The sequence below is a fragment of the Streptomyces virginiae genome, from assembly GCF_000720455.1.
Taxonomy (GTDB): domain Bacteria; phylum Actinomycetota; class Actinomycetes; order Streptomycetales; family Streptomycetaceae; genus Streptomyces; species Streptomyces virginiae.
Genome location: NZ_JOAK01000010.1, coordinates 173015 through 288357 on the forward strand (window position 1 = coordinate 173015; position 115343 = coordinate 288357).

At 70.8% G+C, this 115343-nt stretch carries 76 protein-coding genes and 1 pseudogene (2 of these 77 running past the window's edge); 48 read left to right on the forward strand and 29 right to left on the reverse strand.

Annotated features, from left to right (window positions below; translation table 11 throughout):
• The 6 genes in view from IG86_RS0117630 to IG86_RS0117655 are tightly spaced (each overlapping or abutting the next) and all read right to left on the reverse strand, a layout consistent with a single transcriptional unit that may run on beyond the window.
• Positions 1–945: the 5' portion of a pyridoxal-phosphate dependent enzyme gene (locus IG86_RS0117630; RefSeq protein ID WP_030821432.1), read on the reverse strand. Its footprint begins 54 nt before the window's first position; 945 of the gene's 999 nt are visible here — the first part of the coding sequence; its start codon is at positions 943–945; its stop codon lies off the left edge, out of view.
• Entirely contained in the window at positions 866–1921 is a 1056-nt protein-coding gene (locus IG86_RS0117635) for a GHMP family kinase ATP-binding protein (protein WP_045936325.1), read from the reverse strand. Before IG86_RS0117635 ends, IG86_RS0117630 begins: the two co-directional genes overlap by 80 nt.
• Positions 1918–2763, reverse strand: coding sequence for a Rossmann-like domain-containing protein (locus IG86_RS0117640; protein ID WP_045936326.1), 846 nt, complete (start codon positions 2761–2763; stop codon positions 1918–1920). The genes IG86_RS0117635 and IG86_RS0117640 overlap by 4 nt, the downstream gene beginning before the upstream one ends.
• On the reverse strand, positions 2760–3578 hold the full coding sequence (locus IG86_RS0117645) for an ABC transporter ATP-binding protein (protein ID WP_045936327.1): 819 nt from the start codon (positions 3576–3578) through the stop codon (positions 2760–2762). Before IG86_RS0117645 ends, IG86_RS0117640 begins: the two co-directional genes overlap by 4 nt.
• Entirely contained in the window at positions 3575–4666 is a 1092-nt protein-coding gene (locus IG86_RS0117650; protein ID WP_037942639.1) for a FecCD family ABC transporter permease, read from the reverse strand. Before IG86_RS0117650 ends, IG86_RS0117645 begins: the two co-directional genes overlap by 4 nt.
• Positions 4656–5681, reverse strand: a complete 1026-nt coding sequence (locus IG86_RS0117655) for an ABC transporter substrate-binding protein (protein WP_030821442.1) — start codon at positions 5679–5681, stop codon at positions 4656–4658. Before IG86_RS0117655 ends, IG86_RS0117650 begins: the two co-directional genes overlap by 11 nt.
• Positions 5682–5799: 118 nt before the next feature.
• On the opposite strand from IG86_RS0117655, the gene IG86_RS0117660 reads away from it, so the two are divergent.
• A complete protein-coding gene (locus IG86_RS0117660; RefSeq protein WP_030897823.1) occupies positions 5800–7065 on the forward strand; it encodes an MFS transporter in 1266 nt (421 codons plus the stop codon).
• Positions 7066–7093: 28 nt separating this feature from the next.
• Here the strand turns inward: IG86_RS0117660 and IG86_RS0117665 are convergent, their stop codons facing one another.
• Complete coding sequence (locus IG86_RS0117665; protein WP_030821447.1) at positions 7094–7879, reverse strand: VOC family protein; 786 nt, start codon at positions 7877–7879, stop codon at positions 7094–7096.
• Between the two features lie 175 nt (positions 7880–8054).
• On the opposite strand from IG86_RS0117665, the gene IG86_RS0117670 reads away from it, so the two are divergent.
• Positions 8055–8900, forward strand: coding sequence for a sulfurtransferase (locus IG86_RS0117670; RefSeq protein ID WP_030821450.1), 846 nt, complete (start codon positions 8055–8057; stop codon positions 8898–8900).
• A 50-nt stretch (positions 8901–8950) separates the two neighbouring features.
• Here the strand turns inward: IG86_RS0117670 and sepH are convergent, their stop codons facing one another.
• A complete protein-coding gene (gene sepH, locus IG86_RS0117675; RefSeq protein WP_030650581.1) occupies positions 8951–9976 on the reverse strand; it encodes a septation protein SepH in 1026 nt (341 codons plus the stop codon).
• Positions 9977–10503: 527 nt separating this feature from the next.
• Between sepH and IG86_RS0117680 the strand changes: the two genes are divergently transcribed.
• Positions 10504–11313, forward strand: a complete 810-nt coding sequence (locus IG86_RS0117680) for a hypothetical protein (protein WP_244305921.1) — start codon at positions 10504–10506, stop codon at positions 11311–11313.
• Here IG86_RS0117680 and IG86_RS0117685 read toward each other — a convergent pair.
• Entirely contained in the window at positions 11310–12638 is a 1329-nt protein-coding gene (locus tag IG86_RS0117685; protein WP_030897830.1) for a D-arabinono-1,4-lactone oxidase, read from the reverse strand. The two genes, IG86_RS0117680 and IG86_RS0117685, sit on opposite strands and share 4 nt — an antisense overlap.
• Positions 12589–13845 carry an MFS transporter gene (locus IG86_RS0117690; RefSeq protein ID WP_030897832.1) on the reverse strand — a complete coding sequence of 419 codons (1257 nt, stop codon included), beginning with the start codon at positions 13843–13845 and terminating at the stop codon, positions 12589–12591. The genes IG86_RS0117685 and IG86_RS0117690 overlap by 50 nt, the downstream gene beginning before the upstream one ends.
• A gap of 172 nt (positions 13846–14017) precedes the next feature.
• On the opposite strand from IG86_RS0117690, the gene IG86_RS0117695 reads away from it, so the two are divergent.
• Together IG86_RS0117695 and IG86_RS0117700 are read left to right on the forward strand one after the other, a co-directional pair.
• Entirely contained in the window at positions 14018–15169 is a 1152-nt protein-coding gene (locus IG86_RS0117695; RefSeq protein ID WP_030821460.1) for a ferrochelatase, read from the forward strand.
• A 62-nt stretch (positions 15170–15231) separates the two neighbouring features.
• Positions 15232–15993, forward strand: coding sequence for an inositol monophosphatase family protein (locus tag IG86_RS0117700; protein WP_385871338.1), 762 nt, complete (start codon positions 15232–15234; stop codon positions 15991–15993).
• A 108-nt stretch (positions 15994–16101) separates the two neighbouring features.
• Here IG86_RS0117700 and IG86_RS0117705 read toward each other — a convergent pair whose 3' ends face one another.
• Positions 16102–16281, reverse strand: a complete 180-nt coding sequence (locus IG86_RS0117705) for a hypothetical protein (protein WP_030821464.1) — start codon at positions 16279–16281, stop codon at positions 16102–16104.
• A 246-nt stretch (positions 16282–16527) separates the two neighbouring features.
• On the opposite strand from IG86_RS0117705, the gene IG86_RS0117710 reads away from it, so the two are divergent.
• The 4 genes from IG86_RS0117710 to IG86_RS0117725 all read left to right on the forward strand — a co-directional run bounded on the left by IG86_RS0117710 (position 16528) and on the right by IG86_RS0117725 (position 20049).
• Positions 16528–17181: a response regulator transcription factor gene (locus tag IG86_RS0117710; RefSeq protein ID WP_030008767.1), complete on the forward strand. Its 654-nt coding sequence runs from the start codon at positions 16528–16530 to the stop codon at positions 17179–17181.
• Between the two features lie 4 nt (positions 17182–17185).
• On the forward strand, positions 17186–18430 hold the full coding sequence (locus IG86_RS0117715) for a sensor histidine kinase (RefSeq protein ID WP_030821467.1): 1245 nt from the start codon (positions 17186–17188) through the stop codon (positions 18428–18430).
• 383 nt (positions 18431–18813) lie between these two features.
• Complete coding sequence (locus IG86_RS0117720) at positions 18814–19110, forward strand: DUF4193 domain-containing protein (RefSeq protein WP_030036261.1); 297 nt, start codon at positions 18814–18816, stop codon at positions 19108–19110.
• A gap of 12 nt (positions 19111–19122) precedes the next feature.
• Entirely contained in the window at positions 19123–20049 is a 927-nt protein-coding gene (locus tag IG86_RS0117725) for a hypothetical protein (RefSeq protein ID WP_030897839.1), read from the forward strand.
• Positions 20050–20085: 36 nt separating this feature from the next.
• Here IG86_RS0117725 and IG86_RS0117730 read toward each other — a convergent pair whose 3' ends face one another.
• Positions 20086–20544 (reverse strand): DUF3093 domain-containing protein, encoded by a 459-nt coding sequence (locus IG86_RS0117730; RefSeq protein WP_030650600.1) that lies wholly within the window; start codon positions 20542–20544, stop codon positions 20086–20088.
• A 58-nt stretch (positions 20545–20602) separates the two neighbouring features.
• Between IG86_RS0117730 and IG86_RS0117735 the strand changes: the two genes are divergently transcribed.
• From IG86_RS0117735 to IG86_RS0117765, 7 genes are all read left to right on the forward strand, one after another.
• On the forward strand, positions 20603–21187 hold the full coding sequence (locus IG86_RS0117735; RefSeq protein WP_030821472.1) for a PaaI family thioesterase: 585 nt from the start codon (positions 20603–20605) through the stop codon (positions 21185–21187).
• On the forward strand, positions 21187–21732 hold the full coding sequence (gene dut, locus IG86_RS0117740; RefSeq protein ID WP_030821473.1) for a dUTP diphosphatase: 546 nt from the start codon (positions 21187–21189) through the stop codon (positions 21730–21732). Before IG86_RS0117735 ends, dut begins: the two co-directional genes overlap by 1 nt.
• Position 21733: 1 nt before the next feature.
• Positions 21734–22519, forward strand: a complete 786-nt coding sequence (locus IG86_RS0117745; protein ID WP_030821474.1) for a DUF3710 domain-containing protein — start codon at positions 21734–21736, stop codon at positions 22517–22519.
• A gap of 192 nt (positions 22520–22711) precedes the next feature.
• Positions 22712–25357 (forward strand): sensor histidine kinase, encoded by a 2646-nt coding sequence (locus IG86_RS0117750; RefSeq protein WP_078905936.1) that lies wholly within the window; start codon positions 22712–22714, stop codon positions 25355–25357.
• Positions 25354–26040 (forward strand): response regulator, encoded by a 687-nt coding sequence (locus IG86_RS0117755; protein ID WP_030821480.1) that lies wholly within the window; start codon positions 25354–25356, stop codon positions 26038–26040. The genes IG86_RS0117750 and IG86_RS0117755 overlap by 4 nt, the downstream gene beginning before the upstream one ends.
• 25 nt (positions 26041–26065) lie before the next feature.
• Entirely contained in the window at positions 26066–26485 is a 420-nt protein-coding gene (locus tag IG86_RS0117760) for an OB-fold nucleic acid binding domain-containing protein (protein ID WP_075971173.1), read from the forward strand.
• Between the two features lie 6 nt (positions 26486–26491).
• On the forward strand, positions 26492–27247 hold the full coding sequence (locus tag IG86_RS0117765; protein ID WP_030897849.1) for a DUF3159 domain-containing protein: 756 nt from the start codon (positions 26492–26494) through the stop codon (positions 27245–27247).
• Between the two features lie 390 nt (positions 27248–27637).
• Here IG86_RS0117765 and IG86_RS0117770 read toward each other — a convergent pair whose 3' ends face one another.
• Complete coding sequence (locus tag IG86_RS0117770) at positions 27638–28300, reverse strand: potassium channel family protein (protein WP_030650639.1); 663 nt, start codon at positions 28298–28300, stop codon at positions 27638–27640.
• The gene (locus IG86_RS0117775; protein ID WP_030821487.1) at positions 28297–28965 is read right to left on the reverse strand and encodes a potassium channel family protein; all 669 of its coding nucleotides are present in this window, start codon (positions 28963–28965) and stop codon (positions 28297–28299) included. The genes IG86_RS0117770 and IG86_RS0117775 overlap by 4 nt, the downstream gene beginning before the upstream one ends.
• Before the next feature lie 315 nt (positions 28966–29280).
• Here IG86_RS0117775 and IG86_RS0117780 point away from each other — a divergent pair, with 315 nt between their 5' ends.
• Positions 29281–31335, forward strand: a complete 2055-nt coding sequence (locus tag IG86_RS0117780) for an APC family permease (RefSeq protein ID WP_030821490.1) — start codon at positions 29281–29283, stop codon at positions 31333–31335.
• A gap of 99 nt (positions 31336–31434) precedes the next feature.
• Positions 31435–32766, forward strand: coding sequence for a class I SAM-dependent RNA methyltransferase (locus tag IG86_RS0117785; protein ID WP_030897852.1), 1332 nt, complete (start codon positions 31435–31437; stop codon positions 32764–32766).
• A 759-nt stretch (positions 32767–33525) separates the two neighbouring features.
• Here IG86_RS0117785 and IG86_RS0117790 read toward each other — a convergent pair.
• The 3 genes from IG86_RS0117790 to IG86_RS0117800 form a co-directional block, all read right to left on the reverse strand.
• Positions 33526–34188, reverse strand: a complete 663-nt coding sequence (locus tag IG86_RS0117790) for a hypothetical protein (protein ID WP_030897855.1) — start codon at positions 34186–34188, stop codon at positions 33526–33528.
• Between the two features lie 12 nt (positions 34189–34200).
• Positions 34201–40758, reverse strand: a complete 6558-nt coding sequence (locus IG86_RS45055) for an RHS repeat domain-containing protein (protein ID WP_051785246.1) — start codon at positions 40756–40758, stop codon at positions 34201–34203.
• Positions 40759–40850: 92 nt separating this feature from the next.
• Positions 40851–44096, reverse strand: a complete 3246-nt coding sequence (locus tag IG86_RS0117800) for a LamG-like jellyroll fold domain-containing protein (RefSeq protein ID WP_244305910.1) — start codon at positions 44094–44096, stop codon at positions 40851–40853.
• Between the two features lie 853 nt (positions 44097–44949).
• Here IG86_RS0117800 and IG86_RS42995 point away from each other — a divergent pair.
• A complete protein-coding gene (locus tag IG86_RS42995) occupies positions 44950–46107 on the forward strand; it encodes a nucleoside/nucleotide kinase family protein (RefSeq protein ID WP_157854843.1) in 1158 nt (385 codons plus the stop codon).
• 71 nt (positions 46108–46178) lie between these two features.
• Here the strand turns inward: IG86_RS42995 and IG86_RS0117810 are convergent, their stop codons facing one another.
• Positions 46179–46646, reverse strand: a complete 468-nt coding sequence (locus IG86_RS0117810) for an NUDIX domain-containing protein (RefSeq protein ID WP_030897866.1) — start codon at positions 46644–46646, stop codon at positions 46179–46181.
• A gap of 100 nt (positions 46647–46746) precedes the next feature.
• On the opposite strand from IG86_RS0117810, the gene IG86_RS0117815 reads away from it, so the two are divergent.
• The gene (locus IG86_RS0117815) at positions 46747–47505 is read left to right on the forward strand and encodes a class I SAM-dependent methyltransferase (protein WP_051785248.1); all 759 of its coding nucleotides are present in this window, start codon (positions 46747–46749) and stop codon (positions 47503–47505) included.
• Positions 47506–47561: 56 nt separating this feature from the next.
• On the opposite strand, the gene IG86_RS0117820 is transcribed toward IG86_RS0117815, so the two are convergent.
• From IG86_RS0117820 to IG86_RS0117850, 6 genes are all read right to left on the reverse strand, one after another.
• Complete coding sequence (locus IG86_RS0117820; protein ID WP_030897872.1) at positions 47562–48713, reverse strand: aromatic ring-hydroxylating oxygenase subunit alpha; 1152 nt, start codon at positions 48711–48713, stop codon at positions 47562–47564.
• Positions 48710–49399 carry a flavin reductase family protein gene (locus tag IG86_RS40000; RefSeq protein ID WP_051785249.1) on the reverse strand — a complete coding sequence of 230 codons (690 nt, stop codon included), beginning with the start codon at positions 49397–49399 and terminating at the stop codon, positions 48710–48712. The genes IG86_RS0117820 and IG86_RS40000 overlap by 4 nt, the downstream gene beginning before the upstream one ends.
• The gene (locus IG86_RS0117835) at positions 49383–50627 is read right to left on the reverse strand and encodes a DegT/DnrJ/EryC1/StrS aminotransferase family protein (RefSeq protein WP_051785250.1); all 1245 of its coding nucleotides are present in this window, start codon (positions 50625–50627) and stop codon (positions 49383–49385) included. Before IG86_RS0117835 ends, IG86_RS40000 begins: the two co-directional genes overlap by 17 nt.
• Position 50628: 1 nt before the next feature.
• The gene (locus tag IG86_RS0117840; protein WP_157854844.1) at positions 50629–52377 is read right to left on the reverse strand and encodes an adenosylcobalamin-dependent ribonucleoside-diphosphate reductase; all 1749 of its coding nucleotides are present in this window, start codon (positions 52375–52377) and stop codon (positions 50629–50631) included.
• On the reverse strand, positions 52374–53237 hold the full coding sequence (locus IG86_RS43000; RefSeq protein WP_030897884.1) for a hypothetical protein: 864 nt from the start codon (positions 53235–53237) through the stop codon (positions 52374–52376). Before IG86_RS43000 ends, IG86_RS0117840 begins: the two co-directional genes overlap by 4 nt.
• Positions 53238–53333: 96 nt before the next feature.
• Positions 53334–54350, reverse strand: a complete 1017-nt coding sequence (locus IG86_RS0117850) for a polyprenyl synthetase family protein (RefSeq protein ID WP_051785252.1) — start codon at positions 54348–54350, stop codon at positions 53334–53336.
• Positions 54351–55613: 1263 nt separating this feature from the next.
• On the opposite strand from IG86_RS0117850, the gene IG86_RS0117860 reads away from it, so the two are divergent.
• The 4 genes from IG86_RS0117860 (at position 55614) to IG86_RS0117875 (ending at position 58766) form a co-directional block, all read left to right on the forward strand.
• Positions 55614–55871, forward strand: coding sequence for a PqqD family protein (locus tag IG86_RS0117860; RefSeq protein WP_030897890.1), 258 nt, complete (start codon positions 55614–55616; stop codon positions 55869–55871).
• Entirely contained in the window at positions 55868–56596 is a 729-nt protein-coding gene (locus tag IG86_RS0117865; protein ID WP_107056249.1) for a CPBP family glutamic-type intramembrane protease, read from the forward strand. The genes IG86_RS0117860 and IG86_RS0117865 overlap by 4 nt, the downstream gene beginning before the upstream one ends.
• 67 nt (positions 56597–56663) lie before the next feature.
• Complete coding sequence (locus tag IG86_RS41275) at positions 56664–57461, forward strand: nucleotidyltransferase domain-containing protein (protein WP_078905939.1); 798 nt, start codon at positions 56664–56666, stop codon at positions 57459–57461.
• Positions 57462–57506: 45 nt separating this feature from the next.
• Complete coding sequence (locus IG86_RS0117875) at positions 57507–58766, forward strand: MFS transporter (RefSeq protein ID WP_078905940.1); 1260 nt, start codon at positions 57507–57509, stop codon at positions 58764–58766.
• Positions 58767–59241: 475 nt separating this feature from the next.
• On the opposite strand, the pseudogene IG86_RS38810 reads toward IG86_RS0117875, so the two are convergent.
• Positions 59242–60861 (reverse strand): annotated as a pseudogene (locus tag IG86_RS38810) (ISAzo13 family transposase).
• Positions 60862–62003: 1142 nt separating this feature from the next.
• On the opposite strand from IG86_RS38810, the gene IG86_RS0117885 reads away from it, so the two are divergent.
• From IG86_RS0117885 to IG86_RS0117945, 13 genes are all read left to right on the forward strand, one after another.
• Entirely contained in the window at positions 62004–63122 is a 1119-nt protein-coding gene (locus IG86_RS0117885; protein ID WP_051785253.1) for a conjugal transfer protein, read from the forward strand.
• 93 nt (positions 63123–63215) lie between these two features.
• Positions 63216–63470, forward strand: coding sequence for a TcpD family membrane protein (locus IG86_RS38815; protein WP_030650654.1), 255 nt, complete (start codon positions 63216–63218; stop codon positions 63468–63470).
• On the forward strand, positions 63470–64039 hold the full coding sequence (locus IG86_RS0117895) for a hypothetical protein (protein WP_030897903.1): 570 nt from the start codon (positions 63470–63472) through the stop codon (positions 64037–64039). Before IG86_RS38815 ends, IG86_RS0117895 begins: the two co-directional genes overlap by 1 nt.
• On the forward strand, positions 64036–66588 hold the full coding sequence (locus IG86_RS0117900; RefSeq protein ID WP_037942644.1) for an ATP-binding protein: 2553 nt from the start codon (positions 64036–64038) through the stop codon (positions 66586–66588). The genes IG86_RS0117895 and IG86_RS0117900 overlap by 4 nt, the downstream gene beginning before the upstream one ends.
• On the forward strand, positions 66585–67148 hold the full coding sequence (locus tag IG86_RS0117905) for a hypothetical protein (protein WP_030821502.1): 564 nt from the start codon (positions 66585–66587) through the stop codon (positions 67146–67148). Before IG86_RS0117900 ends, IG86_RS0117905 begins: the two co-directional genes overlap by 4 nt.
• A gap of 33 nt (positions 67149–67181) precedes the next feature.
• Complete coding sequence (locus tag IG86_RS0117910) at positions 67182–69143, forward strand: hypothetical protein (protein WP_030897909.1); 1962 nt, start codon at positions 67182–67184, stop codon at positions 69141–69143.
• Positions 69140–69922 carry a YqhG/Tai3 family protein gene (locus tag IG86_RS42305; protein ID WP_030897912.1) on the forward strand — a complete coding sequence of 261 codons (783 nt, stop codon included), beginning with the start codon at positions 69140–69142 and terminating at the stop codon, positions 69920–69922. The genes IG86_RS0117910 and IG86_RS42305 overlap by 4 nt, the downstream gene beginning before the upstream one ends.
• Positions 69922–71088 carry a chromosomal replication initiator protein DnaA gene (locus tag IG86_RS40005; protein ID WP_051734577.1) on the forward strand — a complete coding sequence of 389 codons (1167 nt, stop codon included), beginning with the start codon at positions 69922–69924 and terminating at the stop codon, positions 71086–71088. The genes IG86_RS42305 and IG86_RS40005 overlap by 1 nt, the downstream gene beginning before the upstream one ends.
• A gap of 4 nt (positions 71089–71092) precedes the next feature.
• Positions 71093–71944, forward strand: a complete 852-nt coding sequence (locus IG86_RS0117925; protein WP_030897915.1) for a hypothetical protein — start codon at positions 71093–71095, stop codon at positions 71942–71944.
• Positions 71941–73683: a type IV secretory system conjugative DNA transfer family protein gene (locus tag IG86_RS0117930; RefSeq protein ID WP_234349143.1), complete on the forward strand. Its 1743-nt coding sequence runs from the start codon at positions 71941–71943 to the stop codon at positions 73681–73683. The genes IG86_RS0117925 and IG86_RS0117930 overlap by 4 nt, the downstream gene beginning before the upstream one ends.
• Before the next feature lie 56 nt (positions 73684–73739).
• Positions 73740–74372: a hypothetical protein gene (locus IG86_RS38825; protein ID WP_051785254.1), complete on the forward strand. Its 633-nt coding sequence runs from the start codon at positions 73740–73742 to the stop codon at positions 74370–74372.
• A gap of 41 nt (positions 74373–74413) precedes the next feature.
• Positions 74414–75358, forward strand: a complete 945-nt coding sequence (locus IG86_RS0117940) for a hypothetical protein (RefSeq protein WP_157854846.1) — start codon at positions 74414–74416, stop codon at positions 75356–75358.
• Positions 75358–75747, forward strand: a complete 390-nt coding sequence (locus tag IG86_RS0117945) for a DUF4913 domain-containing protein (RefSeq protein ID WP_030897926.1) — start codon at positions 75358–75360, stop codon at positions 75745–75747. Before IG86_RS0117940 ends, IG86_RS0117945 begins: the two co-directional genes overlap by 1 nt.
• 942 nt (positions 75748–76689) lie before the next feature.
• Here the strand turns inward: IG86_RS0117945 and IG86_RS0117955 are convergent.
• From IG86_RS0117955 to IG86_RS0117970, 4 genes are all read right to left on the reverse strand, one after another.
• Positions 76690–81753 carry a hypothetical protein gene (locus IG86_RS0117955; protein WP_030897927.1) on the reverse strand — a complete coding sequence of 1688 codons (5064 nt, stop codon included), beginning with the start codon at positions 81751–81753 and terminating at the stop codon, positions 76690–76692.
• 42 nt (positions 81754–81795) lie between these two features.
• The gene (locus IG86_RS0117960) at positions 81796–84885 is read right to left on the reverse strand and encodes a caspase family protein (RefSeq protein ID WP_030897929.1); all 3090 of its coding nucleotides are present in this window, start codon (positions 84883–84885) and stop codon (positions 81796–81798) included.
• Positions 84866–85708 carry an alpha/beta hydrolase gene (locus tag IG86_RS38830; RefSeq protein ID WP_037942646.1) on the reverse strand — a complete coding sequence of 281 codons (843 nt, stop codon included), beginning with the start codon at positions 85706–85708 and terminating at the stop codon, positions 84866–84868. The genes IG86_RS0117960 and IG86_RS38830 overlap by 20 nt, the downstream gene beginning before the upstream one ends.
• 182 nt (positions 85709–85890) lie before the next feature.
• Positions 85891–86739 carry a helix-turn-helix domain-containing protein gene (locus tag IG86_RS0117970; protein WP_037942649.1) on the reverse strand — a complete coding sequence of 283 codons (849 nt, stop codon included), beginning with the start codon at positions 86737–86739 and terminating at the stop codon, positions 85891–85893.
• 139 nt (positions 86740–86878) lie between these two features.
• On the opposite strand from IG86_RS0117970, the gene IG86_RS0117975 reads away from it, so the two are divergent.
• The 11 genes from IG86_RS0117975 to IG86_RS44425 all read left to right on the forward strand — a co-directional run.
• A complete protein-coding gene (locus IG86_RS0117975) occupies positions 86879–87604 on the forward strand; it encodes an SDR family oxidoreductase (protein ID WP_030897934.1) in 726 nt (241 codons plus the stop codon).
• Entirely contained in the window at positions 87601–88152 is a 552-nt protein-coding gene (locus IG86_RS0117980; protein WP_078905944.1) for a nuclear transport factor 2 family protein, read from the forward strand. Before IG86_RS0117975 ends, IG86_RS0117980 begins: the two co-directional genes overlap by 4 nt.
• 10 nt (positions 88153–88162) lie before the next feature.
• On the forward strand, positions 88163–88663 hold the full coding sequence (locus IG86_RS0117985) for a hypothetical protein (protein ID WP_030821562.1): 501 nt from the start codon (positions 88163–88165) through the stop codon (positions 88661–88663).
• Positions 88664–88775: 112 nt separating this feature from the next.
• Positions 88776–89609: a dimethylargininase gene (gene ddaH / locus IG86_RS0117990; protein WP_030897938.1), complete on the forward strand. Its 834-nt coding sequence runs from the start codon at positions 88776–88778 to the stop codon at positions 89607–89609.
• Positions 89610–90048: 439 nt separating this feature from the next.
• Complete coding sequence (locus IG86_RS0117995; RefSeq protein WP_030821567.1) at positions 90049–90588, forward strand: toxin-antitoxin system HicB family antitoxin; 540 nt, start codon at positions 90049–90051, stop codon at positions 90586–90588.
• A 129-nt stretch (positions 90589–90717) separates the two neighbouring features.
• The gene (locus tag IG86_RS0118000; protein WP_030897940.1) at positions 90718–91566 is read left to right on the forward strand and encodes a DUF4097 family beta strand repeat-containing protein; all 849 of its coding nucleotides are present in this window, start codon (positions 90718–90720) and stop codon (positions 91564–91566) included.
• A gap of 45 nt (positions 91567–91611) precedes the next feature.
• Positions 91612–92625 (forward strand): ATP-binding cassette domain-containing protein, encoded by a 1014-nt coding sequence (locus tag IG86_RS0118005; protein WP_051785255.1) that lies wholly within the window; start codon positions 91612–91614, stop codon positions 92623–92625.
• Positions 92622–93419: an ABC transporter permease gene (locus IG86_RS0118010; RefSeq protein WP_030650717.1), complete on the forward strand. Its 798-nt coding sequence runs from the start codon at positions 92622–92624 to the stop codon at positions 93417–93419. Before IG86_RS0118005 ends, IG86_RS0118010 begins: the two co-directional genes overlap by 4 nt.
• Positions 93420–93791: 372 nt before the next feature.
• Entirely contained in the window at positions 93792–94580 is a 789-nt protein-coding gene (locus IG86_RS0118015; protein ID WP_045936337.1) for a thioesterase II family protein, read from the forward strand.
• A gap of 177 nt (positions 94581–94757) precedes the next feature.
• Positions 94758–101306 (forward strand): non-ribosomal peptide synthetase, encoded by a 6549-nt coding sequence (locus tag IG86_RS0118020; RefSeq protein ID WP_051785256.1) that lies wholly within the window; start codon positions 94758–94760, stop codon positions 101304–101306.
• A gap of 10 nt (positions 101307–101316) precedes the next feature.
• A protein-coding gene (locus IG86_RS44425) for a non-ribosomal peptide synthetase (RefSeq protein ID WP_244305912.1) crosses the window boundary here: on the forward strand, positions 101317–115343 show its 5' portion. It continues 3529 nt past the right edge of the window; 14027 of the gene's 17556 nt are visible here — the first part of the coding sequence; it begins with the start codon at positions 101317–101319; the stop codon falls past the right edge of the window.

Consider the following 115343-nt stretch of genomic DNA (forward strand, 5'->3'; position numbering starts at 1 on the left):
GGCCTCCCGGCACGCGACCTGCCGGGGGGCCAGCGAGCCGATCGGCACGGCCTCGCGGTGCCGCGCGTACACGGTGTCCACGTAGCGGTGGCCGGTGTCGGCGGCGACGAAGACGACCGTGCGCTCCGGCGACCGGGCCCGCTCCCAGCGGGCGGCGAGGTAGCCCGCCCCCGTGGACAGTCCGGCGAACACCGCGTGCCGGCGCAGCAGGTCGACGCTGCCGGCCAGCGCCGCGTCGAACGAGATCCAGTGGAGCGTGTCGTACGCCGCGTGCCGGACGTTCCCGAAGGGGATGGAACTGCCGATCCCCGCGATGATGATCTCGGGGTCGGCGACGTGCCCGGCCCCGAAGGTGACGCTGCCGAAGGGCTGTACGCCGACCAGCTCGGTGCCGGGCGCGTCCTCGCGCAGGTAGTGGGCGAGGGCCCCGGTGGACGCGCCCGAGCCCACGCCGCCGACGACGGTGAGCGCCTCGCCGCCCGTGGACGTGCGGACCAGGTCGGCCACGGCCCGGTAGCCGAGGTAGTGGACGTCGTCGTGGTACTGCCGCATCCAGTGGTACCCGGGGTGTTCGGCGAGGATCTCGTGGACGCGCTCCACGCGCCGCTTCTGGTCCAGCTTCAGGTCGCTGCACGGCTCCATCTGCTCCAGCGTCGCCCCGAGGACGGCGAGTTGGGTGCGCAGGGTGTGGTCGACCGTCGTCGAGCCGACGATGTGGCAGTGCATGCCGTGCCGGTGGCAGGCCAGGGCGAGGGCGTACGCGTAGATCCCGCTGGAGCTGTCCAGCAGGGTGTCGCCGCGCCGCACCACTCCGGTGTCGAGCAGGTGGCGGACCGCGGCGAGGGCGGAGACCACCTTCATCGTCTCAAAGCGCAGGCAGACGAGCCGGTCGTCGAGGCGTATCAGATCCGGTCGGCCGATGGCCTCCGCGATGTGCTGGTCCACTCGGGGACTCCTTGGGCATGGGGGGATTCGGGGAGTTGGGGAAGGTCGTGAACGTTCGGGTGGCGGGGATGCCGTCGCTCTCCAGGGCCCTCACGCAGCCGCGGATCCGGTGGCGCAGCCCCGGGGCGGCCGGGTCCAGGAGCAGCCCGGCCACCGCGCCGCTGTGCGCGATCTGGACGCCCACGGCCCCGAGCCGCCGGCCGATGCCGACGAGCGCGTCGAACTCCGGGTGGCACAGGACCCGCTGCCCGCGCCGGGCGCTGGCGGTCGCCACCCGGCCGAGCAGGCCGGCGTCGCCCGTGGCCACGGCCCGCCGCAGCAGCACGCGCAGCCGCTCGAAGGCGCGTACGTCGTGGTCGTCGTGCACCCGGGCCGGGAGGGAGAGGGTGTCCACGGGGGCGCCCCCGCCCAGCGCGCAGCCCACGACGACCAGCGGCGGCAGGTGGCGGCCGAGCACCTCCAGGACCCGCCCCTCGCGCTGGGCGAAGAGCACCGGGCGGGCATCGAGCATCAGCGGGTCGCAGGCCAGCTCGGCACGGACGGCGAGCCGGGCGACGGCGGCGGCCGGGAGCCGTGTCCCGTACGAGTCGGCGACGGCGCGGACCACCGCGATGACGTCGCTGGTGGAGCTGCCCATGCCCAGGCCGACCGGGATGTCGCCGGAGAGCCGCAGTTCCCCGCCGCAGGGCGGCTCGCCGCACCGCCGGGCGCACTCCGCGACGGCCAGGGCCGCCGCGCGGGCGGCCTTCGTACGGTCTCCGGGCCGCACGGTGAGCGCCTCCGGCGGGGTGCCGGGCCGCCGGGTGAACTCGGCCCGGCTGCCCGGGCCGCCCATCGGCAGGGTGACCAGGCCGGCGCACCGGCGCCCGGCCGCGTCGAGGAAGGTGCCCTGGAGGATCTCGCCGTGGTGGCAGGAGGCGTGTCCGGCACCGCGGCGGTCGGTGCCGGGGCAGTCCCGGCGGGCCGCCGGGATCACGCCGGACCCGCCGTCCGGTAGCGGTACAGCGTGGTGGGGTCGGCGCTGAACTGGGAGAAGGGGAAGGGCTCGGCGGACACGGCGGTCACCCCGGAGCCGAGGAAGGCGCGGGCCACCGCGCTGCCGCTCTGGGCGTAGACGACGAGCGGGATCCCCCTGGTACGGCAGCGGTCGAGGATGGTGTCGAAGGAGCCGTTGCTGAGGGTCATGCCGGTGGCGACGACGGCGTCGGCGCGCTCCAGCACCTCGTGCATGTCACTGGTGACGGGGTCGCCCCACTGGGTGGCCCTGAGGTTGAAGTCGCAGGGCAGCGGCTCGCCGCCGCGCTCACGGATCGCCGCGACCAGCGGGTTCACCACCCCGATCAGGCCGACCGCGGCGCCGCTGTCGATGTCCAGCAGTCCGGCGATCGCCGCGTCACGGGCCCTCGCGCGTACCTCGGGGGTGCCGGCGGGCAGGGTGACGGCCTCCGCCCCGGAGTCTCGGTGCGGGCGCTGCCGGGCGAGGTAGGCGTCGAGGGCGGCGATCCGCAGCGGTCGCGGCGCCTCGCGCAGCAGGACGTCGAGCGGGGCGCCGGAGGAGTCGCGGCAGACCGCCGGATCGATCTCGCCGGCCTCGAAGGCACAGCCGCCGAAGGAGTCGCCGAGGCGGACCAGGACGTACTGGTTGAGGTAGGTCGTGTCGCCGCCGGCCAGCCGGGTGCCGTGGTGGATCCAGAACACGCTGGTCGCCACCAGCTCGGACGGCAGCGGGCCGTGCCCGCCGGCCAGTACGTCCTGGATCAGGGCGTCGACGGTCGCCGCGGGCGCGGTCCGGGTCTGGATCCGGGTCTGGTTCGTCATGGGGTTCCTTGTCGGTGTGCGGATCGGTGTGCGGATCGGGGCGCGGGGTCGCGCAGGGGCCCGCGGTAGCTGACCGCCGGCCGGCCCAGGGCGTCGGCGGACAGTTCGGCGTCCACTTCGAAGACCCGGGCGAGGTTCTCGCAGGTGAGGACGTCGGCGGGGGCGCCGGAGGCGACCAGCAGACCGTCGTGCACGAGCAGCAGCCGGTCGCAGTGGCGGGCGGCCAGGGTGAGGTCGTGCAGGGCGACGAGGACCGTCCGTTCGGCGCCGGCGAGGAGCTCCATCAGCTGCAACTGGTGTTTGACGTCGAGGTGGTTGGTGGGCTCGTCCAGGAGCAGTCCGTACGGCTGCTGCGCGAACGCGCGGGCGATGTGGGCCCGTTGGCGTTCGCCGCCGGACAGGCCCTTCCAGGGGCGCCCGGCGAGCCCGGTGAGTCCGACGCGGTCGAGCGCGGCGGCGACGACGGCCCGGTCGTACGCGTCCGGTCCGCGCCAGCGGTCGCGGAAGGGGGTCCGTCCCAGTCCGACGACGTCGGCGACGCGCAGGTCGGTGTCGAGGGCGGAGTCCTGTGCGACGAAGGCGACCCGGCGGGCGATCCCGCGCGCTCCCAGGTCCCGTACGGGCACCCCGTCGTAGCGCACCGTACCCGCGTCGGGCACGCGCAGCCCGGCCAGGCAGCGCAGCAGTGAGGACTTGCCCGAGCCGTTGGGGCCGATCAGCCCGACGGTCTCGCCCGGTGCGATGTCCAGGTCGACCCGGCGCAGGACGGGCGTGCCCGAGGCCGACCAGCTGAGTCCTTCGGCGGTGATCCTCACAGTTCCCCCCTCCTGCGCAGGACGAGGAGGAAGAGCGGGACCCCGATGAGCGCCGTGATCACGCCGACGGGCACCTCCCGGGGGGCGAAGGCCACCCGCGCCAGGGCGTCGGTCCACACCAGGAACACCGCGCCGGCCAGCGCCGCGTGGGGCAGCAGCACCCGGTGCAGCGGTCCGGCCAGGAAGCGCACCCCGTGCGGGACGATCAGCCCGACGAAGCCGATGGCTCCGACGGTGGCCACCGCGACCGAGGTCAGCACGGCGGTCACCACGAGCAGCAGCATCCGGGTGCGCCGTACGCCGATCCCCAGGGAGGCGGCGGTGTCCGCGCCGAAGGCGAGCCCGTCGAGGGCGTTCGCGCACAGCAGGGCGGCGGCCAGCCCCAGGGGCGTGACGACCGCGCAGACCACCACGGCGTCCCAGCGGGCCGGGGCCATCGAGCCCAGCAGCCAGTGGGTGACGGCGCGCGTGGTGTCGGCGTCGGCCGACGCCATCAGGACGAGCGAGGTCAGCGCGGTGAACAGCTGGCCGACGACCACCCCGGTCAGCACGATCCGGACCGAGTCCAGCCCGGTGCGGCGCAGCAGGAGCAGCAGGCCCGCGAAGGCGAGCAGCGCCCCGGCGAGGGCGCCGCCGGTGATGCCGAGGGTGCCGGCGCCGAAGCCGAGGACGACCACGGTGACCGCGCCCGCCCCGGCGCCCGAGGAGACCCCGAGCAGGTACGGGTCGGCGAGCGCGTTGCGCGTGACGGCCTGGAGCACCGTCCCGCAGACCGCGAGCGAGGCTCCGACCAGGGCGGCCATCAGGACCCGGGGCAGGCGCAGGTCCCAGACGAGCGAGTCCAGCAGCGGCGGCAGCGGTTCGGTGCCCAGCCCGAGCCGCGCCCCGAGCACCCGGCCCAGGTCGGTCCATCCCACGTCGGCGCTGCCGATCCGGGTGGCGGCCGCGACCGACGCGGCCAGTACGAGCCCCTGGGCGAGCAGCATCCCCGTCCGCGCCCGCGCCCGGGGTTGCGGGAGCGGCGCGTACGGAGCGGCGGCGGCCGCCCCCGGCGCTCGGGCCGCCGGATGCAGCAGGTCAGCGAACATACCCGAGGTCCTTCATTCCGGCGGCCAGCAGGCCCAGGGCGTGCACGGAGCGCACGGAGGGGTCCAGCTCGATGCCGGGCACCTCGATGATCCTGTTGTCGCGCACCGCCGCCAGCCTGGAGACCACGGGGTCCTCGGCCATCGCCCGGCGCTTCTCGGCGGCGCTGTCACCGGGCCGGCCCCGCTCGGACAGGTCGCCGATCACGATGAAGTCCGGTTCGCGCTTGGCGACTTCCTCCCAGGACACCTCCGGCCAGTCCTCCTCCATGTCGTCGAAGGCGTTCCGCGCGCCGACGATCCGGCTCATCTCGCTGGGCAGCCCGGTCCGGCCCGCGACGTAGGGCATGCCGTTGAAGACGGAGTAGAGGTAGACGACGGTGGGCCGCCCGCCGTTCGGGGCCGTGCCGGAGGCGCCCTCGGCGGCCTTGGCGACGGCGGCGCGCTGCTCCCGGGCGAGCGCGGCGGCCCGCTCCTCGGCGCCGAATGCCTTGCCGAGCTGCTCGTAGTCGGAGAAGAGCAGTTCGAAGGGGGACTTCCCGGCCTCGTCGTCCTGGGGGCAGTCCACGGCGCTGACGAAGGTGGGGACCCCCAGGGCCGCCAGTTCCTCGCGGGTGCCCGCCCGGTCCTTCGTGTAGAGGTCGGCGGAGCCGGCCACCACGAAGTCGGGTGTCGCGGACCGTAGTTGCTCACCGGTGGCGATCTTCGGGGCGATCACCGGGACCTTCGCGTACGCGTCCCGGTACTGCGCGGGGATCTTCGTCTTCAGGTTGGCGGTCCCGGCCATCCGGTCCTGGAGGCCCAGTTCCAGCAGGGTTTCGGTCGAGGTCTGGTCCAGGGTGACGGCGCGCTCCGGGGGTCGTTCGAAGGAGAGCTGACGGCCGCAGCTGGTGACGTCCGGCCGGGCGGCGGCCGCGCCCTGCGGGCCGCGGCCGGTGGGGGCCGAGCAGCCCGCGGCGACGGCCGTGGATACGAGAACGAGGGTCAGGGCGATGCCGGTTCGGGCGCGGTGGCGCATGGGTGCTCCGGTCTGGGGAGGGCTGTGTGGGCGTGGGTGTGCACCGGGCAGGAGTGCCGCGTTCACAGAGTACTGTAATGGTTATCGTTTTCATTAATGGAATGAGGAGCACCACATCGTGGCGACCACACCTGCCCCCACGAAGTCCAAGAGCCGTCCGCCGGGGCCGCGTTCCGTCCTGCGCGACATCGCCTTCCTGCGCCTGTGGGCCGGCACCACCGCCTCCGGACTCGCGACCTGGGCCCTGCCCTTCGTCCTCGGTCTCGCGGTCCTGCAACGCGAACTGGGCGCGGCCGGCCTCGGCCTCGTCCTCGCCGCGCGCACCGCAGGCTTCCTCGCCGCCGTGGCCGTCGGCGGAGTGCTGGCCGACCGGCACTCCCGCCGGGCCGTGGTCCTCTGGTCCGCCCTCGCCGCCGCGGCCGCCGCCCCCCTCCTCGCCGTCGGACTCGGCCGCTCGCTCCTGCTGATGACCGTGGCCGCCGCACTCGCCGGCGCCGGCCAGGGCGCCTGCCGCCCCGCCTTCCAGGCGCTCACGGCCGAGGTCGTCGACCCCGGCCGCAGGCAGCAGGCCAATGCCGCGACGACCCTCGCGGTACGGAGCTCCACCTTGGCCGGGCCCGCCCTGACCGCGCTGCTCGCGGCCTTCGTCGACGTCGCGACCCTGCTGCTGGGGATCGGCCTGCTCTGGCTGGTCGCCGCGCTCCTGCCGGGCCGGGGCGGCCCCGCCGCGGCCGGCGCACCGGATGCGCCCCGGCCGCAGCGCGCCTCGCTGCGCGCCGAGTTCGTCGACGGCATACGCGAGGCCCGCCGCCACCCCTGGTTCCTCGCCGGACTCGGCGCCCTGACCGCCGTGATCGCGCTGGGCTACTCCGCCACCAGCGTCGCCCTGCCCCTGATCAGCCGCGACCGCTACGCCACCGAGTGGGTGCTGGCCGCCGCGACGACCGCCTACACCGTGGGCGCGCTCGGCGGCGCCCTGCTCACCGCCCGCCTCCGGCCGCGCTCCCAGGGCTGGGTCGCGTTCGCGGGCCTGGCCGCCTACGGCTTCGCACCGCTGAGCCTGATGCTCCCGGTGCACCCGGCCGTGGTGATCGGCGCCTACGCGCTCGCCGGCATCGGGATCGAACTGTTCAACGTGCCCTGGTTCACCGCCACCCAGCGCGAGGTCGCCCCGGACAAGCTCGCCCGGGTCTCCTCACTGGACTTCCTGGTCTCCTACGGCCTCGCACCGGTGGGCCTGGCCCTCATCGCCCCGGCCATCCACACCTTCGGGGTCACCCCGGTCCTCGGCGCGTGCGCCGCGGTCTGCTTCCTCGTGCCCGCGGCGGCCGCGCTCGTGCCCACCGCCCGGCACTTCGGGCGGCCGGTGCGGCACGACGCCTGAGCCCGCCCGCGCCGCGCAGGGGCGCGGCTCAGGACCGCGAGCGTACGAGGGCGAACACCGCACCCTCCGGGTCCGCCACCGTGGCCTGCCGTCCGCGCATGCCCTCGTGGGGCGGATCGACGACGCGCCCGCCGAGTTCCCGGACCCGGAGCGCGGCCGCGTCGGTGTCCTCCACCTCGAAGTAGGCCAGCCAGTGCGGGCCCCGGTCGTGCGGCAGTGACCGGCCCACGCCGTGCACGGCGGCGACGGGACGGCCCGCCAGGTTCAGGGTCAGGTGGTCGAAGTCGTCCGAGGCGGTGGCGTGGGCCTGCGCCTCGTGGCCGAATACGTGCTCGTAGAACTTGCCGACCGTCGAGGTGTCCTGGGTGATCAGCTCGTGCCAGACGGGGGTTCCCGGCCCGCCGTGCGGCCGGGGGCCCAGGCCGGGCTGCGCCTGCCACAGCCCGAAGACCGCACCCAGCGGGTCCGAGCAGATCGCCACCCGCCCCGCGGCGCCGGCGTCCAGCGGTCCCACCGCGACCGTGCCGCCGCACGCCCGGACCGATTCGGCGGTCGCGCCGGCGTCGTCCGTGGCCAGGTACGTGGTCCAGGCCATCGGAAGGTGTCCGTCCGGCGGCATCTCGCCGATCCCGGCCACCTCGTGGCCGTCCAGCACGGCGCGGACGTACGGGCCGAGCTGCTCGGGCCCGGGCACGTACTCCCAGCCGAACAGGTCGGCGTAGAAGTCCTCGGTGCTCCCGAGGCCGTGCACCATGAGGCTCACCCAGCACGGGGTGCCGGGCGTGCGCCGGGTTGCTTCCGCTGCCTCGGTCATGTCAGCCGTCTCCTCCGTCGTGCCGTCACCGGTGCTGATGGTTCCACTCCGGCGGACGCGGCGCGCCCCGACCGCGCCGCATTCCGGCGGTCCGGACCGGAGTTGACCGGATCAGGGTGCCCCGCTGATGACGGCCCTGTTACGCGGGTGGTGGGCGGGGAGGAAGATGGCCGCCATGACTGCGAAAACTGCGATCCTCTCCGCCGCCGAACTGAGGGACGAGCTGGCGGGCGCCCGGCCGCCGGTCCTGCTGGACGTCCGCTGGCAGCTGGGCGGCCCCGACCAGCGGCCCGCGTACGAGGCAGGGCACCTGCCCGGCGCCGCGTACGTCGACCTCGACCGCGAACTGGCAGGTCCGGCCGGGTCCGGCGGGCGCCACCCGCTGCCGGACCCGGAGGCCTTCGGCGCGGCGATGCGCAGGGCCGGGGTCACGGCCGACGCGCCCGTGGTCGTGTACGACGGCGGCCAGGGCTGGGCGGCTGCCCGCGCATGGTGGCTGTTGCGCTGGACGGGTCACCCGAACGTGCGAGTCCTGGACGGCGGCCTGGCCGCGTGGACGGCATCCGGCGGCGCCCTCACGGCTGAACGAGTGATTCCGGTTGAGGGCGATTTCAAGCCAAACCCCGGGGCGCTCGGGCTGCTCGACGCCGACGCGGCGGCGCTCCGGGCGCGCGAGGGCGTCCTCCTGGACGCCCGGGCGGGGGAGCGGTACCGCGGCGAGGTGGAGCCGATCGACCCGGTGGGCGGCCACATCCCGGGTGCGCTGTCGGCCCCGACCACCGAGAACGTGGGCCCCGACGGCCGCTTCCTGCCGGCGGACGCGCTGCGGGACCGCTTCGGGGCGCTCGGCGCGTCGAAGGGCACACCGGTGGGCGTCTACTGCGGCTCGGGGGTCTCCGGAGCCCATGAGGTGCTCGCCCTGGAGGTGGCCGGTATCGAGTCGGACCTCTACGCGGGCAGTTGGTCGCACTGGTGCACGGACCCGTCCCGCCCGGTGGCCACGGGCCCGGACCCCGAATAGCCGGAACGGCGGGACGGGCGCGCTCGCCCGTCCCGCCGTCCGGGCGGGAGCTACTCCTGCTTCTTGCGCCGGGTGCCGAAGACGATCTCGTCCCAGCTCGGCACCGCCGCACGGCGCCCGGGGCGGACCCCGTCGGCCTCGGCCTGCCGGTCGGTGGTGCCGGTCAGCCGGTCGCGGTGGCCCGCCACCGTGCGGGGCATCAGGACGTCGGCGTACGCGGCGCCGGCGCCGGCCGACGCGGCGGGCGCCGGCGGCTCCTCCGCCTCCGGTTCCGTCTCCGTCGGTTCGGTGCGTTCCGGTACGACCATGTCGCCGCGGAAGCTCGGTACCGCCTCCAGCAGGCTGGTCAGCGTGTCCCGTTCCTCCTCCGGCTCCGGTACGGGCGCGGGCCGGGGCTCGACCCGTTCCAGCTGCCGGTCCAGGGCACGGTCCAGCGGCCGGTCGCGCGGCAGGCGCGCGATCCTCGGCACGAAGGGGAAGCTCGGCTCCGGCGTCGCCGGCAGGTCCTCCGACTCGCCGATGAGCGAGCGCGCCTCGTCGTCCACGGCCACGACCAGCCGGCGCGGAGGGTCGTAGGTCCAGCTCGCCGAGTGCGGCTCGCCGGCGACCCGGTAGACCAGGAGGACCTCCCAGGTGCCGTCGTCGCGGCGCCAGGAGTCCCACTGAACGGATTCCTTCTCGGCCCCGCGCAGGGTCAGACGTTCCTGCACGGCCTCGCCGAGCTGCGGTCCGGTGTTCTCGCCGGGGCGGCGCACCGGGGTCTTGCGGGCGCGTTCGGCCATGAAGGCGCGCTCGGCGAGCACGGGACCCTCGAAGCGGCGCACGCGGTCGACGGGGATGCCGGCGAGTTGGGCGACCTCCTCCGCGGAGGCACCGGCTCGTATGCGCGCCTGGATGTCGCGGGGACGGAGGTGGCTCTCGACCTCGATCTCGATCTGGTTCAGGCGCGCGCGGTCGTTGCGTACGGCAGCCCGAAGCCGCTCATCGATCGGAAGCGTGTACTCCGTGCTGTCCGCAGCCTTGAGCACCAGTCGTGTGCCGTCATTGGAGACGGCCACGACACGCAGTTCGGGCATGGGGACCTCCCGGGTGGTGCCTGCCGACGTCACGTGCGTCGCTGCTTCCGCTAGTCGAGTGTGGCCTGCCCGGGTGCAGCCTGCCACAACCTTGCCGAGTTAAACCGGCGTGTCGGGCATGCGCCCTTGATCGCCGTTATGGCACGGTTACCTGTTGAGCACGCACAGTGACCGGACGGTTACTGTGCGCAGCAGGATCCGTGCCATGCCGCGGCATCGCCGGTCTTCGAGTGCCGCTTTCCGTCAGCCGGCCCCCTCTCCCGGGTCCGGACATCCGAAAGGAAGGACAGCCCCAGGGCTCGCCACAGTACTCCATTCGGGCCACCTGGGTGGACCGCCGCGCCGCCGAAGTTTCCCCGGACGGCGGGAGTTGGGCTGCCCGCTGTCGGGTCCCACCTGCGTCCGCGGCCTGATTCCGGGTGTCCTGCTTCACAGAATCACCCGAAACGGAACTATCCCCTTCGCTCAGCTGTCAGTAACTGCTGAAAGCGGAGAAGCGCGAGAGGTCGGGCACACAGGGGATGGCGATGGGTCGGAGGACGACGCGCGAGGTGGAGGCCGAACCGGGGGACGAGAAGCTCGACCTGAGCGTGGCCCAGGTCGCCGGATCCTCCCTCGCCACCGTCGCGGCCGCCCTGCTCGCCTCGAAGATGGGCGTCTACGGGACCATCCTCGGCGCCGGTGTGGTCAGCGTCGTCGCCGCCGCCGGCGGACCCGTCATCCAGCACCTCTTCCGGCGCACCGGCGACCGGCTGCGCGGGAGCGCCCGCCCGAAGGCCCGTCAGGTGCCGCCGTCCTGCGGGGCCCCCGGCCCCGCGGGGGCCCGGCCCGCCGCGCCCGGCGAGGAGTTCGGCGAGGAGTTCGGCGAGCCCACCGTGCACGGCACCCGGATGCGCGGGTGGAAGCGCACCGCGGTGGCCTCCGGCGCGGCCTTCGCCATCGCCATCGGCGGCCTCGGCACCTACGAGGCGCTGGCGGGCACCTCCGTCAGCAGCGGCGGCGGCACGCTCTTCTCCGGCGGAACCCGCACGGCGGGCCGGGACCGGCCCGCCCCGCCGGAACGCGGTCCGGCCGAACGCGGTCCGGCCGAACACGGTCCGGCCGACGGGGAGAAGGAGCGGCGGGGCGGTGCCGAGAGCCCCGCTCCGGGCACCTCCCCCAGTCCCTCCCGTCCGCACGGCGACCGGAGCCCGGGCCCGGGCCCGGACCCCTCGCACTCCGGGGACCCGTCGCCCGGCCCCTCGTCCTCGACGCACGGGCCGACGCCGGCCCCCACCCCGCCGGACCCGGCCCCGACCCCGAGCACGGACCGCACGACGCCGAGCGCCGCTTCCTAGGCCCCCAGCACGCGCCGCAGGTAGTCGTTGCCGAAGACCCGGTCCGGGTCGAGGCGGTCGCGCAGCGCGGTGAACTCGCCGAAGCGCGGGTAGACCCGGGAGAAGTACTCCGCGTCCCGCGTGTGCACCTTGCCCCAGTGCGGACGCCCGCCGTGCGAGGTGAAGATGTGCTCGGCCGCGGTGAAGTAGGCCTGGTACGGGGTGCCCTTGTACATGTGCACCGCGATGTAGGCCGTGTCCCGCCCGGAGGCCGTGGACAGAGTGATGTCGTCCGCCGGAGCCGTCCGCACCTCCACCGGGAAGCTGATCCGCAGCCGGGAGCGGTCGACCATCGCGCGCAGCTCGCGCAGCGCCCCGACCACCGCCTCGCGCGGAAGGGCGTACTCCATCTCCACGAACCGCACCCGGCGCGGGCTGGTGAACACCTTGTACGGGATGTCCGTGTAGGTGCGCGCCGACAGGGCGCGGCTCGCCACGCGGGCGATGGAGGGGATGGTGGCGGGGACCGCGCGGCCCAGCGAGTTGACGGCCTGGAAGAGGCCGTTGGAGAGCAGCTCGTCCTCGATCCAGCCGCTCACCGGTCCGGGCGGGGCGGCGGGGCCCTGGCTGCGGTTGTTGCGCTTGGTGTTGCAGTTGCCGGTGTGCGGGAACCAGTAGAACTCGAAGTGCTCGTTCTCCGCGAAGTGCTCCTCGAACTCGGCGGTCACCCGGTCGAAGCCCATGGGCTCCTCACGGGCGGTCAGGAAGAAGAGCGGCTCCACGGCGAAGGTGATCGCGGTGACGATGCCGAGCGCGCCGATGCCCACCCGGGCCGCCGCGAAGACCTCGGGGTTCTCCTTCTCGGAACAGGTCAGCGCGCTGCCGTCGGCCGTGACCAGCTCCAGGGCGCGGATCTGGGCGGCGATGGAGGCCGAGTCGCGGCCGGTGCCGTGGGTGCCGGTGCTGGTGGCGCCGGAGACCGTCTGCTCCATGATGTCGCCCATGTTGGTGAGCGAGAGGCCCTCTGCGGCGAGGGTCCGGTTGAGGTCCTTCAGGGCCGTGCCCGCCGCCACCGTGACGGTGCCCGCGGCGCGGTCGATCGACCGGATCCCGGTCAGGGCCTGCGGTCGTACGAGGACCCCGTCGGTCGCGGCGGCCGCGGTGAAGGAGTGGCCGGTGCCGACCGCCTTCACCCGCAGCCCGTCCTCGGCGGCCCTGCGGACCGCCTCCTGGAGCTCCCCGACCGAGGCCGGGGTCACCACGCGGGTGGGCGTGGCGGTGACGTTGCCCGCCCAGTTACGCCACGCGGTGGCCGTGCTGCTGTTCCGTGCTGTCGCCGTCCCCATCGGTTGCTGGCTCCTCCCCTTGCGCCGGCCTCGTCAGCCGGCGGTATCCCGCGAACGCCACCGCCGCCGCGGCCGCCCCCGCCGAGATGGAGACGACGTACCCCGTCCGCGCGCCGGCCGCGTCGACGACCCAGCCGGTCACGGAGGACCCCAGCGCGATACCGACCGCGAGGCCGGTGCTGATCCAGGTCATGCCCTCGGTCAGCTTCGCGTGTGGTACGTGCGCCTCGATCAGGGCCATCGTGGTGATCATCGTGGGAGCGATGGCGAGGCCCGAGACGAAGAGCGCCACGGCCAGAAACGGAAGGTTCCCGGCCAGTAGGAGGGGGATCATACTCACGGCCATCGCACATACGCCCAGTACCCAGCGCAGTTCCGTCCGGCCCTTGAGGTGGAGCAGGCCGAAGACGATGCCGGCGAGGCAGGATCCGGCCGCCCAGATGGCCAGGATGAAGCTTGCGGAGGACTTGTGGCCCTGCTCCTCGGCGAAGGCCAGCGTGGACACGTCGATCGAGCCGAAGATCGCGCCGGTCGCCACGAACGTGGCCGTCAGGACCTGCAGGCCTGGGGAGCGCAGGGCCGAGGTGCGGTTCCCGTCCTGGGCGCGCGGATGCGGCGCGGGCTCGGTGGCGCGCTGCGCGGTGAGCAGCCACACGCCGACGAGCAGGCAGACGGCGGCGATCAGCGGACCGGCCTCGGGGAACCAGGTGGTGGACAGTCCGATGGCGAGGATCGGGCCGAAGATGAAGCACACCTCGTCGACGACGGACTCGAAGGAGTACGCGGTGTGCAGTTCGCGCGGGGAGTCGCGGTAGATGACGGTCCACCGGGCGCGGACCATCGATCCGACGCTGGGCACGCAGCCCGCGACGGCCGCGCAGACGAACAGGGTCCAGTCGGGCCAGCCGTTCGCGGCGGCCACCAGCAGCAGGGCGACCGCGGCCACGCAGATCAGGGTGGCGGGGCGGAGCACCGCCCGCTGCCCGTGCTGGTCCACCAGCCGGGACACCTGCGGGCCGATCACGGCCGCGGCGAGGGCGAGGGTGCCGGTCAGGGCGCTCGCCATGGCGTAGCGGCCGGTGATCTCGGAGATCATCGTCAGGATGCCGACGCCGACCATGGATATCGGCAGGCGGCCGATCAGGCCGGCGGCACTGAACCCCTTGGTGCCGGGGGCCGCGAATATCGCGCGGTAGGGACTGGGCAAGGGGGCCCTCCGTAAGGGACGTGATCGGCCCGTACAGGTTACGACGGCCGACCGGGCACCGCACGGGAGAGATTCCGCGAACCGGAACTTAGGTTCACCTTACCTGTGCCGGTGTCCGCGTCGCGGACAGGGTGGTTCTCTCCGGAGCGGGCCGGGTGGCAGGATTCGAGGCATGTCAGACCAGCTCCCCCCGCCCGCCGGCGGGCCCGCCGCCCCGTACGACGCCTTGCTGCTGCTGTCCTTCGGCGGCCCCGAAGGACCCGACGACGTCGTGCCGTTCCTGGAGAACGTCACGCGCGGGCGCGGCATCCCGCGCGAGCGGCTCAAGGAGGTCGGGCAGCACTACTTCGGCTTCGGCGGGGTCAGCCCGATCAACGCACAGAACCGCGCGCTGCTGGAGGCGCTGCGCAAGGACTTCGCCGAGCACGGGCTGGACCTACCGGTCTACTGGGGCAACCGCAACTGGGCCCCGTACCTGACCGACGTGATGCGGGAGATGGCCGCCGACGGACGCCGCCGCATCGCCGTGCTGGCGACCAGCGCCTACGCCTCGTACTCGGGCTGCCGGCAGTACCGCGAGAACCTCGCCGACGCGCTGGCCACCCTGGCCGAGGAGGGCGTGGAGCCGCCGCGGGTCGACAAGCTGCGGCACTACTTCAACCACCCCGGCTTCGTGGACCCCATGATCGAAGGCGTGGTGGCGGCGCTCGCGGAACTGCCCGAGGCGGTCCGGGAGGGCGCGCACCTGGCCTTCACCACGCACTCCATCCCGACCGCCGCCGCGGACACCTCCGGCCCCGTGGAGGACCACACCGGGGGCGGCGAGGGCGGCGCGTACGTCAAGCAGCACCTCGACGTCGCCAAGGTGATCGCCGACGAGGTGGCCGTGCGGACCGGCGTCGCGCGTCCCTGGAAGCTCGTCTACCAGTCCCGCAGCGGCGCCCCGCACATCCCGTGGCTGGAGCCGGACATCTGCGACCACCTGGAGGCCCTGCACGCCGAGGGCGCGCCCGCCGTGGTCATGGTGCCCATCGGCTTCGTCTCCGACCACATGGAAGTCCTGTACGACCTGGACACCGAGGCCACGGCCAAGGCGGCGGAACTGGGCCTGCCCGTCGCGCGTTCGGCGACCGTGGGAGCCGACCCGTCCTTCGCCGGGGCCGTACGGGAACTGGTGCTGGAGCGTGCCGCCAAGGAGCGCGGGGAGCCGGCCGAGGAGTGCTGGGTGGGCATGCTGGGCCAGAGCCATGACCTGTGCGCGGTGGGCTGCTGCCCGGCGCGCAGCCCCCGGCCGGCGGCCGCGGGCGCGGACAGCCCGTACTAGCCGTACGAGGAAGAGGAACCGTGATTTCCGAAGAGCTGAAGGCCGAACTGCTGGACGTCGGCATGGAGGCCGCCCGGCAGGCCGGGGCTCTGCTGCGCGACGGCCGGCCCGCCGACCTGGCGGTGGCGGCGACGAAGAGCAGCCCCATCGACGTGGTGACCGAGATGGACATCGCGGCGGAGAAGCTGATCACCGGCATCCTCGCCGAACGGCGGCCCGAGGACGGGCTGCTGGGCGAGGAGGGCGCGGACACCCCGGGGACGAGCGGGGTGCGCTGGGTCGTCGACCCGCTGGACGGCACCGTGAACTACCTCTACGGACTCCCGAGCTGGGGCGTGTCCATCGCCGCCGAGTACGGGGGCGAGACCGTGGTCGGCGTCGTGGCGGCGCCGATGCGCGGGGAGGTCTACCACGCGGTCCTCGGCGGCGGGGCCTGGCTGGGCACGGCCCGCCTCGCCTGCCGCCCCGCGGCCCCGCTGGACCAGGCGCTGGTCGGGACCGGCTTCGCCTACGTCCAGACCCGGCGGGCGCACCAGGCCGACGTGGCGCAGCGGATCATCCCGCTGGTGCGGGACATCCGGCGGGGCGGTTCGGCGGCGCTGGACCTGTGCGACGTGGCCGCGGGGCGGCTGGACGGCTACTACGAGCGCGGCCTGAACCCCTGGGACCTGGCCGCCGGCGAGCTGATCGCCCGCGAGGCGGGGGCCGTGACCGGCGGCCGCCCGGGGGAGCCGGCCTCGGGCGAGCTGGCGCTGGCCGCCAGTCCGGCCGTCTTCGCCTCGCTCCAGCCGCTGCTGGAGGAGGCCGGGGCCTGGCACGACTGACACGTGCGGTGAACGACGTGGACCCCGGCCGCCCCAAGGGGGCGGCCGGGGTCCACGTCGTCTCGGAGTCCGCGCTCGGCAGCCGGGCAGGAGCCGGTCAGCGGCCGGTCAGCAGGCGGGCACGGCGGCCGTGACCGGGACGCCGTGCTCGGCGGCCAGACGCTGGAGGTCTTCCAGCTCCGCCTGTTCCACTTCCGCGAGGAAGTCGTCGCCCGTCTCACGGGCGTGCCTGAGATCCGACTGCGTGGCCCTGATGCGGTGCAGGAGACCCGCGGTGAATGCGTCCATGATGGGTTCGCCCCCTCTTCGTGGGTCGGCGGCGGCACGTGGCTATACCGCCGTCAGGGAGTGGATGGGGTGTTCTCACGTCCTCCCCGGCACCCTGGGCCCAGAAACCTCTGAAGGCCAGGGAATCCTCACTTCCGCCCCGTGAGCCCCTCGATGACCCGTCTTACAGCCGGTTTACGGCTGAAACGTGCAGGATGTACGACGCAATACAGGTGTGCCCTCACGGGCTCGGAGGAAGGAAACGACGTGCGCGTACTCGTCGTCGAGGACGAGCAGCTGCTCGCCGATGCGGTGGCCACCGGCCTGCGCCGGGAGGCCATGGCCGTGGACGTCGTGTACGACGGCGCCGCCGCCCTGGAGCGGGTCGGCGTGAACGACTACGACGTGGTCGTGCTCGACCGGGACCTCCCGCTCGTACACGGCGACGACGTGTGCCGGAAGATCGTCGAGCTCGGCATGCCCACCCGCGTGCTGATGCTGACCGCCTCCGGTGACGTGAGCGACCGCGTGGAGGGTCTGGAACTCGGGGCGGACGACTACCTGCCCAAGCCCTTCGCCTTCACCGAGCTGACCGCCCGCGTGCGGGCCCTCGGCCGGCGCACCACCGTCGCGCTGCCGCCCGTACTGGAGCGGGCCGGGATCAAGCTGGACCCGAACCGGCGCGAGGTGTTCCGCGAGGGCAAGGAGGTGCAGCTGGCCCCGAAGGAGTTCGCGGTGCTGGAGGTCCTCATGCGCAGCGAGGGGACCGTGGTCTCGGCCGAGCAGCTGCTGGAGAAGGCCTGGGACGAGAACACCGACCCGTTCACCAACGTGGTGCGCGTGACGGTGATGACCCTGCGCCGCAAGCTGGGCGAGCCGCCCGTCATCGTGACGGTGCCCGGCTCCGGATACCGGATCTGACCGCGTGGCGACCACCCCGGCGCCACCGACGGCGCCACCGAAACCGACGTGGGACCCCGGCCAGCCCGAGGGTCCCTTCCCGTGGCTGAGGCCGACCATCCGGATACGCCTCACCCTGCTCTACGGCGGGATGTTCCTGATCGCGGGCATCCTGCTGCTGTCGATCATCTACCTGCTGGCGGCGCAGGCCCTGCGGCAGGGCAACGCACTGCCGTTCCAGATCGTCGGCGGCCAGGTGAAGGTCACCAGCAGTTCATGCCCCGGAGTGGTGGGTCTCGAACTGACGCCCGACCAGTTCAACGCCGCGATCGGCCAGTGCATCCTCGAACAGCGCCGGCACGCCCTGGACGACCTGCTGAGCCGCTCGCTGATGGCCCTGCTGGGCCTGAGCATCATCGCCTTCGCCTTCGGCTACGCGATGGCCGGCCGGGTGCTCTCGCCACTGGGCAAGATCACCCGTACCGCCCGCCGGGTGGTCGGCTCCGACCTGACCCGGCGGATCGAGCTGGACGGCCCGGACGACGAGCTCAAGGAGCTCGCCGACACCTTCGACGAGATGCTCGACCGGCTGGAGCGGGCCTTCACGGCCCAGCAGCGGTTCGTCGCCAACGCCTCGCACGAGCTGCGCACGCCGCTGGCCATCAACCGGACCCTGCTGGAGGTGCACCTGTCCGACCCGGGCGCCCCGGTGGAGCTCCAGCAGCTCGGCAAGACCCTGCTCGCCACCAACGAGCGCAGCGAGCAGCTGGTCGAGGGACTGCTGCTGCTGGCCCGCAGCGAGAACCAGATCGTCGAGCGCAAGCCCGTGGACCTGGCGGAGGTCGCCTCGCGCGCCGTCGACCAGGTACGGGGCGAGGCCGATGCCAAGGGCGTGGAGATCCGCGGCGAGCGCGCGCCGGCCGTCGTGCAGGGCAACGGCGTCCTGCTGGAGCGGATCGCCCTCAACCTGGTGCAGAACGCCGTCCGGTACAACGTGCCGGAGGACGGCTGGGTGGAGGTCACCACGGTGGCCGAGCACGGTCAGGCGGTGCTCCTGGTGTCGAACACGGGTCCCGTGGTTCCCGCGTACGAGGTGGACAACCTCTTCGAGCCGTTCAGGCGGCTGCGTACGGAGCGTACGGGCAGCGACAAGGGTGTCGGACTGGGCCTGTCGATCGCGCGCTCCGTGGCGCGCGCACACGGCGGCAGGATCCAGGCGATGCCGCGGGAAGGCGGTGGCCTCGTGATGCGTGTCACTCTGCCTTTGTGAGACCCCCCACCCCGTGTTCGCTTTTGGCTGAATACTTGGCCCCTGAATCCATCCGCCCCTGTGTGATCGATCACAGTGGGTGGTGTCCGGCCATGCGCGTTCGGTCACTCGGGGGCGGCCGGAACGCCCGGGAAGTCCGGGTTTCCGGCCCCCCGAATGGCGGGAAATACACGGGGTGGCGTTTGTGCAAGACGGCACCCGGACCGTGTACGGTCCCGGTCGTCATCCCAGCCAATCGCCCCTTCAGGTGGGCGGCTGGGTGTCGATTGAGTAACAGACCTTGATGTGAGGCAAAATCTCCGCCTCAGGTCGGGCACAAGTCCGGCCTCTCGTGCGTTACGTGCGCTGAGACACCGCTAACACCCAGAGGGGGAGAGCGAACAATGGCAACGGACTACGACACCCCGCGCAAGACCGACGACGACGTCGACAACGACAGCATTGAAGAGCTGAAGGCTCGACGCAATGAGAAGTCGTCCTCGTCCGTCGACATGGACGAATTCGACTCGGCCGAGAGCCTGGAGCTTCCCGGTGCGGACCTCTCCAACGAGGAGCTGGCCGTCCGGGTCCTGCCCAAGCAGGCCGATGAGTTCACCTGCATGAGCTGCTTCCTGGTGCACCACCGCAGCCAGCTGGCGCGCGAGAAGAACGGTCAGCCGATCTGTCGCGACTGCGACTGAGAGGCGTCGGCCGTGGCTGGCTCCACACCCTTTCGGAAGCGCCGCTTCCGAAAGCAAGGTGATCCGGCGGAGACGCAGGTGGTGACCACGGACCCGGAGACGGGTCCCGAAGCCCCCGGCGGCTCCGCCAGTGCGGCGCTCGTCGTGCCCTCCGCCGCCCCGGCGGCGTCGGCCACGGAGCCCGGCGAGGAATCCCGGCGCGGCCCCGGGGGCCGTCGTCTGCAAGCCGTCAAGAACGGTGTACGCAAGGGCGGTGAAGGCGTGCGCGGCGCCGCCCTCTACATCACCGACAGGATCATCGAGAACGCCCCGCGCGTTCCGATCCGGGACCTCGCGACGCTGCGCGCGCAGTTCCCCGGCCTCGGCCCCGATCAGCTCGCGGACAAGCTGATCTCGGGCGCCACCGCCGCCTCGGCGACCGTCGGGGCGAGCATCGGCGCGGCGGCCATGCTGCCCGTGCCGCCCGCGATGCCCGCCGAACTGGCGGCGGAGATCACCGGCGTCGCGGCGATCGAGCTGAAGCTCATCGCGGAACTCCACGAGGTCTACGGCCAGCGGCCGCACGGCAACCTCAAGGAGCGCACGTTCGCCTACCTGACCGCGTGGACGGAAGAGCGCGGGGTCGACCTGACCAGGCCCACGACGCTGAACGCGGCGCTCGGCGGACAGATGAAGCGCGAACTGCGCCAGCAGATCGTGAAGCGGATGATCCGCAGCCTGCCGAACCTCATGCCGTTCATGGTGGGCGCGGCGGTCGGAGCGGTCATGAACCGCCGCGACACCCGCAAACTCGCCGAGAAGGTCCGTGGAGACCTGCGCAGGCAGGCGGTGGCCTGGGAGGCCCTGCGCACCCTGCCGCCCCTGGAACGGCCCGTGGAGCCCCTTCCCGAGGCCACCAGGGCCGCCTTGGAGGGGCCGGAATACTTCACGCGCGACTGACCGCCGCCCGCGGCGCCCCCGCCGAGGGCCCGGCGGTCAGGCCGCCCGCGCCGCGCGCAGGGCCGAGACCAGGGCCTGAGGCTCGCGGGTGGAGACGTAGACGTACGGAGTCGGGTCGGCCGGGTCGGTGACCTCGACGCGGACCGCCGTCGGCACGTAGCTGCGCATCAGCATGAAGGCCCGGGTGTCCGCCTTGTACGTCCGCCAGGCGCGGGCCTCCTCGGCGTCCAGGATCTCGGGCTCGCCCAGCGCCGACACCGGGATCCGCGCGTCACCGACGGCCAGCGCACCGTTCACCACGCGCACGCGCGCGGAGCCGTACGAACTCACCAGCAGCCCGGCCAGCGCGGTACCGCCGACCAGCCCGGCCAGCAGCGGCAGCGTGCCCAGGGGCAGCAGCATCAGCGCGCCCGCGAGGCCGGTCAGTACGGCGATGCCCCACCAGGAGCGGGGGGCGGTCAGGCGTTCGTCGTGGTGCGCGGTGGAGAGCTGCATGCGCTCAAGCCTGCCACGAGGCGACCGGCGGGTAGCCGCGCGGGTAAGGTCTGCGGCTGTGAGTGGACGAAACACAGGGCTGACGCCCCCGGCCGATGCCGCCGCACCGGTCCGGCATCCCGACGCGCCGGCACCCGGCGAGCTCCTCGGTGCCCACTACGAGCACTGCTTCGGCTGCGGCGGGGGCCAGCCCCACGGCCTGCACCTGGAGGCGCGGGCCGGCGACGGAGTGCGCGTCACCGCCGAGTTCACCGTCAAGCCCGCCCACCAGGGTGCGCCCGGGCTCGCCCACGGCGGGGTGCTCGCCACCGCACTCGACGAGACGCTGGGCTCGCTGAACTGGCTGCTGCGCGTCATCGCCGTGACGGGCCGGCTGGAGACGGACTACGTGCGGCCGGTGCCCGTGGACACCGTGTTGTACCTGGAGGCCGAGGTCACCGCCGTCGCCGGTCGCAAGATCTACTGCACGGCCGTGGGCCGGATAGGCGGGCCGCAGGGCCCGGTCGCGGTCCGCGCCGACGCGCTCTTCATCGAGGTGAAGGTCGACCACTTCATCGACAACGGACGGCCCGAGGAGATCCGGGCGGCCATGGCCGACCCGGACCAGGTCAGGCGCGCACGCGCCTTTGAGGTGAACCCCTGATGTCCCTGAACAACAACGGATCCCGCCATGACGTCGACGTGCTGATCCGCCGCGTCGACCCGGAGGTTCCCATTCCGGCGTACGGGCACCCGGGTGACGCCGGCTGCGACCTGGTGACCACCGAGGCCGCCGTACTGGAGCCCGGCGAGCGCGCGGTGCTGCCCACCGGGGTGTCGATCGCCCTGCCCGACGGCTACGCGGCCTTCGTGCACCCGCGGTCGGGTCTGGCCGCGCGCTGCGGGCTCGCGCTCGTGAATGCCCCGGGGACGGTGGATGCCGGGTACCGTGGAGAGATCAAGGTGATCGTGGTCAATCTCGACCCTCGCGAGAGCGTCCGGTTCGAGCGTTTCGACCGCATTGCCCAGCTGGTTGTCCAGCGGGTCGAGAAGGTGCGCTTCCACGAGGTGGCGGAACTTCCCGGCTCGGCCCGGGCCGAGGGGGGTTTCGGCTCCACCGGCGGTCATGCGGCCGTGGCCGGATCCGGGGCTGGTCAGCAGGGTGGGAATGGCTACGCTTCGGTCGTAACCGACCGGGAAGGACAGTGACGTGTTCGGACGTCGCAAGAAGAACGACTCCGCCAATGACGGCGGCGCGGCCGAGCAGGTCGTAGACGGCGTCGCCGCCGCTGAGCAGGACGACGCGGGCGACTCGGACGGCGCTGCCGCGCCGCGCCGGATGAACCTGCCCCCGGCCCCGCGGCCCGACGGTCCGTGGGACGTCTCCGAGGTGCTCGGGAACCCGGCCGACGGCCGGGTCGACCTGGGCGGCATCTTCGTACCCGGTGTCGACGGCATGGAACTGCGCGTCGAGGTCGCCGGGGACGCGATCGTGGCCGCCACCGTGGTCCTGGGCGACAGCGCCGTGCAGCTGCAGGCCTTCGCCGCGCCCAAGAAGGAGGGCATCTGGGGCGAGGTCCGCGACGAGATCGCCGCGGGCATCACCCAGCAGGGCGGCATCATCGACGAGGTCCAGGGCGCGCTGGGCTGGGAGCTGCGCGCGCAGGTCCCCGTCCCCCTGCCGGACGGGCAGACCGGCGCCCAGCTGGTCCGCTTCGTCGGCGTCGACGGCCCGCGCTGGTTCCTGCGCGGCGTCATCTCCGGCCAGGGCGCGGTGCGCCCCGAGTCGGCGGGCGTGCTGGAGCAGATCTTCCGGGACACCGTCGTCGTCCGCGGCGACGGCCCGATGGCCCCGCGCGACCCGATCGTCCTGAAGCTGCCGAACGACGCCCAGATGGTGCCGGACGGCGTGCAGACGGAGGAGCAGGAAGGCTCCCGCTTCGGCGGCGGCATGGGCCAGCTCGAGCGCGGCCCGGAGATCACCGAGGTCCGCTGACCCCGGACGGCCCCCGCGCACAGGGGGGCGCGTCGTGTCTCGGCCGGTGGGCCCCACCCCGACGGGTGGGGCCCACCGGCTTTCGCGTGCCGCGTCCGACCGGCGCCGTACCCGCGTCAGAGATCCGTCAGGGATCGCTCCCGTACCCGCGATCGGTGCGTGCGCCGCCCGGACGTCCCCGAGAATGAGCCCATGGGACGCGGCAAGCTCAGGATCTATCTCGGCGCGGCACCCGGTGTGGGCAAGACCTACGCGATGCTCTCCGAGGGGCACCGCAGAGTGGAGCGGGGCGCGGACTGCGTCGTCGGCTTCGTCGAGCACCACGGGCGGCCGCGTACGGAGGTCATGCTCCACGGCCTCGAACAGGTGGAGCGCAGGACCCTGGCCTACCGCGGAGCCACCTTCACCGAGATGGACGTGGACGCGCTCCTCGAACGCGGGCCGGCCATAGCGCTCGTGGACGAGCTCGCGCACACCAACGTCCCCGGCTCGCGCAACGCCAAGCGCTGGCAGGACGTGGAGGAGCTGCTGCGGGCGGGCATCGACGTCGTGTCCACGGTCAACATCCAGCACCTGGAGTCGCTCGGCGACGTGGTCGAGTCGATCACCGGGGTGCGGCAGCGGGAGACCGTGCCCGACGAGGTCGTCCGCCGGGCCGACCAGGTCGAGCTGGTCGACATGTCCCCGCAGGCACTGCGCCGGCGGATGGCGCACGGGAACATATACAAGCCCGAGAAGGTCGACGCGGCCCTCTCCAACTACTTCCGGCCCGGCAACCTCACGGCCCTGCGCGAGCTGGCGCTGCTGTGGGTCGCCGACCGGGCGGACGAGTACCTCCAGCAGTACCGGGGCGAGCACGGCATCCGTTCGACCTGGCAGGCGCGGGAGCGGATCGTCGTCGGGCTCACCGGCGGGCCCGAGGGACGGACGCTGATCCGGCGCGCCTCGCGGATGGCCGCCAAGGGCTCGGGCAGCGAGATCCTCGCGGTCTACATCGCCCGCAGCGACGGCCTGACCGCGGCTTCGCCGAAGGAGCTCGCGGTCCAGCGGACGCTGGTCGAAGACCTCGGCGGAACGTTTCACCATGTCATCGGCGACAACATCCCCGACGCCCTGCTCGCCTTCGCGCGCGGCGTCAACGCCACCCAGATCGTGCTCGGCTCCAGCCGCCGCCGCTCGTGGCAGTACGTCTTCGGCCCCGGGGTCGGCGCCAGCGTGGCCCGCGACTCGGGACCCGACCTCGACGTCCACATCGTCACGCACGAGGAGGTCGCCAAGGGGCGCGGCCTGCCCCTGGCCCCCTCCGCCGCCCGCCTCGGGCGCAGCCGGATCCTCGCCGGCTGGGTCGTCGGCACGGTCTTCCCGGTCCTCCTGTGCCTCCTGCTCACGCACATCGCCGCGGACCTCGGCATCGCCAACGACATGCTGCTCTTCCTGGCGCTGACCGTGGCGGCCGCCCTGCTGGGCGGGCTCTGGCCGGCCCTGGCCTCCGCGGCCGTCGGCTCGCTGCTGCTGAACTACTACTTCGCGCCGCCGCTGCACCGGTTCACCGTGTCCGACCCCAGGAACATCGTCGCCATCGCCGTCTTCTTCGGCGTGGCCGTCTCGGTGGCCTCGGTGGTGGACCTGGCCGCCCGGCGCACCCACCAGGCGGCCCGGCTGCGCGCCGAGTCCGAGATCCTCTCCTTCCTCGCCGGGAGCGTGCTGCGGGGCGAGACCACCCTGGACGCGCTGCTGGAGCGGGTGCGCGAGACCTTCGCGATGGAGTCGGTGGCCCTGCTGGAACGCACGGACGACCGGGACCCCTGGAAACGGGCCGGCAGCGTCGGCCCCCGCCCGGTCGCCCGCCCCGAGGACGCCGATGTGGACATGCCCATCGGCGACCACATGGCGCTCGCCCTGTCCGGGCGGGTCCTGCCCGCCGAGGACCGCCGGGTGCTCGGCGCCTTCGCCGCCCAGGCCGCCGTGGTCCTTGACCGCCAGCGACTGGTCGGCGAGGCCGAGGAGGCCCGCCGGCTGGCCGAGGGCAACCGGATCCGGACCGCCCTGCTGGCCGCCGTCAGCCACGACCTGCGTACGCCGCTGGCCTCCATCAAGGCCTCCGTCACCTCGCTGCGCTCCGACGACGTGGAATGGTCCGAGGCGGACCGCGCCGAGTTGCTGGAGGGCATCGAGGACGGCGCCGACCGCCTCGACCACCTGGTGGGCAACCTGCTGGACATGTCGAGGCTGCAGACCGGGACCGTCACCCCGCTGATCCGGGAGATCGACCTCGACGAGGTGGTCCCGATGGCGCTGGGCGGCGTACCGGAGGACAGCGTGCTGCTGGACGTGCCCGAGTCGCTGCCGATGGTGGCGGTGGACCCCGGGCTGCTGGAACGGGCCGTGGCCAACGTCGTCGAGAACGCCGTCAAGTACAGCCCGGCCGGGACGCCGGTGCTGGTGGCGGCCAGCAGCCTCGGCGACCGGGTCGAGGTGCGGGTCGTCGACCGCGGGCCCGGGGTCCCCGACGACGCCAAGGACCGGATATTCGCCCCCTTCCAGCGGTACGGGGACGCCCCGCGCGGCGCCGGAGTGGGCCTGGGGCTCGCCGTCGCCCGCGGATTCACGGAGTCCATGGACGGCACGCTCGCGGCGGAGGACACCCCCGGCGGCGGGCTGACCATGGTGCTGACCCTGCGGGCGGTGGCCCGCGGCCGCGCGCCGGCCCGTGGCACGGTGGACGCCGACGGCCGCCGGGGCGGGGACGACCCCCCGGCCCGCGGGGGCCACGCACCGCACACCGGTCACGACCGTGACCGGAAGACGAAGACGCGACAGAAGGCAGGACCTCAATGACCCGGGTGCTCGTGGTGGACGACGAGCCGCAGATCGTCCGAGCCCTCGTGATCAATCTGAAGGCACGCAAGTACGAGGTCGACGCCGCCGCCGACGGCGCGAGCGCCCTGGAGCTCGCGGCGGCCCGCCACCCCGACGTCGTCGTCCTCGACCTCGGCCTCCCGGACATGGACGGGGTGGATGTGATCAAGGGGCTGCGCGGCTGGACCCGCGTGCCCATCCTGGTCCTCTCCGCCCGGCACAGCTCCGACGAGAAGGTCGAGGCCCTCGACGCGGGCGCCGACGACTACGTGACCAAGCCCTTCGGCATGGACGAGCTGCTGGCCAGGCTGCGCGCCGCCGTCCGCCGGGCGGAACCGTCCGCCGGCGCGGGAGGGGACGAGGTGGTCGTGGCGACCGAGGGCTTCACGGTGGACCTGGCCGCCAAGAAGGCGGTGCGCGAGGGGCGTGACGTACGGCTGACCCCCACCGAGTGGCACCTGCTGGAGGTCCTGGTCCGCAACGGCGGCAAGCTGGTCAGCCAGAAGCAGCTGCTGCAGGAGGTCTGGGGGCCGTCGTACGGCACCGAGACGAACTACCTGCGGGTCTACATGGCCCAGTTGCGGCGCAAGCTGGAGGCGGACCCCTCGCATCCGCGGCACTTCATCACCGAACCGGGCATGGGATACCGCTTCGAGAGGTAGTCGGCGCGCCGGTAGGCTTTCCTGTATGAGTGCTGAACCGCGTCCCGAGAAGCCCGCGAAGCCGGCCAGGCCGGCGGGCCGGTTCCGCCGGATGATCGAGCGGCTGTCGACCTCGCAGGAGGAGCTGCATTCCGCGGAGCTGCAGGAGGACGCAGAAGCCGCGGGCTGTACGCGGATCTGCGACTGCGACGACCGTCAGATAGTCAAGGTGACCGGGACCCTGCGTACGGTCACCCTCCGCCCGAGGGCTGGCGTCCCCGCCCTGGAGGCCGAGCTGTTCGACGGCTCCGGCGCACTGGACGTGGTCTGGCTCGGGCGTCGCTCGATCGTGGGAATCGAGCCCGGGCGACGCATGATCGCCTCCGGGCGCATCTCGCTGAGCCACGGCCGTCGGGTGCTGTTCAACCCGAAGTACGAACTCCGACCGCTCGGACAGGAGCAGTAACCGGCGATGTCACTCGACAAACCGACCAACCCGGAGCCCGGCGCCGAGCCGTCCGCGGCCCAGGCCGCGGCCCAGTCCGCGGACCAGAAGGCCGTGACGCAGGCGGCGCTCTTCGACGCGTTCGGAGGTGTCCGGGGCACCGTCGAGACGATGCTCCCCGGGCTGCTCTTCGTCATGATCTACACGATCAACAAGGACGTGAAGATGTCCGCCATCGCGGCGGGCGCGGTCGCCGTGCTGCTGGTGATCGTGCGGCTGCTGCGCAAGGACACTGTGAAGCACGCCTTCAGCGGAGTCTTCGGCGTGGGCGTGGGCGTGGCCTTCGCCCTCTTCACGGGCAGCGCGAAGGGCTTCTACCTGCCGGGCATGATCTACGGCGTCGGCCTGGGCGTGGCCTTCACGGTCTCGGCGCTGGTGGGCTTCCCGCTGCTGGGCGTGATCCTCGGCCCGGTCTTCAAGGAGAACCTGTCCTGGCGCACCCGCAATCCGGGGCGCAAGAAGGCCTACACGAAGGCCAGCCTGGCCTGGGGGCTGATCTTCCTCGCCAAGTACGCGATCCTCTTCCCGCTGTACTGGTGGGGCGACGCGACGCAGCTGGGCTGGGTGCTGATCGCGCTGAAGCTCCCGCCGATGGTGCTCGCGGTGTACTTCACCTGGGTGTTCCTGGCGAAGGCGCCGCCGCCGATCGACGTCATCGCGGAGTGGGAGGCCAAGGAGGCCGCCGAGGAGGCCCGCAAGGCGGCGTCCCACCGCAAGGCGTGACGGGCGCGCAGACGTGCCGAGGGGCGGGGCCCGGCCATCAGGCCGGCCCCGCCCCTCGGCATTGCGGTGCCATTCCACAGGGCCGCCCCTGGCCCCGGCCCACCGCATTGCGCGGTTGAGGCGTAGTGGGGACGGGGCGCCGCGCGCCCGGGCCGCCGGCGTGGGTACGCCGCACCGGGGGAGGCGGGGAAGCCCGACAGGTGCCCGCCCGCCGAGCGTGCCCGCAGGGCTGGCGGCGGGTCGTCTGCGCTGTGCGTAGCCCCGGCGGCACCGGGGCGCACGTACGAACGACCCGGCACCGGGTGCCGGGTCGTTCGTACGGGGCTTAGCGCCGCCATGCGCCCGCCCGCGGGGCAGGGGCGCCTTCGTACGTCGAGCGTGTCCGCAGGACTACCGGCGGGCCTGGAGGAGGTCCTCCAGCTGCTCCTCGCGGGCCTGGGCCGCCACGAAGAGGAGCTCGTCGCCCGGCTCCAGGGTCTCCTCGCCGTGCGGGGTGAGCACCCGGTTGCCGCGGATGATCGTGACCAGCGAGGTGTCCTCGGGCCAGCTGATCTCGCTGATCTGCGTACCCGCGACCGAGGAGTCGGCCGGCAGGGTCAGCTCGACCAGGTTGGCGTCGCCGTGGCTGAAGCGCAGCAGGCGTACCAGGTCGCCGACGCTCACGGCCTCCTCGACCAGGGCCGACATCAGGCGCGGCGTGGAGACCGCGACGTCCACGCCCCAGGACTCGTTGAAAAGCCATTCGTTCTTCGGGTTGTTGACGCGGGCCACCACGCGCGGCACCCCGTACTCGGTCTTCGCGAGCAGCGAGACGACGAGGTTGACCTTGTCGTCACCGGTCGCCGCGATGACCACGTTGCAGCGCTGCAGCGCCGCCTCGTCCAGCGAGGTGATCTCGCAGGCGTCGGCCAGCAGCCACTCGGCCTGCGGTACCCGCTCCACCGAGATGGCGGTCGGCGCCTTGTCGACCAGGAGCACCTCGTGGCCGTTCTCCAGCAGCTCGCCCGCGATGGAGCGGCCCACCGCGCCTGCTCCGGCGATAGCGACCCTCATGCGTGTGCCTCCTCAGGCCCCTCGGCGAAAGCCGCCTCGACCTTGTCGATCTCGTCCGTGCGCATCATCACGTGGACGAGGTCGCCCTCCTGCAGCACCGTCTGCGACGTCGGCAGCATGGCCTCGCCCAGTCGGGTGAGGAACGCGACACGGACGCCGGTCTCGTCCTGGATCTGGCTGACCTTGTGCCCGATCCAGGCGGGGGAGGTGTGCACCTCGGCGAGCTGAATGCCGCCGCTGGGGTCCCGCCACAGCGGCTCTGCGCCCGAGGGCAGCAGCCGGCGCAGCATCTGGTCGGCGGTCCACCGCACGGTGGCGACGGTGGGGATGCCCAGGCGCTGGTAGACCTCGGCGCGCTTGGGGTCGTAGATGCGCGCGGCGACGTTCTCGACGCCGAACATCTCCCGGGCCACCCGGGCGGCGATGATGTTGGAATTGTCACCACTGCTGACGGCCGCGAACGCGCCCGCGTCCTCGATTCCCGCCTCCCGCAGGGTGTCCTGGTCGAAGCCGACCCCGGTGACGCGGCGGCCGCCGAATCCGGCGCCGAGCCGGCGGAATGCGGTGGGGTCCTGGTCGACGACTGCGACCGTATGACCCTGCTGTTCCAGGGTTTGCGCGAGGGCGGAGCCCACTCTTCCGCAACCCATGATGACGATGTGCACGGCCGTCCTTCCGGCTGTCAGCGACTCGCTGGTTCCCAGCCTCATTGCATCTCTGGTTTAACAGGGTCTCAGACCATGGCCCAAGCTACACACGGGTGGTCACGGGTGAGGCCTCTTGTTCGCTTCTCGGGACGCACCCGAGCCCACCCGGGCACGCCCGGGCACACCCGCGACGTATAAGCGGCGCATCCGCGGCGCATCCGGGGCGCACTCGTGGTGCGTTCGTGGTGCGGTCGGGGAGGAAATGCGACGGGATTGCGGTATGAGGGGGTGGGGGGTTCGTCAGTCTGATTTCGAACGCTTACGATCCTCTGCGTGTCCAAACTGACCGACGTGCCCAAACGGATCCTGATCGGCCGGGCGCTACGCAGCGACCGCCTCGGGGAAACACTCCTTCCCAAGCGGATCGCCCTTCCTGTCTTCGCGTCCGACCCTCTCTCCTCGGTGGCCTACGCCCCCGGCGAGGTCCTGCTGGTCCTGTCGATCGCGGGCGTGTCCGCGTACCAGTACAGCCCCTGGATCGCCCTCGCGGTCGTGGTGCTGATGTTCACGGTGGTCGCCTCCTACCGGCAGAACGTGCACGCCTACCCCAGCGGTGGCGGCGACTACGAGGTGGCCAACACCAACCTCGGCCCCCAGGCCGGCCTGACCGTGGCGAGCGCCCTGCTCGTCGACTACGTCCTGACCGTCGCCGTGTCGATTTCCTCCGGAGTGGAGAATCTCGGCTCCGCGGTGCATTTCGTCATCGAGCACAAGGTGCTCTCGGCGATCGTCATGATCCTTCTGCTGACGCTGATGAATCTGCGCGGCGTGAAGGAGTCCGGCAAACTCTTCGCGATCCCGACCTACGTCTTCGTCGCCGCCGTCTTCATCATGATCGGCTGGGGTGCCTGGAAGGGCATCGTCCTCGGCGAGACCATGTCGGCACCGACGGCGGACTTCGAGATCGAACCCGAGCAGAAGGGCCTCGCCGGCTTCGCGATGGTCTTCCTGCTGCTGCGCGCCTTCTCCTCCGGCTGCGCCGCACTGACGGGCGTCGAGGCCATCAGCAACGGCGTCCCCGCCTTCCGCAAGCCCAAGAGCAAGAACGCCGCCTCCACCCTCGCCCTCATGGGCGGCCTGGCGGTCACCATGTTCTGCGGCATCATCGGCCTGGCCATGGCCACCGACGTCCGCATGGCCGAGAACCCCGCCGAGGACCTGCTGCACAACGGTGTCCCGGTCGGCCCCTCGTACGTCCAGGACCCGGTGATCTCCCAGGTCGGCGAGGCCGTCTTCGGCGGTGACAGCATCCTGTTCATCCTGCTCGCCACGGCCACCGCGCTCGTCCTCTTCCTGGCCGCGAACACCGCGTACAACGGCTTCCCGCTGCTCGGCTCGATCCTCGCCCAGGACCGCTACCTGCCGCGCCAGCTGCACACGCGCGGCGACCGGCTCGCCTTCTCCAACGGCATCGTGCTCCTCGCCGGCGCCGCCATACTGCTCGTCTGGATCTACGACGCCGACTCGACCAAGCTGATCCAGCTCTACATCGTCGGCGTGTTCGTGTCCTTCACGCTGAGCCAGATCGGCATGGTCCGGCACTGGAACCGGCACCTGAAGACGGAGCGCGACGCCGCCGCCCGCCGGCGCATGCACCGCTCCCGCGCGATCAACACCTTCGGCGCCTTCTTCACCGGCATGGTCCTGGTCATCGTCCTGGCCACCAAGTTCACCCACGGTGCCTGGGTCGCCCTGCTCGGCATGGTGATCTTCTACGGCACGATGACCGCGATCCGGAAGCACTACGACCGGGTCTCCGCCGAGATCGCCGCCGCCGAGGGCCCCAGCGACGACAGCGTGCGCCCCTCCCGCGTCCACTCGATCGTCCTGGTCTCCAAGGTGCACAAGCCCACGCTGCGCGCCCTGGCCTTCGCCAAGCTCACCCGCTCCGACACCCTGGAAGCGGTCAGCATCAGCGTCGACACGGCCGAGACCAAGGCGCTGCGCGAGGAGTGGGACCGGCGCGGCATCAACGTCCCGCTCAAGATCCTCGACTCGCCGTACCGCGAGATCACCCGCCCGGTCGTCGAGTACGTCAAGGGCCTGCGCAGCGAGAACCCGCGCGACGCGGTCAGCGTGTACATCCCCGAGTACGTCGTCGGCCGCTGGTGGGAGCACCTGCTGCACAACCAGAGCGCACTGCGCCTCAAGGGCCGGCTGCTCTTCACCCCCGGTGTGATGGTCACCTCGGTGCCCTACCAGCTGGAGTCCTCGGAGCTCGCCAAGAGGCGGGCGAAGAAGCGCCAGGACTGGAACGCCCCGGGCTCGGTCCGCCGCGGTCCGGTGGACACCCCGCGACCGCCGAAGGCGCCGACCGGCAAGGGCTGAACGGGTTGGTGAACGGCCGGACGAGATCCACGTAAACTGGTGGGTCGGTCGTCCGGCCGTTCATTTTTTGGTCTTTCTTATCCTTGGAGCCTCCCCGCCATGACGGAGCAGAACGAGAAGCAGTCACTGGTCGGGGAGGAGTACGAGGTCGAGGTCGGCCCCGTCGCGCACGGCGGTCACTGCATCGCCCGGACCGCCGAGGGCCGGGTCCTGTTCGTCCGCCACACCCTGCCCGGCGAGAAGGTCGTCGCGAAGGTCACCGAGGGCGACGTGGACTCCCGCTTCCTGCGCGCCGACGCGATCACCGTGCTCGACGCCTCCAAGGACCGCGTCGAGGCCCCGTGCCCGTACGCCGGCCCCGGCAAGTGCGGTGGCTGTGACTGGCAGCACGCCAAGCCGGGCGCGCAGCGCCGGCTCAAGGGCGAGGTCGTCGCCGAGCAGCTGAAGCGGCTGGCCGGGCTCACCGCGGAGGAGGCCGGCTGGGACGGCACCGTGATGCCCGCCGAGGGCGACAAGCTTCCGGCCGGGCAGGTGCCGCAGTGGCGCACGCGCGTGCAGTACGCCGTCGACGAGGACGGCACCGTCGGCCTGCGCAAGCACCGCTCGCACGAGATCGAGCCGATCGACCACTGCATGATCGCGGCGCTGGGCGTCAGCGAGCTGGGCATCGAGAAGCAGGACTGGCCCCAGATGGCCACGGTCGAGGCCATCGCCGCCTCCGGCTCCCAGGACCGCCAGGTCGTCCTCACCCCGCGCCCGGGCGGCCGCCTCCCGCTCGTCGAGCTCGACAAGCCGGTCTCCGTCCTCCGCGTGGAGGAGAAGGACGGCGGCGTCCACCGGGTCCACGGCCGCCCCTTCGTACGGGAGCGCGCGGACGGCCGTACGTACCGCGTGGGCATGGGCGGCTTCTGGCAGGTCCACCCGCAGGCCGCGGACACCCTGATCAAGGCCGTCATGCAGGGCCTGATGCCGCGCAAGGGCGAGATGGCCCTCGACCTGTACTGCGGCGTCGGCATCTTCGCCGGGGCCCTCGCCGAGCGCCTCGGCGAGACGGGCGCCGTCCTGGGCATCGAGTCCACCAAGCGTGCGGTGGAGGACGCCCGGCACAACCTGGCGGACTTCCCCCGGGTCCGCATCGAACAGGGCAAGGTCGAGACGGTCCTGCCGAAGACCGGCATCACCGAGTGCGACCTGGTCGTCCTGGACCCCCCGCGCGCGGGCGCGGGCAAGCAGACGGTCCGCCACGTGGCGGGCCTCTCGGCCCGCCGCATCGCCTACGTGGCGTGCGACCCGGCGGCCCTGGCCCGCGACCTGGGCTACTTCAAGGAACACGGCTACAAGCCCCGCACCCTCCGCGTCTTCGACCTCTTCCCGATGACCCACCATGTCGAGTGCGTCGCGATCCTTGAGCCCGCCGAAAAGGGTCGCTGACCTGCGGCTTTGCCGAGTGTGCATTACGTGCGTTACGGGCGATATCTTGACGCATATCTGACGCACGTGACGCACGTTTGACGCACGCCCGGCCCGCTTCCTGACGTGACGTCACGCACGAAAAAGCCGCCTCTCGGGCCGGGCTATGGGGTCCGCCTGGGAGGCGGCTTCCGCGAATCTGGGGGTGCCGATGGAGCCTGTGGGTGGCGCGGACACTCCATTTAGAGTGGTCACGTTGCGTAGTTGGTGTGCTGGGTCGGGTGCCGACCGAAACACTTTCGAACTTCTGTTTGTCGGGTCAGCGCCTTGGGGCGACGGTCGCTTCGCAGGTGCAGTGGAGCGCACCCCAGCTGATCTCTATCGCCGACGACTTCACTCGCTACGACCTGTCGGCGGTGCGAGAGCACCATCGCTCGATCACCTTGTGCGGTACTGCGATGACCGCATCACGCTGGAGACGGTCGCTTCAGTCGGGGGCGATGGCGGAACTGGCGTCGGCAGCGGACGAGGTGTTGCGAACTGGGGCGAGGATGTTTCGAAGGGCGAGCGCAAGTAGTAAGACGTGTACCAGTGGTTGCGGAACGGTCGTTGGTGGCTGTCGGCGACGGGTGGCCAGGGGTTCAGCGGCGCTCCATGGCGGGCAGCGTGCTCAGGGCGTCGGCCGAAGCCTGCGGTTCCCGTCCGGCTGAAAGGGCCCGGCCCTCCCGAGTGCCTCGTGAGGGCCGGACCCGTGTCAGGCAAGGCGGATCGCTGCCGTTCTCACCAAGGGTTGCGCACCCTGACGCCGAGTGCCCGGACGCGGTCCTGGGTCTGCGGGTCGAGCTTCAGCAGTAGGTCCTCGCCGACGACTCCGTCGCGCTGCCAGATGGTGCAGAGGGTCTCCAGACCCGCCTCGGCGACCTCCGGCTCTGCGTCGGCGGTGGCCTGCACCAGGGCTTCGACGACCGGCCTGCCCTGCAGTGCCGCGACAGCCCGTGCCATCCGGGCCCGCTGCTCCGCGGGGACGGCCGGGTCGGTGAGAGAGCGCAGCACGTCTGCTGTGTCGCGGGCGTCTTGGCAGGGCAGCACCCACATCAGGTATACGAGCTGCGCGCCGAGCACGATTAGGTACTGCAGTGGCACGAGCAGGGCCACGGGCAGCAGCAGGAGCAGGGGCAGCATGATCAGCCAGCCGCCCCGGATCCGCGAGGGACCGCCGGTCGGCGGCTCGAACCGCCGACCGGCCAGCAGGACGAGGACGAACATGGTCACGACCGTCAGGAGCGGCACCCCGATCAGTCCCATTCCCAGCCCGGCGCCGAACGATGCCCAGAAGGGGTCGTCGCCTAGAACGGGCAGCACGAGGGCCGCGGCCACCCAGCCGAGAGCTGCGGTTATGGCGTAGCGCTGTAGGCAGACCCACAGCCACTTTCCCGTAGTCATAACAGCTTCCTCTCAGCAGCTCTTCGTGCAGGTTCCATTGACCCACGTTCGGTGATCACGGTCCTTGTAGAAGAGGCCGTCTAGGCCGTCGGGGGCATCGTAGCCGGTGGTGTGGGCCATGCTGTCGTGGGCGATCCATCGCGGCTTGTGGTGCCTCTGGTACTGCACGACCTCCATGTCGGGATACGCGTTGCCTGTGCGGCTCACGGACACGGAATCCTTGGTGGGCGTGACGTTCAGCCAGTTGTCGACCGATCCGACCCACAGGACCGGCTGCACAGCGTGCACGCTCAACTTGAGTGACTCCGAAGTGGAGCCGTGGTCCTGGAGCACGTTCTTGCCTGTCAGCGTCCGAAAGGCGCTGTGGTTGAACAGGATGGGGACAGCGGGGACCATCTCGGAGGACGCTTCCGTCTCTATGGGGGCGCCGCCGGTCGCGTAAGACGAGATGGTGCGCTTGCCCGGCATCGTGTGGGACGGTGCCACGTTGAAGATGATTTCGCCGGTAGCTGTGTCCCACCAGAGGACCATGCGGTAGGCGGCGTTCGGGTCGTCGGTCGGGCCGCGGTTGTCACCCAGCAGCATGGGGAACTTCGGGATCATGGACATGGCGTCGTAGGTGTTGATGTAGTACCGGATCATGATGATGCCGCGGTCTTCACCCGGGTCCACATACGTCGTGAAGGTCTTGCCCCCGTGCTCCGTGCCGCCGTGCATCGAGTCGTCGGCTTCGTCGTAGTCCTCGTTGTCGGCGGGGGGTGTGTGACCCGGCGTCGTGTTGTTGCAGGAGGGGCAGGGCCGCGTCGGGCAGTCGATCTCCGCGCACTTGCCCGTCGGGTCGGCGGTCGTGGCGGGGTTGTTGTCCGCGTAGGCGTATCCGTTGAGGGACTGGGCGGAGTTCGGGGCCAGGACCGGGTCGACGCTGAGGAACTGGCCGAGGGCCGGGTCGTACTCACGTGCGCCGATGTGGGTCAGGCCCGTGCTCTTGTCTTCCGGCTTGCCGAGGAACCGCTTGTCCTCCGGCCAGTTGGCTGCCGCCGGCCCGCGTGCGGAGCCGAAGGGGGTCGTGTACCGCTTGGACACTGTCTGGGTGTCGTCCGCGGAGACCACGAGGGAGGATGTTCCGTGGGCGTCGCCCGCCACGAAGGAGAGCTTGGCGGTACCGCTTTCGTTGGTCAGGACTGCGACCTTGACGCCCGAGATGCTGTACGAGCGGGCGGCCCACTTTTTGCCGCCCTTGAGGTGCACCTCACTGGATCCGGTGTACAGGATCGTTTCGCCGGCCGGGTCGCGGCGGATGAGGAGTTCGCCCTCCGCGTCGTAGACGTAGTCCGTGGCCGCGGCTCCCTCGGTCAGGTTGCCGAGCTTGCCCTCGGCGCCCCAGACGAGGGTCTGGGAGGTGGCGCTGCCCGGGGTCTCGGCGCGCTTGGTGGTGTTGCCCGTCGCGTCATAGGCGTACTGCGGGGTGACACCCGCGCAGGTGCCACCGGTGGTGGTGGACGCCAGGGCGTGCGGACGGGCCGGGTCGTAGCAGTAGGTGCGGGTCTGCGGGGTGCCGGTGTTGGTCCTCTCCGTGGCCCGCTGGCCCGATGCCGTGTAGGTGTAGCTGTTCCAGTAGGGCGCGGCGCCGTCGAGGTTGGCGACGGTGCGTCCGGCGGTGGAGCAGTCCGCGGTCTTCGGTGTCCAGGCCTCGGCCATGCGGCGCTGGCCGTCGTAGGCGAAGCACTGGTTGTCGGCCTTGGTGAAGCCGCTGAGCGGGGCCGAGTCGAAGATCGACAGTACGTTGCCGGCCTGGTCGTACTTGTAGGTCAGCTCTTGCAGCATGCCGTTGTGGGTCTGGTCGTTCACCGTGGACTTCAGCAGACGGCGCGTGCCCTCCTCGTAGGTGTTGCCGATGAACGTTTTGCGCACGCCGGCTGCCGCGGAGCGGGCCAGGGTGAGCTGCTCGATGTCACCGAGCGGGGAGTACGACGCGTTCTGGACGTAGTCCGTGGTGCCGGACAGTCCCTTCGGGAGGCCGAGGGCGGTGTAGTTCACCTGGAGGGTCTCGGCGGGGAGACCGCCGGCCGCGGGGGACGCCGTGGTGTTCGGTGTGCCGTCGAGCCGGTAGGTCTCCGTGTGGTCGGAGGTCGCGGTGATGGCGCCCGAGGTCACGAGCGGGTCGTCGGAGGGGAGGGTGAGACGGGTCGTCGCCGGACGGCCGAGGACGTCGTAGGCGATGACGGACTTGATGTAGGCCTTACCGTTCAGGCCGCCCACGTATCGGATGGCGTCCGAGGGGGAGCCCTTGCGGACGGTGTCGTACGTCCATGCCGCGAGCTTGGTGGCGTCGGACTTCGGGGACGCCCACAGGCCGGTCTTACGGCCGAGTTCGTCGTAGCTGTACTCCAGGACCGTGTTGCGTGCGTCCTTGGCAGTCGCCACTTGGTCCAGAGCAGTGTAGGTGGTGGTGTTCTTCCCCTTGTCGGGGTCGGTGGTGGTGACGGTGCGCCCGAACAGGTCGTAGGTATACGTCCATTTCGCGCTGTCGGGGCCGGTGAGCGTGGCTGCTTTGCCGTCCTTTGTATAGGTGTGGCTCACGCTCGTATACGGGGTGCCGGGCGCGGTGCCGCCGTACGCCGGGTCGTTAGGCGCGGTCCCGCCGTAGGTGCGGACCTCCGTCGTCCGGCCGAGCGCGTCGGTGATTGTACGGGTGGCTGTGCCGCCCTGTACCGCCGTCTTGGAGGTCGAGTCGCCCGTGTAGCCGGTGGTGGTGGTTTGCTTCTTCACTCCGTAGACCAGCAGGTCCACGGTTGTGGCACGGCCGAGCCCATCGAAAACCGTCTGGGTCTGGGCGGGGGTGCTGCCGTACTCGGCCCGGGTGTAAACGCCCTCGGGCGCCTTGTCCTTGTCCCAGATGTCCGCGTAGGACTCGTAGGCCAGACCGCGCGAGTCGTAGCGGGTGTCGGTCAGGATCCGGCCGCCGCCCGGTGACGAGATCTGGGTCTGGAGCGGGCGCAGGAGGGCGTCGGAGATCGAGTAGATGGTCTTGTAGCTACCGTCGGCGGCGAGGGTGCCCTTCGAAGTCCACGGCTGCTTGCCACGCTCCAGCAGGTAGTCGTACTTCAAGTTGGGCGACTGGGACTGGGCCCGGTTGGGGAGCCAGGTGGCGGTGATCCGGCCCAGGCCGTCGTAGCGGTTGTAGGTGGAGGCCATGTTGGCCTCAATGGAGCGCACTACGGAGCCACGCAGGTCGGTGTAGGTGTACGTCTTGTACTGCTGTCCGTTGGCGGCGAGTTTGGGCGAGGTGACCACGGCGACCTGCAGCGGACCGGCCGCAGCAGGCGTATACGCGGTGGTGGTCGTGTTCCCGGCCGCGTCGACGGTGGTCAGCGGGCGGCCGAGCTTGGCCGCCGCCGTGTCGTAGACCGTCCGGGAAGTGGTTTGCCAGCCGTCGGCGCCGACCGGGTTGCGGTCGGCGTTACCGCTGGCCGCCGGGTAGGACTGGGCACGCCCGGTCCAGGTGGCCAGGCCCAGGGTTGGGGTCTGGTTCGCAGTCCAGGTAGTCGCGGCGCTGTCGTCGTAGACAGTGGCCGTGTCGGACAGCACGTCGCCGCGGGTCGCCGGGGTGGCCGGCATGCTCAGCTTGTCGTCGGTGACGGAGCACAGGGCGCCGACGGTGCGGGTCCGCGAGGTGAGGGACGTAATGCCCTTCGCATCGTTGCGGGCGTACCAGACACGGGTGCAGGTTTCGTCGCCCGTCTTGGCCGTGTCGCCGTGCGACGAGGTCTGCGTCTTCATACCGTAGACGTCGTCGTACGCAGTCTCGGTGCGGGTTGTGCGCCAGGTGTTGGTCGCGGTGAGGAGGGTATGGGAGTACTCGCTCGCCGTGCCGACGTAGTAGGCCTTGGCGTTCGTGTAGGACGCCTGCCGGCTAGCGGTCTCCTTGCTCCAGGGGTCCGAGACGGTGACCGAGAGGGCAGTGGGGCCGTCGTAGGTGACCTGCTGGCGCTGGAAGCCTGCGTACTGGTCTTCGTCGTTCGCGTCGGGGATTGTCAGGCCGGCAACTGGGATGGCGGAGGTGACGGTGGTACGGGTGTCGGTCGTACCCTTGCGCTTGTCCCCGCGCATGCCCTGCATGAAGACCTTGACGGTCTTGGAGCGGGTCTTGCCGGTGGCGCCGGTATAGGCGGTGACCTTGCCGTAGCCGCGCCAGTCGGACCAGGTCCGCTCGTCCTCGGGGGTCAGCGGGTCGTCGTTGTGGTGCCATCCGGGGTTGGCGTACTCGTAGGAGTACTCGAGGAGGTCGTTCTGTCCGGCGGGGTCCGCGATGGTGACGGCGCTGACGTTGTACTTGTGGAACCAGTCGAGCTTGGGGTCACCGCCGTTGATCGGCCAGTACACCGGATAGCAGGACAGGGAGTTGTCGTCCTCGGCCGCCGGCATCTTCGTACCGCGCAGGCACTGCGGGTCGGACAGCGTGACCGTGGTGATCGCGCCCGCCTCCGACGTGATCGTGTTGATCCGTGGGCGGTTGAGCGGGACGATGTCGTCCCCGTCGACGTCCACCCGGTTCGGCTTCATGTGGTAAGTGAAGTCCACCGGCGGAACCTCGGTCGTATCGCCGTTCTTACCGGTGCGCTTGATCGACTTCAGGACCAGCGTCTGGTCACTGGTGTCCCCGAGGTCGCCCGGGTCGAGGTACTCCTGGGTCAGGTCGAAGATGTCGACGGGCGCGTAGCCGTCGGGTTCAGGGGCGGTGGACCATGCGTACGTGCTGACGCTGTTTATGCGCTTGCGGGTGAAGAAGTCCGGGGCGAGTGCACGGCAGTCGGTCTCGGTCGCCGAGCAGAGCGCCTCGAACGGGACGTCGGGCCAGTTGTCCGCGTTGTCCTTGGTCAGGTCGTCGCAGCTTGCGCCGAAGCAGCGCTCATTGTGGCCGAAGACGATTTTGTGCGAGGGCGTCCCGCTGAAGAGGGCGTCGGCGCGCTGGCCGTAGCGGATCTCGGAGAGGTAGCCGCCCCGGGTGTACGCCGCGAGCTTGGTCTTGTCGCCGTTCTTCGCGTAGTTGTTGGTCTCGGCCTTGTACCAGTAGGTGGCGGCGTTGCCGTGGACGTCCTGGACCAGGTCGAGGTTCCAGCGCCAGGCCTGTACTTCGGAGCGGCCCGCGAAGCTGGAGCCCTTGCCGTATCCCGGCTCGCCGGCGTCGTCGCCGAAGACCGGGACCGTCCAGGTGGAGTCGGTGCGCTCGGAGCCTGCCCCGGGGAGCTTGTTCAGACCGAAGGTGTACGTCGTACCGTCGCCGGTGACGACCTTCCAGTACTCGCCGTCACCGTCGCCGTTCTCGGCGCCGCTGCCCCAGGTGACCTGAGAGGCATCATCGTTCTTCATGCGCCACTTGCCGGTCGCATCGTCCTTGACGAGCTCGGTGGCCTTGCCGTTCAGGACCAGGGTCGCGTTCTCGTACTTCCAGCAGAAGTCGTGCTTGTCGGTTTGTCCGTCGTCGTCACAGGATCCGTACCTGCGCTCGACGTAGGAGGACGTCAGGTCGAAGCCCTCTCCGACCTGGGAGCCCTGGTTGTTGGAGTTTGCCGTCCGGCCGTCGATGTTGGCGGTGCTGTACGAGAAGGAGAGCGCGGGCACGGGACCGGCTGCAGCCGGCGGGACTGCCAGAGGGTAGGACCAGGTGAAGGCGCCGGAGGATGCGCCGGATTCCCAGCTGGAGGATGCTGCGAGAGGGGTCGCTGCGTAGTCGCCCCCGCCTTTGGTCGAGGCCGTTTCCGTGGCCATCAACGCGAAGACGGCCGGGGCCTGAGCAGCAGGCGCGGTGCTTCTGGCCGTCGGCGTGGATGCGGCCGCGGGGCCGGCGGAGAGTGAGGTCACGTCGGCCGTCACGGTCTGGTTTACCAGGCTGTTGACCGAGGGCAGCGGGGTGGTTTTGCGGCACTCCTGCTTTTCGGGTGTGGTCAGTGCGCAGTCTGGCAGGGTGACCAGGCCGAGGCGCTGCGACCAGCCGCCGCCGATGGCGGAGGCGAAAGATCCGTAGTCGATGCTGACCTGGGCCGGGCCGGGGGTGTCGGCGGTGGCAGAGAACAGCACGCCGGTGATGCCGGCCCGGTCTGCTGCCTTCTGGTCGAGCACCTTGACGGTGGACTTCCCGCCGCGGCTGGTCTGGGTCGGAGCGGCGGGCGCGACCGGGCCCGCGGGGGCCCCGGCACGGAGCAGCGGGCTCTTCACGCGCGCGATGGGCCGTACGTCGACCAGCGGTCGGGAGCCCGCGCGCGCGGCCGAGGAGTCCAGGACCAAAGTGGCGGCCTTCGGCCAGGCGGTCTTGGCCTCCCGGCGGGCTCGTTCGGCCTGTGCCTTGTTGGCGGCCTGGTTTTTGGCGACCAGCTCACGGGCTTCCTTGGCGCCTTGAGCCTTGACCGCCCGGACCTTGGCGTCCTTGTGCGGGGCTGTCTTCGGGGCGCCGGGACGGTCGGCTGCGACGGCAACGGGTGCGAGGGCTCCCGGCACCGTGAGGGCCAGGGCCAGGACGACTGCCAGGGGCAGCCGACGGCGGATTCCTCCGCCTGGTGAACGGCTGGACATGAACGCTCCAAAGAAAAGGAAAAAAGGGGCGTGAGAGCCGTGGCCGTCCCGATAGGGCGGCCACGGCACAGCGGTGGTTGGGTTTGTGGCCGTCAGCCGGTGGCGCTGAGGACGATGCTCGAGACTTGCGCGGAGTCCTTCATCGCGCCGGTCCACAGGCGCATTCCCTTGATCTGACCGGGCAGGAAGTGGGCCCAGGCGCTATTGGTGAAGCCCTTGCCGACGGCGAGCTCGCCGTTGCCGACCGTGGCCGTGTAGGCCTTGGGCTGGGCCTGCCCGGCTGCGCCCACGTAGAGGGTGATGGTGCCGTCCTGGGCGTTATGGACACCGGTGACCTGGGCGCCGGCGTTGAGCGCGGCCAGGCTGTCGCTGACCACCGAGGTACCGGTGCCGTCGGCCGTCAGCCGGCCGAAGTGCCACGTTCCCTCGGTGAAGCTCACCATCTTGGTCGGGTCCTGCTCGTCCGGCTCCTGCCGGGTGCCGGTCTTCTCGAACCACAAACTCCAGGAGGAACCGCTGGCGGTGCGCTGGCCGATGACCTGGGCTTTGTAGCCGTTCGGCTTGCCGAGCAGGGCTGCGTTGTCGAGCTTGGCCTCCGCGGTCACCGTGAACGAACCCGTGTCGTCGACGACCGGACCCGCGGCTGTGGCCGCCTGGGTGGAGCCGTTCAGGACCAGGGCGCCGCCCGTGACGGGCGTACCGGCGGTCGCAGTCAGGGCGCGGCCGCTGCCGGAGGTGTCGGGGTAGGTGGGGCCGGCCGCGGTGAGGTCCCAGGCTCCGGCCAGGTCGACATGGGGCTTGCCGGTCGCCGGGTCGATGAGCGAGGAGTCCTGCTTGACCTCGTCGGCGCTCTTCTCGTCCTGCCAGACCTTGACTTCGTCGATCCGGCCTGGGAGCTGCTCCGACCAGGTGCCGGACTGTTTGGCGGCGCCGATTGCCATGACTCCGGTGGAGGCGATGGGGTTGGTGACGGCCATCTGGCCCTGAAGCTGCCCGTTGATGTACAGCTTCGCGAGGTCGGTGGACTCGTTGTACGTGGCGGCGACATGGGTCCACACTCCGGCCTGCGCCGGGTTCAGGCCGTTCAGTCGCTTGATCGCGCCGGTACCGCCGGCCGTGTCGTCGGTGGCCATCTGCATCGACCACGGCTGGCCGGCTGCGGCGGTGATGGCGGCACCGCTGAAGTTCTTGCCGCTCTGGCCGAGCATCGAGAAGGTGCCGTCCGTGCGGTCCAGGCGGACCCAGCCGGCCACGGTGAAAGAGCCGCGCGTTTCGAACGCCGGCTTGGCGCTGTTTGCGTACTGGCCGTTTGTCAGCTGGAGCGCTCGGTCCTCGTGCGGGGTGGGCGTCTGCACCCAGCCCCTTCGGCCGGTTTCGGGGCGCTGGGCTCCGGCGGTGAGGTACATGTTGTTCCTGAGCGCCGGGTCGGTGGTCGACGTGTCGATGGCCTGGCCGGAGGTCTCGTCGAAGGTCCAGTAGCCGATCGGGTTGGGGCCCTCCTTGACCACGAAGTCGACTATCTTCGTCGCGCCCCATCGCCCCACGGCGTCCTTGGCCTTCACGCTCAGCTTCATCGTCCCCGACAGCGGGGGAGTGATCGAGACGGTCGGGTTCGAGCCGGCGATCTCGGTCCACGTGGTGTCCGTGGACAGCTTGTGCTGGAATGCCGTGACGGTGTCGCCGCTCGCCGGAGCGAAGGTGAACTGACCCGCCTGGCCGGGCTTGCCGGCCGCCGTGCACGCGGTGCTGGTGCACTGGCTGTACGGAGCTCCGAAGGTGACCGTCGGGGCCTTGGGGGCACTGGAGTCGACCTTGAAGTAGCAGTCCGCACTGGGAGCGCTGGTTCGTTCGTGGCCGTCCGCGTACGAGCGGGTCCAGGTCCGGAAGCGGTACTGGGCGCCGTCCGTCAGCGTGGCGGGCGGGTCACTGGTGACCTTGACGTTGTCTCCCACGAATCCCGAGGATGGCCGACTGACGTAGTCGGCATCGGATCCGTTGGCCTTGACCGGGGTCCAGGTGCCGTTGGTCTCTTTCCTCTCGGTCTGCATGAGGATCCGCAGCTGGGCGCCGGACTCGCCGCCCCACACGGTCTCGGTGATCGCGGTCATGGCCGGCGTCGGGTCGGATACGATCGACGGCTTGGCCGGGTCGTTCGAGCAGATCTCCCCCGCGCCCGTGACCAGGCCGACGTAGATGGGGGTGTTGGGCTTGCCGATGTAGTCGACCGACAGAACAGCGTCGTTGCGGAAGCGCTTCCACGCGGCGGTATCCGACTCGTCCTCGGCCCTCAGCTCCAGGTTCAGACGGTTGTAGCGGCCGTCGGCGAAGTCGCGGACGGTGGGGGTGAGGTTCTCGTCCGGCTCGTCGGGAAGGTTGTCGGAGAACTCGACAGGTGCGGCAGGCGAGTTGGGATCGCACGCTGAGCCCCGGCCGGCCGACAGCCAGCGGTCGCCCATCAGGTCGGCGTAGTTGGGCTTGTTGCCCCAGGTCGTCGAGGGGGAGATCTCCCCGTCCATGCGGACCAGCCAGACGTTGCGGGCCTCGCATTGGAAGGCCCACGGCTCGGTTACCCGGAAACGAGCACTCAGGACTTCCTTGCCGACGAGCTTGCTCGGCGAGAACTCGAAGTACAGACGCTGAACATAGCCCGGACCGCAGTAGTAGCCGGCCCAGGAGCCGCACTTGCCCATGCCTTTGCCCATGTCGTCGCTGCCGTTGTCCCAGTTCCAGAACGAGACGCCGTCGTTGCGGAGCGCGGTGTGCTCGGTGCCGTCGTCGAGAGCCACGGAAGGGTCGATGTACAGGGGGAAGGCGGCGGGGTCACTTTGTTTCAGCAGTGAGGAGTCCGGTACGACGGCCAGTGAGTCGACGTCGACCTGGACGGGCATGTTCGCCGCCCCCGAGCCGGGAGCAGGACCGTCGACGGGACGACTGCCGGGCTCCGCCCCGGCGAGCGCCTGAGGCAGGGTGCGGCCCTCGCTCTTGGCCGCGGCGACCTTTGCCTGCGGCGACATGGCCGGCGCGGTGGACAGGCCCTTCGAGTCCCACATCAGGGCCGGGGGCGCCTTGAACACCGGCCTGCCGTTGGCGTCTGTGGCGGACAGCCCGCCGTCCTTGGCGGAGAGGAGCCGGACGTCCTTCGCCTTGAGGTCGAACTCGATACGCTGGAGCTTCGGATTCTTCGCCGCATCCGGTGTCTTCACCACCAGGACCTCGCGGAACCCCTTCAAGGACGCCGTCATCCGCAGATCGACGCCGGGCAGCACCTCCTGGTACACGGCGCTGTCACCGTCAAGCACCGGCTTGGGCAGCTCGCCGCCTTGCCAGCCCAATGACATCGACCGTCCAGCATGCTCAATGGTGACCAGGCTCCCATCGCCGCCGCCCGAGAAACCGACCGAGGCCACAGCGGCTTTCGGGCCCACCATGCCGTCGGGGCGCACCTCCAAAGTGGCGTCGGGCGCCACCCAGCCAGCACCGTCCTTTGCTCTAACCCGGATCGGAACGGCCGAAGTGTCCAGCCGGAAGGACTTGCCATCCGGATTCGCATACGTCGTCGTCGACTCCGTGCGCTCGCCCACCACTTCGACCGGCTTGCCGAACTCGGCAGCGGCCTTTAGTGCCTTCTCGCTCTCGCTCGCCGACGCCTGAGCCGTAGCGGCCGCAGCCCCCGGCACGTGCCCGGGTGAGACACCCACGACTACGGCACCCAGGGCCGTCGCTACGGCACGCCAAAGCCGCCAACCCCCGATTGCAGACATAATCCCCCATCGCACCCGCAGTGCGGGCATCCCCGCTACTGCTCAACCCGTGATCCAAATACTCAAGGCGCAAACGTAGGCGGCGTTTCAACGGTGAGACAAGGAAATTTGGTTGGCCTATTTCCGACTGGCGGAATCTCGTCTGATCACAAACGGGGCCGGGGGTGGGGAACCCGCGATTCCGAACGCCGAAATCGGCCAAAGGGGTATCAGGCCCTCCGCTTATCGTGACTGTGAGTTGCCGGCGAGATCTTCGGCAAAAAAATGCTCCTCCCGTATCAGTTAAAGTCTGAGATGCCCCATATTCCGGGCTGTCGCGTATGTATGCTGGGCTATCGCGCGCCTTTGTCTGGAGTGTTGAGCCGCTCGCAACGGATTCTGGTCAGCCGTCTTCCATTCACGAAACCGCCTTCACGAAGGCTGGCCCGGAATGACGGTCGTCGTGGAGGATCATGGGTTGGTGCACGCCGAGGTCAAGTCCATGGAGGCAATGCGGCGATCAGGCGAATCGCATGACAGGTCGAAATGGGGCGGAAGTGCTGATAGCGTGATCATCAACTTCATCTGGCGGCAGGTGCAGCCTGCTGTTACGAGCGGCAATGGCGCGCATCAGAAACCAGCCGGGTCGGCACGCAAAGTGCATCTACAGGGGAATCCCAGACATTACGGGAGAGCGATCATGTTCCATCCACAAACGGCTGAACGCCGCGGTCTTCACATCTCTTTTCTCGGCGTGGACGGAATCGGCAAGTCGACACTGTCCGAACAGCTGGTGGCTGAATTGCGAGGGCGCGGACTGACAGTCACTCCCGTTACCTGGCGCTCGTGCCTCGACGCGGACCTGCCCGCTTGGCCACAGCAAGCCCTGCGGACGCTATGGATGGACACGTTTCGGCTGCTCTTCGGCGGTGCCGTCGACCGAGACGAGCACGTGATACTCCCCGAGCGGTATGAGGAGTGGACGGCGCAACGCTCCGAGGACCAGCTCGGTCGGCTTCGAGCGACGGCGTCGTCCCCCAGCGGACCGCTCGCTGCGGCGCTCGTGGAGTTCGCCGGCAACGTAGTCCTGCACGCGGAGGTCATCCGCCCCGCACTGGAACGTGGTGAGGTCGTAGTCCAGGAAACCTTTCCCTACAAGCATGTCCTCAAGGAGTACCTGCTCGCTAGCGAGCTGACAACAGCAAATGCCAACAGCCCGTACTCTCCTGAAGAGGTTGACTTCCTTTTCAAACCCGTTGAGGCGTTCTTCGGCGGCGGTGCGCTGAGTCCTGACGTGGGCATCCTGGTCGACGGTCCGGTGGAACTGGCTCTGCAGTGGCGACTCGGGCAGTCGGGAGCCGTCGGCGTACTGGAGGACCTGCGGACCGCCGGACGGCCTGGGGACGAAGGGTTCATCGCGTTGCAGTCCGCTTCTGCACGCCGTTTCCACGCGTTCGCGCAGAAGTACGGCTGGATCGTCCACACGGTGCGAGACGCGCCCGTGGAAGAAAACGTGCGGCGCGGGCTTGATCTGGTGCTCGCGGAGATCGCCCGAGCTCGACCGTCGTGGAGTCTCATGACGTCCGGAACGGACTTCCGGGCGTCATGAGGGCCGTGATCGCCGAGAACGTCTCTCCAAGGAATCGATCAAGGCGTTAGCGCCGGAAGGTCGTTCACCGATCAGGCCGAGCCCATAGCCCACGGGCCGTCGGGAACCAGCTCCGTCAGCACCTCGAGGAGCTGCGGTGGCTCCACCGGGTCGGGGAGGTGGCCCAGCTCGTGCCACGGCACCCATCGGTGCTCCTGGAGCTGTTCGGCCTCGTACTGTTCCAGTCCACCCGGGCGGACTTCGGACGCCGAAGAGAGCAGGCACAGGAAGAAGGCTTCCTCCCCGGCAAAATCCACGCCGTTCCACCTGAGTTTCCGCGAAACGATGACGGAGCGCTCGCCGATGGAGACGTCCAGGAGCCCGGCTTCCTCGTTCAGCTCGCGTCGGGCCGCGGCGAGCGCGTCCTCATCTGCCTCGATGCCGCCGCCCGGCGGCTCCCAGATGTAGTTCCCGGTTGCGGGATCACGCCAGCGCAACAACAGGATCCGCTGGTCGGGATCAACGCACACGACACGCACGGAGGGGCGGGGAGACTCCATGCGCCACAGCATAGCGAACAGCCGTCCCAGGGTTCGGGGATGGACCCGGCCCTGATGCGCTGCGCAACAAACACGACGATACGGATTGAAAGGCGAATGGATGTCTGAGGAACAGGCCGGTCAGTGGTCGACGACAGAAGAGTTTTGGGCCGAGCTCCAGGATGTGATCTTCGACGAGGACCGCATCCGCCGGGGCCAGCGTGAGGCTGCCGAGCTGGAACGGCTGGTCGGTCTGGGACCGTCTGCGCGGATCCTGGACATGTGCTGCGGCCCGGGCCGGCACTCGGTGCCGCTCGCCGCTCGCGGTCACCAAGTGATCGGTGTCGACAGCACGCAGCGCTATCTGGAGACCGCACGCGAACTGGCCGACCAGGCAGGCGTCGAAGCCACGTTCGTCCGCGCCGATGCTAGGCGGTACCGCAGCGAGCAACCAGTGGACCTGGTGCTCAACCTGTGGTCGTCCTTCGGTCACTTCCCCGACCAGGAAGACAACCAGGCGGTGCTGCGTCAGGCCTGTGCCTCGCTGCGTGAAGGGGGTGCATTGGTCCTTCACCTCCGCTCTCGAGAGACGTACAACGCCCGTCAGACGGCGGAGCGCTCGTGGACGGAGCGTGCCGGGACGCTCTACCTCGAAGAGCGGCACGTGATCGACGACTGGCGGCGTGTGCGCGGACGCTGGATTGTCGTCGACAGCGCGGGCCGACGTGACTTTTCCTATGAGTCGTGGCTGTACTCGGGCGAGGAACTGACCGCGATGCTGCAGGCTGCGGGCTTCGCGGACGTCTCCCTGTACGGTGACTTTGGTGGGGCCCCCTACGGCCAGTACTCCAAGCATCTGGTGGTTATCGCCCGCCGTTGAAATCAGCGAGTCTGATTCCGGCGGGAGAGCCGTAGCCCGTCGGCTGTTCGATCCCGCTACGTCGGTGGGTGCTCGTCTTGCTCCAGTACCCGAAGCAGGGTGTCGCGGAAGTAGTGCAGTCCCGCCTCGTTGCGCCCGAAGAGCAGTTCTTGGGGTGCGGTCACGAGTCCTCCCTGGACGGATTCGGCCGCACCCACGTCTTCTCCGAGGACCTTGGTGAACAGGGAGATGTTGGTTCGCAACGTGTCCGGCCTGACGAGGCCGTCCTGCCGCGCAACGTGCAACACCCGGATCTCGCTGGAATCGGGGGACAGCGGCTGGATTCGAAGGGTGGTCACATGGCGCTTCTCCACGAAGAAGAAGGTGCTGGGGAAGATGTAGTACACGAGCGTCGCGTGGGGACGCAGCCTTCTGGCGGACGCCGGGGCGCTCCGCAGCTCGCGGATGTCCCGCTTTGGTGCCACGATCCGAACGTGCTCCCCGAGTCGGTCGAAAAGGGCCACCTCGGGGACGAAGACGTACTTCTTCATGTCCGGGTGGAGGCTGCGAAAGTGGTAGACCTCCAGGAAGCCCTCGACCCCCAGTTTCCAGTTGAAGCGTCCGGTCAGCCTCTCGCCGGCCCAGAACGTGTCGTCTGCGAATCGGTAGCCGTTGAAGTCCTCGTCCAGCGCGTCCAGATGACCAGTCAGGACCTCCGGACCGGCCTGAGGTGGACCGACCCAGACGAACCCGTGGCTTTCCTGTGCGGGCACCTGGAAGAGGTTGCGCTCCGCAAGGGTCAACGGTGAGAAGCACCGTGCCTGGTCGGGTACATGCGTCAACGTGCCCTCGTCGTCGTAACGCCAGGCGTGGGTGCGGCAGCTGAACCCGTTGCCAGCCGTGCCGTGCCCAGCATCAACGAGCTTCGCGCCCCGGTGTCGGCAGACGTTGAGGAAGGCGCGCACCTTGCCTCGGCGGGTGCGCACTGCGAGGACGGACCGACCGTAGAGGTCCTCCGTGACGAAGTCACCGGGCTTTGCCAGCTGCGAGGAGTGGGCCAGCAGTACCGGTCGCCGCTGGAACACCGCCTCCATCTCACGCTTGAGGTGCTCGTCCCCGAGGTAGTCATCGGTCGGTACGGTCCGTTCCTCCGCGGCGCAGTCGGTCGTCCTGTTCTCGATGTGCTTCAGGATTCGTTCGATCAGAGCCTGTTGGGTGTGCTCCTTCACTCCTGCCTCACTCCCAGGCTCCGGTACTCCCGCATCTTGGCCTCGCGCTTGGCAGGGTCGTCTGTGAAGCGCTGAATGCCGAGGACGTCTCCGCGGCCCGCGTAGACACGGTTGAGGTAGACGAGGATCGGCATGTCCTCAAGCCGTACCTCGTCCTCACCCACCCACGTGCTGTCGACCGAGCACTCGGTCATCCTGCCCAGGACGACCTGGTGGGACGGTGGCATGTCGAGGCCCAGTTCGTTCCGGCCCAGATTGCCGATGAGGGTGCAAGCCATGGAGATGGGGCAGCTCGGTAGATAGGGCAGGCCGCTCTCCGGTAGCCGAGCCACTTCCAGGCCGGCCTTCTCGACCTTCTCCGGCTCCTTGCGCCAAGACCGCGTGCCGGTGTAGTCCGCAACCTCCAGACCGTCCTGGAGGGGCAGGTTCACCACGAACGAGCCCGTGCGCCGGATGTTCTTGTAAGTCTGCCGGCGCGGCTTGATGCCCACGGCAAGGATCGGTGGATCCAGACAGACCACGCCGACGGCTGACATGGCAGACACGTCGACCTCGCCCGCCTCGGTTTGCGTGCTCAGCAGGACGACGGGAGAGGGCACGTAGAAGGCGTTGGGCGGGATCGACGTGCGTCCGGCTCCGGTCGTCGCGGCAGCCTCGCCCGGCATCCATTCAGCGGAGGGCGCCACTGTTCTTCACCACCTTGAGGATTCCTTCGGCGTACTGGTCGAGCAGGAGGTCGCACGTCTCGTGCAAATGGGGGGCGGGGAAGCTGAGGCAGGCCTCGTAGTAGGACTCGGCGCCCGGCAGTTCGCCCTCGCGATAGAGCGGGCGCTCGCCCCCGGGCTGGTAATAGGCCGGTTCGAGCTTGCGGGACGTGAACATGTTCAGTCGGTGCAGCGGACGGTTCGACGGTCGGTCTACGGTCAGGCCCTCAGCCTGGAGTGCCTCGACGAAACGGTCGAGTGGCAGACCATCCAGCTCGGCGGAGTCGTAGAGAGCCTTGTAGCCGTACCAGCCACCGCGTGTCACGTCGGGGGCCGTGCTGGGAGGGCGTAGACCGGGGATGCCTTCGAGACGCCGGTTGAGTCCCTCCAGAACGGACGTCTTGACTTCGATGCGCTGGTCGAGGTCGAGGTATTGTTCCGTGCACACGGCGGCGGTCAGCGGGCTGAGGTGGTAATTGGCGCCGTAGCCCACGGTGCAGTCGGCGGGTGGCAGCACCAACTGGGCGCGCTCGTGGCAGTGACCGAGCAACAACGCACGCCGGTACACCTCCTCGTTGGAGGTGAGCAGGACTCCGCCGGTGCCGCCGGACACCATCTTGCGGGCTCCCAGGCTGAAAATGGCAGCGTCCGAGAAGGCTCCAACCCGCTTTCCGCGGTATCGGGCGCCGTGGGCGTGCGAGCCGTCCTCGACCACGCTCAGCCCGTATCGCGCTGCCATCGTAGCGAGCCCGTCGAGGTCCACCGGATGGCCCCACATGTGTGTGACCACGATGGCTTTGGTGCGGCCGGTGATCCGGCGTTGCGCGTCGGTGAGGTCGATGTTCCCGGTGACCGGGTCCACGTCGCACAGCACCGGTACCGCACTCAGCAGGAACAGCGGTGCCACAGTGGCGTGGAAGCTGTAGCTCGGCACGATGACCTCGTCGCCGGGCTCAACACCGACGGCGTGGAAGGCCATGTGGAGAGCCGCGGTGCCGCTCGCGGCACCCAGCACGTACGGCACGTTGTGGTAGTCGGCGACTACCTCTTCGAACTCGGCCATCTCGGGGCCGAGCGCGTAGTCCGACAGGGACGCGGAATCGAGCAGGGCATTGATCCGCTGCCGTGCCGGACGGGATAGGTGCGGCCACGGTCGCGGCAGCTGTGTGGTGACGGCACGGTCGCCGCCATGCAGGGCGAGCTTGGGCATGTCAGATTTCTCCTGCTCCGACGAGTTGCTTGCTCTGCCGAGGCGGCTCCGGTTCGTTCTCGGCGTGGTTCGCGGTGAGCAGGTCGCGGTCGCGTGAGCCCTCGCGGTACACGGACAGGCCCTTGCAGCCCAGACGCCAGCCTTCGAAGAAGGCCTCGGACACGTCTGCGACGGCGCAGTCGTGAGACAGGTTGACGGTCTTGGACACGGCGTTGTCCGTGTACTGCTGCCAGCGGGCCACAGTTCGTACGTGCCAGATGCCGGGGATCGCGTGAGCGTAACGATACGGCGCCAGCACCCTGGCAGGGAGCGGGAGTTCGGGGACGGGCTTGTTGCGCAGCAGGGCGAGTGCGTCGTCCCGGTCGAGACCGGTATGACGCATCAGCTCGCTGAGGAGGTCCTCGTCCGCGCTGGTGATGCCGTCCGGCCTCAGGACGTCCTTGTTCCAGACGGCAGCGAACCGCGGCTCGATGCCGCTGGAGCAGCCGGCGACCATCGAAATCGTGCCGGTGGGGGCGATAGTGGTAATGGCGCAGTTCCGGGCTGGCAGGGCGCGGCCACTGTACGACCAGTTGGGGTAGGCACCCCGTTCCTGGGCCAGTTTCTCGCTGGCGGCCCAGGCGGTGTCGCGGATAGTCGCACCGAGGCGGTCGATCAATGCCATTGCCTCGTCGGAGTCGTAGGGGATCCCGAGCCGGACGAGTAGATCCGCGTAACCCATCACTCCCAGCCCGAGTCTGCGGTTGGCCTGAGCCATCTCGGTGAAGCGGGCTTCCGGGTATCGGGAGGCATCGATGGCGTTGTCGAGCAGTCGGACGGCGTCGCGGATCGTGCCGCGCAACAGTTCCCAGTCGACGTCGCAGCGGTCCACTCGTAGGAAGGACGCAAGGTTGATCGAACCCAGATTGCTGGGTTCGTACGGGTAGAGAGTCTGCTCGCCACAGGGGTTGGTGGTACGGATCGGCCCGAGATGGCCGAGGAGGGGGTTGGCGCGGTTCATGGCGTCGGTGAACAGCAGCCCCGGGTCACCCGTGCGCCAGGCGTTCTCACAGATGTGCTGCCAGATGCGCTCTGCGGCGATCCGTCCGGCGCCGTGCCCGCTCTGCGGGCTGACCAGCTCGATGTCTTGGCCGGCCTCGACGGCCTGCATGAAGGCGTCGTCGACGGCGACGGAGATGTTGAAGTTGTGCAGACGGCCAACGGTCCGCTTGACGTCGATGAACTCCAGGATGTCGGGGTGGTACACCGACAGGGAGCCCATGTTGGCGCCGCGCATTTTGCCGCCTTGGGCGACGACTGCGGTCTCCGCGTCGAACAGGCGCAACCATGACACCGGTCCGCTTGCTCCGGCCGCCTCTGCGCTGGAGATGGGTGCGCCCCGCTCGCGCAGGGGACTGAGGTCGAAGCCCGTGCCGCCGCCGGTGCGGTGGCACACGGCCGCGATCTTGAGTGTATCGAACACGCTGTCGAAGTCGTCGGCGAGCGGGAGGACGAAGCACGAGGCGAGCTGCGCTTGCCGGGTGCCGGTGTTGTTCAGGATGCGACCGGACGGCCAGAACCGGTTCTCTTCCATCAGGGCCCGAAAGCGCGCCGACCAGTGGCGCACCTCAGTGTCTCCCGCGCCGCGGTATCGGCGCTCGACCTCGGCGAGGGTGGAGGAGACCCGGTCGAGGAGTTCGTCCGTGGTCTCCACCCGGCGGTCCGCGCCGATACGGAGGGCGAGCTTCGCCCTGAGCACATCAGTGTTCACGGTGTTGTCCCTACGGTCGGCTGAGGTGCGGACGCGGTCTGGGCGTCGGACAGGAGGGATCGGACCTTGTCGTGCCCAAGCACGGCCCGGACTCCTTCTTCGACGGTCTCGGCCTGCGGGCGGCCGTCGACGCCGAGCACGAGCCAGCCCCACCGTTCAGCCGCTGAGCGGTACTCGGATGCCATGGCTCCCTGGAACGACAGGTAGGTGTCGCGACCCGGTCGTCCGGCGAACCCGAGGTCCTCGCCGGCCCCCAGGCGCCCGTTCTGCGTCATGCGCCACTCGTAGGACAGCCGCGGGTCGGCATCGAGAAGGAGCCCGACGTCGGGTTGGAGGAACGGATCAGAGAACATGGCGGTCACCTGTTCGGCCAAGTTCCGCAGCGTCCCTGCTGGGACCTCACCGCTCGGCATTTGCTCGGCCAGACGCAGGCACTTGAGAACGTTCTTCAGGCCGAACCCGTCATTGAGCGCCACACCGCCCCGCCCGACCACCGGAGCGGCTACCGCGCTCTGGAGCAGGAAGTGGCCGGCCAGCTCGACCAGCGCGGAGGTGACCACCGCGGGCTGACGTGCGTGGCCCTTGGCCTCCCCGATACGGCGTGGCAGATCCGAGGCGCCGAAGTCGGAGAACAACTGCGGTACGAGTTCGTCCACTGGGCGTCCGTCGATGGTGCGCCCCGCATAGAACAGTCCCCAGCCCTGGACACCGAGCTGTTCGATGCTCGTACGGGGAAAGCCGGCTGGCAGAGAGCCGACGACTCCGGCCCAACTGACGTCCACGACTTCCACGCCATGCTTGGTCAGCTCCTTGCGGAGCGCCCGGGCGAGCGTCGTCTTGCCCGATCCGTCGATGCCCATCAGAGCGATCGATATGCCTGACAACAGACTCCTCCTGCGTCCACGTGAGTATGAATGGCGTACGACTTCGTCAGCGCCGGCGAACGATGCGCTCGGTCAGTGCGACACGTCGTCGGGAAGACCCATGGCAGCGAGTTCCCCGAAATGCCTGCGCGTGTCGTCGTCGAGTGTCAGCTGGGCGAGGGCCTTGTTGGCCCGGTCGACCATGGTCCGGGCGAGGTTCTCCGTCCACTCCCGGCCGCCCGCAGCCTCGATCAGTTGCGTCGCCCGCTGGACGTCCGGTATCGCCAGCTCGCCCTCCAGGCCGAAGATCTGACGCAGTTCTTCGCCGTGGGTAGCGTCGTTGAGCGCCACAGCTATCGGCGGCGTGCCCTTGCGCGCCTTGACGTCGAAGCCGCGCGGTCGCCCTCCTGTCTGATCGGGGGTACCCCAGATGCCCAGCATGTCGTCACGGGCCTGGAACGCGACACCGACGGACTGGCCGAAGTCGGCGAGTGCGTCCACGACTGTTCCGTGAGCGCCGACGAGGACGGCGCCGATGGACGTGGCACAGCGCATGAGTGACGCGGTCTTGGACTGAGTCATCGTCATCGACTCGTCCACGCTGTAGTCCAAGCGCTGCTCGAAGGTCATGTCCAGGGTCTGACCGGCCAGCATCCGGGCGGAGGTGTCCATGGTGAGGTTCAACGCGGCAGACCGGTTGGCCGACGGGCTCTCCAGCACCATCTGTTGAGCGAGCGTCAGCAGCGCGGTGCCGGCACAGATGGCCTGCCCGGCGCCGAACACCACCCATGCCGTCTCGCGCTGGCGCCGAAACCGGTCGCCGTCCATCACGTCGTCGATGAGGAAGGCCCAATTGTTCAGGTACTCCACTGCGAGCGCCCCGGGCACCGCGTCTTTGATCTCACCACCACCGGCCTGGGCCGACAGAAAGGCGAGGGCCGGCCGGACTGACTTGCTTCCGCGCCGCTGTACAGGCCGGCCGTCGGCGTCCCTCCAGCCCATGTGATAGTCGATGACCCGCCTGACCTCCGGGGAGAGCCGGGCAAGGGAATCCTCCATGGCAGGGGTGACGAGCGCTCGCGCCTCACTGAGGATTTCGGGAATCTTCACGTACTTCCTCTTTCTGACCTGTGCAGCGGCTGATCGACCGCAGGGGAACTCATCCAAGGCAGGGGGATGGCAAGGCCTCGCGCGGCGGGGCCAGGGTTACACCAGGGGCCCGAGTTCCGTGTAGATGGAGAACCGCCCCCACTGGCTGCGGTCTTGCGCGTAGCCGGGGCACGCGGCATCGATAGTCATCGTGTGCACCTCGCCAGCCTGGAAGACGGTCACCTGTCGCCCGAGTCAGCAGCCTTTCAGGGCCGTGCGTACCCGCAACTGCGTGTCGTGTACGCCGCAGGCGTGGTGTTCCGGGCAGACGACGGCCACGGAGATCGCTCTGCGAGCGGGGGGCGGTGTGCAGGAGCGACACATCGAGCCATTGGTCGGTCACGGCCAGGACATTGGCCCTCAGCCACATGAGCCAGGGCGCGGCGCCCGTACTCAGCGCGCTGAAAGGGGTCGCCGCAAGCCGATTGGGACCGGAAGTATCGCCACCGCCTGTTTCAACCCCTTGGCAAGAGTGGACGACATGGTCGCTTCGCAACATTCCCCCCGCCGAACGAATTTGGGAGAATGCTGCCATGCGTCGAAAATCCAAACGCCAGCCCCGACGCGGAAATCACCCACTCCTCGTGCGAAACCCACGGAATTCCCTTGTCCAGCACGCCTAACTCAAACCCCCGGTATGTGTGCTCCGCAAGAAGGTACACCAAAGATTCATCTGCAGCGACGCATTTTAATCCAGCCAATCTCCGGCTTGATTGCGTTGCCTAAATTGACGCAATCGGCAGGCTTTGCCGCATCCTGGGACGGTTTGGGTGTCAGGGAGGGGTCCCGTCGCGTAGCAAGTGACGCTCGAGGCCGGCCTGGGTCTGTCGCCCCAGGCCGGCCAAGCAAGAGGGGCCGGAGCGGCGTAAGTGCAAGCACGGCTTGACGGGGTGGGGACCGCGCCAACCTCGGGTGCTATCCGGACGGAGATGCGCCCCAAACGGCTCCGCGCACCCATCGGCACAACGCGCATTCCGGGCAATTAATCACCCTTGCCAGGCGGGAAGAAACTTGCTAGTTTCACCCACCAATTGGCTGCGAGTCCTTCTCGAGGCACGTGGTCTAATTTCAGAAGGGGGGTGTATTTCATGGCACAGGAGTACCGCGCACCCGAGCTGCGTAAGGTATCGATCCGTCGCGCTTCCAACGAGGCGTAATGAAACCGACCGGGCGGCGCCGACGGCGTCGCCCGGTCCGGCAAAGGTTGAAAGGTAATAACGGGGCATGGGTGCAAAAATTCAGAGGTCCTTCGATGTGCGAACCGACGTGGCTACCGGTTCCGTACTCTTGGTGAAGGGTCTGGATGCGTACGAGCTGGATGGTGTCGGAGCAAAAGTGTGGACTTTGTGCGACGGAAGCAACGATGTCGACCAGATAGCCGACATCGTGTCCAGCGAATACCAGGTAGACCGTGGAGTCGTCCTGAATGACGTCACTGCATTTGTGGCCTCCATGCTCAAGGCAGGGCTGCTCGAAGGATGAATGAACGTGCACGCGCCAGCTTCGCGGGCGTTGCTGCGGTGGCGTGCCTAGTCGTGATGGTGACAGCGCGCAACCATCTTCTTGTCGCGGCCAGTGCTGCGGTCGCCCTTGTGTACGTATCGTCCAGGTCTGCGCTTCCTTGGGTGGAGTTGTTGCCGCTGCCACGTGGCGCCTGCCTGATGCTGCGCCGCATCCTACGAAGTGCGGTCTATCTCCCCTGTGTGTTCTTCTTCCCTCTTCCCTCTTTCGCTCCGGCATGGTGGGCCCTCGTCGGGGGTTTTCTGGTGGGAGGCATCGGCGTGGCGTTGGAGTGGAAAGAAGTGCGCCGATGGCTTCAGCCGGCCTATCTCCGGCTGTTCCCTCCGGTCACGCCGCTGGAGCGGTCAAGGGACATCATCCACTTTGCGATCGGTGGGCCGGCGCAGGAGTACCTCTATCGCTACGTAGTCATATTCGCCGCGGCGCCGCTGATTGGGCCGTTCTCCATCTTGCTATCAGCAGTTCTGTTCGTCGCAGAACACCTCGTGCAACGGAGCGCTGGGGCGTGGGACCGCAAGGACATCGCGCTCCATGCAGGCCTGAGCCTGGCCCTGGGGAGTCTGGCCTACGGCAACGGGCTGCTCCCTGCGTTGATCGGACACACCCTCTACAACGCTCCCAATTTGTTGGTCGCCGCCCGGCGGCCCGGTGTGTCAGGCGCCGCAACCCTGACCACGCCGAGCTAGCACAACGCCCGCGTTTGGAAGAGCAACGCCGTGTAATCGACACACGGCGCGGTGCAGAGGAGGAAGAATGAACCAGTTGGTACCAGGTCGGGACCGGCTTACGGGTACTGGACGTAAAGTCGCAGACCTCTACACTGACGTGGCGACTGCCTACGTCTGCGGATCCCTTGTCGAGGGCTTTGGTAACAGCCAGTCCGACCTGGACGTGTTTGTGCTGACAGATGGGCCGTCGAGGCGGCGGGAAGACGAGGGCACGTCAGCAAATTTCACGGGAGACGAATACCGGATCGACATTGACTATGCGGACGAAGTTCGAGTGGACACTGAGTGCTGGGACATCGCCCAGGTCCGTGATGTCGCGCATCGTATAAATAACTGCTCAGTGGGTGACTGGACCGCTCCGGCTCACTTGGAATCTCAGTGGTTTCAGCTGGCACACGGTATACGTATTGGCTGGGCGGTGCGAGAGGAATCGGTATTCGAGGAACTGCGTACCTCCTTCGACTGGGGGCACGTCAGCCACCTTCTCTATTGCCGGTACATGCTCAGCTATACCGGCGCTTCGGAAGACACAGTCGGCGCCATCAGCGCTGGGGATGCAGGAACCGCGATGCTCAATTCCCGTCATGCCTTGGGATTCGCCACCGATGCGCTCCTTGCCGCGGCCGGTTCCACCAACATCAAGCCCAAGTGGCGTTTCGCAAAGCTGCGGCAGTTGGGCATGACAGAAGAGTTCGAACGATACTTCGCGGCGGAGACCAGCGGCCAGGGAACTGACGACGATGTCCTGCTTGCCAGCAAGGGCAGGCTCCGGTTGGCTTCTGACTTCACGCTCGCTGCGGCTGCCCTCGTGGGTCGTCTGTGACCAGTGTATTGACGATGGGGGACGCGCCACTCGCGGTGACCAAGCATGCTGCGAAGTGACAAGGTAAGTGGTAGCGATGGAGCCGGCTTGAAGGTCGGGCGACAGCGGCTGTGGCTCCTCTGGTTGGGTCAGACCATCTCTGGCGTCGGCAGCGAGACGACGGTGATTGCGTTCCCGCTGGTCGCGGCGTTTACGCTGCATGCGGGGCCGGCAGAGATGGGTCTCTTGGTAGCGGCCGCGAAGCTTCCCAACATTTTCGTCGGTGTTTTTGCGGCTCTGCTCATTGATCGAATCGGGCCACGGCGAGTCCTGCTCCTGACGGAGTACGGCCGCGCGGTGGCGATGGCTTCCGTGCCCCTGTTCGCATGGCAAGGGTGGCTTTCTGTACCCTATCTGGTACTCGTCTCATTCATCGTTGGATCGCTGACCGCCGCATACGAGCTGTCGTATTTCGTCATTGTTCCGATGCTAGTACCGGAAGGGCGCCTTCTGCGGGTCAACGGACTGATGCAGGGTACGCACTCGGTCACTCAGATCGCAGGTCCTCCCCTGGGGGGAATCCTGGTTCAGGTGATGGGTGCGGCGCGGACGCTCATGGTGGACGCGATATCGTTTCTGCTCTCGGCCGCAACGGTGCACACGATTCGATTGAAGGATGAGCGTGCACCTGCGGCCTCCGGGTCCAGTGTGCACAACTTTATTCACGAGATTCGTGCGGGCATGGCCTCTCTGTGGGAGGACAAGCGACTTCGGCTGCTCGGGCTCAGCGGGGGAGGCTTCAACTTCTTTCTCGGGCTCGGAATTACTGTCGAGGTCCTGTACGTCATCGATGTGGCGAAGGTGACTCCCGGCGCGTTCGGTGTGGCCATGGGGATAGGTTTGGTCGGCGGCCTGCTGGCGTCGATCTCCGTCGAACGGCTTACCGAGCGGCTGGGAGTGCGAATCGTCCTGGCTGGTGGACTGTTCCTCGCCTCGCTCGGCCCCCTTCTCACCTATGCCGCAGCCAGAGCGGAGGCGCTTACCGTCCTGCTAGTTGGAGCTGGGCAGTTCTTCAACTCTGTTGGAGTGGCGTACTTCGCGGTTACCAGCCTGAGCCTCCGTCAAACGATTGTGCCCCGTAATCTGAGGGCCCAAGTGTTTGCTTCGATGCGGGTACTCTCCCGAGGTGGCACGCCACTGGGCGCGATGGCAGGTGCCGTGGTGGCTTCATCGACGTCTCTCGGCGGGGCTCTCGTGATAGCGACCCTCGGGCAGGGAGCAGTCGCCTTCGTGACCTGGGCTCGCAGGGAGGTTCTCCCTCGCTAACTGATCGACCTCTCACATGCCCTCGGCAAGGTCTGCGCGGTCTTCAGCTCGTACAGGATTTCCGTATCCGGCACTTGCTTCAAATTTTCTGTTTCAACTACTGGTTGATCCGAATTCTGCGGAGCGCGTCCATGCCGATGCGGACCAGCTGATGGGTCGGACCTTCCGCTACGGCGGCCGCCGCCAGCGAGCTCTGGGAAGCTGGCCTCCCCAAAAGCCCCTCGCCGGGCGGGGACAGGGCCCGCCGGTGGCTCTGCAGCACGTATTGAGGTGGGCGTGCAAGTCATCGGGCGTCTGTGCCTCTCGGATTACCCGCTCGTACATCAGCAGGACGTCGGCGTCGTCGGCCAAGTCGTACTCGTAGTGGGGGCCCGGTCCAAATGTCGGTGCAGGACCAAGTTGCCGTCCACCGGCCTGCTCGGCGACCGGACACGCCTGGCTGGGTGTACGGCCGAAGCTAAGGGCTTGCAGATCATTAACACGTTGTCTTGATCTTGCTCTCGGGATCGCTGCTCTGGGCGAGGACCCGAGCTTGGAGGGGCGCGAGGGCTGCGGGTGGGGTGGTCGTTGGTGGGATGACGATGCCGTGCCCTTCGAGCAGTTTCCTGATCTTCAACAGGGTGCGGTGCATGGCGGTGCGGCTGCTGCCGAAGAGTACGGCGAGGGGTTCCGCGGCCAGCGCGAGGTGCAGGTGGAGCACGGTGGCCAGGACCTGGTCGGGGAAGGCGAGCCGGGGCGGGCGGCCGCGCCGGTCGTCGCCGTCCGGGACCAGAGTGTTTGTGAGGTCGTTCAGTTGCTGCGGGGACATGCCGGTCAGCGCGGGGTCGCTCAGCAGGGCCTGGTCCCACTCCGGCGCCGGTGTTTGTGGGGTCCGGGCCGCCGGGACGGCCGGGGCCGGTTGGGGGTGCAGGACGTAGTTGCAGTCGCCGTGGAAGCCATGGCGGGTCAGTGGCAGAGCCGCCATCTGCGCGTCACCGATCTGTACTCCGGTCGGGTAGGTGCCGTTGTCGAGTTCGGCATGCACCCGTAGTCCCGTGCGGGTGGTCGTTGCGGCGATGGACTGGACGATGACTTCGTGGCTGGTCAGCGGACGGCCCCGCCAGTTCATGGTGATGTGGGAGAAGAGCCGGTGTTCGATCTTGTTCCACTTCGATGTGCCGGGCGGTAGGTGGCAGACGGTGATCGTCAGGCCCGTTTCAGCGGAGAGTCGGGCGAGTTCGAGTTTCCAGGCCCGGGTGCGGTAGCCGCCGGTGTCGGCTGTGATCAGCAGTCGTGTCGCCTGAGGGTAGGCGGCTTGGCCCTGACCGTGCCACCAGCGGCGGATCGATTCCACCGCGAAAGCGGCCGTGTCGTGGTCGGTGCCGACGTTGACCCAGCCGGTGTTCGCCGCCAGGTCGTTAGACGCCATAGGGGATCGCCTTGCCCAGCTTCGGGTCGGCGAAGTCGTGCATGTTCACCGGCACCGGATCACCGGCCGGGCGCCACTGGCGGCCCTCGGTCTTGAACGCGCCGACGAGCTCCTTCTTCTTGGTGTCCACGCTGATGACTGGCTGGCCGGCGCCTTGGTGCTCTCGGGCTTGCTCGTTGAGGTAGCGGAACTGTGCGTCCCGGTCGACGTGCTGGCTGCCCTCGAGCGTCTTGACGTTGGCCTGCAGGCTGAACCCCTCCTCCCGCAGCAGATCCGCGACGGTGTCCGCGCTGACCCGGTGCCCGGCCCGGGTCAGCTCCCGCGCCAGCACGCGGGTCGACTTCACCGTCCATCGCAGCGGCGACATCCAATCACCCTGCACATCCGGCTCGACCAGCGCGAGCAGAGCCGGCCGCAGCCCCGGATCGAGATCCGCGACCCGCTTGCGGCCCCCGCCCGGACGACGCACCCGACCCAGGGGCTCCTCGCCGGCCTCCAGCTCGAACACACCCTTACGGACCGTGGTCGCGCTGACCGCGGCCGCCCGGGCGACGGCCCGAACGCCGCCGTGCCCCAGGACCCGGGCCTCAGCGGCCATCAACAGTCGACGCTGCCGCTCGTCCAGATGAGGGAACAACACCGCGACTTCACAGCGAGTTGGCTACGAGTCTCGCCCGGGATGCGCATACCACACCAAGGAGCACCAGAACGGGAAGCAACACCTTGATGCCCTGCAAGCCCTTAGGGTGAACAGGGTCCTTCCTTGTGCCGACGACGGGAACCCTGACACGCTGTCCGGCGTGCGTCAGGAGTTGCATGTAGCGCCCGTAGCGCACACGATGCACCTCGACCCGGAGTCCGTTTTGCGCCTTGCGCGCCGCTGACCTGCGGTTCTACTTAATCTGTTTTCGGCTCTACATGTTTCACCATGACGCACCACGTGGAGTGCGTGGCGATCCTGGAGCCCATCAACAAGGGCGCCTGACCTCACCGCCAGATCGTCAGACTCCTGACCCCGGATGACGCTCATCAGGGGTCATTGTCGACCCTCCGTCAAAAGGACGTTCGGGAGCGGCCGGTGTGGGCGAGGCCACAGGGGGGCGGCGCAACCGGGGGCCCCGCGTATGGCGTGTACGCGGCGAGAACTGCGCCCCGTCGGGTCTGGGTCTTTGCTCCCATCTTCGGATCATTCGCTAAGGTGAATGCCGCAAGGTGTGTCGGGCGTTTCCACCGGCGTGGGTTCCGGCGTTGCCGCTCGGTAATGAGGCAAGTGCGCGACGAGTGTCCGGTTGCCCCGAGGCCCCTCGCGAAATCCGGCTGCCGTATTTCTGTGGGCGTACCGAGCGGGTTTCATTGGTGCGCCCCGCATTCCTCGACCGGATCCGGCGGGGATGTCCCATGGTCGTGTCGCCGCAGCGGCGTCGCAGGACGTGGTGACCTCGCGGAGGCCTCTCACCTGCTGATATGGGGCTTGACATCACTGTGTCGGTCGGCTGGGGCGTGGGTGGGGTGGGCTCGGATCCGGCAGTCGTCGCACAGGTGGAACGCGGAAGGGAGTGGCGTTCTGGGTTCATGGGTGTGCGGCCGGCAGACCGACCGGTCGATATGTGGGGCGCGCCCGGACTTTCCGCTCCAAGGCGTCCTTGTCGACTTAGCGCCACTTGAAATTTTTTGACTGATGATCATCTGTCTTTTATGGTTTGCCGCTGCTGCATGTGCCAACACATGGCGGCTGAGGGCGTGAACGTCGACGTGAGGTCGAGGCGTGCCCGGCACAGCGGGAGGGGCGTGGGGGAATGGGCTCGTTTGCCAGAATTGCCCGGAAGGTGATGGGCCTTCCGGAACCGGTGGACCAGAGCAAGCGAGGACTCACGGCGGGGCTGTCCCGCGAGGAGGAGAAGCCTGCCGCTCGGACGGTGAACCCGTGGGAGGCGGCGGGCGCCGAGCTGGTGGCGCGCGAACGTGCCACCACGGCACCCGAGGAGACGGCCCGTCAGGCCACGACACCGGGTGCTCCGTGGGTGCCGCAGGACGAAAGCTCGGGTGTCGTGTTCGCACGCAGGCTCGGCCGCGGCCTGCTGTGGGCCGTGGTGGTCCTCGCGGCCGTAACGGGCGTCCGTGCCTGGGTGGTTCCGCCCAAGGCCCCCGCCAACGCCACCGCTCCGGCCCAGGCGGCGCCTGCCTACCCGAACGCCGAAGCCCAGGCGGTGGCCGGCCGCTTCGCCCGTGCCTACCTCGGCTGGGACGAGACCAGGAAGGAGGAGCGCGCCGCGCTCCTCGCCACCGCACTGCCGGCCGGGGCGGACGGCACCATGGGCTGGGACGGCAAGGGCCGTCAGGAGGTGCTGGCCGTCCAGCCCGGCGCGGTCACCCCGGCCGAAGCCGGCCGTGCCCTCGTTCGCGTCGACGTCCTGATCCGTTCCGGGGGACCGGCCGAACCTTCCGCCGGCCCCTCCGGCAGCCCTTCCGCCGGCCCCGGGGGAACCACGCCCCGGGCGGAGTCGGGAGCCCGCTGGGTGGGGCTCGACGTCCCCGTGTTCCAGGCCGGCGGCCGGTTCTCCGTCTCCGGACGTCCCGCCCTGGTGGGCGTGCCGGCCACGGGCCCCCAACTGCCCGATGCGCCGGCCGTCCAGACGGACACCGAGCTCACCGGCCAGACGAAGGGCACCATCGAAAAGTTCTTCGCCGCCTACGCGGGCGGCGACACGGAGAGCGTCTCCGCCCCCGGCGCCCGACTGCCGGCCCTGCCGCAGGGCATCGAGTTCAAGGGACTCCTCTCCTGGTCCGTCGACGCCGCAGGCACAGGCGACCGCTGGGGATCCGCCCGGGTCGGCTGGGCGATGGGCGGCACCACCGTCGAGGTCGCCTACCGGGTGAAGCTCACCCGGGTGTCCAGCTCGGACGCCCAGCGCTGGCAGGTCGCGGACATCCGCGGCGGCGCTCTCTGAATCTCCGCTGTCTCCGTCGGCGTCGCTCACCCGGTGAGCCGTCGTCACGGAGTCGCTCCAGCACGACAGTCAACACAACAACGGGGGAATCCTGTGCTGCACCAAACCGCCACCGAGACGCTCGCGCTCACCACGGGCGCCGACCTCAAGGGCTGGATCCTCGCCGTGGTCGGCAACCTCTTCGCCGCCTTCCTGGGGGTCAGGGCCCTGGGCCACTTCCTGAAGAAGGAGTGGGGCGAGATGCTGACGCTGTTCGTCGCGGCCGTGTTCGTCGCCGGAATCGTGTGGTTCCCGGACGGCGTCAAGACGCTCCTCGGCGATGTCTGGAAGAAGGTCGCGGGGGCCTGATGAGAGTCGGTCGCACCTACACCAGCCACCTCAACCTGGAGACCAAGCAGCACGAACTCCTCGGCATGGACCTCGGCGAAGGTGTGCCGCGCCGTGCCCTGGTCATGGGACTGGTGCTCTACCTCGTGTGGGCGGGACCGCTCCTGCTGCTGTTCGGCTTCCCGTCCAAGGTCACGTTCACGTTCTACTTCCTGCCACCGCTCCTCACCGTGGTCTACGGCACCCAGAAGAGCCGTGTCGTGGACCGGCGGTGGAACGTGACCCGCTGGTCCATCGGGGCCCGCTACCTGGTGCTCGGCCACCGGCCGATCATCTCCGGCGGCCGCCGTGCCGCCACCCGAGGCGAGTGGATCAGCCGTCGCGCCCGCTGGTCCGGGAGGACCGAACTCCTCCTCGAAAGCCCTCTCGGAGGGCTCTTGGAGCGGTGGCTCGGGGCCGAGGAGGCGGTCCCCGTCGGCGCCGGGGCGCCGATCCGCCTCGCCGCGCGGCCCCGTCTCTACGGTCCCGACGCCGTGGCCCGCGCCCACGGCCGTAAAGCACTTCAGCACCAGGAGGGGAAAACGTCTTGAAGATCCTGCAGAGAGTGGGCACGTTCCTCGGGATCGGGGGCGACCGGTCCGCGGGTGCGCCCCGGTACGTCGCCCTCGCCGACGGCCTGATCATCACGGACAGCCACACGGAGGCCTGGTTCACCCTCGCCTCTTCGAACACCGACCTCATGAGCGAGGGCGCGCGGGACACCGAGCTCGACGCCGCCTCGGCGGCCCTCGCCCGTACCCTCGCCGGGTTCGACTGCCACCTGCGCGTGCTGTGGTCGCCCCTGCACGCCGAGGACTACGTCGCCGAGGCCGCCGGAACGTTCAGCCACGGCGCATGGCAGGAGTGGGCCGATCTGCGCGTGCGCCGGCTCGAACAGATCGGCCTGCCCACCCGGCACCTCCTGCTCGGCGTCCGGATGACCGAGCGCGCGGGTACGGTCCGTACAGCCGGAAAGCGAGGGGTGCAGGAGGGGCTCGGCCTCACCTCGACGACGGTCTCGACGCGCGAACTCAGCAAGCTCGACGCGCAGATGCGCCGCCTCGGCCGCCGTCTGGAGGCCAGCCCGTGGAAGGCGCGGCCCGCCGCGGTCGAGACCCTGGCGTGGATGATCTCCCGGGAACAGCATCGTGCGGCGCCGCTGCCGGCGGCCAACGGGGGAGTGGTCACGGGTGCCAAGCTGGCCGCCCTCACACGTGGTCGGATCCTGCCCCACCCGGACCACCTGCGTGTGATGGACGCACACGGTGAAGTGGCCGCCTGGACGGCCGTACTGACCATGACGGGCTTCCCCGAGGAGATGCAGAGCCCCGGCAACGGCGAGTGGCTGCGCGTCCTCTCCGAGATCAACTACGTGCCCGACGTGGATGAGGACGACCTCGACCCGGCCACCGACCCCACCGCGCTGATCCTGCCGGTATCCCCGGAGGCGAGTGTCCGTTTCCGCGTCCAGCCGAAGAGGGACGCGCTCAAGCTGGTCGACGAGGCGCGGCGGTTGGCCAAGGAGCAGAGGCGTTCGGCGGCCCGACAGTCCGCGGAGGACCCGGGGCGCGAGATCGAAGAGACCGAGCAGGTGATGGCAGGCCTCACGCGGGACATGCGGCGTGAGGACCTCACCCTGGTCGAGGACCACCCGCGGCTCGTCGTCACCAGCACCATTTCGCTCGGCGACCTGCGCGACCGGGTGGACGCCGTCATCACCCACTACGGCGGCATCGGCATCGAGGTGGTCGTAGGCGAGGAGGAGCAGCGGGAGCTGTTCATCGAAACCCAGCCCGGCGACCAACTGCGCGTGCCCGACCTGGGACACGTCCGGGACGTGACCGCGCTGGCGGGATCGTGGTGGTGGGGTGGAGCCCAGGTCGGTGACGACACCGGTCCGATCGTCGGCTACCTGACGGGCTCCACACCGGGGGTCTTCCGCAATGACGTGACTTCGGGCTCGGACCGCGGTGACGCCACGACCACGGCCTACGTGGGTCGTTCGGGGCGCGGCAAGACCATGGCGATGATGCTGTCGATGCTGGACGCGGCGTTCCGCGGAGCCCACGAGATCGCCCTGGACTTCAAGGGGGACCTCGGCGGAGTGGTGAACGCCGCCCGCCGCTACGGGTTGAACGCCCACCTGGTGGAGACCGGTCCGCGTTTCGCGGGCTCCTGCGACCTGTTCACCCTGCTGGCCGCCGACGGCATCGACGCCGCCCGCGGTGAAGTACCCGCCCAGCTGAGCATCGCCGCCCCCGAGCACCTGCGCCAGCGCGGCGCCGAAACCCCCATCACCCACGCCGTCAACGCCGTGGTCAAGGCGGGAGAGCCGGCGACCTGGAAGGTGATCGAGTACCTCCGCACGATGGAGGACCCGCTCGCCCGTGAGACCGGAGAGGCCCTGTACGAGCTGGCCCAGTCCTCCCTGGGCGCCCCTTTCATGGGCCGCCCGACCGGGGACGCGCCGCTCATCAGCCCGGGACCCGGTATCTGGGTGGTGCAGATGCCGGGCCTGAGCCTGCCCGGAGTCGAGGCGGGCCGTCACGAGTGGACCCCGACGCAGCGGCTGTCGGTGGCCCTGATGCACAGCATGCTCGCCTACGGCATCACCACCGCGGGCCGCCGCGACCTGCGCCACCTGCGCAAGAGCGTCTGCGTACCCGAGGTCCACGTCCTGACCGCGACCCGCGAGGGCGCCAACTTCCTCCAGTACATCGCCCGGGTCGGCCGCGCCCTGGGAACCTCCTTGCTCCTGGACACCCAGGACCCGGAGAGCCTCGTCGAACTCGTCGGCATCACCGAACAGCTGACCACCGTCGCCGGGTTCCAGCTCACCACCAAGGGCCAGCAGGACGGTCTCGCGGAACTCCTGGGCCTGCCCAAGGACGACCACACCCGGGCCCTCATCCGCTCCGTCGGGCTCCTGCCCGACGGCGAGATCCGGCACGGCCACTGCATCATCCGCGACCGCCGCTTCAACTGCGCCACCGTCCAGTGGGACGTCCCCAGCCTCGAACTCCTCGAACTCCTCGACACCTCGCCCAAACCCGCGCGCCAGGCCGCGGACTCCGACGACTCCGAGAAGGTGCCCGCATGACCCGTCGCACGACCCACGTCGCCGCCCTGGCCCTGGCCGCCTCACTGCTGGCGGCCGGCTGTTCCTCGTCCGGGGAGGACGGTGGCGATGCGGGGGGCCTCCCCGCGCCGAAGGACCCGAAGGCGGCGGCGATGGCGGTGGCCCGCAGCTACATGGACGCGGCCGAACACGACGACTGGAAGACGGCCTGCCCGCTCGAGTCCCAGGGATACCTGTCCGGAACGGTCGAGAACTGCATCGCCACCAACTCGGAGGGCGACACGCCGGCTCCGTCCGCCGGTAGTGGATCGGACCGTGCGGAGCCCGGGGAGTTCAAAGCCTCGGACGCCGTCGAACTCGCCGCCGTAGGGAAGCACCCCGCCGGGTACGGCGTCCTGGTCACCTACACCTACACGTGGCCGGGCAAGCCCACGGAGACCGACCGGGTGGCACTGCGCCTGGTCGAGCAGGGCGGTTCCTGGCACGTCGACCAGCGCGAGCGGGTGCGCCCGAAGGACATGGCGGCCGAGCCCGACATGCCGTCGCTGGTCCGCGCCCTGCTCACCGCAGGAGGGAAGTAGCGGATGCCCATACGCGCGCCGCGGCTGAGAAGCATGGCCATTCCCGCGCTCTTCGCCGCCACCTCCGTGATGGTTTTCGCTGGTCAGGCGCATGCCGAGACCATCGACCCGGTCGGGATCGGCGACCTCTTCTGGTCGCCGAGTGACGCGAACGTCCCCGACGGCGGGGAAACGATGTACGAGCTGTACGACCCCGGGCGCTGGTTCCTCGATGCCGATCTCTGGGATTTCGAGATGGTCGACGGAACCGCGTACCTCATCTGCTCGATCCTCATGGGAGTTCTGGTCATCATCGGCCTCGCCATGACAGTGATCGTGGGCTGGGTGTTCCGCTTCACGTCGATCCCCGAGATGGAGAACGCCATCTCGGGCATGATCGGCGGTGCCTCTCAGAGCCTGATGGAGTTCGTCCTCCCGAGCTGCCTCGTCGTCGGCGGCTTCATCGCCTTCGTGCAGCACCGCAAGGGCGGAGGCGGAGGCGGGCTGTCACAGATCGCCTGGGTCCTGATCTCGGGGGTGGTGTCCGTATCCCTCCTGACGAGCCCCCAGTCCTGGGTGAGCGGGATCGATTCGGCGCGTCAGGTCGGTGCCAGCGTCACCATGAGCGCCACCGCGGAAGGCCTGGGCAACGGCTCCAGTGACTACCCGTTCGCTCTCAAGAACCAGCCGAAGTTCACGAACAACGGCCGTGACACCCTGCTGCGGAAGTCCCAGGACTCCATCTGGCGCGGGTTTGTGGCCACCCCGTGGTGCATCGCCGAATTCGGGAGCCTGGAGGTCTGCGAGAAGTACGGAAGACAGGTCCTCGACCAGGGAACGAATGCCGACACCCGCGAGAAGTACATCGACAACAACCTGAAGGGGAGCAATGTCGGCGACGCCTCCGTCGACTGGGTGAAGGGAGACACCCCGGTCGGCCGCCTCATGGTGCTGATTCCCTCGATCATCGTGGCCCTGATGTTCGCGATCCTGCTCCTGGTTCTCGCGTTCACATCCCTGGCGGCCTTCCTGGGATCGCTGTTGCTCCTCCTGACCGGCGTCTTCTTCGCCTGCCTCTGGGTCATTCCCGGGCGGCCGAGGCAGTGGGGGCTCGCCTGGTTCGACCAGCTCCTCGCCCGCACGCTCGAGAGCTTCATCGCGACCCTGGTGCTCGGCGCCGTGCTCTCGGCGCAGACCGCGACGATGCAGATGTTCGGGAAGTACGGATGGCTGCCCACCATGGGCCTGTCCATCGCCCTGTCCGTCGTGGCCTTCCAGTTCCGGTCGGTACTCGCGCAGATCTTCGGCGTGCGCGGCACGACGGGCGGGTCGATCGCCGGCATGCTCGCCACCCGTGCCCTCAGCGCCGTCGGCAAGGGCGGCGGGAAGGGCGCCGGTTCGGGCTACAACCACCGTCCTGTGGAGACCCTTCCGGGCCGGACCGGCGGTGGCGGCGGAGGCGGGGGGAGGAACCGTCCGAGGCTTCCCAACGGTTCCGGTGGTTCGGGTGAGGGCGGCGACGTCACGGTCACCCGCGTTCCCCCGGCGCGCCCGCCCGCCCCGGCGCCCCTGCCCGCGGGCCGCCGCCCCAAAATCGCACTCCCGCCGGGAAGGTCCGCCGAAGCCACCGGCGGATCCGTTTCAGGGACGGCCGGTGCCGCGAAGACCAGCGCCGCCGCGGTCTCCGGGCCGTCACCGCGCCCGACGCCCGCCGTACAGGCCCCGCAGCCGCGTCCGGCCCTGCCCCCCGGCCCTTCGAGCGCCGCCGCCGCGGCTCCCGGCGACCGGGGCCACAGCGGCCCGGGTGCCCCTTCCGGCAGCCAGGCATCGCCGACCATGCGCCCGGAGTCCGGCAGCCGGCCGAACTTCGCCTTCCGCCAGGCCCCGGTACCGCAGTCGCCGGGCGAGCCCCCCCTCATCTCGGCGACCGTCGTCCGCAGTACGCCCAACCGGCCCCCGCGCCGGGCCGCGAGCACCTCGCCCCATTCCTTCCGACCCCCGGTCAGGCAAGCATGAGTGACCGAACGCCACAGGAGTGGCGCGAGATCCTGGCCGACATCCGTCACCCGGAGGAGGTCCGCAAGGCGGGCAGCCGCCGGGCGCGTCGCCGTGCGAAGGCCGTGCACCACCAGCAGATGCGGCGCCGGTCGCACGAGTGGGTGCGCGAACAGCGCCGCCGCGACCCGATCCGCCCCACCGGCGCCGCGATCATCGTCGTGGTGGTGCTGGCGCTCGGCGTGGGCACCCGCTGGGTGTGGCCGGGCCTGCTCGGCGAGAAGCAGCCCGCCGCCACAGCCGGCCAGGCCGCCCCTGCGGCACCGGGGCAGGAGGACAGTGAGGCTGAGGCCCCGGCGGCCTCCGCCCCGCCCAGCGCGCCCTCGGCGACGCCCGCGCCGCTGCCGTCACCGGCCGACCTGGACAACCCCGACCGGGTCGCGGAGCAGTTCGCGCGCGGCTACCTCACCCGCAACCCGCCGCAGGACCAGACGCACAGGACGGTGGTGGAGCGCGTGCGCCCCTTCCTGGCGCCGGCTCTGGCCGCGAACCTCTCCGAACACACCGACCCCGCCTGGGACAAGCTCGTCAGCCAGGGCGGCATCTCCACGGTGCGCTCCGTCGCCGTGACCCCCTCGGGCAAGGACCTGCCCGGGGACTCCCCGTTGCGGGTCTGGCGTCAGGCGACGACCGCCGTGGCCGTCGACGGTTACACCGACTACAGCGAGACCACCGTCCTGCAACTGGAGTTGATGACCTCCGGCGGGAAGTGGCACATCACGCGAATCCTGGGCGTCTAGTGCGGGCCCGTGATGCGGCGGGTCTCCTGCTCGATGCCAAGGGGATCGTCTTCAAGCTCAAGGCGGCGGCCGTGCTGTCCGTCGTCATGGTCTTCTGCCTGCTGTTGCTCGGGCTGGTCGCGGCCATGGGCGGCGACGCCTCCGCCGTCGGCTGCGGCGACCGGGGCCGCCCCGGAGTGGACCCGGGGGACGAAGGGGGCGGCGGCGGGGCGCAGCGGCCCGGCGAAGGCATACGCAAGAAACAGCTCGCGAACGCGGAGATCATCGACACCGTCGCCAAGGAGGGCGGACTGTCCGGCCGGGCCACCCTGATCGCCCTGATGACGGCCTTGCAGGAGAGCACGCTCCTCAACCTGGACTACGGCGACCGCGACTCGGTCGGCCTGTTCCAGCAGCGCCCCGTCGCGGGCTGGGGCACCAAGGAACAGATCATGCAGCCCAAGTACGCCGCCAAGATGTTCTTCTGGGGCGGCGACGACGGCGACCCGCCGGGGCTCACCGACATCCGCGGCTGGGAGTCCATGAAGTACGGAGCCGCCGCCCAGGCGGTCCAGCGCAGCGCGTACCCCGACCTGTACGACCAGCACGAGGACTACGCCCGCGAGCTGGCCGGCGAGGCGAAGATCGACCTGAACCGGGGCGGTACGAACGGAAGCCCTCCGGGTGGCGGCGAATCGGACAAGCCCCGGGACAAGGGCTGCCAGGACGGGGGCAAGCCCGGTGAACCGGGCGAGCCCTTCCACGACGGCGCCGCGGGGTGGCCGCCCGAGGTCAAGAACCCGCGCAGCACGAAGGAGGCCATCGCGGCGGCCCGAGAAGAGGCGCGCAGCGGTCCCAAGAAGTGGTACCAGATGTGCCTCGCCTTCACGTCCGTCGCGTACGGATGGTCCTCCTCCGGTGTCCCCTACGCCATCGACCACTACCGGGAAATGCCCACCAGCATGAAGCACGACAAGGACAGGAACCCGCCCCCGGGGGCGCTGATGTACTGGGACACCGGTCAGCGGGCCGGCCACGTCGCCGTCTACCTCGGGGGCGGAGAGATCGCGAGCAACGACATCCGCAGGCCCGGGTACATCGACGTCGTCCCGGCGACGGAGATCGAGTCGAAGTGGGGCGCCACCTACCTCGGATGGGCGCCCCCCTACTTCCCGAAGGGCGGATGAGGCAGTGACCACCGACGCCGGCCAGGTGCCGGCCACCCCGCTCTACACCATCACCCTCACCGGGTCCGGAGTCAGCATCGACGGAGAGCCGGTCGGCGTCCCCGCCGGCGACCTCCCGGCCGCCCGGCTGGCCGCGCTCGCGGAGATCCGCGTCCGCGCGGCGCTGCGGGGCCGGCCCGTCCGGGTCACGGCCAAGGAGCCGGACGGCTCGGCGTGGCCCCTCGTCGTCGACCCCGACGGCCACGTGACGACGCTGTCCGTGCCGCACCCCGTCGTGCCCCCGCCGGTCCGGGCCGGCGACGGCTCCGGCCGCTCGGCCGCGCCCGTCGCGCCCGCCGTGCCCTTCGTGCCCGAACCCGCCGTGACGTGGGGAGCGCCGCTGCCGGCCGCCCACCAGGAAGCCTGGGCGCGGCTCCTGGCGGCGCACGGGGCGGGGGACACCACCACCGCGATCGCCCTGGCGGAGCGGACCGAGGCCGCGCTGGAGGCCGAGTACGGGCCGCTGCACCCCTACACCGTGCAGGTCCTGAGCGCGCGGGCCTGGCTCGTACTGGGCCGGCGCGACGACCTGTCCGCCACCGTGCGGCTGCTCGTCCGGACCGCTCTGCGTCGCCGCCGGGCCGGAGCGGAGCCGAGAAGTGAGACCGCGCAGGTGGCGGGCAACGCCCATGCCGCGTGGCGCTCGTTGGCCGCGACGGACTCGCGCCGAGCCCTGGAGCTGAGCGGACCACTGACCGACATGCTCGAAGAACTCGGGTGGCCCGGCCACACCCAGGACGTCGTCCACTGGGTGGAGGAGACCACACGTCAGCGCACCCTCACGGAAGACCCTGCCTCCCCGGAAGGGAGAACATGACGATGGCCAACGAACAGCAGAAGGAGCCCCGTCCCGGCGACGCATGGGCGAAGGAGGCCGCGCTGATCGCCGCCGCGCTCCTGTTCGTCGCGTGCGGGGCCTGGATCGCCGCCGGCCTCGGCGCCGCCGCCGACGACGGCCCGGACCCCGGCAGCCTGGTCTCCTTCACCGTGGGGTTGGCCACGGGGGAGTACACCTGGCCCGGCGGCACTGCGAACGCCTACGTGGCGGGCGAGTTGCTGGTGCTCGCCGCGGCGGCCGTCGCCGCGTACCGGATCCGCCTGCGCCGACGCCGCAAGCCCGACGTCGACGGCGCGGCCCACCACCTCGCGCAGGGCGAGGAACTCGGCCGCCTCAGCGCCAAGGGCGCCGCCGCGACCGCCGCGCGCCTCGGGGTGCGAAGCCGTGCGCCCGGTGTCCTCATCGGCCGCTCGGTGCGCGGACGCCAGCCCCTGTACGGCTCCTTCGAAGACATGCACGTCGACATCTGGGGACCGCGCACCGGCAAGACCACCCGGCGTGCCATCCCCGCGATCCTCGACGCACCGGGCGCCGTGCTCGTCACCTCCAACAAGCGGGACATCGTCGACGCCACCCGCGGACCGCGCGGCGCACGGGGCGCCGTGTGGGTCTTCGACCCGCAGCAGGTGGCACAGGAGGGGCCCACCTGGTGGTGGAACCCGCTGTCCTACGTGACCGACGTGGCACGGGCCCGCAAGCTGGCCGAGCACTTCGCCTCGGGCTCCCGCGACGCCGACGCCTCCACCGACGCGTACTTCGACCCCGCCGGCCGGGACCTGCTCGCCAACCTCCTGCTCGCCGCCGCGACCGCCAAGGCGCCGATCACCCAGGTCTACAGCTGGCTCGCCAACCCGAAGGACGACAGCCCGGAGCGCATCCTGCGCGGCGCGGGGCACCACATGCCGGCGGACGCCCTGTTCGGTGTGATCACCGCGCCGGACAAGCAGCGCGGCGGCATCTACGGTGTCGCCCAGCAGATGGCCTCCTGCCTGGTCAACCCCGAGGTCAACAGGTGGGTGACGCCGGTGGCCGAGGACGACGACCGCCCGGAGCTGGACCCCGCCGAATTCGTCCGCGGTGAGGGCACCCTCTACTCGCTCTCGCGGGAGGGCAGCGACTCGGCGGGCCCGCTGGTGACGGCCCTGACCGTGGCCGTCGTCGAGGCCGCGGAGGAGTACGCCGGCTCCCAGCGCGGCGGCCGGCTGGCGAAGCCGCTGCTGGGCGTGCTGGACGAGGCGGCGAACGTCTGCCGCTGGCGCGCCCTGCCCGACCTGTACTCGCACTACGGCTCGCGCGGCATCGTCCTGATGACGATCCTCCAGTCCTGGGCGCAGGGCGTGGAGGTGTGGGGCGAGCGGGGCATGGAGAAGCTGTGGTCCGCCGCGAACGTACGGGTCTACGGCGGCGGTGTCTCCGACACCCGCTTCCTCGGCGACCTCTCCGAGCTGGCGGGGGAGTACGACGTCCGCGAGTTCACCGCGACCCGTGAGGCGGGGTTCGCCGGCTGGTCGGGCAACCGCACCGTGAACGAGTCCCACCGGCGCGACCGAGTCCTGAAGGTCTCCGACCTGGGCGCGATGCCCCCGGGCCGGGCGCTCGTCCTGGCCTCCGGAACCAAGCCGGTCCTGGTCGAGACGCTGCCCTGGTGGCAGGGACCGCACGCCGACGCGGTCAGGGCCTCACTGACCCGGCACGACCCGGGCGCCGCCCGAACCTGAGCACGCGTTCGACCGGGATACGTTCGTAAGAGCATCGAAAGAGCAAGGAGAGAGTGATGTTGACGGAAACGACGGGCCGCACCGCCCAGGATCTGACCGCGGAGCTGGAGAACTGGCGCGGGGTCGACTGGGTCTCGGTGTGGGACGGGCCGCCGCAGGGCGGGTCGCCGGAGTTCCGGGAGTGGTGCGAGCGGTACGGCTGGGTGCCGGAGACCTTCGACCGACAGCTGAACGTGACGACGCGCAGCGGTGGCAGCTGGACGTTCTCCGACGTCCTGGGCGGGCATTGGAGCCCGGTCAGGAGCGTCGACCACGACGCCTGGCAGGTCAGGGCCTCCGCCGCCGCCGAGAACGGTGAGGTGCTGTCCACCGCCGCCGAGACCTGGCCTGCGTACCTGCAGGCGGCCGAGGCGGTCCTGGGCACGCCCACCTGGACGGGCACCTGGGACGCCGAGGACTTCCCGGAGCCGCCGGAGCCCGGGTACTGGCCGGATCGGGAGTTCCGGCTGGAGAGCCGTCGGCCCTACCGGTTCGCCTACTGGAAGCCGGCAGGCGCGACGCGCGGTGAGCCGTACGTCGTGCTGAGCCAGTCCGTGTCCTTCCAGGTCTGGACCGCCGACATGCCAGGGGGTTCGACCATCTCGGTCGACGTCCACGCACCGTCTGAGTTCCTGCGGGCCCGCCGGTGACGAAGGCCGTACCTCCCACGCGCGAAGAGCTCGCGTCGGCCGTGGAGCGCCAGAACGAGTACGAGGCGAACGTCCCCCGCACGGGTCGTCAGGTGTCCGAGGTCCGGGACCGGATTCTCCGGGACTGGCGCGAGGCGAACGAGAAGGGCGAGGGCCATCCGGACGTCCAGTCCTTCATCAGGAGCGTCGCCGCGAACGCGTCGGTGACCAACGAGGATCGCGGCGACGTCCGGGCGTTCTGGTCCTACAAGTCCCAGCCGGAAGGCTCCAGCGAAGTGGTGGAGCACCGGTACGTGGCGCAGGCCTGTGGCGAGAGCCGGGGCTACCAGGTCTTGGAGGACAGTCCGGCGGGCCGCCGACTCGACTCCTACCACCTCTGGGAGCCCCAGGTCCGGCGGATGCTCACACGAGACTTCGACGTGCCGTCGAAGGAGGCCGTCGACCTCGCACCGGAGGTGTGGAGCACGGTCTCCCGCCGCTATGCCGAGGAGGCCAAGGGACCTGTCGTCGTCTTCGCCGCGGACATCGGAGAGAAGTCCGTCCTGGGCAAGGACGAACTCCCACAGCTGCTCGCGCACGAGCGGGTGGGCAAGGACGGCGTGGAATTCGCGCTGCCCGCGCCGCGCCACGGACACCTGCCGCCCGAGATCGACGAGTTGATCGCGGACGACCCCGTGCGCTGCCAGATACGCATGGAGGACTTCGACCCGAAGAAGACGACGCCGAAGGAGTTCGCGAAGAAACTCGCCGCCATCTCCGTGCCGGAGAACCGGCGGGCGGAGCACCAGGCCGCGATCTCACGGCTGATGTCGGCGGACAGCTACCCGGAGCTGAACGAGCCGCGCGGTCCGGACCGCGCGCACGGTTTCATGGTGGCGGTGGACATCCCCGACAGGGTGCCCTCGCAACGGCCCGCAGAGCACTTGGGCCACGGGGTGGTCAACCCCGTACCGGAACTCGCGCGCACCGCCGAGGTCGAGCGCTGATGCCCGCCGGTACCGGGGCGCGGGAAGCGCCCGCGGAGGGTACGGAGTTCCACTTCGCGGACGTCTTCGCGTTCGTCTCGGAGTATCTGGCGCCGACGGTCCGCCGCCGCCTGAACGGCACGTCGGCGACCTGGTGCCCCCGCTGGTGGGAGCACCCGGAGGCAGGCGCCAGGCTGGCCGCGCTGTGGCTGGCCTGGGAGCAGCTGCGCCTGGATCCCATGCTGGGGATGTCGACCTGGTGGCTGCACCACGCCGACCCCCACCTGCGGGTACTGACGGATCCGGACACTGGCCCGTTCGGCGCCTGCTCCCCCAGGGGCGGGCACACGGCCCACCCCTTCGATCCGCTGCCGGTCGACCCGTACGAACCGGGCGGCACCCGAGCCTGACGGGCCCGTGGGACCCGGAGCGGAGAACGGGTGGCTCTCGATCCCCGCCCGGCGTGTTCGTCTACGAAGAGTGGCGGCCGTGCGGGGGACCGTGCTGCGGCTCGGGGGCGGCGTTCGGGCGGGGCGGTGCTGGTCCGTGACACCGACGGCCCTGTGTCGAGGGCCCGAATTCACCGAGCGGGATACGTGCATGGCGTCATACATCTGTCACCGTGTGTGACTGATCGTCGCCCCCGGGCAGGCGGTCCGCCCGTCCGCACGTGCTCGAAGGTGAGGAGTCACATGTCACGCAGGCACCGCCCCAGGAAGATCGCGGCGTCGATCTCCGCGCTCACAGCCACCGCCCTCTTCGTCGCCGCCGTTCCCGCAGCCGCCCATGACGGGGCCGGCCACCCGACTGAAGCTGACGAAGCGGCCACTCTGGGGGCCGGGCATGCTCAGGAACATGCCAAGATCCGCGCGGCGGCCCAGGCTCTGGGCGGGTATTCCCAGCTCGCGCGGATCGAAAGTCTCAACGATCTGACCAGGTCCCAGGAGCTGGCGAACTCCAAGTTCCACCCCAAGGCGTACGGGCAGTTCGCGGATTACTTCCCATCGCCCGACTTCGCCGCCCACATCGCCATGCTGCCCACCGGCAAGGTGCTGCTCTTCTCCTGCGAGCGGGTGGAGGCCGACCCCAGGGGGCCGGACGCGTTCACCAGGAGACGGTTCTCGACCAGCTGTTGTCCGACCTGGTGTGACGGCGTGCAGCGTCTGGCCGGCCGTGACGCTCCATGCGTCTGCAGCATTGCTCACCGTCGCGAAGGGCGCCCGACCCGGTTGGCGGCTCTTCCCACGGCTTGTCAGTACGTGGCCGAGGGGCGTGGGCGTACCGGTGGGGGCAGCTTCGACGCTGCCGCACTCCGCCTCCTCGCAGGCGGAGTGCAGGCGCGACGGGGTCGGTCAGCGGCGGTCCAGGAGACCACCTGGTCCGAACAGGCTGGGCCGGGCTTCCTCCGCCGGGTTGCGCATCTGGTTGAGGAGGGAACGCAGTTCCTGTCGCCAGGGATCGACCGAGTGGACGCGTGACTGCAGCCGTCGTTCGACGGACGGCTTCAGCGCAAGGAGGAGCTGGTGCATTTCCTCGTGGTCCTGTGCAGTGCGGTATGCGAGGGCCAGTACGCCGAGTGACGCCTCCGCGCTGAGACTCCAGTACGTCTCGTTGACCGAAGGGTCCTCCAGACGGCCGGTGCGAGCGCATGCGATCAGCGCCATGGTCGTGAGCTCGGCCTGACACCATGTGCGGGACGACCGTTGGAACGCGGGAAGCGCCTCGTCCAGGGCAGCCTGCTTCCAGGAGGAGTCGGGCAGCCAGGCGGCCGCCCAGCTCACCTCCGCCCCGTAGGCGCCGTTGACGGGGAGGCTCGGGGCTACATGCGGGAGCAGGTGCTCCTGGCCCACCTCGTGGAGGGCTTGCGCAGCCCAACCGATGGTTTTCCAGTGGACTTCGGGGGAGACGACGAGGTGTCGCCGCAGGAACGACTCCAGCACGCGGCTCGTCGCGACTCCGAAGGCGTCGACGTCCCCACGGTTCAAGGCGTGCAGCCGCCGTAGGAATTGAGCGGATCCACTCAGGCCCAGCCGTTGGGCCAGGACGGGGTGCCCCTCAGTGCTGATCCTGTCGACGAGGGCGTGGGCCAGGTCCCGTTGACCCGTCAGCGTCAGAATGTGCAGGAGGCCGGGCACTTCCTTCACGTCCGCCGCGCTCCCGAGGCCGAGCCGGCTCAGGAGCTTGCCGGGGTCGACGCTGGCCGCGATCTCATGTCCCCACTGCTCGTCCCAGATGTAGGTCAGCTTCAACAGATCGCGGACCGCACGGGGACTCGCGAGATGGGAAACGATCTTCAGCCACTTCTCGTAGACCAGTGCCTTCATCCAGGCCAGATTGCCTTGCCCGGGGAGCACACCGAGTCCTGCGAGCTGTCTGCCGATCCTGCCCTGGTTGCTGGGGTCCTGCTCGTACTGGAACTCCTCCGTGAAGGTCGTCCACGCGTGGTGGAACTGGCGTAGGACCTCGAGCAGCCGCCGCCCCTGCCCCGGCTGGATCAGATCGACCGAGTGCAGGAGATTGGCCAGCTGGTCCGGTGTCGACACCGACCGCATGACGGAATCCTGCAGGTAGCTGGACTGCCCGTCCTCCGCCGTCCGGTCCAGCTCGTGGATGACGGTGGTCGCCAGGACGGGATCGAGCTTCCGGAGGTTGTCGAGCGCCTGGACGAGAGCCGCCGTGGTCGGGGTCTTGCGGATCTCGTCGGCCCAGTCCCAGGAAGGAACGGACTGCTTGAACCGCGACAGCAGCAGCGCCTGCGCGTTCTCCTCCCCGCTCATGCGCAGGGTCGTCGCGGTGGCCCGAAGACGCTGCGCCACCGAATCCGGGCTGGCCGGAACGAGGGAGACGAGCAGGCGGTCCATGTCGAACCTGGCCCTGTAGCGCTGGGGGATGTCCGGGTGGACCGCACGGGCCAGCTGGTGCAGGGCGGTGAAGGTCTCCGCCTTCAGCCCCGGCTCGGTCATCCGCTTGGCGAGGGGCAGGGGATCGAGTGCTTCGGAGAGCTTGGTGAGCAGCTCTTCACCGAAATAGTCGTCTCCGACGAGCAGCAGTCCCAGCGGGGCTGCCCATGGCCGGTGCAGCCGGTAGGAGGAGCCGATCGACTCGACGATCAGATGGAACGCACTGTCTTCGACGCGGCGCCGGTAGTCGGCCTCGGCTTCCCAGAGACCGCGCAGGAAGTAGTAGAGGACGGACGGCCGACGTTCGTCGTCCAGAAGCTCAAGGGCGAACTGCTCGCCCAGATGTGCCGCCAGTGTGCCCGCGAAGGTCTGAGCGGTATGGCAGTACAGCTCATCGACCCGGTGGGTGGTCGACAACAGCCTGCCCGCACCCTTGCCGTCGGTCAGTTTGCGTACCCGGTTGGCCAGTGCCCGCGCCAGGGAGGCGTCGGCTTCGATGACGCCATCGGCTTCGCGGTACAGCAGGAACCGGACGGTCACGCTGTGGATCCTCGAGAGCACGGAAATGAGTTGAGCGGCCTCGGACGGCGCTGCTTCCCGCAGCAGCGCGCGGAACTGCTCCGTGGCACGCACCTTGTTGAGCATCTTGGTGCAGAAGCCTCGGTGATTGCGTGCCAGGTCGCTCAGGGCCAGACTCACCTCCGCGGCGGTCGCACGCCCGAGCGCTGCCCTCACCTGGAGTTCGTAGGAGCCGATGAGCTGGTCCCAGTCGATGTCCCGACCGTTGAAGTGGAGCTGCAGGGAGAGCCAGCCGACCACGACACCGAACCTCGCGTTGGCGGGCGGCCGGTGGTCCAGGACGTCCTGGATCTCCTGGCATCCCTCCAGCGGGCGTCGATGCTGCTGGGCATTCCGGTCCGGCATCCTTCGGTGGCAGCGGCTCAGCAGGACGTCGAGCTTGCGCACGTGAATGAGATCCTCGGCCACGAGGGGACGGATGTCCCGCACGAGGGCGTCAGTGGATCTGATGAGCAGCGCCGGGGATTCGGCGTGGTACAGCCGGAACACCTTACGGGCCAGGTGGTATCGGTCCTCGACCGAGGCCGGCCTGTTCAGCACGGCTTCGAGCCCTTCCCCGGGCTTCCCCAGCCATTGCACCAAGGCCTCGAACTCTTCGAACTGCTGTGCGTGGTGCTGGTATCGGGAGATGAGTCGCAGAACGGATGACATGGTGCGGGCGGTCAGGCCCTCGGCGTCGGGCACCCGCTTGAGGATGCCCGGGAGCCTGGTCGGCACCCAGTTCGGTTCGAGGTAGCGATCGCAGACCGTCAGGACCGTGCAAACCGCGGAAACCTGACCGGTTTGCGTCCACTGCGCCACGGCGTCGCGTACGGCGGACTTGGAGAAGAGTTCCGCCATGAGGATGGAGTCGTACGCATGGCAGGTGCGCAGCAGACTGATCAGCTGATGCGGTCGATCGTCGCCGAACAGCTTCAGCAGGTACGACTCCAAGGGAGCCGACATGCTGGCCAGGACGGCGGCCGCAGCGTTCCCCTCGTCCTTGTCCGGGGCCGCTGTCAGTTCCTTGAGGACCTTCCGGGCGTAGTGACGGCTGGGAATCCTGACCAGGCCCATGGAGCGGCGGGCACCGAACCGGTTGAGCGTCTCGGGGGACAGCGCGGACACGTAGTCCTCGGGTACCACGTCACCCAGTTGCGAGACTGCGGCCAACAGCCGTAGCGCCTCCGCTTCCGCCGGGCCGACCTGGGAGAGAGCGCCGGCCGGGTCCGACGGGGGTGAGTCTGCCTGGGGCGAGGACCGATCGCCCGTCTGCTTGGACGACTCCTCCCGCATGGAGCGGCTGAGCAGCCACAGGTCTCCCCTGGCCGCCTCCAGCAGCGTCGGCAGGGCGTCCGCTGCCCCGCCGTACACCTGCGGGTGTTCGTCAGCCATCTGCACGGCGAGCGCCCCGACCTCGCTCTGGCCGACCACGGCCGTCATCGGCGAGACGTTGTTGGAGTCCCACTCCACTCCGGAACCCTCGGAGAACCGTGTGAGCGCGAGTACGCCGACGCCGACCTCTCCCACCAGGGCGGAGACCACGCGTCCGACGTCGCCCCGCTCCAACGGGTGCAGGTCTTCGATCACCACAAGGGTCTTGACTCCGGGGACGATCCCGGTGAGATGCATCGCGGAGCGGACGATCGCCGGCAGGTCCCCGGGCAGGGGCAGTTGTTTGTCGGCCGGTGCCACGGCGAGTATCCGCCAGCGTTGTCCTTCCAGCCTGGAGGCCAACTGGCGGGCGATCACACTCTTGCCGCTGTTCGCCGGACCGCCGAGAACCATCCCCTGCTTCGGCTGGAGAAGGAGTTGCCCGTGAAGCGAAGCCACCTGCGAGGACTCCACGAGTGGCGGCTCGTCAGGGTCTTCCTGCCATACCAGGGCGTCCTGAACGTCGCGGGATTCGGGGGTCGCGTAGACGATGCTCCAGCGCTGTGCCTGAAGGCTTTCGGAGTGCCACCGGTCCTGGACGCCGTCCCACTCGGAGCCCCACAGGAGTTCGGCCGCCCCGTTCAGGGAGCGCTCCGCGGACGTCCGCGGAGCACCGCCTTCCTCCAGGGTCCACCCTCCCGCACTGCAGCTGAGGACCGCCATCCCCGAGGCGCGGACCGTCTCCCAGAGGTGCAGGTCCTCCGGAGCGGTCCACTGGCCCTCGGGTGTGATGCCGGCCATGACGAAGACGTTCTTGCGTGCGGGAGAAGGGAGCCCCGTTTCTTGGGCGAGGTAGGTCAGCGCCACGGCCGCGGCGCTGACGCCGTCCTGGGCCGCGGAGGGCGAGTGCAGCCCGGGCGACGTGAAGGAGACCGTGATGCGCGGCGGCTGCGCCCGCCCCCGGGTCACCGCGAGGCGGCAGGCCTGGACCAACGCCAGCTGGGCCTCGGTCTCGAATATCTCACCGGTCGCCGACCAGGGCGGGCTCCCCTCCGCACTCTGCTTGTCGTCCGGCGGGGCTTCCGCCAAGGAGGGGGAGAGCGCGGAGAACTCCGGCGTCAGGGTTGCGATCGCGGACCAGCCGCCCGCCGGCCGCAGCAACGTGTGAATGGCCTCGGGACCCTCGGGGTGGGGTGTCGGCGGCGCCGTTCGTGACGTGCCGCCGGAGGAGCTGAGCCGCTCGGCCCGTGCGACGAAGTCGTACAACTTGTCGACCAGTCCGGCTTCCCGCAGGGCCAGCAACTGGGGCTGCAGCCCTGTGGATCCGGGCTCCATGTCCTCGGCCAGCAGCGCGCCCACGCCGCTCAGCTGCTCCCTGGGCCCTTCGTAGCGGAGCGAGTCCAGGGGGAGCGGCGCGTCCGCCGTGAGCAGGTGCGTACGAGCGACGAGGGTCCGCACGAGCTGGAGCGCTTCGACGGGCGAGCCTCCCGGGCGCTGGGTGAGCGCCGCAATCGCGTGCAGCACGAGGAGGGTGTCGTATGTGGTGCGTTCGGCGGTCGGCTCGGTCGTGGTGCTGTCCGGCAAACTCTTTTCCCCCTGAGTCGATGCGGCTGTGTCGAGCAGTCGTCAGAATGTGATGCGTGCTGTACCGCGGTTGGTGCAGACGACGAGCCGGCCCGCGTCTTCCAGGTCGGCAGCCTTGATCTGGATGCCCAGGTCCGCCGAGACCGCAGCGAGACCCGGAGAGGCCGGGTCGAGTGGGGTGAGGCGCACGATGCCGTCGAGGCTGGTGGTCAGCAGCAGTGCGCCTTCGGCGATGCGGCGCACCTTCATGGAGGTCACGGGCTGGTCATGTCGTGTGATGCAGTGCTGGTCCGTGCCGTACGCACTGCTGCGGAAGACGGTGCCGTCGTTGCTCGCCGTGAGGACATCGCCCTCGTACGACGCGATGTGAGTGAGCGCTTGGCGCTGCGGCGTCATGAACGTACGCTGCAGCGTGCCGTTCGGTGCCCACACCGCCACCTCGCCCGAGGAGCAGCCCACGGTCCAGCCCAGTTCTGGGAGTGCCAAGGTGGCCACCGAGGCCAGGACCAGTCCGCCCGTGTCGACGGGCAGGTCGCTGACGCCGGCCAGCCCGTAGCGCCGCCACGCGTGTGCCGTGGCCACCAGCAGCCCTTCGGTACCCACCTCACAGGCGACGATGCGGTCCGCGAAGGGGCGGGGGTCATCCATGGCATAGCGCTGACCAGTACCCAGGTCGTGGAGGACGACCCCGCCGTTCCAGGTGCCGAGGGCGGCGAAGGGCTTGCCGTTGAGCAGGCCGGCGCTCAGCGCGGAGACCGGGTCGTGCACTCCGGAGACCGGGTCGCCCACCGCCTCCAGCTCGCGCAGTCCGAGCCGGTCCCGCTCGCCGACCAGGGCGCCTCCGTCCTGTGTGCCGACGACGAGGAAGCTGCCGCCACGAACAACCGGCACACCTGTGACCGCGTCGGTCGGTACCCGGTGCACCCACGTGCTGTTCCAAAGCTTCTGCTTGCCCCCGGTGTTGCGCGCGAGTTCGGTCTGTTGGTGCGCCTGGGCGAGGAACTCCAGCCGCGATACGTCGGCCTCGTCCTCCCGGTTGCTGCTCCGCAGCAGGTCCATCAGCTCCCGCACGGCACGGGCCCGTGGCGTGCCGGCCAGTGTCAGGGCGCGCCGCAGGCGCATCGGGTCGACGGAAAGAAGGAAGTCCGGGTCCGTGAGGAAGTCGTCCAGCAGCCCGGCGCGTTGGGCGTGCTCGGCGAAGTTGCGGCGCGTGTAGTCATCGGCGGCCGACCACTGGGGCTTGCGGTCCGGACCTGTGCCCAGTGCCTCGACCAAGGCACTGGTGAAAGCGGCATGCGCCTGTGCGGTGTCGTACTGCTGAGCGAGGAAGGAGGCGAACTCCTCACGCCGCAGGCGCCATCCGGCTGTGTTCGCGCTGCTCTGCGCGTCGGTGATGAACTCCTCCGCCGCGTGCAGGAGGCGATCGAGCGCATCGTGGTCCACCCGCCGGGCGGTGAGCCGCTGGACGACGTCGATCCACAGCGAGAAGTTCGGCATGCCGGCGCCCAGAGCCAGCGCCAGGGGCGTCAGCAGATCCTTGGCCCATGCGGGATCGTCCCGCTCCACACGGGCCAGCTGCTGCTCGAAGACGTCCACCACGGAGGTCTGCACTGCGGCCTCGTCTTGTGTCGGCTCTCGTCCTGCCAGATCGATGGAGAACAGATATGCCCGGAGGAAGGAGGTGTGGGACCGTTCGCGAACCCCTGCGGCGAGGTGTTCGAGCTGCTGCTGAGGCATGTCCTTGTGCAGAGACCCCTGGCGGCGGGCAAGGATGGTGCGAGAGAGCAGTTCGATGTCCTCAGGCTCGAAGTACTCGGGGCCGGCGAGCGGTATCTCGCGCGCGCCCAGCCTGCTGAGGGGCGTCTCGGCGGCGACCACCAGGCGAATCGTGTCTATCGCGCTCAGCGGCAGGAGCACCTTCTCGATGAACTCCTGGAGGGCCGTGGGGTCTCCCACGTCGACGGCGTCGGTGGGGCCCACCCGGTTCACCGAGTCGATGAGGAGGCCCCTGGGAGCGGGCAGGGCATCCAGCGCCCGGAAGAACGCTTCGGGATCGTCCTGGTAGGGCACTCCCAGTTCGTTTCCGATCTCTTCCAGGACGAGGTCCCAGACGAGGCCGTACGCCTGCACCAGCGCGACGCTGCCACGGGGCACCCCGATCACGTCGGAGCCCGCGGCGGTCGGCAGGGGCTGTCCCTCCGAAGCCGCGGCGAGAGCGGCGAGCAAGGTGGACTTGCCCGAGCCGGCATGGCCCGTCACCACGATGGGGCGTCGGTCGGGGTCGGTTCCGCTCACGTGCGGGACCAGTTCCCCCAGGGCGCGCTTACGGCCGCAGAAGGCCCAGCCGAAGCCCTCCGTGGCCTCGGGCATGTACTGCGGGCGGCGCTTGCGGAAGCGTGGGTTGGGGAAGGCGCGCAGCGGACGCTTGCCCACGCTGCTGGGGGTGTGGCACAGGACCGACTGGCCGACCCTTCCCAAGCGGTGGTTCATGTCCCGGCAGAGGACGGCGGCTTCGACGTACTGCAGGCTGTTCGGTACTCCGGGGCTCTTCAGGGACGCAGAGAAGGCGTCCGCGAAGGCCAACTGGTGGGCCTCCTCGTTGCGGCCCGCGGCGGTGATCAGGTAGACGTCGGGGCCGATGTTTCCGATCTTGGCGATGCTCTCCTCCAGATGGAGGAAGGCGTCCCCGGCCGACCCGGATTCGCAGGCGTCGAACATGACGACCACCTGGTCCGGACCGGGTTGGTTGACGAGGCTCGCGATCTCGTGCGCCGAGATGCTGGTGGCGAAGTCCTCGCTGGTTCCGCAGGTGCCCTTGAAGGTGGCCAGCCGGTAGTCGGCATTGGTGGTGTATCCGTGTGCGGAGTAGTACAGCACCACGGCGTTCGGGTGGGCTCCTGCCTCCTCGCCGCCCATGGCCCGGCCCACCGCGCGCTTGAGGTCAGCGGGTGTGGGGTCGAGCGAGACATCGTCGAGCACTTCCAAGCCGACGTCCTTGAAAACGCTGCGGACGAGCGCGACCTCCTGCGGCACGTAGGGAAGCGGCTCCAGGCCCGCCCCGTACAGCTGGGTGCCGGTGACGACGCAGACGCGGCGGAGCCCGTCCCGGGCCTCAGGCCGCGCCGAGGCCATCCGCGATCCCCTTCGCGGCCTCAGCGGTCGTGAGATAGCGAAGGACGGAGTGCATGGCGAACCGGCCGTTGCGGACCGGCATGTCCTCGATGTCCTTGCCGAAGAGCGGGGCCAGCTCTTTGACGAGGGCGACCGGGTCCTCCACGGCGGCGATGTTGATCCAGCGTCGAACGCCCGGCCACTGCGCTTCCTGACCCTGCACCAGTGGGGGCCGTAGCCGGGACGAGATGGCACCGAGCCCGAGTGGCGACCCCAAGGTGATCAGGGTGTCGACCTCCCACTCCGGATGGGCGCACAGCGCTTCGTATGCGACCAGGCTGCCGAGCGAGTGGGCCACGACGACCCGCGTGTCAGAGGTGACGACGCCATCCCAACGGGCTTGTACGGCCTCGCGAAGGGCTTCCTCGGTCAGGTACCGGTGTACCTGCTTGATCATCCAGATGATGGCCTTGGCGGGGACGTCGCCCAGCAACTTGCTGCGTTCCAGGCGCCTGAGCAGGCTCTGCACGGCGCCCTTCGTGCCGGCCTGCGCTGCCTCCGTGTTCTCGGCGAGGGCGCGTAACAGTTCCAGCTCGAGGTCGGCGCGGAGGTCGACGGGCCCGTAGTTGGGAAGGCCGGCGAACTCGTCCGGGCCGGTGGCGCTCTTGGACCCGGCGGAGCGGAAGCAGTTCCCGTAGTAGACGGCTGCCACGCCCGTCTCCTCCACCGGCTCGAAGCCGGTGTCGATCATGCCGGTCCGAAGCGCCTTGTACCACTCGGAGTGCATGCCGTCGCGATGCTGGTACGTGTAGCCGATTCCATGGCACATCACGACCTTCGCCATGCTTGTCCTCTCGCCACGACGGGGGCGCGCGTCAGTGGCACCCGACGGCAGCAGGGTAGCGGTGAAACAGCAGCAATGTCGGCCAAGTCGGCAGGGAGGCCGCAGACTTCGGATGCCCCGCCGACGCCGAGCGGTACGAGGCCCGGCAGCAGGGCTGCCGGTCCGACGGCCGAGGTGCCGCCCTACCCTCCGGTGCGGGAAGGATCCGTACCGAGCCGGGTGAGGGCCTCGGCCGTCGGGGTGCCGGGGGCGGGCTGGTAGACGATGAGTTGCTGGCCCGGGGCGGCGCGGACGTCGAAGGACTGGTAGGTCAGGGTGAGGGGGCCGGCCACCGGGTGGTGGAGGTGCTTCGCGTCCTGGGTCTTGGTCAGGACGTCGTGGGTGGTCCACAGGCGGGCGAAGTCGGGGCTGCGGGCGGTGAGGGTCCGGACGAGGTCGCGCAGGCGGGCGTTGTCCGGGGCGATGCCGGTGGCCGCGCGCAGGTGACCCGCCGTGGCCCGGGACGTGGAGGTCCAGTCCGGGTAGAAGTGGCGGGCCGCCGGGTCGAGGAAGACCATGCGGGCCAGGTTGTCCGCCGGTGAGAACGGCGAATGCAGGGCCAGGGCGCAGGCGTTGGCCGCCAGGATGTCCAGGGCGGTGCTGACGACGAAGGCGGGGCAGTCCGAGAAGCCGTCGAGGAGCCGGCGCAGGGCCGGGTCGACCCGGTCGTGGGCCGGGCGGTCGGCCGGGCGCGAGCCGGCCAGGCGGTGCAGGTGGGCGTGGGCGTCGGGGCGCAGGCGCAGGGCGTGTGCGAGCGCGTCGAGGACCTGGGCCGAGGGGTGGCGCTCGCGACCCTGTTCCAGGCGGGCGTAGTAGTCCACGTTCACGTCGGCCAGGACGGCGACCTCCTCGCGGCGCAGACCGGCGACCCTGCGTACGCCGTGGCTCGCCATGCCGACGTCCTGGGGTCGCAGGGCCGCCCTGCGCGCGTGGAGGAACTCGCCGAGGGCCCGGTCGGCTGCCCGGTCGGCCGTGGTCGTCGTCGGGGTCATGGCCCCAGGTTAGGCCGTGGGGGTGGGCCCTGCCCGGGTGTGCCGCACCCTGGCAACGCGCGTCCTGGTCGGCCCCCTTCCGCTCGCGAAGACTCGGTCGGGCAGGACGGACCTGCGACCGTTCGAGGGGTAGGGCAGCATGACCAAGGTCGTGGCAATCACCGGAGCGAGCAGCGGGATCGGGGAGGCGACCGCCAGGCGGCTCGCCGCCGACGGGCACCGTGTGCTCCTCGGGGCGCGGCGCACCGAGCGGCTCGAAGCGCTGAGCAAGGAGATCAACGCCGCCGGCGGTGCCGCGGCGTACCGGCGGCTCGACGTGACGGACGCCGCCGACGTGCGGGCCTTCGTGGCCGCGGCGGGCGAGCGGTACGGGCGGCTGGACGTGATGGTCAACAACGCCGGGGTGATGCCGCTCTCGCCGCTGGACGCGCTCGCGGTGGACGAGTGGGACCTGATGATCGACGTGAACGTACGGGGAGTGCTGCACGGGATCGCCGCAGCCCTGCCCGTGATGCGGGCCCGGCGCGCCGGGCACATCGTGAACATCGCCTCGGTGGGCGCCTACGAGGTGTCGCCCACCGCCGCCGTGTACTGCGCCACCAAGTTCGCCGTACGGGCCGTCTCCGAGGGGCTGCGGCAGGAGTCCGGCGGTGACGTACGGGTCACCCTCGTCTCCCCGGGGGTGACCGAGTCCGAACTCGCCGACCACATCAGCGACCCGGCGGCGAGGGAGGCCATGCGGGCCTACCGCGCCGTGGCGCTGCCGGCCTCCGCCGTCGCGGACGCCATCGCCTACGCGGTGTCCCAGCCGCCGGAGGTCGACGTCAACGAGATCGTCGTCCGTCCCGCCGCGAGCGCGCAGTGACCGCCCCGGCGGATGACGGCGGCCTGGTCCGCCGGCTGCGCGTGCTGGAGGACAAGGAGGCACTGCGCTGCCTGCTGGTCCGTGGGTGGCGGGCGCTGGACGGCAAGGACTGGGCGACCTGGGCCGAGTGCTGGGCCGAGGACGCGGTGCTGGAGTTCGGGCCGTGGGGGGAGATACGCGGCAGGGAGGCGATCCGGGAGCAGGTGGAGGAGGCGGAGGCGCCCTTCCCGAGCATGCAGCACCACATCCTCAACACGCACTTCGAGGTGGACGGGGACCGGGCGACCGGCATCGGCTACATGTGGTTCGTCGCCGTCACGGGCAACGGGGCGCCCTCCGCCCCGTACTCCATGGGAGGCCCCTACGACTGGGAGTTCCGCCGGGCCCCGGACGGCGGCTGGCGCCTGGTCCGCCAGAGGCTCGGCGTCTGGTGGACCGCCGGGGAGGAAACCGGCCCCGAAGCCTTCCGCCGGCGCGCCGTTGCGTCGATCTCGTCGCGCGGGCGGGGCCCGACAATGGACGGGATGCCCCAAGCGCACGAGAGCTGAGGAACGGTCGATGGAGTCGTACGCCTGCCCGCCCGCCGAGGACCCGCTGTTCGGAACGGTCACCGTCGAACTCGACCATGAGGCGGGCACGCTCGTCGTGGACGGTGACGGGGTGCCGCGGGCCGAGGTGCGGCGGGTCGGCGGTGCGGCGGTGGAGAGCCACGTGCCGATCGGGACGCGGGACCCCGAACGCCTGGTGATGGACGTCGGGGGAGCGGAGGTGGGGCTGCGGCCCGCCAAGGGGTTCCTGACGCGCGGGTCCTACCGGGTCGACGTCGGCGAGCACCGGTTCGTTCCCGTCTCGCTCGACGGCAGCCGGCTGTCGCGGGGCGGTGTGGCCCTCGGGGTCTTCGTGTCGACCGGCGACGGGCGGGTGAGCGCCGAGTGGGAGGAGGGGCGGCCGGAGGCGTACGACGCGGCCGTCGGGTACGCGCTCGCCGCGGCGTTCGGGACCGGCGCCGAGCCCATGTGGAAGCTCACCCTGGACGCGGTACTGGAGTTGTGGCCCTGAAAACCGGAAACCGGAAATTGGCCACCTGTTCATCCGCGGCTATTGAGTGCGGCGGCGGCGTGGATATCGTGTCACGAGGTATCCGTGAACCGACTCCGCATCGAGGAAAACCATGAGCCAATCAGGGCGAACGGCAAGGCCGCGGCATTATCTGATGTGTCGTCCGCACTACTTCGACGTACGGTATTCGATCAATCCGTGGATGGACCCCACGAAGCCCACGGTGACGGAAACCAGCCTTTCCCAGTGGAAGCGGCTGCATGATCTGTTCGTCGAGCTCGGGCACCGGATCGACCTCATCGAGCCGGTGCCCGACCTGCCCGACATGGTGTTCGCGGCCAACGGGGCGACCGTGCTGGACGGGCGGGTGCTGGTGGCCCGGTTCCGGCACAGCTACCGGGTCGGGGAGTCCCCGGCGTACCTGGACTGGTTCGCCGAGCGGGGGTGGGGCGAGGTCCGGCAGGCGGAGTACGTGAACGAGGGCGAGGGCGACTTCCTGCTCGCCGGCGACACCCTCCTGGCGGGCAGCGGGTTCCGCAGCGACCCGCGCTCGCACGAGGAGGCCCAGGAGTTCTTCGGGCGCCCGGTCCTCGGATTGACGCTGGTCGACCCGCGCTTCTACCACCTCGACACCGCCCTGTCGGTCCTCGACCGCGACGAGGTCATGTACTACCCGGCGGCCTTCTCCCCGGAGAGCCGCGAGGTGCTCGCCGAGCTGTTCCCCGACGCGATCCAGGCCGAGGAGGCCGACGCGGTGGCGTTCGGGCTGAACGCCGTCTCCGACGGCCTGCACGTGGTGCTGCCCGAGCAGGCGCGGGGGCTGGCCGCCCAGCTCGCGGAACGCGGCTTCGAGCCGATCGGCGTCGACCTGTCCGAGTTGCTCAAGGCCGGCGGCAGCGCAAAGTGCTGCACGCTGGAACTGCGTCCGGCGCCCGCCGCCGACTGACCCGGCCGGTCGTGTCCGGCGCCCGCGCCGGCCGTCCGTATCCGCTTCCCGGGAGCGCATCGGCCGGTATTCGGGCGGCGCAATTCACGGCACCACCCGCGGGGTCGTCCTGTCGACAGGACGACCCCGCGGTCGCATTTCGGGGCGCCGTGAACTCTTATGCGTTCCGCCGGATAATTCGAAATGCACGCCGCCCGGGAATCCCCCTGCCGCGACCCGCGACACCTGCGGCCCCGCGACCCGCGTGAGGCCGGTCCGCACCGTCCCGTGCTGTCGTGCGTGGATGTGCAGCGCGCGCCACCGCGCCCCGTGGTGGCGCCGCCATGGCTCAGCTTGGCTCATCGATGGCACACTGCCTGACCTGCGGTTTTGGAAATGGTGGCACATGTGGCGCCAGATTGGCTCGCCATGGCGCCACTTGTGTGTCATGCTGTGGGACATGGACCTCAGCCCCTATGTCGCAAGTCTTCGGCACGAGCTCGCGGTGGCCGCCGATGCGGGCGGCGAAGAAGCCCGCGCTCTCGCCGAGCGCCTCACCGCCCCGCTAGAGTCGGCAGCCAGACTCACCCTCCTGACCGCCCTGTCGGACGCCATGGGCGAGGTCACCCGGGAGCTCGCTCCCGGTTCGGTCGACGTACGGCTGCGGGGGCTCGATCCCGAGTTCGTCGTGACCGCCCCGCCGAAGGAAGAGCCCTTCGGGGCGGGCGGCTTCGACGAAGCGCCCGCGGCCGCCCTGCCCGCCGTGCCGCTCGCGCCGGAAGGGGAGGACAGCAGTACCGCACGCATCAACCTCCGACTCCCCGGCCACGTCAAGACGCGGGCCGAACAGGCGGCGGCCCGTGAGGGGCTCTCCCTCAACGCCTGGCTCGTCAGGGCGGTTTCGGGCGCCCTGGAGACCGGCGGCGCCCGGCCGCCGGCCGACACGCAGGCGCCCCGGCGCGGCAGCGGCAGGCGGAGCTTCACCGGCTGGGTGAGCTAGCACCGCGACCGGTGCCGCAGGCGCGGCACCGGGGCACACGACACCGGCGTACGGGAGCCGACCACTCCCGCGTCGTCTTCACGTCCCCGGAGCGGGGGCGGCCACCAGACCCACGAGGACGGGACAGCCATGCCTTCTTACGAGACCAAGGGACCCATCACCGCGACCATCCACGTCGAGGTCGGAGTCGCCCGGATCAGCGCGTCGGACCGCACCGACACCGTGGTCGAGATCCACCCGCGCACCGCCGGGGACAAGGACGACCAGCGCGCCGCCGAGGAGACGAAGGTCGACTTTGCCGACGGGAACCTGACCATCCGCACCCCGAAGGCGCGCGGCCTGTTCAGCGCCCGCGGCTCGGTCACCGTCGACGTCGCCCTGCCCGAGGGTTCGCGCCTGCTCGGCACCCTGGAGATGGGCGACATCACCTGCAAGGGAACGCTGGGCGAGTGCGAGGTCCGCACCAGCGCCGGCTACATCCGCCTCGACCAGGCCGGCCCGGTCAGGCTCAAGACCCAGCACGGCGACATCCAGCTGGACTCGGCCGCCGGCGACGTGGACATCACCACCGGATCCGGCGAGGTCAGGGTCCGCGCGATCGGCGGCGACGCCGACATCAAGAACTCCAACGGCAACACGTGGCTGGACGACGTGGCGGGCGATCTGCGACTGAAGGTCGCCAATGGAAACATCACCGTGGGCCGGGCGCAAGGGTCCGTGTCGTCAAAGAGCTCGAACGGCAACGTACGCATCGAGGAAGTGGCGCGGGGCACCGTCGAGCTCCAGACTAAAGCCGGCAACCTCGAAGTCGGGATCCGCCAGGGGACTGCCGCCTGGCTCGACATCAACTCCCAGTCCGGGACGGTCTACAGCACCCTCGGATCCGCCGAAGGCCCCACCGAGGGCGCGGAGACCGTCAAGGTGCACGCGAGGACCAGCCTCGGTGACATCACCATCCAGCGTGCGCACGGCGCCTGACGTCAGAGCTCTGCCTCGCAACAGCTACGAAATGGAGGGGGCACGATGAGTGCCGCGACCGAACAGATGGCCCCGCCCAGGGGAATCAGCGCAGTCGGCCTGCGCAAGTCGTACGGCGAGAAGCTCGTACTCGACGGGATTGACCTGCACGTGCAGGCGGGCACGATCTTCGCCCTCCTCGGTCCGAACGGCGCGGGGAAGACCACCACCGTCCAGATCCTCTCGACGCTGATCTCCGCCGACGGCGGTGAGGCGACCGTCGTGGGGCACTCGCTCGACCGCAGCGCGGACGCCATTCGTGGCGAGATCGGTGTCACCGGACAGTTCGCGGCGGTGGACGGACTGCTGACCGCCGAGGAGAACATGCTCCTCATGGCGGACCTGCACCACCTCGACCGCGCGGAGGGCAAGCGCCGCACCGCCGAATTACTCCGGCAGTTCGAACTCACCGAGGTCGCCGGGAAGATGGCCTCCACCTTCTCCGGGGGCATGCGCCGCAAGCTGGACCTGGCGATGACCCTCGTCGGCAACCCCAGCCTGATCTTCCTCGACGAGCCGACCACCGGCCTCGACCCGCGCAGCCGCCGCACCATGTGGCACCTGATCCAGCAGCTCACCGCCCAGGGCGTGACCATCTTCCTCACCACGCAGTACCTGGAGGAGGCCGACCAGCTCGCCGACCGGATCGCCGTCCTCGACAAGGGCAAGATCGTCGCCGAGGGCACCGCGGACGAGCTCAAGCGCCGGATCCCCGGCGGCCACATCCGCCTCCAGTTCTCCGACGTGCTCAGCCTGGACGCCGCCGCCCGCCGCCTCGCGCTCGGCCCCGGCGCCCGCGACGAGGAGAAGCTCACCCTGCAGATCCCCAGCGACGGCAGCATCCCCGCGCTCCGCTCCGTCCTCGACCTGCTGGAGAGCGCCGGAGTCGAGGCGGACGCGCTGACCGTCCACACGCCCGACCTGGACGACGTCTTCCTCGCCCTCACCGGCGACGGCTCCCGCCACCACGCCACCACCGTTCCCAGCCCCGCCGACGCGGTGAAGGAGGCCCGGCGATGAGCACGACGTACGCGATGCGCGACTCGATGACGATGCTGCGCCGCAACCTCAAGCACGCCCAGCGTTACCCCTCGATGACGATCTCGATCGTCGCGATGCCGATCCTGATGCTCCTGCTGTTCGTCTACGTCTTCGGCGGCGCGCTCGGCGCCGGCATCGAACTGCCGGGCGGCGGCACGGGCGACCGCGGCGACTACACCAACTTCGTCGCCCCCGGCATCCTCCTGATGGCCGCCACCGCCGGTGCCGTCTCGACCGCCGTCTCCGTCTGCACCGACATGACCGAAGGCATCATCAACCGCTTCCGGACCATGTCGATCTCGAAGTCCTCCGTGCTGACCGGGCACGTCGTCGGCAACGTCATCCAGACCATGATCAGCCTGGTCCTCGTCATCGGCGTCGCCCTCCTGGTGGGCTTCCGGCCCAACGCCACCTTCGTCGAGTGGCTCGCCGCCCTCGGCATCCTCGCCCTGCTCGCCTTCGGCCTCAGCTGGCTCTCCGCCGCCATCGGCCTGGGCTCCAGCAGCGTCGAGGCGGCGAGCAACGCCCCGATGCCGCTGACCTTCCTGCCCTTCCTCGGCAGCGCGATCGTCCCGCCGGAGTCCATGCCGGTCGGCCTGCGCTGGTTCGCCGAGTACCAGCCCTTCACCCCGATGACCGACACCCTCCGCGGCCTGCTCATGGGCACGGAAATCGGCAACAGCGGCTGGCTCGCGCTGGGTTGGGGCGTCGTCCTCAGCCTCCTGGGCTTCCTGTGGGCCCGCTCGGCCTTCAAGCGCGAGGCGAAGATCTAGAGAGCTCCACCGCACGCACCGCAACGCGAACGGGGCTGCCCGGCCGAACGGCCGGGCAGCCCCGTTCGCCGTGTTCCGGCCGTCCCGTCGACGGGACGGCCGACGGTGCGGTGCGGGGCGCGGACAACGGGACACGATGGCCGAAAACGCAAGCAGGAATCGCTCACCAGTGCCGCCGCGGCAGAGCTGTACGGGCATTCCTTGCCCCGCCCACGGGCCACTCCTACGATCAATCCGGAAGGGCGGGGAAACGAATTCACGGCTGATCTGATCCGGCCCCCAGTGCCATTCAATCCGGCACCGCATTCCATATTCCGTTTCCCCCTTCGTGCTTCCCGCTTCCGTCCGACGAAACGCAGAGGGGCCATCGTCATGCACACCCGCAGCCACGCAACGGAAACCGCCGCCGGACTGGTCGTCGAAAGCCCCTTCATATGGCGGGCCAGGCGGCCCGGACACCGTCACCAACTGGTCTGCTTCCCGCAGGCGGGAGGCGGCGCCGGCGCCTTCAACGACTGGGTGCACCGGCTCCCGGCCGACATCGAAGTGGTCGCCGTACAGCTGCCCGGCCGGCAGAACCGGATCCTGGAGGACGCCGCCACCGAGGTCGGACCGCTCGTACGGACGCTGGCGCAGGCCCTGCGGCCCGTACTGGACGGACCCTTCTCCTTCTTCGGCCACTCCTGCGGTGCCCTGCTGGCCTTCGAGCTGGCCCTGGCCCTCCAGGCCCGCGGCGGCCCCCGCCCGGCCCACCTCTTCCTCTCCGGCCAGGCCTCGCCCGTGCCCTTCCGCGACCGCCCCCAGCTGCACGGACTCTCCGACGAGGAGTTCCGGGCCGAGGTGCTGCGGCTCGGCGGCTTCGACGCGGAACTCGCCGAGGACGAGGACGCCATGGAGGCCCTGCTGCCGCCCGTCATGGACGACTTCACGCTCTGGGAGCAGCACGCCATGCCCGTCGACGCCCGCCTCGACGTCCCCATCACCGCCCTCGTCGGCGCATCCGACAGCAGGGCGCCACGCGCCGAGATGGAGACCTGGGGCGCCCACACGGACACCGCGTTCGACCTGCGCGTCTACCCCAGCGGGCATTTCTATCTCTTCGAGCCGGAACTGGGCTCCGAGCTGCTCGAATTCATCGCCGGAACGGTTCTGGAGTCCTAAGCTCCCGATGGGCAATGCCTGTATGACAGCTTTTTCGGCTTGCCGCGCCACCGGCGTGGCTGCGATTAATTGAGAAATCAAACCCACGAGATCCCGGTCTTCATGTCCAACCATTGGGGGATGGTCGCTTTGTGCTCGTTCCATGACGCGGCGGTGCCGGTGGCGACGATTCCTGAAATGTTCGAGAAGCAGGTCGTCGCCTCACCGGACGCCGTCGCCCTCGTCTTCGGCGAGACGTCGCTGACCTACCGCGAACTCGACGCGCGGGCCAACCGCCTGGCCCGGTTCCTGGTGGCACACGGCGTCGGGCCGGAAACGGTCGTGGGCGTGGCCCTGCGGCGCTCCCCGCAGCTGTGGACGGCCGTCCTGGCGGTCCTCAAGGCGGGCGGCGCCTACCTCCCCATGGACGCCGCGTACCCGGCCGAGCGCCTGCGGTACATGGTGCAGGACTCCGGCGCCCGCCTGGTCCTGGCGGACACCCCGACCGGCGGCGAGCTGCCCGAACTGCAGGCCCCCGTGCTGCTGCTGGACACCGCCGAAACCCTCACCGCGGTCTCCCGCGAGCCCGCCGGCCCGCTCACCGACACCGACCGGATCCGCCCGCAGCGCGTCGCGCAGACCGCGTACGTCATCTACACCTCGGGCTCCACCGGCCGGCCCAAGGGCGTCGCCGTCACCCACAACGGCCTCGCCCCGCTGCTCGTCACGCACTTCGAGCAGCTCAAGGTGGGCCCCACGAGCCGCGTGCTCCAGTTCGCCTCGCCGAGCTTCGACGCCTCGGTGTGGGAGATGTGCATGGGCCTGCTCTCCGGGGCCACCTTCGTGCTCGCGGGCAAGGAGGAGCTGGCCCCCGGCGAACCGCTGGCCGCCACCGTCGCCCGGCACGGCGTGACCCACGTGACGCTCCCGCCGCCGGTGCTCGCCGCGGTCCCGGCCGGCGCACTGGCCGGCGTCGAGACCCTGGTCGTCGCCGGCGACGCCACCACCCCCGAGCTGGTCGCCACCTGGTCGGCCGGTCGCCGCATGATCAACGCGTACGGGCCCACCGAGACCACCGTGTGCGCCACCATGAGCGCGCCCCTGGCCGGGGACGGCCTCGTACCGCCCATCGGAGGCCCGATCACCGACACCGGCGTGCACGTCCTCGACGACGCGCTGCGCCCGGTGACCGCCGGGGTGACCGGCGAACTGTACGTGTCGGGCGCCTCGCTGGCCCGCGGCTACCTGGGCCGCCCCGACCTGTCCGCCCAGCGCTTCGTGGCCTGCCCCTTCGGCGAACCCGGCGCGCGGATGTACCGCACCGGCGACCTCGTCGAACGGACCCCCGAAGGCACCCTCGTCTTCCACGGCCGCGCCGACACCCAGGTCAAGATCCGCGGCATCCGGATCGAACCCCTGGAGATCGAGGCCGTCCTCAGCGCCCACCCCGGCGTCGCCGACGCCGCGGTCCTCCCCCACGAGCAGGCCGGCGGCCGCCGCCTGGTGGCCTACGTCGTACCCGCCGCCTCCGGCCGCCCCGGCCACGAGGGCCCGCAGGGCAGCGGCTACGGCAGCATCGCCCTCGACTCCGGCTTCGGCGCCGGCGAGCTGCGCGCCCACGCCGGCCGCCACCTGCCCGACCACATGGTCCCCGCGGCCTTCGTCCTGCTGGACCGGCTGCCCCTGACGCCGAACGGCAAGCTCGACAAGGCCCGCCTGCCCGAGCCGCAGTTCAAGGCGGGCACCTACCGGGCCCCGCGCACCCCGCAGGAGGAGATCCTCGCCGAGCTGTACGCGAAGGCCCTCGGCCTCGGCCAGGTCGGCATCGACGACGACTTCTTCACCCTCGGCGGCGACAGCATCCAGTCGCTCCAGGTCGTGTCCTGGGCGCGGGCCCGCGGCCTGGTGGTCACCGCCCGCCAGGCCGTCGAGCACCGCACCGTCGCGCGCCTCGCCGAGATCGCCGTCGCGAACGGGCGGGGCGACGCCACCGGACCGGTACTGGAGGAGTTCGACGGCGGCGGCACGGGCTGGATGCCCCTGCTGCCCGTGGCCCGCTGGATCCGCGACTGGGGCCCCGGCTTCGACCGGTTCCTCCAGGCGATGGTGCTGGAACTGCCCGAGGACATCGACGCGGCCGGCCTGACCGCCACCCTGACGGCCGTACTGGACCGCCACGACCTGCTGCGCTGCCGCCTGGTGCCCGCCGGCGACGCCGACTCCGGCGCCGACACCGACGGTCTGCTGGTCGCGCCCGCCGGCTCCGTGGCCGTGGACCCGCTGCTGCGCCGCGTCACCTGCGACGGCCGCTGGGACGAGGAGTCCTGGCGCACCCTCCTCCTCGCCGAACTGGACCGGGCCGCGGGCCGGCTGGACCCGGCGGCGGGCGTGGTCGCCCAGTTCGTCTGGTTCGACCCGGCCCCCGGCGAGGGCGGCCCCGGGCGGCTGCTGCTCGCCCTGCACCACCTGGTCGTGGACGGCGTGTCCTGGCGCATCCTGATGCCCGACCTCGCCTCCGCCTGGCAGCAGGTCCGCGCCGGCCGCACCCCCGAACTGCCGCCCGTCGCCACCTCGATGCGCCGCTGGGCGCACGCGCTCGCCGACGAGGCGCGGCGCCCCGGGCGGGTCGCGGAGCTCGACCTGTGGCGGTCGGCCGTCGAAGGCCCCGACCCGCTGCTCGGCGCCCGCCGCCTGGACCCGGCCGTCGACGTACGGGCCCGCGTGCACACCACCCAAGTACAGCTCCCGGTGCCCGTCACCGAGGCCCTGCTGACCGACCTGCCCGCGGCGTTCCGCGGCGGCGTCAACGACGGGCTGCTCGCCGCGCTGGCCCTGGCCCTCGCCCGGTGGCGGCGCACCCGGTCCGTCGACGAGACCTCCGCACTGGTCCGCCTCGAAGGACACGGCCGCGAGGAGGCCGCCGCGCCCGGCGCGAGCCTCGCCCGCACCCTGGGCTGGTTCACGACCGCCTTCCCGGTACGCCTCGACCTCGCCGGGGTGGACCTCGACGAGGCCTTCGCGGGCGGCCCGGCCGCCGGCCTGGCCGTCAAGAAGGTCAAGGAACAGCTCCTGGCCCTCCCCGACAAGGGCATCGGCTACGGCCTGCTGCGCCACCTCAACCCGCAGACCGCCGCCGTCCTGGAACCACACCCCGTCGGACAGGTCGGCTTCAACTACCTGGGCCGTTTCTCGCCCACCGCCGACATGCCCGCCCAGCTGCGCGGACTGGGCTTCACCCAGGCGCCCGAGGCGGCGGCGATCGCCGAACTGGCCGAACTCGACGCCGCCCAGGACCCCCGGATGCCGGCCGCCGCCGAACTGGACGTCAACGCCTCCGTCGACGACCGGGCCGCCGGACCCGTGCTGAACGCCGTGTTCAGCGCCCCCGAGGGCGTGCTCTCCCCGGCCGAGGTACGGGAGATCGCCGACCTGTGGCGCGCCGCCCTGGAAGGACTCGCCCGGCATGCGGCCGAGCCCGGCGCGGGCGGACTGACCCCTTCGGACCTGCCGCTGGTGACGGCGAGCCAACACGACATCGACGGCTGGGAGCGGCGCTTCCCCGGCCTGACGGACGTCTGGCCCACCACCGCCCTCCAGTCGGGCCTGCTCTTCCACTCGGTGTTCGAGGACTCCACCTTCGACGCCTACCAGGTGCAGTACGCACTGCACCTGTCGGGGGAGGTCGACCCTGCCCGGCTGCGCGCAGCAGGCCAGTCGCTGCTCGACCGGCACGCCGGCCTGCGGACCGCCTTCGTGCACGACGCGTACGGGGACCTCGTCCAGCTCGTCCTCGACACCGCCACCCTGCCCTGGCAGGAACTCGACCTGTCCGCCATGGACGAGGCCGAGCGCACGGAGGCCTTCGAACGGTTCCTCGCGCAGGACCTGACCACGCACTTCGACCAGATCGCGCCGCCGATGCTGCGGATGACCCTCGTCCGGACCGGCGCGCGGACCCACGAGCTCGTACTCACCGCCCACCACGTGCTGTTCGACGGCTGGTCGGTGCCCCTCCTCATGCAGGACCTGCTCACCTTCTACGGATCGGACGGCCGGGCCACCGGGCTGGAACCGGCCCGGAACCACCGGGACTTCCTCGCCTGGCTCGCCCGCCAGGACCGCGAGGAGTCCGCACGGGTCTGGCGCGCGGAGCTCAGCGGAGTGGGGGAGCCGACGCTGCTCGCCCCGCTGCTCCCCGCCCCGGAGAACGCCCCGGCGGAACCGGCCGAGGACACCGCCATGCGGCAGGCGGAGGTACCGCTGCCGGTGGAGGCGTCCCGCGACCTCCAGCGGCGCGCGGCGGACCTGGGCGTCACCCTGAACACGGTGGTCCAGGGCGCCTGGGCCATCCTGCTGGCCCAGCTCACCGGCCGCCGGGACGTCGTCTTCGCGTCCACCGTCGCGGGCCGCCCGCCCGCCCTGCCCGGTGTGGACTCCACGGTCGGCATGTTCCTCAACACCCTCCCGGTACGGGTGCGGTGCGCGCCCGCGGACACGGTCGCCGAGCTGCTCACCGCGCTCCAGGGCCGGCAGGCCGCGCTCATGGACCACCATCACGTCGGCCTCGGCGAGATCCAGCAGGCAGCCGGCGTCGATTCCCTCTTCGACACGATCATCGGCTTCGAGTCCTTCCCCATGGACCGGGCCGGCATCGTCGAGGCCAGCCGGCTGGCCGGGATCTCGATCACCGGCATCCGCTCCTTCACCGCCAGCCACTACCCGGTGACGGTGCTCGCCTTCATCGAGCCCGACCGGCTGCGCCTGGCGGTCCAGTACCGCCACACCGTGCTCGACCCGGCCGCCGCCGAGTCCCTCGCCGCCCGATTCGGGACGATCCTGCGGCAGGTGGCCGAGGACACCTCCCGCCGGGTGGGCACCGTGGAGGTGCTGGAGCCCGCCGAGCGCGACCGGCTCCTGCACGGCCTCGCCGGCACCGCAGCGGCCGAGGACGGTACGGCCGCCGGCGCCGGTACGGACACGGTCCCCGCGCTCTTCGAGCGGCGCGCCGCCGCCACCCCCGGGGCCGTGGCGGTGGCAGACGGCGGGCGCTCCCTGACCTACCGGGAGCTGGACGAGCGCGCGAACCGGCTCGCGAAGGCCCTGACCGGGCGCGGGGCCCGCCCGGAGAGCGCGGTCGCCGTGGCCCTGCCCCGCTCGGCGGAGCTGGTCGTCGCGCTGCTCGGCGTACTGAAGTCCGGGGCCGCGGTCCTCCCCCTCGACCCGCGGCATCCGGGCGAGCGCCTCGCGCGGGTCCTGACCGACGCGCGGCCGCCGCTGGTGCTCACCGACGCGGACACGGCGGCCACCCTGCCGGACACCGGGGTCCCCGTCCTCACCCTGGAGGAGGCGGGCACCGGAGACGGCGGAGCGGCCCCGGCGGCCCGCCTCCCGCTGGCCGGATCGCTCGCGTACCTCTCGTACGACTGCGGGAGTTCGGGCGGGCCGACGGGCGTGGAGACCACCCACGGCAACCTCACCGGCCGGGTGCCCGGGCTGCTCGCGCGGCTCGGCGCCGCGGCCGGCCGGCGCCTGCTGCTGGGCGCCGGATCCGACACCGCACTGCCCGTCGCGGAGATCGTCGCCGCGCTCTGCGCCGGCGGCGGCGTCGAAGTGCTCCACGACGGCGCGGCCGCCGCGGGCGGGGTGCTCGCCACGAGCCCCTCGGCCTGCGCCGACCTGCTCGACGAGGCGGTCGACGACATCGCCGCGGACACCCTCGTGTTCTCGGGCGAGCCGCTCCCGGCCGCCCTGGCGCTGCGGGCGGCCGCATCGGCCCCGGGCGCCCGCCTGGTCAACGTCCACGGTCATCCCGAGACCGGCCCCGCCACCGCGTACGCGCTCCCCGACGGCGAGCGGCCGCACCGGACCGGGACCGTGCCCGCGGGGACCCCGCTGGCCGGGGTCCGCGCGTACGTCCTCGGCGCCGGCCTGGCCCCCGTACCGCACGGCGCGGTCGGGGAGCTGTACCTCGCGGGCGGCGCGCCGGCCCGCGGCTACCGGGGCCACGGCGCTCTGACCGCCCACCGGTTCGTCGCCGACCCCTTCGGCCCGCCCGGATCGCGGATGTTCCGCACCGGCGACCTGGTCCGCTGGAACGCGGACGACCGGCTGGAACTCCTCGGCCGCACCGGTGGCGAGGCGGCCGTCCGCGGCACCCGGCTCACCCCGGCCGAGGTCGAGACCGTCCTCACCGGACACCCCGGCGTGGAGCAGGCCGTCGTGGTCGTCCGCGAGGGCCACGGCCCCGGCGGGACCGCCCAGGCGGTGGGCTACGTCGTGCCCCCCGACGGCCACGAGGTGCCCGACCCCGCCGCCCACGCGGAGCGGGTACGGGCCCACGCGGCGCGGCAGCTTCCCGCGGCACTGGTCCCGGCGGTCGTCGTGACGCTGGACCGGCTGCCGCTGACACCCGACGGCGGGACGGACCGGGCGGCACTGCCCGAGCCGGAACCGCCCGCCCGCCCCTACCGGGCGCCGCGCACCCCGCAGGAGGCGGCCCTCTGCGAGCTGCTGGCGGAGGTGCTCGGCGTCGAACGGGTCGGCATGAACGACGACTTCTTCGAACTGGGAGGCAACTCCCTGCTGGCAACGCGGCTCACCAGCCGTATCCGGAAGGTGCTCGGGGTGAGCGTGCCCCTGCGGTCGATCTTCGAGTCCCACGCAATTTCAGAACTTTCGCGCACGGTCAAGAACGCAGGCACGTCGAGCCGGCCTCGACTGCGCAAGATGGACAGGAGTGGACAGTAAAATGATCCCGTTGTCGTTCGCACAGCGTCGGTTGTGGTTCATCGACCGGTTCGAGGGGCCGTCGGCCACGTACAACGTCCCCTTCCTCGTGCGGTTGACGGGCGAGCTCGACCGGACCGCCCTGCGGTCGGCGGTGCGCGATGTCGTGGCCCGGCACGAGAGCCTCCGTACGCTCATCGTGGTCGACGAGCAGGGCGTGCCCTCGCAGCAGGTGCTGCCGGTGGACGGTGCGCTGCTCGCCGTACCGTTCCACGAGGTCGCCCCCGACGCGGTCGACGAGGCCGTCCGCCAGGCGGCCCGGTACACCTTCGACCTGTCGGCGGAGATACCCGTCCGCGCCACCCTGCTGCGCTCCGGCGAGCGCGAGCACGTCCTGCTCCTGCTGGTCCACCACATCGCCAGCGACGGCGAGTCGATGGAGCCGCTCGCGCGCGACCTGGCCGCCGCGTACACCGCCCGGCTGCGCGGCGAGGCCCCGCAGTGGGCCGACCTGCCGGTGCAGTACGTCGACTACACGCTGTGGCAGCGCGAACTGCTCGGCGACGAGAACGACCCCGGCAGCGTCGTCTCCACCCAGGTCGCCTACTGGCAGGGCGAACTCCAGGGCGTGCCGACACCGCTGCGCCTGTCCACGGACCGCCCGCGCCCGCCGGTGGCCAGCCACCGCGGGGACACGGTCGGCTTCCCGATCGACGCCGAGCTGCTCGCCGCCGTCGAGACCCTGGCCCGCGAGCGGGACATGACCGTCCCGATGGTCCTCCAGGCCGCCCTCGCCGTGGTGCTCCAGCACCTGGGCGCCGGCCACGACATCGCCATCGGCTCCACCGTCGCCGGCCGCACCGACGACGAACTCGCCGACCTCGTCGGCTTCTTCGTCAACACCTGGGTGCTGCGTACGGACCTCTCCGGGGCGCCCAGCTTCGACCGGGTGCTGGAGCAGGTGCGCCAGAAGGCGCTGACGGCCTACGACAACCAGGACGCGCCCTTCGAGCACCTCGTGGAGGTCCTCAACCCGGAGCGCTCCACCGCCTACCACCCGCTGTTCCAGGTCATGTTCACCTGGGAGAACGACGCCTGGATCGACCTGGAGCTGCCGGGTCTGGAGCAGGCGCGCTTCGAGGTGCTCGCCACCCCGACCGCCAAGTTCGACCTGGAGTTCAACTACTTCTCGGACCCCGAGGGCCCGGGCATGCTCTGCTACCTGGAGTACGCCACCGACCTGTTCGACCGCTCGACGGCGCAGTCCGTCGTGGACCGCTACCTGCGGGTGATCCGTGAGGTCGTCGCCCGTCCGGACCGCCCGGTCGCCCTGGCCCCCGTACTGGACCAGGACGAACTGGACACCGTGGTCGGCGAGTTCAACGACACCGCCGTCGACCTGCCCCGGGTCACGGTCGGCGAGCTCTTCGAGCGGCAGGCCGCCGCCACCCCCGACGCGGTCGCACTGGAGGCGGGGGAGCAGACCCTCACCTACCGCGAACTCGACGCGCGGGCCACCCGGATCGCGCGCGAGCTCGCCGCGCGCGGCATCGGCGCCGAGACCCTCGTGGGCGTCGCCCTGCCGCGCACCGCGGACCTGGTGGCGGGCCTGCTGGGCGTGCTCAAGGCCGGCGGGGCCTACCTGCCGATCGACCCCAGATACCCCAGCCGCCGCCTCGACTTCATCCTCCAGGACGCCGCGCCCGCGCTGATCCTGACCGACGCGGAGACGGTGGGCGTACTGCCGCAGACGGAGATCCCGCGGCTGTTCGCCGGCGACATCGGCTCCGGCGGCCCGCACGACGCGCAGGACGCGTCGGCCGTCGCCGGTGCCCGGCCGGGCCAGACCGCCTACGTCATCTACACCTCCGGCTCCACCGGTACCCCCAAGGGCGTCGCGATCACCCACGCCAACGTGGTCAACGACGTCCTCGGACTGGCCTCGGCCATCGGCGTCGGTGCCGGGACGCGCGTACTGGCCGGCACCTCGGTCAACTTCGACGTGTCCGTCTTCGAGATCTTCGCGACCCTCTGCTCCGGCGGCACCGTCGAACTGGTGCGTGACGCACTGGTGATCGGCGAGCGCGGCGGCTGGAGCGGCGGCGTGATCAGCACCGTCCCGTCCGTCTTCGCGGAACTCCTCGGCCAGGTGGGCGGCGACGGCATCCGCGTCGACACCGTGGTCTTCGCCGGTGAGGCGCTGCCCACCTCCCTCGTGCGGCGCGTCCGGGAGGCGATCCCCGGCGTCCGCGTGGTCAACGCCTACGGCCAGAGCGAGTCGTTCTACGCCACCACCTTCGCCCTGCCCGCCGACGAGGAGTGGGACGGCGCGGGCAGCGCCCCCATCGGCTCCCCGCTCGGCAACGTCCGCACCTACGTCCTCGGCCCCGGCCTGCGGCCCGTCCCGGCCGGTGTGGTCGGCGAGCTGTACGTCGCCGGCGAGATCGGCCGCGGCTACTTCGGCCGCGCCGCCCTGACCGCCGACCGTTTCGTCGCCGACCCCTACGGCGCGCCCGGATCGCGCATGTACCGCACCGGCGACCTGGCGCGCTGGAACACCGCCGGGCAGCTGGAGTACGCGGGCCGCGACGACGCCCAGATGAAGGTCCGCGGCTTCCGCATCGAGCCCGGCGAGATCGAGGCCGTCCTGACCGCCCACCCGGGCGTCGCGCAGGCCGTGGTCACCATCCGCGAGGGCCGCGGCAGCAAGCAGCTCGTCTGCCACGTCGTCCCGCTCGACGCCGACCAGGGAGGCTTCGGCACCGTCGCCAGCCTCGGCGACCTCGACGTCGACCTCACCACCAACGTGTCGGTGCGCGAGCTGCGGCGCTTCGCCGCGGGCCGGCTCCCCGAGTTCATGGTGCCCTCCGTCTTCGTCATGGTCGGCCGGCTGCCGCTGACCGCCAACGGCAAGCTCGACCTGGCGGCACTGCCCGAGCCGGACTTCAGCGGCGGCGAGTACCGCGCTCCGCGCGACGCCGCCGAGGAGGTCCTCGCCGCCGTCTACGCCGAGGTCCTCGGCCTGGACCGGGTCGGCATCGACGACGACTTCTTCGCCGTCGGCGGCGACAGCATCCGCTCCATCCAGGTCGTCTCCCGCGCTCGCGCCGCCGGCGTGGAGGTCAGCCCGCGCCAGATCTTCGACCACCGCACGGTCGCCGAGCTGGCCGCGGTCGCCACCCTCGGAGCCGAAGCGGGCCACGGGCCGCAGCTCGCGGAGCTCGACGGCGGCGGCACCGGCCGGATGCCGCTGCTGCCGATCGGCGCGTACCTGCTCGAACTGGGCCAGGACACCGACCGGTTCGCCATGTCCACCGCCGTCGAGCTGCCCGAGGGCATCGACCGGGCGGCACTCGCCGCCACCCTCGGCGCGGTCCTGGACCGCCACGACGTCCTGCGCTCCCGGCTGGTCACCGGCGAGGACGGTGCCGCCCTGGAGGCCGCCGCGCCCGGCACGGTCGACGCCGACGCGCTGATCCACCGCGTCGACTGCGACGGCCGCTGGGACGAGCAGTGGTTCGAGCGGGCCTCCGCCGAGCTGGACGCCGCCACGGGACGGCTGGACGCCGCGGCCGGCACCATGGCGCAGTTCGTCTGGTTCGCCCCGCGGGAGGGCGCCGGCCGGCTGCTGCTGGTCCTGCACCACTTCGTCGTCGACGGCGTGTCCTGGCGCATCCTGCTGCCGGACCTCGCCGCCGCCTGGGAGCAGGTCCGCGAGGGCCGCACCCCCGAGCTGCCCGGCACGGGCACCTCGGCCCGCCGCTGGGCGCACGCCCTCGCCGACGAGGCGCGCACCCCCGAACGCGTCGCCGAACTCGCCCTGTGGCGCTCGGTCGTCGCGGGCCCCGACCCCCTCCTGGGATCGCGCGCCCCGGACCCCGCCGTCGACGTCATGGCCACGGTCGACCACACCTGGCTCACGCTCCCCGCCGCGGTCACCGAGACCCTGCTGACCACCCTCCCGGCCGCCTTCCACGGCGGTGTCAACGACGGGCTGCTCGCCGCGCTGACCCTGGCCGTCGCCCGCTGGCGCGCGGCCCGCGGCATCGACGAGTCCTCCGCCCTGATCCGGGTCGAGGGACACGGCCGTGAGGAGGACGTCGTCCCCGGCGCCGACCTGTCGCGCACCGTGGGCTGGTTCACCACCATGTTCCCCGTCCGCCTCGACCTCGCCGGGATCGACCTCGACGACGCGTTCGCGGGCGGCGCCGCCGCCGGCGCCGCGGTCAAGGCCGTCAAGGAGCAGCTGCTGTCGCTCCCGGACAAGGGCGTCGGCTACGGCCTGCTGCGGTACCTGAACCCGCAGACCGCCGAGGTGCTGCGCCGGTACCCCACCGGCCAGATCGGCTTCAACTACCTCGGCCGCTTCTCCTCCTCGGACGTGCCCGAGCACCTGCGCGGCCTGGGCTGGACCCTCGCCGAGGGCACCACCGAACTGATCGCCCGGCCGGGCGGCCGGATGCCGGCCCTGTCCACCCTGGACATCGGCGCGCTCGTCACCGACACCGAGCAGGGGCCGCAGCTCCGCGCCCGCCTCGCCTTCCCCGCGGGCCTGCTCGCGAAGGAGGACGTCGAGGAGCTGGCCGAGCTGTGGAGCACCGCCCTGCAGGCCCTGGCCCGGCACGCCGCCGCGCCCGGCGCGGGCGGCCTGACCCCCTCCGACGTACCGCTGGTCCGGGTGGGCCAGGACGAGATCGAGGCCTGGGAGGAGCGCCACCCCGGCCTGCAGGACGTCTGGCCGCTGACCACCATGCAGTCCGGTCTGCTCTTCCACGCCCAGCTCGCCGGCTCCACCTTCGACGCCTACCAGATGCAGCTCGTCTTCCACCTCGCCGGCGAGGTCGAGCCGGCCCGCATGCGGGCCGCCGGCCAGGCGCTCCTCGACCGCTACGCCAACCTCCGCGCCGCGTTCGTGTTCGACGCGGCGGGGGACCGGGTGCAGGTCGTACGCGACCGCGTGGAGCTGCCCTGGCAGTACCTGGACCTCAGCGGGTTCGGCGAGGAGGGCCGCGAGGAGGCGCTGAAGCGCTTCCTCGCGGAGGACCACGCCTCGCACTTCGACCTGGCCCGGGCCCCGCTCGTGCGGATGTCCCTCGTCATGATGGCCCCCGACCGCTGGGAGCTCGTCTTCACCGCCCACCACGTCCTCTTCGACGGGTGGTCCATCCCGGTCCTCATGCAGGACCTGCTGCGGCTGTACGGCTCCGAGGGCGACGCCTCCGCGCTGCCGCGGGTGCCCGGCTACCGCGACTTCCTGGTGTGGCAGGCCGGCCAGGACCGCGAGGCGTCCGCCCGCGCCTGGACCGCAGAGCTCGCCGGAGTCGAATCGCCGACGCTGATCGCCCCGGACGCGGGCGCCGCGGCCGACCCGGCCGGCATCGGCCAGATCGACATCCCGCTGTCCGCGGACGCCGCACGCGACCTCGGCCGGCGCGCCGCCGAACTGGGCCTCACCCTCAACACCCTCGTCCAGGGCACCTGGGCACTCGTCCTCGCCGGACTGACCGGCCGCCAGGACGTCGTCTTCGGCGCCACCGTCTCCGGCCGTCCGCCCGTCGTCCCCGGTGTCGACGCGATGGTCGGCCTGTTCATCAACACCCTGCCCGTCCGGGTGGAGTGCGCCCCCGGCGCCACCCTCGGCGGCCTGCTGCGCGACCTGCAGAACCGGCAGAGCGCCCTGCTCGACCACCACCACCACGGGCTGCTGGACATCCACCGCTCGGTCGGGCTGAACGTCCTCTTCGACACCCTCGTCGGCTTCGAGTCGTACCCGATCGACGGCGTCGCCATCAAGGAGGCCAACTCCGCCGCCGGCATCTCGGTCACCGGCATCAGCCCGCTCAGCGGCGCCCACTACCCGCTGGTCGTGATGGCCTTCGCCGACCCGCACCTGCGCGTCGCCCTCCAGTACCAGCACCACCTCTTCGACCCGGAGACCGTCGAGGGCATCGCCGCCCGCTTCGCGCGGATCCTCCAGGAGCTCGTGGCGGACCCGGACGCCCGCGTCGGCTCGGTGCACGTCCTGGAGTCCGCCGAGCGCGCCACCGTCCTGGACGAGTTCAACGACACCGCCGTCACCGTCCCCGGCAAGGCCGTCCCCGCCCTGTTCGAGGAGCGGGCCGCCGCGGCCCCGGACGACATCGCCGTCGCCTCCGGCAGCCGCACCCTGACCTACCGCGAGCTGGACACCCGCGCCAACCGCCTGGCCCACGTCCTGGCCGCCCGCGGCGTCGGCCAGGAGTCCGTCGTGGGCGTGGCCCTGCCGCGCTCGCCCGAGCTGGTCGTCGCCCTGCTGGCCGTCCTCAAGGCCGGCGGCGCCTACCTGCCGGTGGACCCCGAGTACCCGGCCGAGCGCATCGGCTTCATGCTGGCCGACGCCGCTCCGGCGCTGCTCCTGACGGACTCCGAGATCGTCGCGGGCCTGCCCGGCGGAGGCTGCCCGTACCTCGTCCTCGACGACGCCGACACCGCCGCCGCCGTCGACGCGGCCCCCGCCGACGCGCCGGCCGCCGCCGCCCACGAACGCGTCGACCAGCTCGCGTACGTGATGTACACCTCCGGCTCGACGGGTCTGCCCAAGGGCGTCGGCGTCACCCACCGGGCCGTCGCCGGCCTCGCGCTGGACCGCCGCTACCGCGGCGGCGCCCACCGGCGGGTCCTCCTCCACTCCGCGCAGTCCTTCGACGCCTCCACCTACGAGCTGTGGGTCCCGCTGCTCGGCGGCGGCACCGCCGTGGTGGCCCCCGTCGGCAAGCTCGACGCCGGAGCCCTGGCCGCCGTCATCACCGAGCAGCGGATCACCGCCCTGTGGCTGACCGCCGGCCTGTTCAAGGTCATCGCCGACGAGAACCCGGAGTGCTTCGCCGGCGTGGCCGAGGTGTGGACCGGCGGCGACGTCGTCTCCCCGGCCTCGGTGACCCGCGCCCTGCGGGCCTGCCCCGGCCTGAAGGTCGTCGACGGCTACGGCCCGACCGAGACCACCACCTTCGCCACCACCCACCCCATGCCCGACCCGGAGACGGTCGGCGAGCCGGTCCCGATCGGCCGCCCCATGGACAACATGCGGGTCTACGTCCTCGACGCGGGCCTGCGCCCCACCCTCCCCGGCGTCCCCGGCGAGCTGTACATCGCCGGCGCGGGCCTGGCCCGCGGCTACGCCCGCCGTCCCGCCCTGACCTCCGAACGCTTCGTGGCCTCCCCCTTCGGCGTCCCCGGCGAGCGCATGTACCGCACCGGTGACGTCGTGGCCTGGACGGCGGACGGCGAACTCGTCTTCCGGGGACGCGCCGACACCCAGGTCAAGATCCGCGGCTTCCGCATCGAGCCCGCCGAGGTGGAGGCCGCCCTGGCCACCCACCCCGGTGTCGCCCAGGCCGTCGTCACCTGGAACGAGGACCGGGCCGGCGAACGCCGGCTGGTCGGTTACGTGGTCCCGCGCGTCGACGGCGCCGACACCTCCGGTGCGCAGGAGCAGGTCGAGGAGTGGGAGGAGATCTACGACGACCTGTACGCCGTCTCCGACGCCGCCTGGGGCGAGGACTTCACCGGCTGGAACTCCAGCTACACCGGCGGCACGCCCATCGCCCTGGACGAGATGGCCGTGTGGCGCGACGCCGCGGTGGAGCAGATCACCAACTGGTCGCCGCGCCGCGTGATGGAGATCGGCGTCGGCACCGGCCTGCTGATGTCCCAGACCCTCGGGCAGGTGGAGGAGTACTGGGGGACCGACATGTCGGCCGCCGTCGTCGACCGGCTGCTCGTGCAGGTCGAACAGGCCGGCTTCGGTGACCGCGTGCACCTGCGCCACCAGAACGGTGACGACGTCTCCGGGCTGCCGCGCGAGCACTTCGACCTCGTCGTCATCAACTCGGTCGTGCAGTACTTCCCCGACGCCGAGTACATGGACCGGGTCCTGACCGGCGCGATGGACCTGCTGGCCCCCGGCGGGCGGATCCTCGTCGGTGACGTCCGCAACGCCGCCACGCTGCGGCTCTTCCGCAGCGGTGTGCAGCGCGCACTGCACCCCGAGGCGTCCGCCCCGGTCGGCCGCGCCGCCGTCGCCCGCGCGATCCTCATGGAGAAGGAACTCGTCCTCGACCCCGAGTGGTTCACCCGCTGGGCCGAGCGGCACGGAGCGGGCGGCGTGGACATCCGGCTCAAGGCCGGACGCCCCCACAACGAGCTGACCCGCCACCGTTACGAGGTCCTGCTGCACAAGGCGCCCGTCGCCGCGACCGACCTGCACGACGTCCCGGCACTGCGCTGGGGCCGCCAGGTCGAGGACTTCTTCGGCCTGGAGGAGTTCGTCCGCGGCCACGGCGAGCAGCCCGTACGCGTCACCCGCATCCCCAACGCGCGGCTCGCCGACGAGGTCGAGTCCGCCGCCGCGGTCGGTGTGATCGAGGCACCCGCCACCGCCGGCCCCGTCCTCGACCCGCACGACCTGCGCGCATGGGCCGCCGGGCGCGGCTGGGGCGTACTGCTCACATGGTCGGCCGCCGCGGCCGAGTGCTTCGACGCGGTGATCGTCCCCACCGGTCCCGTCACCGACCAGGTCTTCACCGGCGGCTTCGCGCCCTCGGGCCGCGCCGACCGGGTCCTGGCCAACGAGCCCGCCGCCGCCGGCCGGATCGGCACGCTCGTCGGCGCCCTGCGCGGCTACCTCCAGGAACGGCTGCCCGACCACCTGGTGCCGTCCTCCGTCGTCGCCATCGCCGAGGTGCCGCTGACGCCCAACGGGAAGCTGGACCAGCGGGCCCTGCCCGCCCCGGACTTCGCGGCGGCCGCCACCGGCCGGGCCCCGCGCACCCCGCAGGAAGAGGTCCTGTGCGGCCTGTTCGCCGCGGTGCTCGGCCTGGACCGGGTCGGCATCGACGACGACTTCTTCGCCCTGGGCGGCCACTCCCTGCTCGCCACCCGCCTCGTCAGCCGGATCCGGCAGGTCCTCGACGTCGAACTGCCCATCAGGGTCGTCTTCGAGGCCCCGACCGTCGTCGAGCTGGTGGAGCACCTCGCGGCCGGCGCGCCCGTCCGGGCCCCGCTGCGGCGCACCGCCGAGCGCCCGGACTGCGTACCGCTGTCGTTCGCCCAGCGCCGGCTGTGGTTCATCGACCGGTTCGAGGGCCCCTCGGCGACCTACAACGCCCCCTTCCCGCTCCGCCTCACCGGCGAGCTGGACCTGCCGGCCCTTCGGGCGGCGCTGCGCGACGTCGTGGCCCGCCACGAGAGCCTGCGCACGCTGATCGTCGAGGACGCCGACGGAGTCCCGGCCCAGCACGTGCTGCCGGCCGACGAGGCGCGGCTGCAGGTCCCGCTCGTGGAGGTGGCCCCCGGCGGGCTGGCCGACGCCATGGCCGAGGCCTCGGCGTACCTCTTCGACCTGGCCACGGAGATCCCGGTACGCGCCCCCGTGCTCCGGCTCGGAGAGCGGGAGCACGTCCTGGTCCTGCTCATCCACCACATCGCCAGCGACGGCTCCTCCATGGCCCCGCTGGCCCGCGACCTCGCCACCGCCTACGCGGCCCGCAAGGACGGCGACGCCCCGCAGTGGGCGGAGCTCCCCGTCCAGTACGTCGACTACACGCTGTGGCAGCGCGACGTCCTCGGCGACGAGGAGGACCCGGCCAGCGCGCTCGCCGCTCAGGTCGGCTACTGGCGCCAGGAGCTGGCCGGCGTGCCGCAGCCGCTCCAGCTCGCCTCCGACCGCCCGCGCCCGGCCAAGGCCTCCCACCGCGGCGACGCCGTGGAGTTCGCCCTGACCCCCGAGGTGGCGGCCGCGGTCGAGGACCTGGCGCGCCGCAGCGGCGCGACCTCCTCGATGGTGCTCCAGGCTGCCCTGGCGGTCCTGCTGCACGGACTCGGCGGCGGCGACGACCTCACCATCGGCTCGCCCATCGCCAACCGCACCGACGAGGCCCTCGCGGAACTCGTGGGCTTCTTCGTCAACACCTGGGTGCTGCGCGTCGACCTGTCGGGCAACCCCGCGTTCACGGAGCTGCTGGAGCGGGTCCGGGGCAAGTCCCTGGCCGCGTACGACAACCAGGACGTCCCCTTCGAACGGCTGGTGGAGGTCCTCAACCCGGAGCGGTCCACGGCCTACTCGCCGCTCTTCCAGGTGATGTTCGCCTGGCAGAACTTCGCCCGGAAGGACTTCGCCCTGCCCGGGCTCCAGGTGGAGTTCGAGCGGGTCCGCACCGAGACCGCCAAGTTCGACCTGTTCTTCAACATGGCAGATCTGCCGGGCATGGGCGTGGTGGGTCTCCTGGAGTACGCCACCGACCTGTTCGACCGGGAGACGGCCCAGGCCGTCGCCGACCGCTTCGTACGGGTCGTGGGGCTGCTCGCCGCCGCTCCCGAGCAGCGGGTGGCCTCCGTCGAGCTGGTCGACGCAGCCGAACGCGAGCTGGTGCTGCACGGCTTCAACGCCACGCAGGAGCCGACCCCCGAGGTCACCGTGCCCGCACTGTTCGAGCTGCAGGCCGCGCGGCGGCCCGACGCGGTCGCGCTGGTCTGCGGCGAGGAGTCGCTGACCTACCGCGAGCTGGACGAGCGGGCGAACCGGCTGGCCCGTGAGCTCGGCCGGCACGGTGTCGGCCCCGAGAGCGTGGTGGGCGTCGCCCTGCCGCGCACGGCGGACCTCGTCGCGGCCCTGCTGGGCGTCCTGAAGGCCGGCGGCGCCTACCTGCCGATCGACCCGAAGTACCCGAGCCGCCGCCTGGAGCACATCCTGGCCGACGCCGGGCCGACGCTGGTGCTGACGGACGCGGCCACCGCCGGGATCCTGCCCGAGTCCGGGACCCCCCGCCTGTACCTCGGCGACCTGGCCCTCGGCGCCCCCGCCGACACCCGCGCCCCCGCCCCCACGGCCGCGCTGCCCGGCAACGCCGCCTACGTGATGTACACGTCCGGCTCGACGGGCGTCCCGAAGGGCGTGACCGTCACCCACGCAGGCGTCGTCAACGGCGTGCTGCGGCTCGCCGCCGCCATCGGCGTGGACTCCGGCACCCGCACCCTCGCCGCCGCCTCCGTCAACTTCGACGTCTCCGTCTTCGAGGTCTTCACCACGCTGACGGCGGGCGGCACGGTCGAACTGGCCCGCGACGTCCTCGTCATCGGCGAGCGCGGCGGCTGGACCGGCGGCGTCATCAGCACCGTCCCGTCCGTCTTCGCCGAGCTCCTCGACCAGGTCGACGGGAAGATCACCGCGGACGCCGTGGTGTTCGCCGGCGAGGCACTGCCCGCGTCGCTGGCCGCCCGGGTCCGCGAAGCCGTCCCGGGCGTCCGGGTGGTCAACGCCTACGGACAGACCGAGAGCTTCTACGCGAGCACCTTCGTGCTCCCGGCCGACGGCGAGTGGGAAGCCGGGCACACCGCCCCGATCGGCGCGCCCCTGGGCAACATGCGCGCGTACGTCCTGGGAGCCGGCCTGGCGCCGGTGCCCGTGGGCGCCGTCGGCGAGCTCTACGTCGCCGGCGCCATCGCCCGCGGCTACCACGGCCGGGCCGCACTGACCGCCGAGCGCTTCACCGCCGACCCGTACGGTGAACCCGGAGCGCGGATGTACCGCACCGGCGACCTGGCCCGCAGGCGGGCCGACGGGCAGCTGGAGTACGTCGGCCGCGGCGACGCCCAGCTCAAGATCCGCGGGTTCCGCATCGAGCCCGGCGAGATCGAGGCGGCCCTGACCGCCCACCCCGGCGTCGAACACGCCGTGGTGAGCGCGCAGAGCGCCCCCGACGGGTCCAAGCGCCTCGTCGGCTACGTGGTCGGCGCACCGGACTCCGGAGGCCAGGTCGACGCACAGGGCCGCTTCGAGGCCGACATGACCTCCGGCCTCACCATGCGCGAACTGCGCCGCTTCATCACCGGCCGGCTGCCCGAGTTCATGGTCCCGGCGGTCCTCGTACCCCTGGACCGGCTGCCGCTGGCCCCCAACGGCAAGCTGGACCGCGCGGCGCTGCCCGAGCCGGACTTCACCGGTGAGAGCTACCGCGCCCCGCGCAGCCGGACCGAGGAGGTCCTCGCCGCGGTCTACTCCGAGGTCCTCGGCCTGGAGCGGGTCGGCATCGACGACGACTTCTTCGCCATCGGCGGCGACAGCATCCGCTCCATCCAGATCGTCTCCCGGGCGAAGGCCCAGGGCGTCGTGGTCAACCCGCGGCAGATCTTCGAGCTGCGGACGGTCGCCGAGCTGGCCGCCGCCGCGGGCGCCCAGGACCTCGGCCCGGCCCTCGCGGAACTGGAGGGCGGCGGTACCGGCTCCATGCCGCTGGCGCCCATCGCGAAGTACATGCTCGAACTCGGCGGAAGCTTCGACCGGTTCTCGATGTCCGCGGCGCTGGAACTGCCCGAGGGCATCGACGGGGACGCTCTGACCGCCGTGCTGAACGCGGTCCTCGACCACCACGACGTCCTGCGCTCCCGCCTCGTCCTCGACGCGGGCGGCAGCCTGGAGGTCACCGCCCCCGGCACGGTCGACGCGGCCGCGCTGGTGCGGCGGGTCGCCTGCACGGGCACCTGGGACGAAGCGTGGCTGGAGACGGCCAGGGCCGAACTGGACGCCGCGACCGGCCGGCTGGACCCGGCCGCCGGCACCATGGCGCAGTTCGTGTGGTTCGCCCCGGAGCAGGGCGCGGGCCGGCTGCTGCTGGTCCTGCACCACCTCGTCGTCGACGGAGTGTCCTGGCGCATCCTGCTGCCCGACCTCGCCACCGCCTGGGAGCAGATCGAGGCCGGCTCCGCCCCCGCCCTGCCCGCGGTCGGCACCTCCGCCCGCCGCTGGGCGCACGCGCTGCTCGACGAGGCGTCCGACCCGGACCGCATCGCCGAACTCGCCCAGTGGTCCGAACTGCTCGACTGCGCCGACCCGGTCCTCGGCGCACGGCCGCTGGACCCGGCGGTGGACGTCATGTCCACCGTGGAGGCGCTCTCCCTGGAACTCCCGGAGCAGGTCACCGAGGCCCTGCTGACGACCCTGCCCACCGCCTTCCACGGCGGCGTCAACGACGGCCTGCTGGCCGCGCTCGCCCTCGCGGTGACGCAGTGGCGCGCCGACCGGGGCGTCGAGGAGTCCTCGACCCTGATCCGGCTGGAGGGCCACGGCCGCGAGGAGCAGGTCGTGCCCGGCGCCGACCTGTCCCGTACGGTCGGCTGGTTCACCAGCATGTTCCCCGTACGCCTCGACCTCGCCGGGCACGACGTGCAGGAGGCGATCTCCGGCGGCGCCGCCGCCGGCGGCGTCCTCAAGGCCGTCAAGGAACAGCTCCTCGCCGTCCCCGACAAGGGCGTCGGCTTCGGTCTCCTGCGCTACCTGAACCCGTCCACCGCGGCCGAGCTCGACTGGCGCGCCACCCCCCAGATCTCCTTCAACTACCTGGGACGGGTCGCCGCCGGTACCCCCGCCGACGGGCAGCAGGGCACCGGCTGGAACCTGGCCGCCGACGCGCTCGGCCTGGCCGCCGACCTCGACGCCGACATGCCCGCACTGTCCACCGTCGAGATCAACGCCTACGTCACCGACACCGCCGACGGCCCCCGGTTCAACGCCCGCGTCTCCTACCCGGCGGGCGTCCTCGACCGGGCCGAGGTCCGGGAACTCGCCGACCTGTGGGTGCGCGCGCTGGAGGGCTTCGCCCACCACGTCACCACCCCCGGCGCCGGCGGCCTGACCCCCTCCGACGTCCCCCTCGTCCGGCTCACCCAGAGCGAGATCGAGGGCTGGGAGGAGCAGTACCCGGGCCTGGCCGACGTCTGGCCGCTGACCCCGCTCCAGTTCGGTCTGCTCTTCGAGACCATGCGCCTGGAGGAGGACGCCTTCGACCCGCACATCGTGCAGGTGGCCTTCCACGTCCAGGGCGTCGTCGACCCGGCCCGGATGCGCGTGGCGGCGCAGGCGCTCCTGGACCGGTACGCCAACCTGCGCACCGCGTTCGTCACGGACGCCGGCGGCGACCTCACCCAGCTGGTCCTCGACCGGGTCGAACTGCCCTGGCGGGTCGCCGATCTGCGCGCTCTCGACGAGACCGGCCGCGAGGAGGCGCTGGAGCGGATCCTCGCCGA

Bases quoted from the DNA above. Each gene is read 5' to 3' on its own strand.
- IG86_RS0117640 (WP_045936326.1), bottom strand. From the start codon at position 2,763: ATGACGAACCAGACCCGGATCCAGACCCGGACCGCGCCCGCGGCGACC.
- IG86_RS0117650 (WP_037942639.1), bottom strand. From the start codon at position 4,666: ATGTTCGCTGACCTGCTGCATCCGGCGGCCCGAGCGCCGGGGGCGGCC.
- IG86_RS0117655 (WP_030821442.1), bottom strand. From the start codon at position 5,681: ATGCGCCACCGCGCCCGAACCGGCATCGCCCTGACCCTCGTTCTCGTA.
- IG86_RS0117665 (WP_030821447.1), bottom strand. From the start codon at position 7,879: ATGACCGAGGCAGCGGAAGCAACCCGGCGCACGCCCGGCACCCCGTGC.
- IG86_RS0117670 (WP_030821450.1), top strand. From the start codon at position 8,055: ATGACTGCGAAAACTGCGATCCTCTCCGCCGCCGAACTGAGGGACGAG.
- sepH (WP_030650581.1), bottom strand. From the start codon at position 9,976: ATGCCCGAACTGCGTGTCGTGGCCGTCTCCAATGACGGCACACGACTG.
- IG86_RS0117680 (WP_244305921.1), top strand. From the start codon at position 10,504: ATGGGTCGGAGGACGACGCGCGAGGTGGAGGCCGAACCGGGGGACGAG.
- IG86_RS0117685 (WP_030897830.1), bottom strand. From the start codon at position 12,638: ATGGGGACGGCGACAGCACGGAACAGCAGCACGGCCACCGCGTGGCGT.
- IG86_RS0117695 (WP_030821460.1), top strand. From the start codon at position 14,018: ATGTCAGACCAGCTCCCCCCGCCCGCCGGCGGGCCCGCCGCCCCGTAC.
- IG86_RS0117700 (WP_385871338.1), top strand. From the start codon at position 15,232: ATGGAGGCCGCCCGGCAGGCCGGGGCTCTGCTGCGCGACGGCCGGCCC.
- IG86_RS0117705 (WP_030821464.1), bottom strand. From the start codon at position 16,281: ATGGACGCATTCACCGCGGGTCTCCTGCACCGCATCAGGGCCACGCAG.
- IG86_RS0117720 (WP_030036261.1), top strand. From the start codon at position 18,814: ATGGCAACGGACTACGACACCCCGCGCAAGACCGACGACGACGTCGAC.
- IG86_RS0117730 (WP_030650600.1), bottom strand. From the start codon at position 20,544: ATGCAGCTCTCCACCGCGCACCACGACGAACGCCTGACCGCCCCCCGC.
- dut (WP_030821473.1), top strand. From the start codon at position 21,187: ATGTCCCTGAACAACAACGGATCCCGCCATGACGTCGACGTGCTGATC.
- IG86_RS0117750 (WP_078905936.1), top strand. From the start codon at position 22,712: ATGGGACGCGGCAAGCTCAGGATCTATCTCGGCGCGGCACCCGGTGTG.
- IG86_RS0117755 (WP_030821480.1), top strand. From the start codon at position 25,354: ATGACCCGGGTGCTCGTGGTGGACGACGAGCCGCAGATCGTCCGAGCC.
- IG86_RS0117760 (WP_075971173.1), top strand. From the start codon at position 26,066: ATGAGTGCTGAACCGCGTCCCGAGAAGCCCGCGAAGCCGGCCAGGCCG.
- IG86_RS0117765 (WP_030897849.1), top strand. From the start codon at position 26,492: ATGTCACTCGACAAACCGACCAACCCGGAGCCCGGCGCCGAGCCGTCC.
- IG86_RS0117770 (WP_030650639.1), bottom strand. From the start codon at position 28,300: ATGAGGGTCGCTATCGCCGGAGCAGGCGCGGTGGGCCGCTCCATCGCG.
- IG86_RS0117785 (WP_030897852.1), top strand. From the start codon at position 31,435: ATGACGGAGCAGAACGAGAAGCAGTCACTGGTCGGGGAGGAGTACGAG.
- IG86_RS0117790 (WP_030897855.1), bottom strand. From the start codon at position 34,188: ATGACTACGGGAAAGTGGCTGTGGGTCTGCCTACAGCGCTACGCCATA.
- IG86_RS45055 (WP_051785246.1), bottom strand. From the start codon at position 40,758: ATGTCCAGCCGTTCACCAGGCGGAGGAATCCGCCGTCGGCTGCCCCTG.
- IG86_RS0117800 (WP_244305910.1), bottom strand. From the start codon at position 44,096: ATGTCATTGGGCTGGCAAGGCGGCGAGCTGCCCAAGCCGGTGCTTGAC.
- IG86_RS42995 (WP_157854843.1), top strand. From the start codon at position 44,950: ATGACGGTCGTCGTGGAGGATCATGGGTTGGTGCACGCCGAGGTCAAG.
- IG86_RS0117810 (WP_030897866.1), bottom strand. From the start codon at position 46,646: ATGGAGTCTCCCCGCCCCTCCGTGCGTGTCGTGTGCGTTGATCCCGAC.
- IG86_RS0117815 (WP_051785248.1), top strand. From the start codon at position 46,747: ATGTCTGAGGAACAGGCCGGTCAGTGGTCGACGACAGAAGAGTTTTGG.
- IG86_RS0117835 (WP_051785250.1), bottom strand. From the start codon at position 50,627: ATGCCCAAGCTCGCCCTGCATGGCGGCGACCGTGCCGTCACCACACAG.
- IG86_RS43000 (WP_030897884.1), bottom strand. From the start codon at position 53,237: ATGGGCATCGACGGATCGGGCAAGACGACGCTCGCCCGGGCGCTCCGC.
- IG86_RS0117860 (WP_030897890.1), top strand. From the start codon at position 55,614: ATGGGTGCAAAAATTCAGAGGTCCTTCGATGTGCGAACCGACGTGGCT.
- IG86_RS0117865 (WP_107056249.1), top strand. From the start codon at position 55,868: ATGAATGAACGTGCACGCGCCAGCTTCGCGGGCGTTGCTGCGGTGGCG.
- IG86_RS41275 (WP_078905939.1), top strand. From the start codon at position 56,664: ATGAACCAGTTGGTACCAGGTCGGGACCGGCTTACGGGTACTGGACGT.
- IG86_RS0117875 (WP_078905940.1), top strand. From the start codon at position 57,507: ATGCTGCGAAGTGACAAGGTAAGTGGTAGCGATGGAGCCGGCTTGAAG.
- IG86_RS0117885 (WP_051785253.1), top strand. From the start codon at position 62,004: ATGGGCCTTCCGGAACCGGTGGACCAGAGCAAGCGAGGACTCACGGCG.
- IG86_RS0117895 (WP_030897903.1), top strand. From the start codon at position 63,470: ATGAGAGTCGGTCGCACCTACACCAGCCACCTCAACCTGGAGACCAAG.
- IG86_RS0117905 (WP_030821502.1), top strand. From the start codon at position 66,585: ATGACCCGTCGCACGACCCACGTCGCCGCCCTGGCCCTGGCCGCCTCA.
- IG86_RS0117910 (WP_030897909.1), top strand. From the start codon at position 67,182: ATGGCCATTCCCGCGCTCTTCGCCGCCACCTCCGTGATGGTTTTCGCT.
- IG86_RS42305 (WP_030897912.1), top strand. From the start codon at position 69,140: ATGAGTGACCGAACGCCACAGGAGTGGCGCGAGATCCTGGCCGACATC.
- IG86_RS0117930 (WP_234349143.1), top strand. From the start codon at position 71,941: ATGACGATGGCCAACGAACAGCAGAAGGAGCCCCGTCCCGGCGACGCA.
- IG86_RS38825 (WP_051785254.1), top strand. From the start codon at position 73,740: ATGTTGACGGAAACGACGGGCCGCACCGCCCAGGATCTGACCGCGGAG.
- IG86_RS0117945 (WP_030897926.1), top strand. From the start codon at position 75,358: ATGCCCGCCGGTACCGGGGCGCGGGAAGCGCCCGCGGAGGGTACGGAG.
- IG86_RS0117960 (WP_030897929.1), bottom strand. From the start codon at position 84,885: ATGGCCTCGGCGCGGCCTGAGGCCCGGGACGGGCTCCGCCGCGTCTGC.
- IG86_RS38830 (WP_037942646.1), bottom strand. From the start codon at position 85,708: ATGGCGAAGGTCGTGATGTGCCATGGAATCGGCTACACGTACCAGCAT.
- IG86_RS0117970 (WP_037942649.1), bottom strand. From the start codon at position 86,739: ATGACCCCGACGACGACCACGGCCGACCGGGCAGCCGACCGGGCCCTC.
- IG86_RS0117975 (WP_030897934.1), top strand. From the start codon at position 86,879: ATGACCAAGGTCGTGGCAATCACCGGAGCGAGCAGCGGGATCGGGGAG.
- IG86_RS0117985 (WP_030821562.1), top strand. From the start codon at position 88,163: ATGGAGTCGTACGCCTGCCCGCCCGCCGAGGACCCGCTGTTCGGAACG.
- ddaH (WP_030897938.1), top strand. From the start codon at position 88,776: ATGAGCCAATCAGGGCGAACGGCAAGGCCGCGGCATTATCTGATGTGT.
- IG86_RS0117995 (WP_030821567.1), top strand. From the start codon at position 90,049: ATGGACCTCAGCCCCTATGTCGCAAGTCTTCGGCACGAGCTCGCGGTG.
- IG86_RS0118000 (WP_030897940.1), top strand. From the start codon at position 90,718: ATGCCTTCTTACGAGACCAAGGGACCCATCACCGCGACCATCCACGTC.
- IG86_RS0118005 (WP_051785255.1), top strand. From the start codon at position 91,612: ATGAGTGCCGCGACCGAACAGATGGCCCCGCCCAGGGGAATCAGCGCA.
- IG86_RS0118010 (WP_030650717.1), top strand. From the start codon at position 92,622: ATGAGCACGACGTACGCGATGCGCGACTCGATGACGATGCTGCGCCGC.
- IG86_RS0118015 (WP_045936337.1), top strand. From the start codon at position 93,792: ATGCACACCCGCAGCCACGCAACGGAAACCGCCGCCGGACTGGTCGTC.
- IG86_RS0118020 (WP_051785256.1), top strand. From the start codon at position 94,758: ATGTTCGAGAAGCAGGTCGTCGCCTCACCGGACGCCGTCGCCCTCGTC.